Below are 112,617 nucleotides of genomic sequence, written 5' to 3'. Positions count from 1 at the left end.
TCGCCGAGCCCGCGAAGCGCCTGCTGACCCGCGCCCTCGCCGCGCGCCTCGGGCTGTGGGGCAACCACGGGTACGAGGCCGTGTATGCCAGCACGTTCACGGATGCCGTCGGCCGCCCCCTCGACGGAAGCGCCGCCTACGAGATCCGGGTGACGAACGACCCCCCAGTGCGCGCGTTCTGGTCGATCACCCTCTACGACGTGCCGGGCTCACACCTCGTGCCGAACCCGGTCAACCGGTACTCGATCGGTGACCGCACCCCTGGACTGGTGCGCGACGCCGACGGGGCACTGGCCATCACCATCGGGCACGCAGATCCCTCGGACGCCGACGCGCGGGCGAACTGGCTGCCGGCACCGGAGGGTCCGTTCCGGCTCATGATGCGGCTCTACTGGCCCGACGAGCCCATCCTCGACGGCACCTACGCGTTCCCGCCCATCAAACGGGTCGGGAATGACTCGACCGCCATCGACGCTGAGAATGCCTGAAGATCCATACAGGAAGGTGACCGCATGCCCTTGACCGGTGAGTACGAGCGCGGGAAGTCCGAGTGGGCCTGGAAGCAGGCCGAGGAATTCGAGGCGACGAACGGAGAGCGGGCGAACACGCTGCGCGGTCGACCGATCATCGTGATGACCTCGCGGGGAGCCAAGTCGGGCAAGCTGCGTAAGACTCCGCTCATGCGCGTGGAGCACGACGGAACCTACGCCGTGGTGGCCTCGAAGGGCGGCGCGCCCTCGCATCCGACCTGGTATCACAACCTCGTCGCGGATGCCCACGTCGAACTGCAGGACGGCGCCGAGAAGCACGACTACACCGCGCATCGGGCCGTCGGCGAAGAGCGGGAGACCTGGTGGGCACGGGCCTGCGCGACCTGGCCCGACTACGCGAACTACCAGAAGAAGACCGACCGGCAGATTCCCGTGTTCGTGCTCGAGCGGCGCGACGAGAGCGTGTCGGACCAGAGCTGAAGGCGCGAGGCTACACGCCCCCGAGCGTCTCGAGGGCGGTCACGAGCGCACCCTGCAACCAGCCGAGCCAGTCGTAGAGCGGCAGCAGCGTGAGCACCTCGTCGTCGGGTTCGATCTCGGTGTCATCGCTCTCGATACCCAGCCGGTCGGCGAGCACGATGCGCAGATCGGTGAGGTGGGTCAGCCACTGCCACACCTCATCGGCCGCGAGCTCGACCTCGACGAGGTCGCCCTCGCCGAACTCGCCGGCCTCCGCGGCCGCTCGCACCGCCTGCGCCGCGTGCACCTTGCCCTCGGCGAGCCCGGCCCGCTCGAAGCGCTCGAACTCCGCGGCAGCGGCCACGTCATCCCGATAGGCGGGCGGAAAGAGCCGGGCGAACGCGCTGTCGTCGACCGCGTCGCTGAGAAGCGCCTCGACCTGCCCGGAGAGGTCGGCCAGCACCTCGGCCTCGTCGGGCTCGAAGTCGATCGCGACCCGGCCGGCCTCCGTCACCTTGACCGCCGTCATGCGTCGGCCTTCGCAACGGATGCCTGCAGGCCGTAACCGTGCATGGCGGTGACGTGCCGTTCCATCTGCTCCCGATTGCCGGTCGCCACGACCGCCTTCCCCTCGTTGTGCACGAGCAGCATGAGGCGCTCGGCCTCCGCGACGGGGTACCCGAAGTAGCTGCGGAAGACGAAGGCAACGTAGTTCATCAGGTTGACCGGATCATTCCAGACGATCGTCACCCACGGCGTATCCAGCGCCGAGCGCAGCTCGGTCTCGTGGCGTTCCAGCGTCTCGGGCATCACCCCAGCGTCGCACGATCCGCGCTCTCATGCACGCCGCGTTCACTCACCGTGCAGCGCACCCCGCTAGCCTGCCGCCGTGGTGATTCCGAGCACTGTCATACGGCCGCGCCTGGCCGGCCCGGTCGGCGTGAGCGGACTGCTGCGCTCCCGTCGCGCTCCTCGGGGCATTCGTGCTGCTGCACCTGAGCGTGTTCGCTGCGCTGGGTGCCGTGATGCTGCGCGGAGAGGTGCTCGGCGACCTTCCGCTCTACCGGCACTGGGCCCTCGGTGCGCTTCACGGCGGCTGGTGGCCCGCCATCGACATGCCGTGGGTGTATCCCGTCGGCGCGCTCGTTCCCATCGTGCTGCCCGCGGTGCTCGGCGGTGCCGCGTACCAGTTCGTCTGGTTGCTCCTGCTCACCCTGACGAACGGGATCGCGCTCTGGGTGCTCACCGACGGCGGGCGGCGGCGAAGCGCCTACCCGGCCGCCTGGTGGTGGCTGGCGATCACGCTCGTCCTGAGTCCGGTGGCGATGCTGCGGCTGGAAGGCTTCACCGCCCCGCTCGTCATCATGGCGCTCGCGGTGATGGCGCGGCGACCTCGCGTCGCCGCGGCGCTGCTGAGCATCGCCACCTGGGTCAAGGTGTGGCCGGCCGCCGTGCTGCTGGCGGCCGTCGTGGCCTCGCCGCGGCGCCGCACGCTCGCCGTCACCGCCGCCGTGACGAGTGCCCTCGTCATCGCAGCGGCGATGCTGTTCGGCGGATTCTGGCATCTCGACAGCTTCCTCACCATGCAGGGCCAGCGCAACCTGCAGCTCGAATCACCGCTCGCCACGCCCCTGCTCTGGATGGCGATCGCCGGCGTTCCGGGAGCGCGTGTCTACCAGAACTGGGCGCTGCAGACGCGGGAGGTGACCGGACCGGGGGGTGCGTGGCTGGCCGAGTTCAGCGGAGCGCTCATGTTGCTCACCGTTCTCGCCGTCGCCGCCCTGCTGGCGTGGGTGCGGTGGCGCTCCTCGGTCGCCGGTGTACGGCACGATTCGCACCTGCTCGTGCTCGGCTCCCTCGGCATCTGCGCGGCCTTCATCGTGACCAACAAGGTCGGCTCGCCGCAGTACATGCTGTGGCTCGTGCCGATCGTCGTCGCGGGGGTCGCGTCGGGCGGATGGCGCCTCTGGCGCACGCCGCTGATACTGCTGAGCGCGGTGGCGGTGGCGACGACGCTCGTCTTCCCCCTGTTCTACCTGCAGCTGATCGACCTGAACCCGTGGGTGGCCGGGGTGCTGGGGGCGCGCAACCTGCTGCTCGTCGTGCTGCTCGGCTGGGCCGTGCGCGAGCTCTGGCGCACCGGCATCAGCGCGAGTGCTCTCGCGTCTGCCGCATCTCCTGCGGTACCCGCGGCGGAAAGACCCAGGCCACGAGCACGACCGAGATGATCATGAGCAGGAACCACGAGATCAGCTTCGAGGCCGAAACGGGCTCCCATCCGCCGACCTGGCTGGGATAGAGCCACGCGCCCGCCCAGGTGGCGATGTTCTCGGCGAGCCAGATGAAGATCGCGACAAGCGCGAAGGCGAGAAGCAGCGGCATCCGGAACACCCGCCGCCACACACGGAAGTGCAATCCGGTGCGCCACCAAGCGACGCCGACGGCGGCCAGCAAGAGCCAGCGCAGGTCCCAGATGTAGTGATGCGTGAAGAAGTTCGCGTAGATGGCGGCTGCGATGATCGCGGTGATCCAGCGTCGCGGGTAGCGGGTGAAGCGCAGGTCGAACAGGCGGTACACCCTCACCATGTAGGAGCCGACGGCCGCGTACATGAAGCCCGAGAACAGCGGAACCCCGGCGATGCGCAGCACTCCGTCGGCGTCGTACGACCAGGAGCCGACGTCGGTCTTGAAAAGCTCCATGACCGTTCCCGTGATGTGGAACAGCACGATGACCCAGAGCTCCCGCCCCGATTCCAAGCGGGTTGCGACCATGATCGCCTGGATCAGCACGGCGGCGATGGTGAGGGCGTCATTGCGGGCGAGCGCGGCATCGTCGGGCCACCACAGGCGGGCGGCGACGATGACGACGAGCAGGCTGGCTCCGAAGATGCAGGCCCACGCCTGCTTTGCGCCGAACACGAGGAACTCGATGAGGCCGGCGCGCACTCCCCGCTCGGCGGCGTCGGCAAGCAGCCGGTGTGCGGCATCGTCGATGAGCCGCTCGACGCGGGTGAGCTCGCGGCTCATCGGCGGCGTGAGGCGGTCACCGTGAACGTGGGGTTGCGGGCGATCTGCCGCGTGGGGCCGACGAGCCGTTCGAGCGCCGACCGGTAGCGCAGGTGGCTGTTCCAGACCGTCCAGAGCTCGCCGCCCGGGGCGAGCACCCGGCCGGCGTCGGCGAAGAGCTTGAGGGCGATGCCCGCGTGCACGGTCGCGCCGATGTGAAAGGGCGGGTTCAGCGCGATGAAGCGGGCGCTGCCGTCAGGCTGGGAGGTGAGGGCGTCGTCGCGCACGACCGTGACCCGATCGGCGACGCCGTTGGCCGCGACCGTTGCCCGGGCGGATGCGACGGCCGCTGCCGACTGGTCGGTGGCCAGCACCGCGATGTGGGGTCGACGACGCGCCAGCGCGGTGGCGATGACCCCGGTGCCGCAGCCGAGGTCGATGGCCGCGTCGGCATCCGTCATCGCATCATCGATGTGCGCGAGCAGCAGCCGGGTGCCGATGTCGACGGATGCGCCGGCGAAGGCAGCACCATGGGCGACGACCTCGAGGTCCAGGGTCTCGACGTGCACCCGTTTGGGCCACGACGAGTGGGTGGATCGGGGACCGCGTGCGATGAGCACACGCGCCTTCTGCCGCGCGAGCGTCACGTCGATGCGGGCGAAGTGCGCGGCCAGCACGTCGTTCATGGCGGTGGTCATGTGCTTGAGCATGCCGCCCGCGACGACGACGACCTCCGGATGCGCGAAGGCAGCGACCTGCTGCGCGATCTCGTCGAGCGCATCCAGCCCGCGCGGAAGGCGGAGCAGCACGACCCGGGCTCCCGTGAGCAGGTCGGAGCCGAGCTCGGGAACGGAGCGGTAGCTCGAAGTCAGGCCGAGGTGCTCTGCATTGGCGGCGAGGGCGCGTTCGCCGGAGAGGGCGTCCTGGTGGGTGCGCACGCCGGTCGCGCCGTGCAGGGCCGCGGCGCCGAGGGTGAGGGCGCCGTAGCCGTCGTTCACGATGGCGAGCGCGTTCGGCTCCTGAGCGGCGAGGAGGTCCGCTGCCTCGTCGAGGATCAGGCGGTCTGCGGCATCCGCGGCGAAGAGGTTGGGCGCCTCAACGTCGGGCCGGCGGCGCAGCTCTGCGAAGTCGAACCCCATCGCAACAGGCTAGTGGCAGTGCCGTGGATGTTCCCTGAGCCTGTCGAAGGGAAAGTCGCGCAGGCTGGAACCGGCCCTTCGACAAGCTCAGGGACCGGGCACTCGCAGGCACCTCACCACGCTGGAACCGGCCCTTCGACACGCTCAGGGACCGGACTCTCGCAGGCACGTCACCACACTGCAACCGGCCCTTCGACACGCTCAGGGACCGGGCTTTCGCAGGCACGTCACCACTGTTCCCTGAGCCTGTCGAAGGGAAGTCGCGCAGGCTGGAACCGGCCCTTCGACAAGCTCAGGGACCGAGCTTTCGCAGGCACGTCACCACGCTGGAACCGGCCCTTCGACAAGCTCAGGGACCGGACTCTCGCAGGCACGTCACCACGCTGTTCCCTGAGCCTGTCGAAGGGAAAGCCGCGCAGGCTGGAACCGCGCCGGCCCTACGCCTTGTCGAGCGGACGCCAGACCACGAGCTGGTTCGAGCGACGCACGCGCGTTCCCGCCTTCAGCGTCACCACCTCGCCCTCCGAGCCGGCCGCGAAGATGCGCCGCCCCGGGCGGTTCAGCAGCTCGTCGGCGAGCGCCGCCTCGAGCTCCCGCACACGAGTGCCGAGGGCGGAGACCTGGTTCTCGAGCTCCAGGATGCGCCGGATGCCCTCCAGGCTCACGCCCTCGGTGCCGAGCCGCGCGATCTCGCGCAGCTGAACCACATCGCGCATCGAGTAGCGGCGCGACTTTCCCGCCGTGCGCTGCGGCGAGACGAGGCCGAGCCGGTCGTACTGACGCAGGGTCTGCGGGTGCATTCCCGCGAGTTCCGCCGCGACGGAGATCACGAAGAGCGGGCTGTGCTCATCCATTCGTGTTCCCTCCGTGCGTCTCGCGTGCGGATCCCGCATCCGGTGTCTTGATGTTGGCAGGAGATCGGGCGGTGTGCAGGATGCGACGCGGTGCATCAATCCTGCAGATCGCCCGATCTCCTCTCGAACGTGCCGGGGCTACCCGCGGGCCTTCGCCAGCAGGTCGGCACGCGGGTTCTCGTCGGGCAGCGCACGTTGCAGCGCCTCGAGCGCCTGCTCGGCCTCCTTGGAGAGATGCGAGGGAACCGCGACCTGCACGACGGCGAGCAGGTCGCCCGTGCCCTTCGCGGTCTTCACACCGCGGCCCTTGACGCGCAGCACACGCCCGCTCGGGGTGCCGGGCTGCACGCGCAGCTTGACCGTCTCGCCCCCGAGGGTGGGTACCTCGATGGTCGCCCCGAGCGCCGCTTCGGCGAAGGTCACCGGAACATTGACGCGCAGGTTGAGCCCGTCGCGCTCGAAGACCGGATGCTTGCGCACGGTCACCGTGAGGATGAGGTCGCCCGCAGCACCGCCGTCGGGCGAGGGCTGCCCCTTGCCGCGCAAGCGGATCTTCTGCCCGTCGGCGACACCCGGCGGGATGCGCACCTTCGTCTCGCGGCCATCCGTCAGCGTGAGCGTGATCGTCTCGCCGCGCACCGCCGTCAGGAAGTCCAGAGTGGTGGATGCCACGATGTCGTTGCCCGGCGTCGGTCCACCGAAGCCCCGGTAGCCGCCCGTCGTCTGGCCGAACCGGCCGTTGCCGAACAGTCCGCCGAAGAGGTCGTCGTAGTCGCCGCCCTGCTGGAAGGTGTACTGCTGGCCGCGCCCGCCCGCACCTCCGCCGAACATGCCGCCGAAGACGTCTTCGAAGCCGCCCGCGCCGCCGGGGCCGGCTGCAGTGAAGCGCGCTCCACCGCCCATCGCCCGGACCGCGTCGTACTCCTTGCGCTGCTCCTCGTCGGAGAGCACCGAGTACGCCTCGCTGATCTCCTTGAAGCGCGCCTCGGCGGCGGTATCACCCGGATTGGAGTCCGGGTGATACTGCCGTGCGAGCTTGCGGTAGACCTTCTTGAGCTCAGCCGGCGTGACGTCCTTATCGACACCGAGGACCTTGTAGAAGTCCTTGTCGAACCAGTCTTGACTGGCCATGGGTCTCCTTACCGGCCCATCGAGCCGGAGTGATCGATGGTCATGCTGCTATTCGGCCGGCACCTTGACGACGACCTTGGCGGCCCGCAGCATGTGCGATCCCAGGTAGTAGCCGGTCTCCACGACGTCGGCGACGACCTCGCTGTCCACAGCGGGGTCCGGCTGCTGGAAGATCGCCTCGTGCATCGTCGGGTCGAACAGGTCGCCGACGGCGCCGAACGGTGTCAATCCGAGTCGCTCGACAGAGGCCCGCAGCTTGGAGGCGATCGTGGGGAACGCCCCCTCGCCCTGCAGGTCGCCGTGCTTGTCGGCCCGGTCGAGGTCATCGAGAACCGGCAGCAGAACCTTCACGACCTCGCCCATCGCGCGCTCGCGCTCGATTTCGCGGTTGGCGTCGGTGCGCTTGCGGTAGTTCGCGTACTCGGCGGTGACCCGCTTGAGGTCGTTCAGGTGCTGCGAGGCCAGCTCCTCGACGCTCGTCTGGCCCGAGAGGAAGCTCAGGTCGGCGTCGGTGAAGCTCGTCTCGACATCGGGACCCTCGAGGGGCTCCGAGGGAACACCGCCCACGGAATCCCCGTCGCCGGCGGGCGCCGAGGGGGCGGACTCGCCGCCCTCGGCCCCAGCCGTCTCGCCCTCTGCGGGGCGCACCTTTCCCGTCTCGGGATCGATGCGGCGCTTGTCTCGGATGACGGGCTCTTCGCCCTCACGCTCGTCGGCCATGATTACTTCGCCTGCTCCTCGTCGTCCACGACCTCGGCGTCGACCACGTCCTCATCGGATGCGGTCTCGCCAGCCGGCTGCTCGCCCGCGGCATCGGCGGATGCGGCATCCGCCTGGCTCTGCGAGTAGATCGCCTCGCCGAGCTTGCCCTGCGACTGGTTGAGCTTGTCGAACGCGGTCTTCACGGCCTCGTCGTCGTCGCCGGCAAGGGCGCTCTTCAGGCCGTCGACGTCTCCCTGCACCTCGCTCTTGACGTCGGCGGGCAGCTTCTCGTCGTTCTCGCGGATGAGCTTCTCGATCGAGTAGACGAGCTGCTCGGCGGAGTTGCGGGTCTCAGCCGACTCGCGGCGGCGCTTGTCTTCCGCCGCGTTCTCCTCGGCCTCGCGCACCATGCGCTCGATGTCCTCCTTGGGCAGCGAGGAGCCACCCGTGATGGTCATCGACTGCTCCTTGCCGGTGCCCTTGTCCTTCGCGGACACGTGGACGATGCCGTTGGCGTCGATGTCGAAGGTCACCTCGACCTGCGGGATGCCGCGGGGTGCGGGGGCGATTCCGGTGAGCTCGAAGGTGCCGAGCGGCTTGTTGTCGCGGGTGAACTCGCGCTCGCCCTGGAAGACCTGGATGGCGACCGAGGGCTGGTTGTCGTCGGCCGTCGTGAAGGTCTCGCTGCGCTTGGTCGGGATGGCCGTGTTGCGCTCGATGAGCTTGGTCATGATGCCGCCCTTGGTCTCGATGCCGAGGCTCAGGGGGGTGACGTCGATGAGCAGAACGTCCTTGCGCTCGCCCTTCAGCACGCCGGCCTGCAGGGCGGCGCCGACGGCGACGACCTCATCGGGGTTGACGCCCTTGTTGGGCTCCTGACCGGTCTCCTGCTTGACGAGCTCCGAGACGGCGGGCATACGGGTCGATCCGCCGACGAGCACGACGTGCGCGATGTCGGAGACCTTGATGCCGGCCTCCTTGATCACGTCCTGGAACGGCTTCTTCGTGCGGTCGAGCAGGTCGCTCGTCATATTCTCGAACTGGGCGCGGGTCAGGGTCTCGTCGAGGTTCGCCGGGCCGTTCTCGGTCAGCGAGAGGTAGGGCAGCTGGATGCTCGTCGACATCTGCGACGAGAGCTCCTTCTTGGCCTGCTCCGCGGCCTCCTTCAGGCGCTGGCGCGCGATCTTGTCGTTCGAGACGTCGACGCCGGTGCTGTCCTTGAAGCGCTTGACGAGCCAGTCCACGACGCGCTGGTCCCAGTCATCTCCACCGAGACGGTTGTCGCCGGCGGTGGCGCGCACCTGGATGGTCGAGAAGTCGTCGTCCTTGCCCACCTCGAGCAGCGAGACGTCGAAGGTTCCGCCACCGAGGTCGAAGACGAGGATGAGCTCGTCCTCCTTGCCCTTGTCGAGGCCGTAGGCCAGGGCAGCGGCCGTCGGCTCGTTGATGATGCGCAGCACGTTCAGGCCAGCGATCTCGCCGGCCTCCTTCGTCGCCTGGCGCTCGGCGTCGTTGAAGTACGCGGGAACGGTGATGACGGCATCCGTCACGGTGTCGCCGAGGTACTGCTCGGCGTCGCGCTTGAGCTTGGAGAGGATGCGTGCCGAGATCTCCTGCGGCGTGTACTTCTTGCCGTCGATGTCGGTCTTCCAGTCGGTGCCCATGTGGCGCTTGACGCTGGAGATCGTGCGGTCGACGTTGGTCACGGCCTGGCGCTTCGCGGTCTCGCCGACGAGCACCTCGCCGTCCTTGGTGTAGGCCACCACCGAAGGGGTGGTGCGGAAGCCCTCGGCGTTCGCGATGACCTTGGGCTCGCCGCCCTCCAGAACGCTGACGACCGAGTTGGTGGTTCCGAGGTCGATTCCTACTGCACGTGACATGGTGTGTTATCTCCTTCTGCCGGCGCGAACGGATGCCGCGACGGCGGGTGGCTCGCCCATTCTGGGCCGCAGCCGAAGCCTGTACACCCGGTACAACGCAGAACCGGATGAATTTATGTCAAGAGTTGAGCCTTGACGACTCAAGTGTGTCAGGTGCCGACGGCCCTGTCAACCCGACTTGAGCCACCCTGACTCAAGTTGCGCGCACGCCCTTTCACGGCCGCTGAACCGGGCGGAAACGGCACCGCCATGGGAGCATCGGGGCATGCAGGAACGCACGCGTGGGCGGGTCGTCGTCGTCGGCTCCGTCAACATCGACCTCGTCGTCGGCGTCGAGGCGATCGTGGCCCCGGGCCAGACCGTCATCGGCGGCGATCTCTCGCGCCTGCACGGCGGCAAGGGCGCCAATCAGGCCGTCGCTGCGGCGCGAGCGGGAGCGCAGACCGTGCTGATCGCGCGGGTCGGCGACGACGAGTTCGCCGATGCGGCCCTCGAGAACCTGCGCGGCGAGGGCGTCGACACCGCGTTCGTTCGCCGCAGCAGCTCCCAGTCGACGGGCGTCGCCCTCATCCAAGTCGCGGACGGCGGCGAGAACGCGATCGTCGTCGCGTCGGGAGCCAACGGCGACCTCTCACGCTCCGACGTCGATGACGCGTTCGCGGCCATCGAGGGCGAGGCCGTCGTGGTGCTCGGATTCGAGACTCCGCTCGAGGTCGCCGAGCATGCGGCCGGCGCGGCTCGCGCACGCGGTTGGCGGGTTCTTCTGAATCCCGCACCCGCGCGCATCCTCCCAGCGACCCTGCTGGCCGACGTCGACGTGATCCTGCCGAACGAGCACGAGATCACCCGGCTCGGCTTCGACTCCCCCGCCGACCTGATCGAGGCGGGCATCCCCACGATCGTCGAGACCCGGGGAGCCGACGGCGTGCGCGTGCACACGGCATCCGGCAGCCGGCATGTGCCCGCAGTGCGGGTCACGGCGATCGACACGACCGGAGCCGGAGACGCATTCGTCGGTTCGCTCGCGGCAGCCCTCGCCGAGGGAGACGACCTGGATGCGGCCATCGTGCGGGCCGTGCGGGCCGGCGCCGAGGTCACCACCCGCATCGGCGCGCGCTGAAGCCTTGCGGTCGGGGGACCCTCCGGCGCTATGCTGACGGAAACGGGAGCGCCACGGGCTCCCACGGGATGAGAGGGGTGATGATCATGGCTGTCGTTGTCGCACGCCTTCTCGACCTCCCATCCCCCGAGGTCGCCGTCTAAAAGCCCCTCAGGCATCGGTGACCTCCTCTCCGGAAGAATCACCGTGCAGAAGCTCACCGCGTCGTTCGACGCATCCGTCGGCATGCCGACATCATCCCTTCCCTCTCCTTTCGTGCCGCCTCTTCTCGAGCCCGGCGAGAACCAGCGCTGGTCGACGTGGCCGGCGACGAGTCCCACCCAGCGCGGCCCGCTGCCGCATCCGTCGTGGCTGGTGACGGCCGCCGCCGCATTCGACACCGAACTCGGTGCCGTCAAGAGCGGCAAGGAAGCCGACGTGCACCTCATCGAGCGGGCCGTTCCCGGCGACCCATCGGCCTCCTGCGTTCTCGCGGCCAAGCGCTACCGCGGCCTCGAAATCAGCGACTTCCACCGTTCGGCGCAGTACCAAGAGGGTCGGCGGATGCGGAACACGCGTGACGGCCGTGCGGTCGCCCGCGGATCCAGCTACGGCCGCTCCGTGGCGGCCGGCCGCTGGGCGCTGGCCGAGTTCGAGGCGCTTCGCCGGGCGTACGAGGCCGGGGTTCCGGTTCCCTACCCGGTTCAGGTCTCGGGCACAGAGGTGCTCATGGAGTTCATCGGCGACCCGCCCGCGGCCGCTCCGCGCCTGGCTCAGGTCCGTTCGACTCCGGCGGAGCTCGACGGCCTCTTCACTCAGGTGTTCGAGATCATGCGCTCGTTCGCCCGTGCGGGCTTGGCCCACGGCGACCTGTCGGCGTACAACCTGCTCGTGCACCACGGGCGGGTCGTCGTGATCGACCTTCCGCAACTCGTCGACGTGGCTGCCAACCCGAATGGCGTCGACTTCCTGCACCGCGACGTCGTGAACGTGTGCACCTGGTTCACCCGACGAGGCCTGGAGCGCGATGCAGAGTCGTTCTTTGCCGAGCTCGTCGCCGAACTGTGGTGAGCTCCTCGATCACACCCGCCGGCGGCGGCCGAGAAGCGCGAGCGTTCCAAGCACCACGGCGACCGTGGCGAGCAGCAGCGCCCGCCCGGCATCCGTGCCCGTCGCGGCGAGCCCGGATGCGGTCGCCGTCGGCGCCTGCGTCGGCGTGGGCGTCGGCGGGAGTGCCGTGACGGTGAGCAGCATCGGCTCGCTCGCAACCGGGTCGAAGAACGCACTCGTCGCGACGAGCCGATACAGGTTGCCGGAATCAGTCAAGGTCCCCTGGACCGTGAGGCTGTCGCCGTCTGCCCCAGGAACATCGACCCAGGTGGCACCACCGTCGGTGCTGACCTGCCAGGTGGTCGTCTCCCAGAAATTGGCGGCGACTGCGGTGAAGACGCCACTCTGCCCCTCGGTGATGGTCTGGTCACCTCCACTCGTCAGCGTCGGCCTATCGAAGACGAGCAACTCGTCGGAGGCGCCGCTCGTCGCATAGACCCGCGAGGAGGCGCCACTGGCGTCGCTGACGACGTCGACCGCCTCGACATTGCCGCCGATCGGCACGAGGTGTCCTGCTGGTGGACTGACGGAGTAGTCGCTGACGAGCACGCCGCCCGTCAGGCAGGCGAGATAGGCGCGCGTTCCGCTCGCATTGGCGTCGCCCAGTCGCGGGCCACAGGGAACGGCGACAGTGTTGACGACGCCATTCGGCGGGCTGAATCCGGACACCGAGAAAGGGTTACCCGAGTTCGAGCTCAGCAACCGATTCGCAGCCGCGGAATACGTGATGCCCCACGGCAGGTCCCCCGTCGGTGTGAAGACACCGGTTGAGAGACTGCCGTCCGCTGCGACATCGACGGCTTGCACTCCGCCTGCCGGCGCGGGGGCGTACTGCGTGAAGTACACCGCCGTTCCGTCGGCGTCGACCGTCACGCCACGGGAACCGTAGGGCAGGCTGATCGTGCGCGCTGGTGCGGTGAGATCCGTCGTCGAGAACTGGTACTGCGGGTTGAACAGCGTCGCGGCATAGATGTAGGCACCCGTCGGGTCCTCGGTCAGATCGACGAAGCCACCTCCACCGGTCAGCACGGTCGGAGTCGGTGACGCGCCGGCGACAAGGTCGGCGAGCGGATACACGAGGATCTGGCCCGGGTTGTAGAAGGAGACCCACACCTGCGAGCCATCCGGGGTCACCTGAACGGCCGTCGGGTTGAAATTGCTGCCGGGACCGAACGTGACGACGTTCAATTCCGCAAAACTCGCCGCGTCGTACACGCGCAGATCGGCGATTCCGTTGTCGCCCCGGTTGATGACGAACAGGTCGTTGCCGTCGACCGTCGCATCCACATCGATCGGGTAGCGACCGGTCGGTACGGAGCGATAGGTGTTCGCCGGGTCAGCCTGTGCCGGTGCCGCCGCGACTGCGCCCACGAGCACCAGTGTCGAGACGGCGACGGCCATCGCCAGCACTTTCCTTACAGAGCGTCTACCCATCGTGGCGGTGCTCACTTCGTCATCCTCACCACGGCGCCGGTGGGAGCCGTCACCGTCGTGTCACCGATCAACTCTTCACCTGCCCGCGTCGGCGGCCGAGCAATGCAAGCGCGCCTGCCGCGATGCCGAGGACGGCGAGCAGAAGGGCGGGCCCGGCATCCGTGCCCGTCGCGGCGAGGCCGGATGCGGTCGTGGTCGGCGGGAGCGCCGAGACGGTCAGCGTGGCCGGCTCGGAGACGACCTCGTCGCCGAACAGGTCGCTCGTGGCCACCAGACGGAAGAGCGTGCCGTTGTCGGCGAGAGTCGCCTGAATCGTGAGGGTGACGGCGGTTGCGCCGGGAACGTCGGTCCAGGTCGTTCCGTTGTCCGTGCTGGACTGCCAGCGCACTGCGTCGACCGTCGCACGTGCGGTCGCGGTGAACGTCGCCTGCGATCCCTCGACAACCGTCGTGTCAGCGGCGCCCGTGACGATCGCGGGGCCGACGAGGGAGATCGATCCGCCGAAGAGGTTGGCGCTCCACGCGTGCAGACCGTCGGGGGCGAGCGCGAGGGCCTCCGGGCCGTTGCCGACCGGGGTCGTGCCGAGCACGGTGTTCGAGGACCTGTCGATCACGGCCACGCTGGACTGGTCCGACAGATTCACGTACGCCCGACCGTCGTCGGTGAACACGATGCCGCGCGCGTTTCCAGGGACCGGGATGAGTGAGCTGACGGTGAAGGTCGCCGTGTCGATGACGGCGATGTCACCGCCGATGTAGGGCGACACCCAGACCTCGTCCCCTGTCGGGCTCAGCTCCAAGAAGTACGGGGAGGCGCCGGCGAACGTGGCGAGCGCGGTCGATGTGCCTGCGGCGAGGTCGATACGACGCACGGTGCTTCCGCCGCTCTCGGCAACGTAGAGCAGGCCGGCTGCCGAATCGAGGGCCACGCCCGCCGGTAACCCTCCCGTCGGGAAGACGGTCACGACGGCGCCCGTCGTGGCGTCGACGGCGGCGACGCTGTTCGCGTTGCGCAGCGAGGTGTAGACGGTGCTGCCGGTCGGGTCGACGGTGATGCCGAACGGGCCGCCGGCGACCGGCCAGGTGGCGGTGACCGTCAGCGTCGCTGCGTCGATCACCGAGATGCTGCTGCTGTTGATGTTGGCGACGTAGATCGTGGCCCCGTCGGCCGACACCGTCACGCCGAACGGTTCCACGCCGACCGCGGCCTCTCCGACCACGCTGTCGGTTGCGGTGTCGACGGCGATGAGGCGGCCCGGCTGTCCACCGGGAACCGCGGCGACGGCGTAGACGCGCGAGCCGTCGGGAGACACGACGACGCCGTGAGGGTAATCACCCACGGTCACCTCGGTGCTGTCTGCGAATGCCGCGCTCGCGCCGCTGATCGCCATCCCGACAGCGAGCACGCTCGCGAACGCCGCTGCCACCATCGCGCGAACCCGCATGCGTTCTCCAACCTCTCGAGGCATCCTCAAGTCTGCCACAGAGTATTCCGTTCCCGGCATCCCCGGCTGTTCGCCGACGGCCACTACTCTGATCGCTATGACGAGCGCCGTAGCCGAAACGCCCACCATAACGGGGCGCGGTCGCACCCTCGCCTGGGCCCTCTGGGATTGGGGCTCGTCGGCGTTCAACGCCGTGGCGACGACCTTCGTCTTCACCGTCTACATCACCGGCAAGGCATTCGAGGGGGGTCCCGGCGACCCATCCGCCTTGCTCGGCTGGGGACTCGGCGCCGCCGGCATCGTCGTACTGCTCATCGCTCCCGTCACGGGCCAGCGAACGGACGCCTCCGGGCGGCGCAAGTTGTGGCTCGCGGTGAACACCGCCGTGGTGGTCGCGTGCCTCGCTGCCATGTTCTTCATCCAGTCCAGCCCCGACTACCTGCTCGCCGGCATCGCGCTGCTCGCGGTGGGAACGGTCTTCTTCGAGGTGGCCGGCGTCAATTACAACGCCATGCTCGCGCAGGTCTCGACGCCGGCATCCGTCGGCCGGGTGAGCGGCTTCGGATGGGGGATGGGCTATCTCGGCGGCATCGTGCTGCTGCTCATCGTGTACTTCGGCTTCATCAAGCCCGATGTCGGTCTCTTCGGGGTGACCGACGAGGGCGGCCTCTCGGTGCGCGTGTCGATGGTGATCGCTGCGGTCTGGTTCGCCCTCTTCGCGCTTCCGGTGTTGTTCGCGGTGCCCGAGAACCGTGTTCCCGCGGAGCAGCGCCGGCAGAAGGTCGGCTTCTTCCGGTCGTACGCCGTGCTGGCCGGCGACATCGCGCGGCTCTGGAAGACGAGCCGCCAGACGGTCTACTTCCTGCTCGCAAGCGCGATCTTCCGTGACGGCCTCACGGGCGTGTTCACGTTCGGCGGCGTGCTCGCCGCGGGAACGTTCGGCTTCTCGGCCGGCGACGTGATCGTGTTCGCCATCGCCGCCAACGTCGTGGCGGGCATCTCCACCATCAGCGTCGGAGTGCTCGATGACCGCATCGGGCCGAAGCCGGTCATCCTCACCTCGCTGATCGGCCTCGTGATCGCCGGGTCGCTCGTGTTCATCCTGCACGACGCGGGCACGACCGCCTTCTGGGTCTTCGGCCTGGTGCTGTGCCTCTTCGTGGGACCGGCTCAGTCGGCCAGCCGCACCTTCCTGGCGCGCCTGATTCCCCGGGGCCGCGAGGGCGAGGTGTTCGGGCTCTATGCGACGACCGGACGTGCGGCGACGTTCCTGGCGCCGACGATGTGGAGCGTGTTCATCACCATCGGCGGAGAGCAGTACTGGGGCATCCTGGGCATCGTCGTCGTGCTGGCGCTCGGACTGGCGCTGCTCATTCCCGTGAAGGCCCGACAGCAGCAGTTGGGCTGATGCTTGCCGGCCGGCGAGCTGGGATTCTGCAGGACCAGCGCCCCGGCAGGGCTGCCAGCGGCTCGCCGTGCCGCTCATCCTGCGTTTAGCCCGGGCTCAGGCCAGTCGGGTGCCGACGTTGCGCTCTGTGAGGGTGAACGTCTGGCCGCCGTCATCGGAGACCCACCCCTCCCACACGTAGCGGTCGTCGGTGATCTCGCTGAAGTTCCAGCGGATCGGCCGCTCGTCGGTCTGCGAGCCGTCCTGCCGGATGCCGTTGCGGTGGCTCGTCGCCACGAGGTGGCAGAACTCGCCCGTGCGCGGCGCGAAGAAGCTCACCCGCCAGAGCCCGGCATCCGGGTCGTAGACGCGAACGGCGGTCGCGACCGTCTCGGCTACTCCGCCGGGCCCCTCGACGACCTCGAGGTCCTGCACCGCGCGACCCTCGAGGATGTAGGCGACCACCCAGGTGAAGTGCCGATCGCGCCACTCGCCGGATGCGGCATCCAGACGACTGCCGCGAACGTCCCATGAACCCACGAGACGGGCGAACGGGCGCATGAGGGCGGGGTAGTCCGCTGTCGGGCCGTTCGCGATGAGGGCGCTCGTGAAGGCGGAGGCGCGTTCGGGGAACATGCGCCGAGTGTACCGACCGCGCATTACCGCCACGTTGCGGGCACCACTAGCGCACGGGCGTCGTCGGCGCCACCCTCAGCGGGCCGGATGCGCGCAGAGTAACGTTCCGCGAGGAGAAAGGAAACGACATGACGACCACCATCGACCGTACGACCCAGGCTCCGAAGGATGCCGGCGCCAAGCCGACCCGCCGGCAGAACGCCGAGAAGGGCTTCAAGGCCTCGAAGCAGCTGACCGACAACCTGCAGGAGGTGCTCGTCGACCTCATCGAGCTGCACCTTCAGGGCAAGCAGGCGCACTGGAACGTCGTCGGCAAGAACTTCCGCGACCTGCATCTGCAGCTCGACGAGATCATCGATGCCGCTCGCGAGTTCAGCGACACCGTCGCCGAGCGGTTGCGCGCGCTGCACGCGACCCCCGACGGACGCAGCGACACCGTGGCGGCCACCACGACGCTGCCGGAGTTCCCCTCCGGAGAGGTTGACACCGCAGCGACCGTCGACCTCATCACCCAGCGCCTGGAGGCGACCGTCGGAACGATGCGGCGCGTGCACGACGACGTCGACGAAGAGGACCCGACGAGCGCCGACGTGCTGCACGCCATCATCGAGCGGCTCGAGCAGTACGCCTGGATGGTCAGCGCCGAGAACCGCACGGCGCGCACGAGCAAGTAAGGCGCACGCCCGCACCGAGAACGCAGTTTCTGCGGGTGCGGGCTCGCTGAGAACGGAGAAATGGTGGGTGCGCAGGCTGGCGCACCCACCATTTCTGCGTGGTCGGTTCCCTTCGACAGGCTCAGGGAACAGCATCTCGGGTACCGCCACGTCGTGCGGAACTCGACCCCCGTTCGCTGAGCCTGCCCAAGCGCGGCGACCCAGCGTGGTCCGTTCCCTTCGACAGGCTCAGGGAACAGCATCTCCGGTACCGCGACGTCGTGCAGAACCCGACCATCGTTCGCTGAGCTTGTCGAAGCGCGGCGACCCAGCGTGGTCGTTCCCTTCGACAGGCTCAGGGAACGGCGGGTCGGTGGCCCCAGCGGGTCAGGCGCCGGCGCGACCCGCATCCGTCACCGTCACGTCGGTGCGGTGGAAGTTGAGGAACGAGCGGGATGCGGTGGGGCCGCGCTGGCCCTGATAGCGCGAGCTGTACTCGGCCGAGCCGTAGGGCTTGTCTGCCGGCGACGTGAGCCGGAAGAAGCACATCTGGCCGATCTTCATGCCGGGCCACAGCTTGATGGGCAGGGTTGCGACGTTCGAGAGCTCGAGCGTCACGTGCCCCGAGAATCCGGGGTCGATGAACCCCGCCGTCGAATGCGTGAGCAGACCCAGCCGGCCGAGCGAGCTCTTGCCCTCGAGCCGCGCGGCGATGTCGTCGGGCAGCCCGACGGCCTCGAACGTCGAGCCCAGCGCGAATTCGCCGGGATGCAGGATGAACGGCTCGTCCGCCCCCACCTCGACGAGGTGCGTGAGGTCGGGCTGGTCTTCGGCAGGGTCGATGAACGGGTACTTGTGGTTGTCGAACAGGCGGAAGTACCGGTCCAGGCGCACGTCGATGCTCGAGGGCTGCACCATGGCGTCGTCGTAGGGCGAGAGCTGGATGCGGTCGGCGGCGATGTCGGCCCGGATGTCGTGGTCGGAGAGAAGCACGCGCTCAGCCTAATGGCGGCTCGCCGCCCCCAGACGGCCCTGACGTGCGCTGTGTCAGCGGATGCCGCTGACCGCTCCACAAGGATCGAATCCGATCGCACACGGCCGAAGAACCGGAGCGGACTCTGGCGCATCGATTGTGTCGCCAGTAGCCTCGAAGAATCCTCACGGAAGGCTCCGCGTGCTCATCGGCTTCGCCCTCGTTCTGCCCTCGCTGGCCGCGCCGACGGCCGCGGCGGGCGAGGGCTCGACGCTCGCGGCGGCCACCCTGCTGCTGGCCGTCTGCGCGATCGCTGCGGCCGCGGCTCGGCTCGTCTCCTCGACGGCGGCGGCGACGGCCGTCGCGCCTGTGCGAACGGCTGCGCCCGCCACGCTGACGCCGCTCTCGGCGCAGGTCGACCCTGACGCGCCCGGACACTCGCGTCCTCGGGCGCCGGGCGCGGCACGCTGATCGCCACACGCTGAGCCTTCGCCCTCGGGCGCGCAAGGCACCTCATCGGTGCGCGGTCACACGACCACATCCGCATCGACCCAGAGGACACCCATGAACATCTACGACTTCGGCCCCATCGCGGCCGTGCTCGATGCGGCCTACCGCGTCGTGCTGCAACTCAGCAACACCCTCGTGCCCCTCGCCGGCACGGCGAGCGCGGCGCTCGCGATCGTCCTCGTGACGATCATCGTGCGCACCGCCCTCATTCCGGTCGGCGTCTCGCAGGCGCGTGCCGCGCGCATCCGCACGCGACTGGCCCCGCGTATCGCCGAACTGCGCAGGCGCTACGGCACCCGTCCCGATGAGTTGCGGCGCAAGCTCGCCGAACTCTACAGCGCGGAGAACGCGTCTCCCCTCGCCGGATGCCTGCCCCTGCTGGCGCAGGCGCCGGTGATCAGCCTCATCTACGGTCTCTTCAGCCATCCGGTCATCAGTGGACACGCGAATGCACTGCTGACGGGCACTCTGAACGGTGTGCCGCTCGGCTCATCGTTCGCGGGAGCCGTGGCAGGTGGAGCCCTCGGATGGCCGACCATCACGGCATTCGCGGCTCTCCTCGCCGTACTCGTCGCGGTGGCTCTGCTCAGTCGACGCTTTCTGGGCCTGCCACAGGCCGCGACCACTCGGGGTAGCGCTACCGACCCCGCAAGCTCCCGCGTGGCGGCCGCCCTGAGCTATGCACCACTCCTGACCGCGGTGTTCGCACTGTTCCTGCCGCTGGCGGCGGGCATCTACCTCGCCACGACGACGACATGGACCCTCGCTGAACGCCTCATCCTCAACGGCGTGGTGTGACGGCGGGGGTGTGACGACGGGCTCTTCCGCCGCTCGCGGTCTGTCGCCGCCGTCAGAGGCCAGCGCACGTCCATAGTTGAACCGTGGACTTCGCATCCGTCATCGAGGGCATCGGCAAGGTCATCGACGCGCTCGGGGTCGCCGCCATCGTCGTGGGCGCCGTCGTTGCCCTGGTCTCGGCTCTCATCCGCCCCCAAGCCGGCAAGGATCGCTACACGGCCTTCCGCCGCCGCCTCGGCCGCTCCATCCTTCTCGGCCTGGAATTCCTGGTGGCGGCAGACATCATCCGCACGGTCGCCGTCACTCCAACACTCGAGAGTGTCGCCGTGCTCGGCATCATCGTGCTCATCCGTACCTTCCTGAGCTTCTCGCTCGAGCTCGAGATCACGGGTTACTGGCCGTGGCAGAAGTCGAAGAAGGCGACCGATCCGTCACCGGCCGCAGCCGACTGACCCGGCTACGGCGCCGCCGGGAAAGCCCTTTTGCCCACCAGCACCGCGACGATCCCCACAAGAACGAGCGCGGCGCCGACGAACGGCAGCCAGCCCAGTCCGAAACCGGCGAGCACCGCGCCTCCGAGCGCCGCTCCCCCGCCGATGCCGATGTTCGCCGTCGCGTTGACCAGTGCTCCAACGATGTCGGGCGATGCGCCCTGCGTACGGATGGCGGCCGTTTGGAAGACGGATGCGACTCCACCGAATCCAGCGCCCCACAGGGCACCGGCCACCAGCACCGCGATGAGGGCGGGAAAGACGAAGCCCAACAGGAGGAGCCCGACAACGACGGTGCTGAGCACGATGAGCACGGTCAGCCGCGGTCTGCGGTCGAGCCACACTCCGGCGAACCAGGTTCCGAGCAGGCCGAGGGCGCCGATGCCGAGCAGCACGGGCCCGACACCGGCCGCAGCGAGCCCGGCGGCGAGAAGAAGCACTGAGACATAGGTGTAGACGCAGTTCTGCCCGAGGTAGACGACGGCGTTCGTGGCGCTCACGAGCGCCAGGCGGCCTCGGCGCACTCCGCGGCCCTCGTCTTCCGCGATGCCGCCCCCGCCGGGTACGGCCGGCAAAAGAAGCGCGACGAGCACGACCGTGAGTGCGCATACGACCGCGAGCACGAGAAAGGCGTTGCGCCATCCGAGTGCCGTGCCGAGCGAGGTCGACAGCGGAACCCCGAGCACGAAGCCGGCGGATGCTCCGGCCGTGACGAGCGCGAGCGCCCGGCCCGTGAATGCCGGCTGAACCAGCCGGGCCGCGTAGCCGATGCTGAGGGAGAAGAACAGCGCGTGTGAGAGGCCGCCCACTGCGCGGCCCACGGCAACGAGCGCGAAGTCGGGTGCCAGCCAGACGATCGCGTTGCTCACCGTGTAGGCGATGAGCGTGCCGAGCAGCATGCCTTTGCGCGGCAGCCGCGCCGTCCACAGTGTCAGCGGCACGGCGAGCGCGGCCACCATGAACGCGTACACGGTCACCAGCAGCCCCGCCGTCGGCTCCGAGACCTCGAGACCCTTGCCGATCAGTGGGAGCAGGCCCACCGGCACCATCTCCGTCGTCACGGCGAGGAAGGTGGCGATGGTCAGGGCGACGATGCCGCCCGCGGCATCCCGTACAGTGCCCGGCCGCCACGCGCCGCTCTCAGGCGGATCGAGGGAAGTGGGCATCACCGAATGATGGCACGGACCGGCGCGGCACCGGAAGACGCCGGCGACACCCGACGGGCACGCCACCTTCGCTGTGTCTGCCCCTGCCGCCTCGGTCCTAGGCTGGAACGGTGCCCATCTCTTCCGTGTCGTTCTGGGTCTGCGCCGTCGTGACACTTCTCAGCGCACTCGTCAGCGGGGCCTACGCCCTCGCCGGCGCACGATCGGCTTCCACAGACACGCGCGCTCCCTCTCTGTACGCCCTGGCGCGAAGTGCGGCGCTGCTCGTCGTCGCCGTCGTAGCCGTCTTCACCGCCTCGGTGGCCTTTCAATCCGCTGTCGCGATCGCCATGATCATCGTGCAGGCTGGCGACGCCATCATCGGCGGCCTGATCCATGATCGGGTGAAAACGCTCGGCCCCGCCGTCGTGGCCGTCGCGAACGCCCTGGCTCTCGTGTGGATGCTCGCTTCGTAGTCGGTCAGACGACGCGCGGCGCGTGACGTGGGGGCGTGCGGAGCGAGAACCACATCCGCGCGCGCAGCCGCGAGCCGGCCGTCAGCACCGTGTACGGCGCGGGTCGGCCGCCCGCGTCCAGAATTACCCGGTCGAGGTAGTCCCTCAACTCCCAGACGTCGACGGGGTCGCTCTCTTCTGCCACGCTCAGGGAACGCTCGAGCCGGTGCGGCGTGAACTGCACGTCCGCCATCACCTCGTCGACCGTCAATCCGCTCAGCTCGAGGTTCGCCCGCAATTCGTTACTCGTCCTGGCGCGCTCTTCTGCATTCAGCGTCATCGATGCCTTCCTTCCGTCATCTCCACGGGGCGACTGAGGCCCCGACTCCGGTCGTTCATGTGAGACCATGATGAAGCGGAGGTTTCTCCGTATAACTCTAGCATGAAACGGAGGTGTCTCCGGATTGAGTCCGAAACCGAACCATGCCGTCGGTGCTTCACCTCACGAGGCGGATGCTGCCCGGCCCCTTCGCAGCGACGCCCGGCGCAACCGTCAGAAGCTCGTCGAGGTCGCCCGCGACGCTTTCGCTCGAGCCGGCGAACCCATTGCGCTCGAGAACATCGCCCGCGAGGCCGGCGTGGGCATCGGAACCCTCTATCGGCACTTTCCGACCCGCGAGTCGCTCATCGAGGAGGTCTACGCAGCCGAACTGGACGACGTGGTCCGGAAGGCCGACACCGTGCTGGCGCACGCGTCGCCCGAGGTCGCGCTCATCGCCTGGATGGAGCACTACGCGGGGTTCGTCGCCGCGAAACGCGGGCTGGCCGAGCCTCTTCGCGCCGGACTGAACACGGGCACGATCGTGACGGCATCCACCCGGCAACGCATCACGGGAGCCGTCGAGAAAATCCTCTCGGCCGGGCGGACGGCCGGCGTGCTGCGGCACGACGTGCGTGCCGACGACCTCACGGCGATGCTTCTGGGCGTCTTCCTCGCGACGGCGGCCGAGGGTGACTCCGAACAGACGATGCGCCTGTTGCAGCTCGTCGTCGACGCCGTGCGCATACACCATCCGGGTCCCAGCGGGGTCGGCAGGCCGAACACTTAGCGAGGCGCGTTATGCTCCGCGCTCCCAGACGGCTCGGTTGTCGAGGGCGAACTGCCGGAACGTCGTCGCCGGCTGTCCGGTCAGCTTGCGCACGGCACGGTTCGGCAGCGCCGAGATGTTGAAGCGCACGACCCGGTAGATCATCTTCTGCACCTCGACGTAGTCGGCCGGCCGACCCTCTGCCGCGAGTCGCGCGAGGTACTCCTTCTCGCTCGGTCGCGCATAGCGGATGGTGCGACCGAGCACCTCGCTGAGGATGCGGGCGACCTTTCCATACCCGAGGGTCTGCTCGCCGGAGAGCGTGTACGCCTTTCGCAGGTGTCCGGGCTGGCTGAGCACGACGGCCGCGACCCGGCCGATGTCACGCGCGTCGATGAGCGCCGTGAGCGCGCGCCCTGCGGGCAGGTAGATCTCATCACGGTCGCGGATGTCGTCGCGATAGGTGCTGGACAGGTTCTGCATGAAGAAGTTCGGCCGCAGCGAGGTGTAGGGCGCATCCGTCGTCTTCAGGTACTGCTCGAGGGCGTAGTGCGGCGTCTTGCGATTGCCCTGAACGCCTTGGAGGGAGAGGAAGACGATCTGGCGGATGCCGCACCTCTTGGCGGCATCGACGAGGGGGAAGAGGTAGGTCTTCACATCTTCGATGGCGGGCGGCCGCATCAGGAAGAGGCGATCGCAGCCCTGGAGCGCGGCATCGAGCTCGGCATCGCTCGATCCGAACTCGAACTGACGGATCTCGGCGCCGACCGGCACGCGCCCGGCGTCGGCTGCCCCGCGCACCGCGGCGACGACGCGCTGTCCACGGGCGAGGAGGTGTTCGGTGACGGACGAGCCGACGATGCCGGTGGCACCGGTCACGAAGACGGCGGATGAGTCCATGGTGTCTCCTTCAATCGACGTAACAGGTGCGCGAGGGTGCTGAGTTCGCCGTCGTCGAGAACGGCGAAGCGGGGCGAAAGCGCCTTCACGTAGTCTCGCTCGAAGCGCACCACTTCCGCTCGGGCTGATGCTGTGAGGACGATGTGCCGCGAGCGGGCGTCGTTCGGATTGGGAGCCGAGTCCACGAGGCCGAACGCCTGCAGGGCCTCCAGGATCTGGGTCATCGCGCCGGCCGTGACGCCCAGGCGTGCTGCCAGCGCGCCGGGCGTGATCGGCCCACCGCCGTGCGCGAGCGCGAAGAGCACTTCGAGTTGGGACCGACCCAGCACCAGGCCCGCGAATGGCACGCGTCGCGTTGCGGCCAGGTCCCGCTCGAGCACGGCGACGCCCTCGATGACCTCACCGATCGCTTCGGCCCGGCGGCCTTCGCCGTCGTGTTGAACGGTGCCCGGACTCTCGACGGCCATCACTCACTCACGAAAGGCATCTGCTGCGCGAAGGCCGTGTCCTCGACCTGGGTCATGATGAAGGCGGCGAGGTCGTCTCGGCTGATCTTCGTGCTGGAGCCTGCGCCCACCCAGCCCACCCGATACGAGCCCTTGCCCGGAGCCTCCGTCAGCCGCGGCGCGCGAACGACGGTCCAGTCGAGACCGCTCGAGCGCAGGACGGCAAGGTGGCCCTCGGCGTCGGCCAGCACATGTCCTGAGAGCGTCTTCAGCAGGAAGCGGATGATGTGGTCGGCGATTCCCGGCTCATCCTTGCCGTCTGCCCGTAAGCCTCCGCCAGAGAGCGTCACGATACGGCGAATACCGTGCCGCTTCATCGCCTCGACGATGTTGCGGGTGCCGTCGGTCTGCAGGGTTCGCGGTGAGCCGGGAACCTGGCCGAACAGGCTCAGCACCGCGGAGCATCCGGCGACGACTTCGTCCACCGTCGCAGCGTCGAGCACGTCACCGCGGATGACGGCGAGTCGCTCGTGCGTCATCGCCAGCTTGGCGGGATCGCGTACGAGGGCGCGCACGTCGTGGCCGGCCTCGAGGGCACGGCTCAGAACACGCCGGCCGGTCTTTCCGGTGGCGCCGAAGAGGGCGATGGTGGTCATGAGAACCTCAGGGTCGAATTACTTTAGAGTCTAAAGCACCTGATCCATGACTTCCCTCGAGACCGGCACTCCCCTAGGCGGAGTGCCTCCACACGACCGCGGTATCGACCATGATGCCGTCGAACGCCGGATCGGCGCCGTTCACCTGCTCGAGCACGCTCGCCGCAGCCGCCCGACCCAGGCCGGCGGCGGGCTGTCGCACTGTGGAAAGGAGCGGATGCGTGCGCAGAGCCCAGGCGCTGTCGTCGAATCCCACGACGCCTACGTCGTCGGGGATGCGCCGACCCGCTTCGCGGAGCGCTTCGATCGCTCCTGCCGCGACCGCATCCGAGGCGGCGAAGACGCCGTCGATGTCGGGATGACGCGCCAGCAGAGCGCGCATCCCCTCAACGCCGGCGGAGTAGGAGTACAGCGGCACCGGCTCGACGAGGTCGTCGTTGAAGCGGTCACCCAGCGCATCGGTGTAGCCCTGCAGCCGGTCGGTCCCCGAATCACGGTCAAGTGCCGCGGCGATCATCCCGATCGTGCGGCGTCCCGTGGCCGCGAGTCTCTCGGTGACGGCGCGGGCGGACCCGCGGTTGTCGATGCCGACCCACGCTGCGCGCAGCCCTGGCGGGTGACCGACGAACACCGCGGGCAGGTCGAGTTGCTCGATGACCCGCGTGACAGGGTCATTGGTACGTGCCGAGACCATGATGACGCCATCGACGAAGCCTCCACGCAGAAAGCGCGCGACCCGCTCGGTGTCGCGTTCGGAGTCCACGACGATGCTGGCCATCTGGTAGTCGGCGTCCGAGAGGGCGGCATTGGCGCCCAGCAGGATCTCGCCGATGTTGGGGTCTTCCACGAAGAGCGAACCGGGTTCGTGCACGATGAGGGCGATGGCCTGCGTGCGCTGCATCACGAGGTTGCGCGCAGCCGTGTTCGGCACGTAGCCGACCTTGACGATGGCGGCCTCGATCGCCTGCCGCGCTTCTGCCGAGACGTAACGCTCGCCGTTGACGACCCGACTGACCGTGCCGCGGGAGACCCCCGCCTCGACCGCGACGTCATGAACGGTCGCGCGCTTGCGGCGGGGCGGGGGCGACATGGCACCACTGTACCGGCGCATTCAAGACGTGCAGCATTTGACATCGTCGCAACGGCATCTGTAGTGTGTGCACGTTCACAGACTCTTAGCGCGGAGTGGTCGCTGTCTGATCTGTGCACGTTCACAGAAAACGTCGAACTCATCGGAGAGCACATGCCGTACGCCGGGCACCCCGCCGGTCGCCGAGCCTGGCGGCACGAGGGCATCGCCTTCGGGTGCGACTACAACCCGGAGCAGTGGGACCCGTCGATCTGGCCCGAAGACGTGCGACTGATGAAGCAGGCCGGCGTCGACCTCGTGGCCATCAACATCTTCGGCTGGTCGCAGATCAACCCGCGCAAGGGCTCGTTCGACTTCACCGGGCTCGACGCGATCATGCGGCTGCTGGCGGATGGCGGCATCCGCGTGAACCTGGGCACCGCGACCGCCTCGCCTCCGGCGTGGCTCACGACGCTCCACCCCGAGATTCTGCCCGTCGCCGACGACGGCACGACGCGGTTCCCTGGCGGGCGCCAGGCGTGGTGCCCGTCTTCACCGGTCTTCCGGCGATACGCGCTCGCCCTCGTCGAGCAGGTTGCCCAGCGCTACGGCGACAACCCCAACGTCGAGTTGTGGCATGTCTCCAACGAACTCGGATGCCACAACGCTCTCTGCCACTGCAGCGAGAGCACCGGGGCGTTCCGGCGCTGGCTGCAGGCGCGCTACGGCAGCCTGGACGCCCTCAACCGCGCGTGGGGCACGAGCTTCTGGAGCCAGCGGTATGACGACTGGGGCGAGATCCTGACGCCCATGCGCACCCTCTCGACGCGCAATCCGGGCCAGGTGCTCGACTTCCACCGTTTCAGTTCCGACGAACTGCTGGGGTACTACCGCGCCGAGGCCGACATCATCCGTCGTCACAGCGACGCGCCGATCACGACCAACTTCATGGTGACCGCCCACATCCGCAACCTGGACTACTTCTCGTGGGCGCCGGAGGTCGACGTGGTGGCCAACGACCACTACCTCGACAACCGGCTCGCCGACCCGACCGCCGAACTCGCCTTCGCCGCCGACCTCACGCGCGGCATCGCCGGCGGCGAGCCGTGGCTGCTCATGGAAACCTCGACGAGCGCGGTCAACTGGCAGCCGCACAACATCGCCAAGGCGCGGGGCGAGATGACCCGCAATGCCGTGCAGCACCTGGCGCGTGGGGCCGATGGCATCTGCTTCTTCCAGTGGCGCGCCTCGGCGCAGGGCGCCGAGAAGTTCCACTCGGCACTGCTTCCGCACGCGGGCACCGACTCCGACGTCTGGCGCGAAGTGGTCGAGTTCGGCGAGCTCCTCGGCCGGCTCGGAGAGGTCTCCGGCACCCGGGCCGTGGCCGACACCGCCATCCTGTTCAGCTGGGACGCATGGTGGGCGACGGATGCCGACAACAGGCCCAGCCATGCCGTCGAATACCTCGATCAGGTTCACGCCGCGTACGACGCGCTTCGGGCGTCCGGCGCCGCGATCGACGTGGTGCATCCGGATGCCGACCTCTCGGGGTATCGCCTCATCGTGGTTCCCGCGCTCTACAGCGTGACCGACGCGCAGGCCGCCGCTCTGCAGGAGGCCGTCGCCGGCGGGGCGACCGCCCTCGTGACCTTCTACAGCGGCATCGTCGACGAGGACGACCGTGTGCGTCTGGGCGGCTATCCCGGAGCGTTCCGCGACCTGCTCGGAGTGCGCGTCCAGGAGTTCGCACCGTTGCGCGCCGAAGACCAGATCGCCCTCGCCTCAGGCGCGACCGCGCGCCTGTGGACGGAACACCTCGCGGTGACCACCGCCGAGGTGATCGACACCTTCGCCGACGGGCCGACGGGCGGCATCCCCGCCATCACACGCAATGCGCTCGGCCAGGGAACGGCCTGGTACCTCGCCACACGGCTCGCCACCACCGCGTATCGGTCCCTCGTTGCAGGCATCGTCGATGACGCCGGCGTTCGACGCGAGTCCGCAGCCGGACCCGACGTCGAGGTGATGCGCCGAACCGGCGACGGCAGGAGCTACCTGTTCGTGATCAACCACGGCGCGGACCCGGTCGACGTGACGACGAGGGGCTACGACCTGGTAACCACGTCGGCCATCGACGGCGCGACGACCGTGCCGGGCTACGGCATCCGCATCATCAGAGAGGAGACGGCGTGACCACCGCTCCCGTCATCAGTGATACCCGCGCCCCAGTCGCGCCCCGGTCCCGTCGGCGGCGCTTTCCCGTACGGCACAAGGGCGCCATCGCGGCCTTCATCGTGCCTTTCGGCATCCTGTTCGTGCTGTTCTACCTCATCCCCATCCTTCTGGCGGTGTGGCAGTCATTGCTCGTCGTCAAGCGCGACGGAACGTTCGGCAAGGCGAGCGAGGTCTTCGGCGGTCTCGCCCAGTACGCCCTCGTCTTCCAGGACGCACCGTTCTGGAGTTCGGTGGGCCGGGTGCTGCTGTTCGGCATCGTTCAGGTGCCCGTCATGCTCGGCCTCGCACTGCTCTTCGCGCTGCTGCTCGATTCGCCCCTCATCAAGGCGAAACCCTTCTTCCGCCTCGCCTACTTCGTGCCGTACGCGGTGCCGGGCGTGATCGCGGCGATCATGTGGGGCTTCATGTTCAGCCCGCGCCTGTCTCCGTTCACCGCGATCACGAGCAACATCCCCTTCCTCGGAGCAGACCTCGTGCTCTGGTCGATCGCCAACGTCGTGACCTGGGTCTATGTGGGCTACAACATGCTCATCATCTACTCCTCACTGCTCTCCATCCCCACTGAGATCTATGAGGCCGCCCGCATCGACGGCGCCGGTCACTGGCGCATCGCCTTCTCGATCAAGATCCCCCTCGTTCGCCCGGCCATCCTGCTCACGGCGGTCTTCTCCATCATCGGAACGCTGCAGCTGCTCGCCGAGCCGCAGGTGTTCGCCTCGTTCTCCTCGGCAGTCACGAGCACCTACACGCCCAACATGACGATCTACGCGACCGCATCCGTGCCGAACCCGAACCTGGCCGCCGCCCTGTCGGTCGTTCTCGCCCTGGCGACGTTCGTGTTGAGCTTCGCGTTCCTCAAGTTCACCCAGCGGAAGGATGCGGAATGACCGCCACCCTGGCCACCCCCGCCGTCGTGGGAACGAAGGGCCCCTCGAACCGCGCCGGCGGCCCCCGCGAGCCCCTCCTCTCGCGCGCCGCCGCGATGATCGTGATGGCGGTGTTCACCCTCTACTTCCTCATCCCCATCTGGTGGCTGCTCGTCGCATCGACCAAGACCCCCGGTCAACTGCTCACAACCCCTGGCCTGTGGTTCGGAAAGTTCAACCTCTTCGAGAACATCGCCTCGCTGTCGACCTACCGAGACGGTGTCTACTGGCGCTGGCTGCTCAACAGCCTGCTCTACGCCGGTCTCGGCGGCGCGGTCGGAACGATCATCGCGGCGATGTGCGGCTACGCGCTGGCGAAGTACCGCTTTCCGGGGCGCGAGCTCATCTTCAACGTCGTGCTCGGCGGCGTGCTCGTGCCCGCGACCGCCCTGGCCCTGCCGCTGTTCCTCCTGTTCAGCAGGGTCGGGCTCACCGACACCTTCTGGTCCGTCTTCCTTCCATCCATCGTCAGCCCCTTCGGCGTCTACCTCGCGCGCATCTTCGCCGCGGCATCCGTGCCCGACGAACTGATCGAAGCCAGCCGCATCGACGGGTCAGGCGAGGTGCGCACCTTCTTCACCGTGTCGATCCGCCTCATGTCTCCCGCACTCGTGACGGTCTTCCTGTTCCAATTCGTGGCCATCTGGAACAACTTCTTCCTGCCGCTGATCATGCTGCGCAGCGAGGAGCTCTTCCCGGTGACCTTCGGCCTCTACACCTGGAACACCCAGCTGAACCAGCTTCCCGAGCTGCGCAGCTACGTGCTCATCGGAGCGATGCTCTCCATCGTTCCGCTCATCGTCGCCTTCCTCGCCCTGCAGCGCTTCTGGCGGGGCGGGCTCGGAGCCGGCTCCCTGAAGTAACACCCAGCCGCGCGGATATTCCGCGTGGTTCCCACCAAGAAAAGGATCAGTATGCAGCACAAGGCAAAGGCCCTCGCAGCGCTCGCGCTCGTCGGCACGCTCGCACTGGCCGGATGCTCGACGGCGAGCAATGACGCAGGCTCCGCCTCCGGGGACTGCACGCCGAGCAAAGGCAAAGTCAACCTCACCTTCACCTCCTGGATTCCCGGTATCGAGGACATCGTCGCCAAGTGGAACGACGAGAACCCGGACATCCAGGTCAAGGTACAGACCGGCCCCTCAGGCAACGCCGGAACCTACAAGAACTTCTTCAACCAGCTCAAGGCCGGTAACGCGCCCGACCTAGGGCAGATCGAGTATGACGCCCTGCCGAACTTCCGCGTACAGGATGGCGTCGTCGACCTCGCTTCCTGCAAGGATGTCGTGGCTGCCAAGGACAAGTTCGTTCCGTGGACCTGGGGACAGGTGACCCTCGGCTCCGACAAGAGCGTGTACGGCGTGCCGCAGGACTCCGGCCCCATGGCGCTGTTCTACCGGTCCGACCTGTTCGCGGCCAACAACATCCCGGTTCCGACGACGTGGGACGAGTACAAGGAGGCGGCCACGAAGATCCGCGCGCTCGGCGGGTACATCACCAACTTCTCCCAGACCGACATCAACCAGTTCGCCGGCTTCGTCTGGCAGGCCGACGGCCAGTGGTTCGCCAACGATGGCGACAACTGGACCGTCGACCTCACGGGCGATGCCTCCAAGAAGGTCGCGGACTACTGGCAGGAGCTGATCGCCGACGACCTCGTCTCGACCTACCCCGCGTGGACGGACGAGTGGAACAACGCCTACAACTCCGGCGAGGTGTGGAGCTGGAACTCCGCCGTGTGGGGCGCCAACTCCATCTCCTCCGGCGCCCCCGACACCACCGGAAAGTGGTCGGTCGCGCTCGCACCGCAGTGGAACGCCGGTGAAGCCAAAGCCGGCAACTGGGGTGGATCATCGATCGCCGTGCTGAAGGGCTCGAAGCACGTCTACGAGGCCGCCAAGTTCGCCCTGTGGTTGAATACCTCCGACGAGGCGCTCACGGCGCTCAACAAGTCGGCCAACATCTACCCTGCGACGACGGACGGCCTGAACCTTCCCTCACTGCAGGAGGGTGTCGATTTCTACGGCGGTCAGAAGATCTACGACGTGTTCAAGCAGGCGGCGACTCAGGTGAACCCCGAATTCGTCTGGGGTCCGACCATGACGCAGACCTACGCCGATGTCTCCGACGGCTTCAAGGCGGCCGCGAGCGGCCAGGGCACGCTCTTCGACGCGCTCCAGAAGGGACAGTCCTCGACGATCGACGCGCTCGAGTCGCAGTCGATCCCGGTGAAGAAGTAGCTCTGATGCTCTATCACCTCCGTGCCGCGGGCGTCAGTGTTCTCGTGGATGCTCGCGGCGCGGGGGTTCCCGCGATCCTGCACTGGGGTCGGGATCTCGGCGAGCTCGATGCGAACGCGCTCACCGCAGTTGCGGATGCCGCCGTGCCGGCGATCGCGCCGAGCTCCATCGACATGCCGCTACGACTCTCGCTTCTCCCCTCGCTCACAGAAGGGTGGACCGGGCGCCCGGCGTTCCTCTTCGCACGCGACCGGCCGCTGGAGCTGGCACTTCACGTGGTCGGCATCGACCACAGCGGGGATGAGCTCGGGATCCGTCTCGCCGACTCCACCGCCGCGGTCGAGGTCGTCCTCGACCTGCGCCTGTCGACGGAGGGCGTGCTGCGCATCCGTTCCCTTGTACGGAACGTCGGTGCCGAAGTGCTTCGGGTCGGCGGTGTAGCGGCGGTGGCGCCCGTTCCCGACCGTGCCCGTCAGATTCTCGACTTCACCGGCCTCTGGGCAGGTGAACGGGTTCCGCAGCACCTGCTGCCGGGGATGGGAACGTGGTCGCGTGAATCGCGGCACGGGCGCCCCGGGCACGACAGCCCTTTCCTCCTCGCTGCCGGAACCCCGGGCTTCGACTTCCGCACCGGCGAGGTCTGGGCGGCGCACCTCGCCTGGAGCGGGGACGCTCAGCACTGGTATGAGCGCAGCCCGCTCGGACCCACCGTCATCGGCGTCGGCGAACTGCTCGCGCCGGGCGAAGTCGACCTGCGATCCAACGAGGTTCATACGAGTCCGTGGTCGGTGCTCGTGTTCTCGGATGCCGGTCTGGACGGCATCTCCGACCGGCTTCATCGGTGGGTGCGTTCACGGCGCGCTCCCCTGGCAGAACGCCCCGTCGTGCTCAACACCTGGGAGGCGGTGTACTTCGATCAGTCGCTGCCTCGCTTACAGCCGCTCATCGATGCGGCAGCACAGGTCGGCGTGGAGCGCTTCGTGCTCGACGACGGCTGGTTCCGTGGCCGCAGCGACGATCGCCGGGCTCTCGGCGACTGGTTCGTCGACGAGGATCGTTGGCCGCACGGCTTGGCGCCACTCATCGAGTCGGTCACCCGCGCGGGCATGGACTTCGGGCTGTGGGTGGAGCCCGAGATGATCAACGGCGACTCGGAGGCAGCGCGTGCTCATCCCGAGTGGCTGTTGCAGACCCCGCCATCCCCGACCTGGCGCTGGCAGAACACGATCGACCTCGCTGATGCCGACGCCTTCGACTACGTCTTCGAGCGCATGCACGCACTGCTCTCCGAGTACCCCATCCGCTACCTGAAGTGGGATCACAACCGCGACCTGCTTCGCAGTGACGCGCACCGCCAGACGGCGGCCTTCTACCGGCTGCTCGACGCCGTGCGGTCCGCGCATCCGGATGTGGAGATCGAGTCCTGCGCATCCGGTGGGGCACGCATCGACCTGGGCGTTCTCGAGCGCGTCGAACGCGTGTGGGCCAGTGACAGCAACGACCCTCTCGTGCGCCAGCGGGTGCAGCGTTACACGACGCTGGTCGTGCCGCCCGAATACGTCGGCAGCCACCTCGGGGCGGCCCGTGCCCACACCAGCGGCCGCACCTCCCCCCTCGCATTCCGGATGATCACAGCGCTCTTCGGGTCGGCCGGCATCGAGTGGAATCTCGCCGAGGCCGGGCCTGAGGAACGCGCGTCCATTACCTCGTGGATCGCACTGTACAAGCGGGAGCGCGCCCTGCTGCACTCGGGCACGGTTGTGCGCGGTGACCTCGCCGATCCCAGCCTGCTGCTGCATGGCGTCGTCGACACCGAGGCGCGTCGTGGCCTGTACGCCTTCGTCGCACTGGACTCGACGGCGTCGGCCGCACCCCCGCCCGTGCGGCTACCAGGGCTCGCGCCGGAGCGCAGCTATCGCGTGCGTCGCGTCGAGATCGGCGAGCCGTCCCTCCCCATCGCGGATGCCGCTCCGCCGTGGTGGGTGGCCGGCGAGACGGTGCTGCCCGGCAGCGTCCTGGGCGAACTTGGCCTTCCGATGCCCCTGCTCCCGCCCCAGAGCGCGATTCTCATCGAGGTCGTGGCCGTCGACACGGAGTGACGGCAGGAACAGCGCACGTCATTCGTGCGTGCGCAAGCCCCTTCTCATCGCACCGGATGCCGGGTCTACCGTGAGAGCGAGGCCGCCGGTGTCCTCCGTCGAAGGTGCGGCAGGCACGACGGCCCGTGCACCGTAGAGGAGCCTGTCGATGAAGACGTCTCACCGCATCCGGATGTCGGCCATCGTCGCCGTCGCGTCGTTACTCGCGATCGGCGCACCCTCCGGTCTGGCAGCGGCCGACGACGGCACCGATCAGGCACCCGCTGCAGCATCCGCCGACCGAGGCGGTCGCAATCCGGGAAGCTACAGCAATCCCCTGAAGCCGGTCGTGCCGGGCGACGGGGTGGTCGAGAGTTGCGCAGACCCCACAGTGCTGCGCGGACAACGGCCAGGCGACACGAACTGGTACCTGTACTGCACGACCGATCCGCTGAACGATGAGGACGTGGATGCGAGTGGTGCGCCGGTGTTCCACCGCGTGCCCACCATGGTCTCGAGGAACCTCGTCGAGTGGACGTACGTCGGTGATGCGGCCACGGCGCTGCCGAGTTGGGCCGAACCGGGCGCAGCACTCTGGGCGCCCGAGGTGGTCTACTCGAGCACCTTCGATCAGTACTACCTGTTCGTCGTCGTGACCGACACGGCGAGCGCGGTCAGCGGTGTCGAGGGATGCGCCAGCGACAGCGCCATCGGCGTCGCGACGAGTGCCGAACCGACCGGCCCGTGGACGTTCTCTGACACCCCGGTCGTCGCGCCCCGACAGAACAGCCCCGGCTGCGACTTTCTCTGGACCTACGACCCCGATGTGCTCGGCGACACCGTCGCCGACGCGGGCATCCTCTACTACGGCAGCTACTTCGGCGGCATCTACGGAACGGCGCTCCACCTGACCGCGGACGGAGCAACCGCCGACACCGCCGCAGCCACCATGGTCGCGATCGACAACAAGTACGAGGGCGCCAACGTCGTTCAGAAGGACGGCTACTACTACCTGTTCGCGTCTGCGACAAACTGCTGCAACGGTGCTCTCACCGGGTACAGCGTCTTCGTCGGCCGCTCGACCGATCCGCTGGGACCGTTCGTGGACCGGGATGGCGTCGCGCTCACGGCGGAGAACACCGGGGGAACGCCCTTCCTCACGATGAACGGCAACCGCTGGGTAGGAACCGGCCACAACACCGTCTTCCAGGACGCGAACGGTGAGTGGTGGACGATCTATCACGCCGTCGACCAGCGCGACCCGTTCTTCGCCTTCCAGACCGGGTTCACCAAGCGCCCCGCCCTGATCGACGGCATCGACTGGGTCGGCGGCTGGCCGACCGTGAACGGGGGCGCAGGCGCATCCGACGACCGGGAGCCGGCTCCCGCTGGACAGCCCGGGCAGGTTTCCCGTCACCGCTACCGGCCGGTCTCGGTACAGGAGCCGAAGCGCCTGCTCGAGAGGTACTCCGACGAGTTCAGCGGCCCGACGCTCAATGCGGCGTGGACGTGGCAGCGCAGCGACATCGCGCCGACGGCGACCCTCGCCGACGGCGTACTGCGCCTGCCGATCCAGGCCGGGGACCTCTATGTCGATGCCGACAGCGCAGCGGTGCTGCTGCGTGATGCTCCCCGCGGAGATTTCGTTGTCGAGGCGAAGGTGCGCCTGAACGTGCCCGGCGGATGCTGCTTCAACTACGCCCAGGCCGGCATCCTCGTCTACGCCAACGACGACGACTACGTGAAGCTCACTGAGACGGCCATCTGGAACACCCGGCAGACGGAGTACGCGAAGGAGATCTCGGTTGCTCCCGAGGGCTGGGCGCGCTACGGCAACACGGTGGTCGGCCCTCCCGGCGACGACTGGACCTACCTGCGCATCGTGGCCCGACGCCTCACCGGCTCCGAGCGCCACGAAGCCGGCGGAGACACCGACGCGTACACCGCCTACACGAGCCGTGACGGGCAGAGCTGGGTGAAGGGCGGCACCTGGACCCACGGCCTCGGGACCGACGTGCGCATCGCCCTCGTCGCCTACGGGCTGCAGGATGCCGCGCTGCATCTGACGGCGGAGTTCGACTACGTGCGAATCTCCACCGTGAAGGAGAGCCGCCGCGGCTGAGTCGCCTGCACAGCGTGGAACCGGTCCGGGACGGCGTGGACGGAGCCGGTCATGATCGAACCGGTTCGACTGCCAGGGTGAGAGCGGATGACGGGAATCGAACCCGCGCTATCAGCTTGGGAAGCTGAAGTTCTGCCATTGAACTACATCCGCGAGGCCCGGAATCCGGGAAGAACACTGGGAACTAAGGCCGGGGCCAGACTACCCCGCTCTTTGGTTTTCGGCCAAACTCACCGTTGACTAACCGGTTCGCACTTGTCAGACATCGCGTCATTGAAATCGCTGGAGCGAGGGTGTCACAGCCGGTTACGCCTCTCACTCCTCTTCACTCGAATGCCCTTATCGGCGTAGTTTTGGCGTGTGGTGCAAAGGAGCCGCGCAGCAGGAACGTCTCGGAAGGGCTTTCGACTCCCGACGTTGATACTGGGTGCGCTCTTAGGGGTGTCCGTCGCGACGACGACCGAAGCGCCGGCATCGGCTGCGGAGTTGGATGCGATCACGAGCGTGACGATCGTCCAACCTTCCGGAGACATCGCCGTCGGTGACACGTTGGAACTGTCCGCGACGTGGGCCGTCCCCAGCACGGCACGGTCCGGCGATACCTTCAGTCTGAATCTGCCAACGAGTCCCCTCCTGACCGGTCTCGCGACGACGTTCGACCTGCTCGACCCCGACGATCAGTCGGTCGTGGGCTCCTGTGTGGTGACCCAGCCGTCGATCGTCTGCACGCTCGGCGATTACGTCGACACGCACATCGACGTCGAGGGAACCCTCACTTTCTGGGCGAAGGCGCAACAAGAGTCCACCGAGACAACGCTCACATTCACGACAGGCGGAGGAACGACGATCGTCGTCCCCACTTCCGGCATCGGGCCAGCACCTGATTACCCGGTTCCTGTGCAGCCCAGCAAACGCGGAGAGCTGTCTTCGGACGGCACCGCAATCGGATGGAGTGTCTGGGTTCCCAGCGACAACCTCGTCGGCCAGTCCCTGACACTCGTCGACACCTACGATCCCGGCCTCACCTTCGTGCCACCCACCACCCAGATCGGCTACATTCCGAACTCGAGTTGGAACGATGGGAACATCAACCCAGCCGACATCCGAGTCCTGACACCAGGCACCGATTTCACGGTGACGGATGACGCCGCGAACTCGACATTCACGATCGCCATCCACGCCTCGATCGCGACGAATTCGACCTACCTGATCACCTACTTCACCGTGCTTCCGCCTGGAGTGGAAATCGGCGACAGCTTCGGCAACACCATCACCGGCTCCTCGTTCTGGACCTCCGACTCGACCTTCACCTACCAAGGAGGCGGTGGAACAGGAGACGGCGACGGCTTCGGAGGCTTCACCATGACCAAATCCATCTCGGGAGACGCCGCCGCACTGGTGCCACCGACAACGGCGTTCACCGTCGACTACTCCTATACGCTCGATGACGCGCCGGTCAGCGGAACCTTGACGCTCACCCCGGGAGTCGCATCCGGATTGACCGGTCTTCCGGAAGGAACTCTCGTCACACTCACCGAACGCGGACCTCCACCCGTGCCCGGATTGAGCTGGGGTGCACCGCTGTTCGCTGGGGACAGCCTCACCGCCGCCGGAACGAGCGCACAGTTCGTCATCGGCAATCAGACGAGCATCGCCGTGAGCCTGACGAATCCCGTCACCACATCACTCGGCAACTTCACCGTGAACAAGAGCGTCACAGGAAACGCCGCAGACTTGGTGCCGCCTGACACGGAATTCACCATCGGTTACTCCTTCGTCCGCGATGGATCAGCCGTGACCGGGGTGATGTCCCTGACTCCGGACGGAAGCACAGGCTTGACCGGGCTGCCCGACGGCACCGTCGTCACCCTCACCGAAGGGGCCCCGCCCCCGATCAACGGCATGGTGTGGGGAACTCCCACCTTCAGCGGAGACGGCGTCACCGCCAACGGGAACACCGCCCAATTCACGATCGACACAACCAGCGATGTCACGGTCGCCCTGTCGAACCCGGCCGCACGCGTATTCGGCGATGCCACGCTGAGGAAATCGATCACCGGAAACGCCGCCGACCTCGTGCCGGCGAGCACCACCTTCGCCGTCGACTACTCCTACGTGCTCAACGGGATACCCGTCGACGGCACCCTCGCACTCACTCCCGGCAGCAGCGCAGACTTCAGCAGACTGCCGCAGGGCACCGTCGTCACCCTCGCGGAAGAGACACCTCCAGCCGTTCCCGGCGTGACCTGGGGCACCCCCGTGTTCAGTGGAGAGGGAGTCACCGTCAGCGGCAACAGCGCACAACTCGTCATCGGCGACGCAACGGATGTCGCGGTGACGCTGACGAACCCTGCTCTGGCGGAGACGCCATCCCCGACTCCGTCTCCGACTCCGACACCGGCACCGGCACCGGCACCGGGACCGGCCTCTACCTCGGATCTCGCATCGACGGGGATCGATGCCGTGCCCGCCCTGATCATCGCCGGGTTGATGCTTCTGGCAGGCGTCGTGACCGTTGTTGGTCGCGCAGCACGCCGCCCCGCTCGGCGCTGATCGGCCGAGGAGGTTCGGACCCCTATACGGTCAGCACCGAAGTGGTGACCAACACGAACGGCCCCGACTCGGGCGCCGAGAACGGTGAAAGCGCCCGGCTGCCGACCCGGATGGGCGGCAGCCGGGCGAGGGCTCAGCGATCGCGGTTGCGCTTCGTCTCGGTCTTCGAATCCGCCTCATCCTTGTCGGAGTCCGCATCGCCGTGGCTCTCGCGGATGCGGCGGCCCTCCTCGATGTCCTTCTCCTCCTGCTTGGCGGCCTTCTCGCTCTTGCGCGTGTCACGCGGCGGCAGCTGGATGTCCTCCTCCGCGGCGATTCCCGCCTGCAGCTGGCGCCCGCGCTCCATCTCCGCGTCGAACTCTGCACCGAACAGCAACGCAAGGTTGGCGATCCAGAGCCAGAGCAGGAAGACGATGATGCCCGCGAACGATCCGTACGTGCGCTCGTAGTTGGAGAAGTTGGCGACGTAGAGGCCGAATCCGAGCGAGGCGATGGCGAGCACGACGAGTGCGATGACCGCCCCGAGGCTCATCCAGCGGAACTTCGGCTGCTTGGCGTTCGGCGTGGCGTAGTACAGCACGGCGACGATGAGGATGAGCAGAAACAACAGCAGCGGCCACTTGAGAATCGACCAGATCAGCTTGACCGCCGGCCCCAGACCGAGGGCATCGCCGACGGCATCCGTCACGGGGCCCGAGATGATGAGGATCGCCGCCATGACGAGAATGAGAACGATCGCGACGATCGTGACGAGAAGCTGCATCGGCCGCAGCTTCCAGAACGGCCGGCCCTCGGCGATCTCGTAGATGCGGTTCATGGCGCGGCTGAAGGCCCCGACGTATCCGGATGCCGACCAGATCGCCAGCACGATTCCGAACACGAGCGCCCACCCGGCCGACGGCGACGAGGAGAACTGTTCGAGTGGCTTGCGCACGGTGGAGAGCACATCGGCCGGCACGACTCCCTGCACCGTGCTGAGCAGTGAGCGAACAGCCGCCTTGCCCTGACCGAACACGCCGAGCAGGGACGTGATCGCCAGGAGTGCCGGAAAGAGGGCGAGCACGGCGTAGTAGGTGAGCGAGGCGGCGATGTCGAAGCACTGGTCCGAAACGAATTCGCGGTAGCTCTTCCGCAATACGTAGACCCACGATCGCTTCGTCACCTCGGTCGGCGAATCGGGCTTGCGGTCGTCATCGGGAGCCGGTGCCCCGTTCTTGTGCACCTCGGTGGTGTCGCGTGCCATGGTAACCGCCTCAGAATCGTCGGATATTCAGCGTAGAAAGTGCCCTCCGACCACGCGAGGCGGTTGACGCGGCGGATTCCCGGCGTTAAGAAAGCGCACCTTCTCGCGATGCACCCGGACCTCTGGGCACCGGATGCGGGGCGGCCGTCAGACGAGGGCGAGGGCGAGGGCCAGGGTGGCCGCTCCGACGGTGAGCGGGGCGACGACCAGGCCGGCGAGTGCGAAGCGGCGCCAGCTGATCTGCACGTCCATGGCGACCAGACGCTGGTGCCAGAGCAGCGTCGCCAGCGATGCCCACGGCGTGATCAGCGGTCCGGCGTTGACCCCGATGAGCAGGGCGATGAGTCGCCGAGGGGTGTCTGCCGTTGGCTCGAGGGCCAGGTAGGCCGGCAGGTTGTTCGCGGCATTTGCTCCCGCCGCGCCGACTCCGGCCATCTGCAGCAGGGCGGCAGGGGAGTCGCCCGATCCCGCCACCTCGGCCAGCAGTTGGCCCAGTCCGAGCGCGTGCGCCGCCTCGAGCACCAGGAAGAGGCCGGATGCGAGCAGGAGCAACGGCACGGGAACCAGGCCCAAGCGCAACACGCTGGGGCGGGCGATGGCGAACGTGACGAGAAGCACGGCTGCGGCCGCGCACGCCGGCATCCACACGGGCAGTCCCGACACCAGCCCGGGGATGAGCACGGCCACGGCGGTGGTCGCGGCGATGAGCAGTGTTGGGTCGCTGACCCTGTTGGGCCGCTCGACCGTGTACCGCGTGAAGAGCGCACGCCGTGCCATCACCCCGACCGCGACGACGGGAACCAGCACGGCGACGAGTGCCGGCAGCCAGGTCATCGCTGCGAACGCGAGCGGGCTCACCGCGCCGCCGGCCTGGGACGACAGGGTCGACTGTGCGAGCAGGTTGGTCAGGTTCGACACGGGCAAGAGGAGCGAGGCCGTGTTTGCGAGCCAGACCGTCGTGAACGCGAACGGAAGTGGGCTCAGGCCCGCGTGCCGGGCGGCGATGATGACGACCGGCGTGATGAGCACCGCCGTGGTGTCGAGCGAGAGGAACACCGTCGCGAGCACGGCGAGCGCCACGACGATGAGCCAGAGCAGCCACGTGCGCCCGCCGGCCCACACTGTGGCATGCTCGGCGATCCACGAGAACAGTCCGGCCTCCGCGGCCAGTTCCGTCACGATCGTCATCGCGAGAACGAAGAGCAGGATGGGCCATACCCGCTCCCAGAGAGTGATGGCCTCGGCCAGCGGCAGGATGCCGGTGGCGACCGCGATCGCTCCCACTGCGAGCAGGACGATGCCGATGACTGCCGTGCGCATCGATCACCTTCCGCCCATCGCCGCGGCGGAGCGCCGGGTCTGCGTGCTCCAGACTCTCATGGAGAACGTCCTGTCGATCGCGATCAGGCGAGTTCCTCCCCGACCTGCACGAACGGCCAAACGATTTGTGCGGGCAGAGACTCAGTCTCCGTCGCTGCCATCGAAGGTCACCGCAGGAGTGCGGGCCGGGGGTTCCGTGCGGAAGCCGACCAGCTTGTGGGAGCCGTCGCAGAACGGCCGGAGCGCCGATGCGCCGCACCGGCACAGCGCCACGGTACGCCGGTTCGCCGCCACGGCATCCCCGTGCTCGTCGACGAGGGCGATCTCGCCGCGCACGAGCAGCGGTCCATTGGGGCAGGCGGTGATGACCGTGCTCACAGCGGCCCCCGAAGCGAGGTCTCGCCGGCCTCGAAGCTCTCCAGCACGCTCCCCCATGCCCGGCCGTCGATTCTCAGGCACGCGGCCGCACCGAAGAGGATGTCGTCGACGAGCTCGGGCTCCTCTTCGGCCAATCCGCCGGCGAGGTCGTGCGCCGCGATCTGCTCGTGCACCGCATCGGCCTCGACGTGCTCGTCGAAGTAGTCGGATGCCGCGGCACTCAGCTGCAATCGCCGGAAGCCGTTCGCGTATGCCCGACACGGAATGGAGGAGGTCATCTCGTACGCCGCCAGGTGTCCGACGATCGCGCCGCGCAGGCGGCGGTGCAGCCCGAACAGCGACATCATGTTCATCGACGCGAAGACCGGCGCCCGCACGTTGTCGACGTAGGCGCCGTAGCGATCGCTCAGACCGAGCTCCCGCAGGCAGGTTCCGAAGATCGTGGCGTGCAAGCGCTCCGGCCGGCCGCCGCCGTACTCATCCGCCTGGATCTCGACGAGGGCGGCCTTCGCCCGGCGGTGCAGGCGCGGGATCGCCCAGCTGTGCGGATCGGCCTCCTTCAGCGTGTAGATCGAGCGGTTGACCAGCACCTCACGTAGTTGCTCCACAGTGGCATGGCGCTCGATGAAGGCAGACAGGCTCGGCCCGTCGTCGAGTTCGACCAGGGCGGCCAGGGCCTCGGGAACGCCGCGTTCGGCGTGCGGTTGCGGCACTTCGCGGCGCAGATCCGCCTCGAATGCATCCTCGAGCAGCGCTCGGGCGGCCAGCAGCGACGGATTCCACTCCCAGCGCTCATCGACCCCGAGAATACCGCCGTAGTGCAATTCGTAGAGCAGGAACAGGCTCAGTTGCACATCGTCGTCGTCGAGCGTGTTCGCGGTGTGCTCGAGCACGCTTCGAGCGACGCCCGCGAGACCCTCGGCCGCCGTGCCGTTCTGCAGAACATCGACGAGGGCGCGGCTCAGTGGCCCCCGTGCGGCCGGTATCGCCATGGGCGCCATGGGCGATGACGCCGTTCTCTCCATCGTCAACGTCACCGCAGCCTCCCCGCTCACGGTTCCACGCTAGGCACCGCGGGGTGGGAACGCAGGGGCTTGACGGTCCTCAGACCCGCTGGTATCCGCGGAGAGAGGGTGCCTCAGCCGCCGTAGTTCTCCTTCACCAGCGCGACGAGCGCGGCGATCCCGGTCAGGCCGCCGACGAGGCCGATGAGTCCCAGAACCGACCACAGGATGGCTTCCACCACGATCTCCTCACTGGCTCCGACGCTGGGGGCGGCACCGCCTCCATTGTGGCAGCTTCGGCGCCGAGCGCCCACCCGTTCGCGGCCGCCGAGGATCCAGTGCCAGACTCGACTCACATCCGAGCACAGGAGACACGGTGACAACTGCGCCCCAGACGCAACAGCCGGCGAAGCCGGCTTCCGGCGAGAGCCTCGTCACCGTGATCATCGCCTTCGGCGCCAACCTGCTGATCGCGGTGGCCAAGTCCCTCGCCGCCGCTCTGACGGGGTCGGCCTCGATGGTCGCCGAGGCCGCGCACTCCTGGGCCGACACCGGCAACGAGGTGCTGCTCATCGTCGCCGAGAGGCGCTCGAAGCGCCCTCGGGATGCGCGGCATCCGCTCGGTTACGGCAAGGACGCCTACATCTGGTCGATGTTCGCGGCGTTCGGCATCTTCACGGCCGGCGCGGTCGTATCGATCCAGCACGGCGTTCAGCAACTGCTCGAACCCGAGCCGGCATCCGACTACCTCATCGCGTACATCGTGCTCGGCGTCTCGCTCGTTCTCGAGGGCATCTCGTTCATGCGCGCCTACCGCGAGGCCAGCCAGGTGGCCCACGAGCGCAGCACCGGCACGCTCGAGCACGTGATCGAGAGTTCGAATCCCACCCTGCGAGCGGTCTTCGCCGAGGATGCCGCGGCCCTCATCGGCATCGTGCTCGCCGGCGCGGGCATCGGCCTGCACCAGCTGACGGGCGATCCGGTGTGGGACTCACTCGGCTCCATCCTCGTCGGCGTTCTGCTCGGGCTGGTCGCCGTGGTTCTCATCGCTCGCAACCGCGCCTTCCTGCTCGGCCAGGCGGTGGGTCCCGTCATGCGCGACCTCGCGTTGCGGCAACTGCTCGAGCGGCCCGACATCGAACGGGTCACCTACCTGCACATCGAGTTCATCGGCCCGGCCCAGCTGCTCTTCATCGCGGCCGTCGACCTCGCGGGCGACGACAGCGAGTCGCACGTCGCGTACGCGTTGCGCCGCATCGAGGAGGAACTGACCGGCCAGCCCTACATCGTCGAGGCCGTGCTGACACTCTCCGCGCCCGACGAGGCCTCGCTCTCCGTCGCCGCCCCTGCCTGAGCAGCCGAGGCGACTCGCAGACCGTCGCACCACCTCCCCTGGCGAGTCGGATTGACGTTTCACTCAGGTTGCACATGGGACGATAGAGGAGCGTGTGCCTATCCCGCCTCCCCGTGGGGCCGCCTGTCGAGAGGAGTCCAGTGAGCCAGCCGTCGTTGCCATCGCGCCGAAGCAAGCGTGTTCAGCCCATTCGCCATGGCCGCCAGCCGCGCAATCACTGGGCGCTCAGCATCCTCAAGGCCACCGGCATCACCCTCGTCGTCGCACTGATCACCGGCACCTCCGTCGGCGCGTTCGCGCTCGGCGAGCTCAACAAGTCGGTCGCCTCGAACGCCATCGACATCTCCAACGGCGCCAAGGGCGCGACGCCTGCACCGGTTCCGCACATCGGGGCCATCGACGGCGGCTTCAACTTCCTGCTCGTCGGAACCGATAACGACGCCAACCAGGGCGACGCCTACGGTGAGCGCGACGCGACCCTCAACGACGTCAACATCCTGCTGCACGTCTCGGCCGACCATAAGTCGGGGGTCGTCGTGAGCATCCCCCGCGACCTCGTCGTGGCGCACCCCGACTGCACCGACCCGACGACCGGCAAGACCTTCGACGCCATGTCGGCGCGCCCCTTCAATGAGGCATTCGAGCGAGGCGGCCTCGGCTGCGTCGTCGCCACGGCCCAGAAGCTCACCGGCCTCGACATCCCCTACGCCGGCACGGTCTCGTTCAACGGCGTCATCGCCATGACGGATGCCATCGGCGGCGTTCCCGTCTGCGTCAACGAGCCCATCGACGACCCGTACACGGGCCTGAACCTGCCCGCCGGCAACACCACCATCTCGGGCGCGACGGCACTGGCGTTCCTGCGCAACCGACACGGCGTCGGCGACGGCAGCGACCTCTCACGCATCTCGGCGCAGCAGGCGTACATGTCCTCCCTCATGCGCACCATGAAGAGCGCGAGCACGCTGACCGACGTCGGCAAGCTGTACTCGCTCGCCCGAGCCGCGGCGACCAACGTGAAGCTCTCCTCGAACCTGGCGAGCCTGGACGCCATGGTCGCCATGGCGTACGCACTGAAAGACGTGAACCTCGACCAGCTGGTCTTCGTGCAGTACCCCGGCACGACGGGGGACCCCGACTTCCCCGGCAAGGTCATGCCGCAGCGCGACTTGGCGGAGCAGCTCTTCGCGGCCATCACCGCCGACAAGCCCATCAGCCTCGATGCCAACGCCCTGGGCGAGGGCGTCGTGAGCGACCCGTCGGTGCCGGCTCCCACCGATACTGCGGCGCCTGCTCCGGATGCGCCGGCCCCCACTGACGGCGCCACGGCCGCACCGACCGGGACCCCGTCGACCGCGGGGCCTGAGGTCATCGACGGCCTGAAGGGCCAGACCGCGAACACCCAGACCTGCGCCAAGGCGAACAACTAGCCACCGGCATCCGTCCTGCGCAGCGCGGGACGTGCGTGCGATACTGCTGCTGAGCGGGGCGGCGCGGTCGACGTGAACGGCGCGATGGTCTCGCGACCACAGTCGGGAGCGCTCATGACCCACGACACGGTGGCTGCCGATGCCACGGATGCCCTGCTGCTCGAGGAGTTCGAGGACCGCGTCGTCGCCACCATCAATCGCCCGCGACAGCGCAACGCCATCGACACGGCCGTCGTCGAGGCTCTCCACGCCCTCTGCGAGCAGCTCGAGCGCCATCCTCGCGTGCTCATCCTCACCGGCACCAACGGGGTCTTCGCGTCGGGAGCCGACATCCGCGAGATGAGGGAACGCACCCCGGCTGAGGCTCGGGCGGGCATCAATGCGCATGCCTTCATCCGCATCCGGGAACTCGACCTTCCCGTGATCGCGGCTGTGGACGGCTACGCCCTGGGTGGGGGGGCGGAACTGGCCTACGCCGCCGACATCCGCATCGGTACCCCGCGTGCGCGCTTCGGCAATCCGGAGACCGGCCTCGGCATCATCGCCTCGGCAGGTGCGGCCTGGCGGCTGCCGGAGATCGTCGGCGAGGGGCGCGCCACGGAGTTGCTGCTGACCGGACGGGTCATCGAGGCCGATGAGGCGCTGGCCATCGGCCTGCTCTCGTCGGTGCACGCCCCCGACGCGCTGCTGCCCGCGGCGCACGTGCTGGCCGATCGCCTCGGCAAGAACGATCGGGCGGCGGTGATCGCGATGAAGAAGGCGATCGCGGCGCCGCGGACCCAGCATCCGGCCATCGACCTCGAACTGCAGGGCGTGCTGTTCGAGAGCCCGGAGCGACAGCGGCGCATGGACGCTTTCCTCGAGGGGCGGCGCGACTGAGGCGACGCCCGCGTCTCAGGCCTTCAGAGCGAGTGCGAACGGCAGTACCGCCGACGCACCCGCCCGGCGCAACTCGCGCGCGGCCACCGTCATCGTCCACCGGGAGTCGACGAGGTCGTCGACAAGCAGCACGGGACCATCGGGCAGGGTCAGGGCCGAGGCGTCGAACCGGCCCCAGACGCCGGCCAGCCGGAACGCGCTGTTGCCGCCCGGAGAACCGCTCGGTCCGCCAGCCGACAGGCCGAGCGTGCCGAGGTACGGCAGGCGTCCAACCGAGGCCAGCCCCTCGGCGAGGGAGCCGACGAGCAACGGGCGGGACCGCGAGGGGACGGCGAGAACGGCGACCGGCCGGCTCTCCCACTGCCATTCGGAGAGCACCCGGATGCAGGCGGCGAGCACCTGCTCACTGAGTGGCGCGTCAGGGGTCGACGGTGCGAGCAGCTGACGCAGGGCGCCTCCCCATCCCAAGTCCGTCATCCGCGCGAGCGCACGACCTTCGGCGCTGCGCTCCCCCTCCGGGATGCGCCCCTTGACCGGCACCCCGAGCTTGTCGGCGCCGGTCGGCCACAGTGTGCGGGCTTCCACCGGCACGCCCACGCGCGTTAGCGACCCTGCAGCCGACGCGGCCGCCTCCCCCGTGACCTCCACCGGAAACCAGCGCCCGGCGCAGTTGTCGCACCGACCGCACGGCGCCGCGGTCGGGTCGTCGAGCGAGCGCTGCAACAGCTCCATGCGGCACTCCGTGGTGGTCTCGTATTCGAGCATGCGTTGCTGCTCGGCGACCCGGTCGGCGGCGATGCGCTCGTAGCGTTCGGCGTCGTACACCCAGGGTGACCCCGTGGCGACCCAGCCACCCTGCACCTTGCGAACGGCCCCGTCGACGTCGAGCACCTTGAGCAGCAATTCCAGCGGGGTGCGCCGGATGTCGACGAGGGCCTCGAGCGCCGGCGTGGAGGTCGGCCGGTCGGAGAGCGCCTCGATGACGCGCGACGCCCGAACCTCATCGGGCATGGACGACGTCGCGAAGTACTGCCAGATGTCGGCATCCTCCCGGCCGGGAAGCAGCAGCACGTCGGCGTTCTCGGTCGCTCGCCCGGCTCGGCCCACCTGCTGGTAGTACGCGACCGGCGATGACGGGGCACCGAGATGAAGCACGAAGCCCAGGTCGGGCTTGTCGAACCCCATGCCGAGGGCGCTCGTGGCCACGAGCGCCTTCACGGTGTTCTGCTTCAGCGCCTGCTCGGAACGTTCCCGTTCGTCGGCATCCGTCTGCCCGGTGTAGGCGCGCACGTCGTGCCCGGCCTCACGCAACAGCCTGGCGGTGTTCTCGGCCGCGCTCACCGTGAGCGTGTAGATGATGCCGGAGCCCGGCAACTCGTCGAGGTGGCTGAGGAGCCAGCCGAGACGCGCCTCGGCATCGGGAAGCCGCAGCACGCCCAAGCGCAGCGAAGTGCGGGCGAGCGGCCCGCGGATCGTCACCACGTCGGCACCCGGCCCGTCGGCGGATGCGGCGCCCAACTGCTCGGCGACGTCGTTGACGACCCGACTGTTGGCCGTTGCCGTGGTGGCGAGCACCGGAACACCGGCAGGCAGGGCGGCGATCAGGTCGCGCAGCCGGCGGTAGTCGGGTCGGAAGTCGTGCCCCCAGTCGCTGATGCAGTGCGCCTCATCGACCACGAGCATGCCCATTCTGCGCACGAGCGCCGGAAGCTGGTTCTCGCGGAAGGCGGGGTTGTTGAGACGCTCAGGGGAGACGAGCAGCACATCGACCTCGTCCCGGTCGAGCTGGCCGAGCAACTGCGTCCACTCGGTGACGTTCGTCGAGTTGATGGCCACGGCGCGCACTCCCGCGCGGGCGGCGGCAGCCACCTGGTCGCGCATGAGGGCAAGGAGCGGGGAGACGAGCACCGTCGGTCCGGCGCCGCGCTGGCGCAGCAGCAGCGTCGCGACGAAGTACACCGCAGACTTGCCCCAGCCGGTGCGCTGAACCACCAATGCGCGTCTGTGCCCGTCGACAAGGGTCTCTATGGCCTCGAACTGGCCTTCGTGGAAGTCCGCGTCATCGCGGCCCACCAGACGACGCAGTACGGCACGGGCATCCACGCGGGTCGATTCACTCACCGTCCCACTCTCGCATCCACCACGGACGGCGATGACCGCGCTCGCACGCTGTGGAGAGCCGGATGCCGGAGCCGACCCTGTGGACTCAGGCCGCGGGCTGGCAGACGGCTGCGGCCTTCTGCGCCTCGGCCATCTGGTCCGCCGACCACGGCAAGGCGATCTCGGGCCTCTCCCGACCGCTCGAGGATGCCGCCTTGGCAGCGATCGAGGCGAGCTGCAGCGCGACCGAGCGCGCGAAGTCCTTGCCGGCCGTCGCGTTGTTGAGCATGACCGCAACGGTCAGTCCGCTGCCCGGGTCGGAGTAGGCCGCACTCAGGTAACCGCCCGCTGCTGCGGATGCACCCCGGAGCGGACCGTACTGCGCGGCGCCGAGCCCGTACCCCTGCCACGACGGCGCATCGGCGCTGAAGGGTACCGTCTGCCACTGCGCCTTGTAGGAGGTCTTGCTCACGAGGGCTCCCGTCGCCAGCGCCTGCGCCCAGGTGTGCAGGTCATCCAGCGATGAGACCATTCCACCTGCCGTCCAGCCCGATGACGGCGAGGTGCGCGAGACATCCCGCACGGCATCGCAGACCACATTCCCGTCGCCGCCCCGCGGCGCCAGGTATCCCGCGGGATGCGACCCGGGAACGGTCAGCGTGGCCGCGTCGGGGAAGGCCGTTCCGTTCAGGCCGAGCGGAGAGAGCACGTATTGGTTGTAGAGGTCGCTCCATGACCGGGTCGTGCGCGCCTGCAGGGCCATCCCGAGCAGCACGTAGCCCGTGTCGGATGACGCCCAGACCGTGCCGGGCGCGGCCACACGTCCGCCGGCCAAGCCGTTGGACGCCAGCTCCAGGGGCGGCCAGATGCGTTCCGGGTTCTGCGCGAACTGGCCGGCGAGCATCGTCGAGTAGTCGGCCAGTCCTGAGGTCCCCTGGCAGAGCTGGCCCAGGGTGATCCCGTCGGTTCCGGGTACGGAGGGCAGCACGTCGATGAGCTGCTCATCGAGGCGCACCACCTTCTCCTCCACGAGCCGCAGCAGAACGGTGCAGGTCATCCCCCGGGTGAGCTCGCCGATGCGGAAGTGCTCGTCGGTGTTCATCGGAGTGTGCCCGCCGATGGTGGTGGTTCCCGACGCCGTCGTCCACTCCCCCGCCCAGGGCGCCCAGACGCCGGCGACGACGCCGGAGGAGGCGGACTGCGCCATGGCACTGTCGACGGCGGCCTTCAAGGCGTCCGCGGTCTCCTTGGGCAGGGATGCGGATGCCGACGACGGCAGCTTCGAGCGTGCATAGCCGGGAGCCGTGCAGGCCGTGAGCGCGAGCGCCAGCGTGATGGCGAGGGCGCCGGCAACGCGCATCCGTCGTCGGCTGCTGCTCACGTCTCCCCCTCCGCCCCCGGTGCCCTGATTCTATCGGTGTCGATACGCGCGCGGCCCCGGGGGCGCGCATAACGAATGCGCGACAAAGCCCGGCACGCGTCGGCGCTGCGCGGCTATTCCAGGTCGCCTTCGACCGGGGCGGGGCCGCCCTGCATGAATCGCACCACGTCGGGGTCGACGATGATGTCGCTCGGGCGCAGCGGTCGGGCAAGGTACAAACCCCGGATGCTCGTCAGCCGGCTCAGCGCGACGTAGGTCTGCCCCGGGCTGAACGCGCGGGCTCCGAGGTCGATGATGGCGGTGTCATAGGTCGCGCCCTGCGACTTGTGCACCGTGACCGCCCACGCGAGCCGCAAAGGGTACTGGGTGAACTCGCCGATGACATCCTTGGCGAGCTTCTTCGTGAGGGGGTCGTAGCTGTACTTGATCTTCTCCCAGACCGCCGGCTCGACCTCGTGCTCCTCCCCGTCCACCTCCACCCAGACGTTGCCCGATATGCGGGTGACCGTTCCCAGGGTGCCGTTGACCCACCGGGGACCGCCCTCGGCGCCGCTGTCGTTGCGCAGGAACATCACCTGCGCGCCCACCTTGAGCTCGAGCCGTTCGTCTGCGGGGAAGGCGCGGCCGGTGAATTCGCCGACCACCTCCGCCTCGTTGGTATGGGACTTGCCGGGCAGGCGGCGCAGCGCGGCGGCGTTGATGCGATTGACCGTGTCGTTCCGGGTGGCGAGGGTGATGGCGCCCTCTTCTGGCAGCGGGCGCCGCGCGCCGTAGCCGTTGAGCGCTCCACCGATCTCGGGCGTCACCTGGCCGTGGCGCACGGCGTTGAGCATGTGCTTGAAGCCGGCGTCGCTCTGGCGGTGGATCTCGCCGAGTTCGAAGATGCGCAGACCGGCCTCCTGCCAGACGTGCGCGTCGAAGAACCACATCGAGCGGTAGTGGTCCAGGTAGTACGCGCGCTCGTCGGCGTCGCCGGGAACGGGAGCGAGCTGGTACGGATCGCCGAAGAGCACCACCTGCACGCCGCCGAAGGGAACCTCGGGCTTCTGGCGCGCCTGCCTCAGGCTGCGGTCCATCGCATCCAGCAGGTCGGCGCTGACCATGCTGACCTCGTCTACGACGAGCGTGTCGATGGTGTTGAGCAGCTTTCTGGTGACGTCGTTCTGGTCGATCTCGTGATCGGCGATCAGCCCGATCGGCAGCCGGAAGAGGGAGTGGATGGTCTGACCGCCCACCCCGAGGGCGGCGACTCCGGTGGGCGCGCAGATGACGATCTGCTTCTCGGTGTTCCAGTTGAGGTGGTTCAGCAGCGTCGACTTGCCGGTGCCGGCCCGGCCGGTGACGAAGACGTGGTCGCGCGTGGACTCGATCGCCTCGAAGACCGCCGCCTGCTCGGGGGACAGGGCGATGAACGACACAGCACGCCTCTCGATCACGACTCTCCACCCACATTAGGCGACCCGGCCGTGACCGGGGGCGCACGGCATGCCCGCCCCTAGAATGACTGCGTGCAACCGGGTGCTGGGCAGGAGGGGGACGGCGCCGCCGATCCCCGGCCCACCGACGCGCCCGGCATGGAGGCCGTAGGCTCGGATGCCCGCCTCACGGAGACGGCAACGGCATCCCAGCCGGGAACCGAGCAGCACGTCGTGCCTCGCACGCTGCCTCCCCTGGTTCGCGCCTACGCGGGCGACCCCGACGTCGCGCCGACGGCTGTGCCCGCGACGAGTCCCTTCGGCATCACCGTTCCCGTGCCGATCATCTCGGATCGCGAGCTCGGGCTGTCCCATCCCGGCGCCCACGTCGCGGGGGCACCGGTACGCCTTGGGGCGGTGGTCTCCGGGGCAGTGCCACTGGAGGCCGCGGCCCCGCAACCGACGACGACCCCTCTCATCGCCATCGCGCTCTGGTGCGGTGTCGCCGTGCTGCTGCTGACCGCGCTCGTCTCGGCGATCGGATCGCTGAACCGCGACGTCTACAGTCCCTCCGGCTTCGTGCGCGAGTACCTCACCGCCCTCGAGGAGCGCAATGCCGACGTCGCGCTCTCCTTCCCCGGCGTCGACCTGACGAAGGCCCAACTCGCCGAGGCCGGGCTGCCGACGGATGCCGCCCGCACCCTGCTGCGCTCCTCCGTTCTTCGCGCGCCGAAGAACCTCGAATTCGTCAGCGACACTGCCGATGCGAAGGGCGTGCGCACCGTCGTCTACCGCGCCACGCTCGGAACGCAGCGCGATGAGGTCAGCTTCCGCGTCGAGCGCAACGGATCGTGGGCAGGCGTGTTCCACAGCTGGCGCTTCGCGACGAGCCCGCTCGGGGCGGTGTCTGTGACCGTGCTGCACGACAGCAGCTTCAGCGTCAACGGCCTCACGCTCGATGCTCGCGTGCAGGAGGCGCCTGATGCTCAGGCCGGGTTCAGTCACAGCGCGCGCTACCTGGTGCTCACCCCGAACCTGTACACCTTCAGCCGGCGGTCGCCGCTGCTGGAGGCCGCCGCGAAGCCGGTACCGCTCGCCCAGTCCGGCACGACCGAGGTGAGCATCGACGTTCAGCCCACCGCCACCTTCGTGAGCGAAGTGCAGACGCAGATCAACACCTACCTGACCGACTGCGCCAAGCAGCAGGTTCTGCAGCCCACCGGCTGCCCGTTCGGAACGGTCATCGACGACCGGCTCACCAGTCCCCCGGCGTGGTCGATCGTCGAGGACCCCGTCGTCAGTCTCGTCGCCGACGAGAGCGCCTTCCAGATGCCGCCCGCCGACGGTACCGCCCATGTCTCCGTCGGCGTGCAGTCGCTCTTCGACGGCGACGAATCCACCATCGAGCGTGACGAGTCTTTCACGATGGCGGCGACGGTCACCATCGGAAGCGACAACGCACTGAACATCCAGCTGCACTGACGCACGTCTTCTGCAGACCCGCCGGCACCCGGATGTGCGGCCGCGAGGACGCCCTGCTCAGGAGGCGGCGTCGCGCTGCGCGAGGGCGGCGAGCCGGGCGTTGTAGGCCGCCAGCTCGGCCTCCCCGGTGCGGTCGGCGTTGCGATCGCGGCGTCGGGTCTCACGCTCGTCGGCCCGGCTCCACTGGATGGCCACCGTGATGGCGAGCGCGAGCGTCGGGATCTCCCCAACGCTCCAGGCGATGCCGCCGCCGAACTGCTGGTCGGCCAGCGCATCCGTTCCCCAGCCCATCGCTCCGTACCAGTCCGAGAGCAGCAGGCCGGTCGCGGTCATGATGGCGAGGCCGAAGAAGGCGTGGAACGCCATGGTCAGCAGCAGGAGCAGCAACCGGAAGGGGTACGGGAGCCGGTACGGAACCGGGTCGACCCCGATGAGCGACTGCACGAACAGGTAGCCGGTCAGCAGGAAGTGCACCGTCATCCACTCGTGGCCGATGTGGTCGGTCGTGGCCCAGCTGAACAAGGGCGAGTAGTAGAAGATCCACAACGAGGCCGCGAAGAGCACCGCGGCCACGATGGGATTGGCGAGCACCTGCGCGGGCTTGGAGTGCACCGCCAGCAAAATCCACTCGCGGCCTCCGCGACTGCCGTCCTTGCGGGGGCGGATGGCGCGCGCGGCCAGGGTGACCGGTGCGCCCGGCACCAGCAGCACCGGCACCGCCATCGTGAGGGTCATGTGCGCGAGCATGTGTGTGCTGAACAGGTACTGGCCGTAGAGATTGACGGCACCGTTCGTGATGTAGAAGAGCACGAGCATGCCGGCGACCCACAGCACCGTGCGGTACACCGGCCACTTGTCGCCGCGCGCCCGCAATCGACGAACGCCGGCGAGGTAGAAGAAGATGCCGAAGGCGCACACGAGCAGCCACAGCAGGTCGAAGTCCCACGAGGTGAGGTAGCGGGCTCCCTCGAGCGGTGCGGGCAGCGGCTGTCCCGTCAGCAGTTCGGCCGGGGTGCGGCCGGAGGGCACCGACTCCGAGACCGGGGTGGCGGTGCGCGCCAGGGCGGCCGCGAGCCCCGAGGCGATGCCCATGAAGGCGAGTTCGGCGAGCACGATGCCCCAGAACCAGCCGTTGCCGGGGCGCCCGGAGGCCTCGGAGCGCTGCATGCGCCCGATGGCGTACCGGCGCTGAACGGCTCCGAAGCATCCGATGGCGAGCAGCGCGGCGATCTTGCCGAAGACGAGCACGCCATAGGGCGTCAGCAGGTTTCCCCACGTTCCCACGCGCAGGGCGGCACTCACGTAGCCGGATGCGGCGACGCAGATGAAGGCGATGAGGGCGACGCTCGAATACCGGCCCAGCACGGCGACCAGGCGGCCGGCGGGCAGGTGCCGCCGCAGCATCACGATGGTCAGCAATCCGCCCAGCCAGATGGCAGCGAACACGATGTGAATCCCCAGCGCCACGATGGCCGCGTTGTGCCCGGCCGTTCCGGCGGCGTGACCCTGTTGGGCCATCGGCACGAGCGAGGCGACGGCCACGAGCGTCACGAAGACGAGCGCCGTGTGGTTGCGCACGGCGAAGGCGAGAACCGTGACGAGGGCGCCGATGAGCGTCGTGCCGAGCCACGCCTGCCCTAGGGGGATGTCGGTGAGGAACTGGCTCAGCGTCGCGCCGAAGCGCTCGTCGAGGCCGAACGGCGTGTTCGTCACCGAGAGGAAGGTGAGGAAGCCGGTGACCGCAGATGCGACAGTGAAGACAGCCGCGGATGCCGCTGCCACGTCGAGCGCCGCGTCGAACTCCGGCTCCTTCGGGCTCAGGGCCCAGCAGGCCAGAACCAGGGCGCCGATCATGCCTGCTGCGGCGAGGTCCACGATGAGCGTCGCCGTCGGAAGGCCCCAGCGCACCAGGGCACCCGGGTCTTCGAGCGCCTGCGGGGAGGCGCCGCCGCCGTAGGAGAGCGCCGCGATGAGCGCGACAAGTGCCACTGCCACGAGCACGGCAGGACCGAGGACTCGGGCGGTGCGATTCACCCCCCAAGTCTACGTTCGCGTGGCTGGGCGCCTTCTGCCACCGAGGACGACGAAAGGCCCGGCATCCGCCGGGCCTTTCGTGGTGGAGCGTGGACTACTTGGCGGCAGCCTTGAGCTTGCTGCCAGCGGAGACCTTGACCGAGTTGCCGGCGGCGATCTCGATGCTCTCGCCGGTCTGCGGGTTGCGGCCGGTGCGCGCGGCACGGTGGGTGCGCTCGACGGCGAGCCATCCCGGGATCGAGACCTTGGTGCCCGAGCCGACGGCGTCGGCGAGTGCGTCGAACAGTCCGCCGATGACGCGGTCGACGGTGGCCTGGCTCTCGCCGGTGCCCGCAGCGATCTTCGCGACGAGCTCGGTCTTGTTCAGCGTGTCAGCCATTGAGTGTCCTCCTCGGACGTGTGTCTGTAGATACAGCTATCGAGTTATGTCAGGGCAGCACCGGATCGGTAAGCCCCCACGGCCGTGATGACCGCCTCGAACATAACAGAGATCGGCTTGTTTCCGCGGATTTCCGCCCTTTAGGGCGAAACGACACGCCGATTTCGCGCAGCATCCGTCACATCCGTCACCCTGATGAACGCGAAGAGGGCGCCGGCCGAAGCCGACGCCCTCTCGAGGTGCTGCGAGCCTTACCAGCTCGACTTGGTGATGCCGGGAAGCTCACCGCGGTGCGCCATGTCGCGGAAGCGCACACGGGAGACACCGAACTTGGTGAGAACGCCGCGGGGGCGGCCGTCGATGGCGTCGCGGCTGCGCACGCGCACCGGCGAGGCGTTGCGGGGCAGCTTCTGCAGGCCGACGCGAGCGGCTTCGCGCTCCTCGTCGGTCGAGGTCGGGCTCACGAGAGCCTTCTTGAGCTCGGCGCGCTGGGCGGCGTAGCGCTCCACGACGACCTTGCGCTGCTCGTTACGGGCGATCTTGCTCTTCTTGGCCATTCTTAACGCTCCTCGCGGAAGTCGACGTGCTTGCGCACTACGGGGTCGTACTTCTTCAGCACGAGACGGTCGGGGTCGTTACGGCGGTTCTTGCGGGTCACGTAGGTGTACCCGGTTCCAGCCGTGGAACGAAGCTTGATGATGGGACGGATGTCCTGCTGCTTTGCCATCAGATCTTCTCCCCGCGGGCCAGGATGTCCTTGACGACGGACTCGATGCCACGAGCGTCGATCACCTTGATGCCCTTGGCGGACACGTTCAGGGTGACGTTACGGCGAAGCGACGGAACGAAGTACGTCTTCTTCTGCACGTTGGGGTCGAAGCGCCGCTTGGTGCGACGGTGCGAGTGCGAGATGGCGTGACCGAAGCCGGGAACGGCTCCTGTCACCTGGCACACTGCTGCCATGGTTGTTCCTCCAATACCGAGGGGCTGATGCCCCTCCCAAGATCTCTTGTCGGCATGCGTCGGCCCGTTTTCGAGAGAATCGGGGAGTCGGCATACGATCCAGGCGCTGAGATCACGCCTAGCCAAAGGGAGAGTCTACGTCATGCCGGGCGTGTCGCCAAACCGGCAGCCGGCGGCCCCGCTGTGAATCTGCAGGACGAGCGGCACGGCGGGCGGCTATTCCGCTCGCCGTGCCGCTGATCCTGCAGATTCGATGCTGAGGGCGGTGCACTCCGCGCACAGGCCGAAGACATCGACCACGTGGGCGGCCTGGGTGAAGCCGTGCTGTGCGGCCACGCCCTGCGCCCAGGTCTCCACCGGCTCCGCACCGATCTCGACGGTCAGCCCGCAGTTGCGGCAGATGAGGTGATGGTGGTGCCCCGTGCTCGTGCACGCCCGGTACAGGCTCTCGCCCTCGGGGGACTGCAGCGAGTCGGCCTCGCCCTGCTCGGCCAGGCTGGCGAGCGCTCGGTAGACGGTGGCCAGCCCGATGGGGGAGCCGCCCGCGTGCAGCGCGCCGTGCAGGCCCTGCGCGCTGATGAAGCCGCCGCTGGCATCTAGTGCCTCCCGCACGGCCTCCCGTTGCCAGGTGTTGCGCTTCATACCCTCGCTCCTTCGTCTCTCAAGGCTAGCCGCGGCATCCGCCGAACCAGCAGCGCTGCCATGAAGAACCCCGCAGCGAGAAGGGCGATGGCCGGCCCCGCGGCCACATCGAGCGAGCGCGAGAGCAGCACCCCGAGCAGCCCGGATGCTGCGCCGATGATCGGCGCGACCACGAACATCGAGCCCACTGTCGGCGCGAGCAGCCGTGCCGCGGCCGCGGGAGCGGCGATCAGCGCGATCGCGAGGATGGCGCCGGCGGCCGGCATGGCGGTCACGACCGTCGCCGTGATGAGCACGAGCACGACCACGTCGAACGGAAGCGTGCGGAAGCCCGCCGCGGCGAACCCCGAACGATCGAACGTCTGGAAGAGGATCTGCTTGCCCATCGCCGCGAGTACGACCAGGGCGACGACGAGCACGCTCGAGGTGAGCACGATGTCGCTCGTCGAGACCGAGAGGATCGAGCCGACGAGGAAGGACTCGAGGTGCACGGGCACGTCGGGGCTGGCGGCCTGCATGAGCGCACCGATCGCGAACCCCGCGGTCAGCACGATGCCGGCGGCCACCTGGCCCCCCTGCCGGCGCACGCGCGTGATGAGGGCCATGATTCCCACGATGACGACACTGGCCAGTGCGGCGCCCAAGGGGATGTTCCACCCCAGCAACGCCGCCGCGACCGCGCCGGGGAAGGTCGCGTGGGTCAGCGCCTGGGCGAAGAACACGCGGCGGCGCAACACGACGAGCACGCCGACGAGCCCGCAGAGTGCGCCGATGAGCGCCGCCGCCAGCAGCGCCTTCTCGAAGTAACCCATCAGGCCCTCCGCATCCGGTCACGCGCGAGCCGACCCAGCAGCACGATCGCATAGAGGGCGACGAGCGTGACCACCACCGTCGATCCGGCCGGCAGTGAGACCCCGCCCGAAACAGATGCCGCGAAGCCGAGCCCCAGCCCGAGCCACGCGGCGAGCGCGCACGCCACGGCGGCGAGGGGGAACAGCATCCACAACCGCAGGGTGAGCAGGCGGGCGATCGCACCGGGAACGATGAGCACGGCGAGCACGAGCAGGTTGCCGACGGCACTGGATGCGGCCACGACGACGAGCGCGATCGCGACGTTGAGCACGAGGTCGAGCGCGAGCGGGCGGAAGCCGGAGGCCTCGCTACCTCGGGGGTCGAAGGCACGGTAGACCTGCGCGGGCAGGGTGGCGAGCACCGCGAGCACGGCGAGGCCGCAGATGGCGATCGTGCGCCAGAGGTCGGCATCCGTCACCGTGAGCAGGCGTCCGAAGAGCAGGGCGTCGAGCTGGCCGGCGAAGTCCGTCTGCCGAGAGACGACGAGCACGCCGATGGAGAAGAACCCGGTGAGCACGACGGCGATGGCCGAGTCCGACGCCACGCCGCGCCGCGTCAAGAGCGTGAGCAGCGCCGCCGCGAGCACGGCCGTGATGACGGCGCCGAGGAAGAGTCCGTCGCGGCCGCCCCACACGAATCCGATCGCGATGCCCGGGAAGACCGCGTGGGTGAGGCCGTCGCTGATGAACTCGAGCCCGCGCAGGTTCACGAGCACGCCGACGACGCCCGTGACGACCGAGAGGGCGAGCAGCACGCCGAGCGCCCGCGCCATGAACGGCAGCTGGAAGGCGGTGAAGAGCCAGTCCATCAGTGGCCCTCGTGGCCGGGGACCACAAGGGTGTGCTCGTCGACCTCGACGCCGACCCCGCCGAACGCCGCCTGCACGTTGTCGAGGGTGAGCACCCTCGTCGTCGGGCCGCAGGCGACCTGCCCGCCGTTCATGAGCAGCACGGTGTCGCAGACCTCGCGGGCGAGCTCGAGGTCATGCGTGGAGACCATCACCGCCACACCGCGCTCCTTCAGTACCCGCAGCGTCTGCACGAGGGCGTCGCGGTTGGCCTGGTCGAGGCCGTTGAACGGCTCATCGAGCAGAAGCAGTCCCGGCCCCGACGCGAGAGCACGCGCGAGCAGTCCACGCTGCTGCTGGCCGCCCGACAGGTCGCCGAAGCGCGTTGCGGCCCGATCGGCGAGTCCGACGGCCTCGAGCGACCGGCGCACCGCATCCGTGTCGGCGCGACCGGGCCAACGGAAGTAACCGAGGGAGCGGTAGCGGCCCATGGTCACCACCTGCTGCAGCGTGAGGGGGAAGTCGGGGTCGAGCTCGTCGCTCTGCGGCAGGTAGCCGATGCGCCGACGGGCGGCGCGCGCCGCGGCGGCAGCGCGTGCGGCGGGCAGGCCGCTGCGCACCTGGCCGAAGGATTCGAATCGTCCTGCGGTGACCGGGATCAGCCCGAGCACCCCTTTGAGCAGTGTCGACTTGCCCGAGCCGTTCGGCCCGATGAGGGCGACCGCCTCTCCGGCCGCCATCTCGAGGCTCACGCCGTGCACGGCGGCCGTGCCGTTGTACGAGAAGGCGGCGTTCTCGAGGCGCAGCACCGCATCCGTCGTCGGGTTCGCGCCGCCCCGCGATGAACGGATGCTCGCGCCGCTCACTGCAGCTCCGCCGGCAGTTCGGTGGGGGTGACGCCCCACGAGTCGAGCAGTTGGCGCACGTTGTGCAGCTGGGCCCGAATATAGGTGTCGCCGTCGCTGCCCGCCGGGCCGAGCGAGTCGCCGTAGAGGGCGTCGTCACCGTCGTACACCTTCACTCCCGCCTCGCGGGCGATGGTGTCGGCGAGCTTGGGGGAGAGGCTGGCCTCGCTGAAGACGGCGGTCGTTCCGGTTGCCTTGATGTCGACCACCAGCCGGTCGATCTCGGCGGCGCTCGGCTCGGCGTTGTCGTCGAAGCTCGGGATGACACTGCCGACGTAGTCGATTCCGTACGCCTCAACGAAGTAGCCGAAGGCGTCGTGGTTGCTCACGAACAGGCGCTGGGCCGCAGGGACGGTGTCGACGTTCTGCCGGGTCCAGTCATCCAGCGCGGTCAGCTTGGCCGTGTACGCCTCTGCGCGGTCCTGGATGGCGGATGCCTGCCGCGGGTAGCCGGCGGCCAGGGCGTCGGCGATGGTGTTCACCATCTGCGCGGCGCGGCGCGGGTCGGTCCAGATGTGCGGGTTGCTGCCGTGCTCTTCACCCGACTCGGCTGCGCCGTGCCCGTCCAGCGCGATGCCCGTGCTCGCGTCGACGACGACGGCATGCGAGCCTGACGCGTCGATGGCATCCTTCAGCCATTCCTCCAGGCCGGCGCCGTTCTCGACGATCAGGTCGGCCTGGCTGAGGGCCACGAGGTCGGAGGCCGACGGGTCGTAGCTGTGGGCACTCTGGTTGGGCTGGATGAGTTGCGTCACCTGCGCGGCCGAACCACCGACCTCTCGAGTGAAGTCGGCGACCTGGGTCGTGGTGGCGACGACCGAGAGTGCGTTCGGATCGAACGGCTCGGCCGTCGCGGTCGGCGATGTGGCGGGCAGGGGCGCGCATCCGGCGAGCACCAGCACCGCTGCCGCCACGCCGATGGCCGATGCCCACGTCTTCCTCACGCCTCGACGCTAACGCTATTGATAATCATTGTCAAAATGCTGGTTCGAAAAGCAGCCGGGATGCGGAGGGCTCTGCCAGCCTCCTGCCAGCGCGCTCACCGCCGGGGCCGGTAGGCTGCCGCCCGGCCCTGTCCCTGACGAAAGCTCTTCATGCGCCGCTCACAGCTCCTTCTCGCGTCCGCCGCCTCACTGACGGTGCTCGCAGCCCTCACGGCCTGCTCCAGCGGCAGCCCGTCGCCGGCCAGCACCACGACCGCCGCAGCGGCGGGTGATGTCGATGTGTGCGCGACCCCGTCGGGGAGTGCATCGAAGTCGGTCACGGTCACCCAAGACGTCGCGACGACGCCGACCGCCACCTTCGACAACGGCATCAGCGTCAAGAAGACCGAGCGCACCGTCGTCGTCAAGGGCACCGGCAAGGAGTTGAAGGCCGGCGGCACCGCGACCGTCGCCTACGCGGTCTACAACGGCTCGACCGGCAAGCAGATCGACGCCTCCGGCTACGACGGCACCACCCAGCCGCAGTTCACGGCGAGCGCCTCCGCGCTCATGACCGGCCTGGCCAAGACCATCGGCTGCGTGAATGAGGGCTCGCGCGTCGTCTCGGTCATCCCTCCCGCCGACGCCTTCGGCAAGGACGGCAACACCCAGCTCGGCATCGGCGCCAAGGACAACCTCGTGGTCGTGCTCGACGTCAAGAAGATCCTTCCCGACAAGGCGTGGGGTGCAGAGCAGCCCGCTCCTGAGGGCCTGCCGGCGGTGAAGCTCGCCAAGGACGGCAAGCCCACGATCACGCTGCCCAAGACGGATGCCCCCACTGAGTTCAAGGTGGGCGTGCTCAAGAAGGGAAACGGCGCCGTCGTCGCCGAGGGCGCGACCGTGACGGTGCAGTACCAGGGCACGTCGTGGGACACCGGCAAGATCTTCGATCAGAGCTGGGGACGCGGCACCGCCCAGTTCTCGCTCGCCCAGGTCGTTCCCGGCTTCTCGAAGGCCATCGCCGGCCAGACCGTCGGCTCGCAGGTGATCGCGGTGCTCCCGCCGGTGGATGCCTACGGTGAGAAGAGCGACTCCAACACGAGCGAGCTCGCCGGCCAGACGCTCGTCTTCGTGATCGACATCCTCGCCGCGAGCTGACCCGGGCCGCTGCGGCGGCATCCGCTCTGCGCCACTTTCACGGCCCCTGCACCAGTTGTTCTGGCGCAGGGGCCGTTTTCGTGGCGCAACGGATGCGGGCCGCGGGCGGGCGCGGGCGGGCGGGCTACTCCAGCAGCAGCGCGGGTTCCTCGATGATGGAGGCGACGTCGGCCAGGAACCGGCTCGCCACATCGCCGTCGACCACGCGGTGGTCGAACGAGGCGCCGATGGTCGTGACCTGGCGCACCCGCACCTCGCCGTCGACGACCCAGGGCTTGGGCTTGATGGTTCCGAGGGCGACGATGCCGACCTCGCCGGCGTTGAGGATGGGCGTGCCCGTGTCCATGCCGAAGACGCCGATGTTGGTGACGGTGATCGTGCCGCCCTGCATGTCGGCCGGCGTGGTCTTGCCGTCGCGAGCCGTCAGGGTGAGCTGCTCGAGCGCCTGAGCGAGCTCGACGAGCGACATCGCCTGCGCCTCTTTGACGTTCGGCACGATGAGACCGCGGGGCGTGGCGGCGGCGATGCCGAGGTTCACGTAGTGCTTGACGATTATGTCCTCATCGGTCCACGCCGCGTTGACCGTGGGGTTGCGACGCACCGCCCACACGATGGCCTTCGCCATGATGAGCAGCGGCGAGACCCGGATGCCGGCGAAGTCCGTGGAGGCCTTCAGCCGCTTGACGAACTCCATCGTGCGCGTGGCGTCCACGTCGACGAAGAGGCTCACGTGGGGGGCCGTGAATGCGCTCGAGACCATGGTCTGGGCGATCATCTTGCGCACGCCCTTCACGGGGATGCGCTCCTCGCGCGCGTCGGGCCACTCGGGCGTCTCGATGTTGCGGAACACGCTGGCCTGGCTCGCCTCACGCACGACGTCGTCGCGGGTGACGTCGCCGATCGGGCCGGTCGGCGTGACCGTTGCGAGGTCGACGCCGAGGTCTTTGGCGAGCTTGCGGATGGGGGGCTTCGCCAGGATCGGGCCGGCGGATGTCGCGGGGGCCGGCAGCGGCCGGGCGAGGGGCTGCGCCGAGCTGTGGTGCACCGCTGCCGGGGCGAGCTGCTCGTGCGCGGCGGGGACGGTGTGCGAGCGTCGCCGGCGGGATCCGCCGTGGCCGGTGGCGCCGTGGCCGACCAGTACCGGATCGGGCTTCTGCTCGGGCTCGGTCGCGGCCGGGGCGGAGGCTGCGCTGCCGGATGCGGTAACCGGCTCGACCGGTTGCACCGCACTGCCGACGCCGACCTCGCCCACGACGGCTGGAGTCTGCGTCGCATCCGCCGCGCCGGCCGCGGCATCCGCCACCGTGATGAGGGCGGTTCCGACGTCGATCGTCTGCCCCTCCTGCACCAGCAGCGCGCCGACGACTCCGGCATAGGGGGAGGGCAATTCGACGAGCGACTTCGCGGTCTCGATCTCGACGAGCACGTCGTTCACCGCCACGGTGTCGCCCGGGGCGACCCGCCACTGCACGATCTCGGCCTCGGTCAGCCCCTCACCGACGTCGGGCAGGCGGAAGGTCAGCTCGCTCATGGTCACCTCTCGTGCTCAGTACGCCAGCGCGCGGTCGACGGCCTCGAGCACACGGTCGGGGCTCGGCAGGAAGTGCGTCTCCACGGCGGCCGGCGGGAAGGGCGTGTCGAAGCTCGAGACCCGCAGCACGGGTGCCTGCAGAAGGTAGAAGGCGCGTTCTGCGATGGTCGCGGCGATCTCGCTGCCCACGCTCACGAACCCCGATGCCTCCTGCGCGACGACGACGCGCCCCGTCTTCTCGACGGAGGCGAGCACGGGCCCGTAGTCGATGGGGGAGAGGGAGCGCAGGTCGATGACCTCGAGGCTCGTGCCCTCCTCGGCGGCGATGTCGGCCGCCTCGACGAGCGTCGTCACCATGGCACCGTGGCCGATGACGGTCACATCCGTTCCCGAGCGCACGACTTTTGAGGCGTGCAGGGGAGTGGGCTCGCCCTCGAACTCGACGGTGCCCTTGGGCCAGTAGCGGCTCTTGGGCTCGAAGAACAGCACCGGGTCATCGCTGCGGATGGCCTGCTGGATCATCCAGTACGCGTCGTTCGGCGTCGCCGGACTCACCACCCGCAGGCCGGGCGTGTGAGCGAAGTACGCCTCTGGGCTCTCCTGGTGGTGCTCGATGGAGCCGATGTGGCCGCCGTAGGGCACCCGGATGACGACGGGCATGCTCACCCCGCCCTCGTGGCGGTTGCGCATGCGGGCGAGCTGCGTGGTGATCTGGTCGAACGCCGGGAAGATGAAGCCGTCGAACTGGATCTCGATCACCGGGCGGTAGCCGCGCATCGCGAGGCCGATCGCCGTTCCCACGATGCCCGCCTCGGCGAGGGGCGTGTCGAGCACGCGCTTGTCGCCGAACTCCTGGATGAGCCCCTCCGTCACCCGGAAGACGCCGCCGAGGGGACCGATGTCCTCTCCCATGAGCAGCACCTTGGGGTCATCGCGCAGTGCCTGCCGCAGCCCCGCGTTGATCGCCTTACCGAGGGGTAGGCTTGCGCTCCCCGTGGGACGCGCGGGCACCTGGGTCTGCGCCTCGGCCGTGATCGTGTCGGTCATTCTGCCTCCTCGAAGCTGGCTTCGTAGGCCTCGAACCAGGCGCGCTGCTCGGCCAGAACCGGATGCGGTTCCGCGTAGACATTGTCGAAGATCACGTCGACGTCGGGGCCGACGATCTCCAGGGCCCGACGACGGGCGTCGGCGGCGAAGTCCGCGGCCTCCTCGTCGACCTCGTCGAGGAACGCCTGGTCCACGCCGCGTGCCTTGAGGAACGCGGTCATGCGGGCTATGGGATCGCGCTGCACCCACTCCTCGAGAGCCGCATCCGTGCGGTACTTCGTGGGGTCGTCGGCGGTGGTGTGGGCGCCGACCCGATAGGTCATCGCCTCGATGAGGGCGGGGCCCTTTCCGGAGCGCGCGTCGTCGAGGTGCTTGGCCGTGACCGCGTACGAGGCGAGAACGTCGTTGCCGTCGATGCGATCGGCGCGCATGCCGAAGCCGCGGCCTCGCAGGGCGAGCGGAGTACGACTCTGCCGCTCGACCGGCACCGAGATGGCCCAGCCGTTGTTCTGAAGGAAGAAGACCTGGGGCGTCTGGTAGCTCGCCGCGAAGACGAGGGCCTCGTTGGCGTCACCCTGCGAGGACGCACCGTCGCCGTAGTAGACGATGACCGCCTCGTCCCGATCGGCATCGCCGGTCGCGGTCGCGCCGTCGAACTGCAAACCCATCGCGTAGCCCGTCGCATGCAGGGTCTGCGAGGCGAGCACGAGCGTGTAGAGGTGGAAGTTGCCGTTCTCCTCGGGAACCCAGCCGCCGAGCGTGACGCCCTTCAGCATCCTCAGGATGTCGACGAGGTCGAGCCCCCGGATGAGGCCGACGACGTGCTCCCGGTACGACGGGAAGATGTGATCGTGCGGCTTGGATGCCAGGGCCGAGCCGACCTGCGCGGCCTCCTGTCCGTGGCTGGGCACCCACAGCGCGAGCTGCCCCTGCCGCTGCAGGTTCGCGGCCTCGCGGTCGAACCGGCGCACCCGCACCATCTCGCGGTAGAAGCGCCGGTGATCCTCTTCGCCCAGCGCCTCGAGGTAGGGCAGGAACGGCTCTGCGGCCTCGTTCGGAGCGTAGGCCCCGTCGGCGCCGAGCGCCTGCACGGTCGGCATGCTGAAGTCGTCTGGGATCGCAGCCATTTCTCTACGCTATCCGGCGGACCGGATGCCCCTCTGGTAGGTTCCGCACAATCTCCCCGGCGATCTGTAGGAGTTTGTCCACCGACTCTTCCTCTCCGATCGACACCCGGATGCCCTCGGGCGGGAATGCCCGCACGACCAGTCCTGCGTCGAAGAGTCGCTCGGCGACGGTATCCGTCTCGGCTCCCGTTGGCAGCCAGAGGAAGTTGCCGAAGGGCTTGGGAACCTGCCAGCCCTGCTCGCGCAGGCCCTTCCACACCGCGTCGCGCCGGCTCGCGATGTGCCGCACGCGCTCGAGCAGCTCATCCTCGGCCGCGAGGGAGGCGATCGCGGCGGCCGACGCCTGGCCGGTCACCGAGAGCGGTATGGCCGTCGAGCGGGCCGCGTCGAGGATGCGGGCGGGGCCGAGCGCGTAGCCCACGCGCAGCCCGGCCAGGCCGTACGCCTTCGAGAAGGTGCGCAGCACGACGAGGTTCGGGTAGTGCCCCAGCAGGGGGATGCCGTTCACGGCCCGCGGATCACCGACGAATTCGGCGTACGCCTCATCGAGAACGACGAGAACGTCTTCGGGAACATCGGCCATGAAGGCCGAGAACTCATCGGCCATGACGACCGAGCCTGTGGGGTTGTTCGGGGAGCAGACGATGACCATGCTCGTCTGCTCGGTCACGGCGGCGGCCATCGCCGCGAGATCGTGGCCGTGGTCGGAACGGTTGGGCACCTGAACGCTCGTCGCGCCCGCCACCGTGACGAGGCCCGGGTACGCCTCGAACGACCGCCAGGAGTACACCACCTCGGTTCCCGGTGCGCTCGTCGCCAGGATGAGCTGCGCGAGGATGGCCACGGAGCCCGCGCCGATGTGCACCTCGTCGACGTCGAGGCCGAAGCGCTCACCGAGCCGCTGGCGCAGTTCCACGGCCGTGGCGTCGGGGTAGCGGTTGAAGTTCGAGGCCGCGGCCACCGCATCCACGACCCCGGGAAGCGGGTCGAACGGGTTCTCGTTGCTCGAGAGCTTGAACCCGTCGGCTGCGGCCGCTCGGCCTTGGCGGTACGGCGGCAACGCGGCGATCTCGGGGCGGAGGCGGATGCCTGCGGCCGACGAGAGCTTCGAGGAATCTCTCACGGTGCCCAGTCTAGGCAGCGGTCATTCCGCCGGCAGCATGTGCGTGCCGTACCTGTTCGCCGCTGCAGTGCCGGTGCCATAGTGGAGCCATGCGATTCCTGCTGAAGCTGATCATCAACGCATTCGCCCTCTGGCTCACCACGCTGATCGTCAGCGGAGTGCAGGTGAAGCCCTACGAGGACACCACCCTGGCCTGGGTTCTCACCTACCTTCTCATCGCCCTGATCTTCGGCGTGGTCAACGGCATCGTCGGCACCGCCATCCGCATCGTCGCGTTCCCCCTCTACCTGCTCACGCTCGGCCTGCTCTCGTTGATCGTGAACGGGCTGCTGCTGCTGATCGTGGCCTGGATCTCCGATCTCATGGGCTTCGGCCTCGTGGTCGAGAGCTTCTGGTGGGGTGTGCTCGGCGCCCTCGTGCTCGGCATCATCGCCTGGATCCTCGGCCTCATCTTCCGTCCGGCGATGCACGACTGACGTTCTCGCGCACGCCGAGCCACCACGTCGCCTCGCCGTCGGTGGCCACCCGCTCGAGAAGCACCTCGCGCAGCCGCTGCAGCCGTGGATCGTCCGACGCATCCACGAGCGCGCCCGTCTGCCGGTAGCCGCCGATCGCATGGGCGGGAACAAGGGAGTCGGCCGGACCCTCGAGTCCGTGTTCCCGACTGACGATGAGGTGGTCGGCGGAGGCATCGGAGCTGCGCAGTCCTGACAGCGCAGGCACGATGTCGTCGGTGTGCTCGAGTTGCAGCACCGGTACCTCGTCGGGGATGCGCACGCCGGCCAGGGGTGCCCCCGCCGTCACGAGTCCCGCGGCCGAGAAGCGGTCGTCGGCGACCAGCTGGGCAGCGAGCAGCCCGCCCTGTGAATGACCCACCGCGGTCACGGAGTCGCCCGGCTTCACCCCCGCGGCATCCAGCGCGTCGAGAACCGCCCGATACGAGCCCGACTCTTGCCCGGCGAGAGCCTGCACGTCGGAGGTGGCATCCCACGGCTGAGGGCTGCCGGAGAGCTCCCAGCCGCTCGTGCCGCTGATGTACACCACCCAGTCGGGGGCCTGTGCCGATCCGTAGCGCTCGATGCGCACCTGCGGCTCGTCGGCGACGGCCGGCGGGATGCGATCGAGCAGTTCCGCCACGCCGGTCGGTGCCTGCACCGCCTGTCCGACGTACAGGTCGGCGCCGCGCCGCGCGGTGGAGCGCAGCCCGACCCCGTCGGCATCCACGCGCCGCGTGCTGACCGCGGACTCCCGCAGCAGGCCGAGCATTCCGGCCACTGCGAGCAGGCCGAACGCGGAACTGGACACGCCCGTGAGGCCGGCGCCGCTCTCGCCGAACGCCCGCACGAGGGGCAGCGGTATGCCCTGGGCGCCCTCGACGGCATCGTCGACCGACGACACGAGCGTGCGCACGAGCGCGCTGGTAAGAGGACTGTTGAGAATCTCGCGGTGCTCGCGCAGGAAGTCTGCGCCATCGAGAGCCGACCGGCCGGTCAGCCGGCGCCATCCGTTCGCCGCCAGCCACGCCACCGCAACGTCGATGCTGAGCGCTGCCCCTGCTGCGACCCAGAGAGGCCACGTGACCCGGGCGCAGAAGCCCGCCCACCATGCGAGCACGCTGCCCGCCGTCTCCTGCATCGCCTCGAGGGAGCGCTCGGTGAGTCCGTACGCCGCGGCCGACAGGTCGAGGGCGCCGGCCAGGTGACCGGCCTGCGCGGAGATGTCGGCCGCGCGCGATCGGGCAGCGCTCAGAACGCCGGCGTTCGAGCCGTCCACCCAGACGGCGGCGGCGAGTCCCGCGACCCAGGAGTCGGCCTCGCGCGCGACCCACCTCAGTCGCTGCGATGCCGCGTAGAGCTCATCGCTCGCGACCGCGATGCTGCCGTCGTGCACGAGGAGCGGGCCGCCACCGCCGGGAATCTCGTCGCTCATCCCGATCCCGCCGCACGGATGCGCGCCTGCTCGATGGCGGCCTCGAGAACGCCGGCGAGCGACGCCACGGAATGCCGCAAATCATGAAGGCGGTCGCGGAATGCCCGTTCGGCCGGCGAGCGCCACTGCCGCGGCTCATCGGCCAGCGTCACGGCGGCCTCCTCGACCGCGGCACGCAGGCGCTCCAGCAGTTGCAACTGGGTCGCCGCGTCGTTCACCTCTTCAGGTTCGCCGACCGGCGCCCCTGACGGGGTGCCGGTGGGGTGAGGATGCGTTGGCCTTGCGATGGAACACGACTGTGCAGGAGTGCCTCACGCCGACAGAATGGGGGCATGCTTCCAGCCGACCCTGCGGCACCGTTCCGGATCTCCTTCGTGTGCACCGGCAACATCTGCCGCTCGCCCATGGCGGAGGTCGTGCTGCGTGATCAGGTTGCACGGGCCGGCCTGTCGCCTCTCGTCGAGGTCCGTTCGGCGGGTACCGGCGACTGGCACGTCGGAGAACAGGCTGACAGTCGCACCATCGACGCACTCGCCCGACGCGGCTATGACGGCAGTCACCATCGCGCCCGCCAGTTCGACCCGTCGACCTTTCACGAGCTCGACCTCATCGTCGTGTTCGACCGCAGCCAGGAGCGCATCCTGCGCAACTGGGCACCCTCGGAACTCGACCGCGGCAAGGTGCGGATGCTGCTCTCGCTCGACGCCGAGCAGGCCCACCTTCGCGACGTTCCCGATCCGTACTATTCGGACCCGCAGATGTTCGACGCCGTGCTGCTCATGATCGAGCGAGCCACCGGCGCCCTGTTCCGCCAGTTGGCCCCGGCACTGCGAGGAGGACAGTCGGCGAATCCGCCGTCGGCGTTCTTGGGATGATAGAGGGGTCGCCCCGCTTCAGACAGGATTCCCCATGAGCCTCGCCGATCAGCCCCTCAGCCCCCTCGATGGCCGCTACCACGCGGCAGTCGCCGTTCTCGGGGAGTACCTGTCCGAGGCGGGCCTGAACCGCGCACGCGTTCACGTCGAGGTGGAGTGGCTCATCTTCCTGACGGATCGTGCCATGTTCGGCTCGAGTTCGCTGGAGGCGAACCAGAAGCAGGCTCTGCGGGCGCTCGTGACCGACTTCGACGACGCATCCGTCGCCGCTCTCGCCGCGCACGAGGCGCGCACCCGCCACGATGTAAAGGCTGTGGAGTACTTCGTGCGCGACCAGCTCGACGCCCTCGGGCTGAACGGGGTGGCCGAACTGACCCACTTCGCGTGCACGAGCGAAGACATCAACAACCTCTCCTATGCGCTGACGGTCAAGGATGCGGTGACCCGCGTCTGGCTGCCCAAGCTGAACACGGTCATCGGCCGGGTCACCGAGCTCGCCGAGGCGCACCGCTCCGTGCCGATGCTGGCGCGCACGCACGGCCAGCCGGCGACGCCGACGACCATGGGCAAGGAGCTCGCCGTCTTCGCGTACCGCTTGGGCAGAATCACCCAGCAGGTCGCAGCATCCGACTACCTCGGCAAGTTCTCGGGCGCCACCGGCACTTTCGCCGCACACGTTGCCGCCGATCCGACCGCGGACTGGCCCGCCATCTCCCGGGAGTTCGTGGAGTCCCTCGGCCTCACCTGGAACCCGCTGACCACTCAGATCGAGTCGCACGACTGGCAGGCTGAGCTCTATGCCCGCGTCTCGCACGCCAACCGGGTGCTGCACAACCTGGCGACGGATATCTGGACCTACATCTCCCTGGGCTACTTCCGCCAGATTCCGGTGGCCGGCGCGACCGGTTCCTCGACGATGCCGCACAAGATCAACCCGATCCGGTTCGAGAACGCCGAGTCGAACCTCGAGCTCTCGTCTGCGCTGCTCGACTCGCTCGGCGCGACGCTCGTCACCAGCCGTCTGCAACGCGACCTGACCGATTCGAGCAGCCAGCGCAACATCGGCGTCGGCTTCGGTCATTCCCTGCTGGCCCTCGACAACCTCGAGCGCGGGCTGGGCGAGATCGCCCTCGACGAGGCGGCACTTGCGGCCGACCTCGACGCGAACTGGGAGGTGCTCGCCGAGGCGATCCAGACCGTCATCCGGGCCGAAGTCGTCGCGGGTCGCTCGCAGATCGCGGACCCTTACGCCCAGCTCAAGGACCTCACACGGGGTCGGCGCATCGGAGCGGTCGAGCTCGCCGAATTCGTCGACGCCCTCGACATCGGTGCGGAGGCCAAGCAGCGCCTGCTCGGCATGACCCCGGCGAGCTACATCGGGCTCGCCGACGAACTCGTCGACCGGCTCGACACCAGCCACCTCGACAGCAGCCACTGAGCGCGTCGGCGCGGCCGGCCCGTCTCACCCCGGCGACCGACCGCCTCAGCGGTCGGCGCTAGTGGTGGGCGCCGTCGCCGTCCTGCTCGTCGAGGTCGGCGACCTCCGAGTCGTCGGCCTTCCAGGTCATCGCGAACATGGCCAGCACGACGAGGGTGATGATGAACACCACGCCGAGCGCGATCGCGGCGAGCCCGATCTCGCGGGTGGCCATCAGCACGATGACTCCCACGAAGGCCGAGGCGATGAGCGCTCCGACGACCATCTCGACGGGACGCAACAGGTCGCGTCGACTCGGTTCGGGCAGTGGGCTCTGGCTCATGAGACTTCTTCGTTGGGGGTGGTGACGGATGCGCGAGGTGCGTCCCAGCGCAGGGAGAATCCGGCGATCGCCAGGAAGACGCCGATGATGACGAGGTATGCGCCGAGGATGCCGACGGCGACGACCGCGTTCGGCGGCAGCAGCAGGTAGACGAGCGCGAACACGGCGGTGAGGGCGCCGACGGTGATCCGGTCGCGCGCTTCGGTCGAACGCTCACCGGCCCGGTTCGCGGCATTGCGCTGGCGCACGCCCGCATAGAGTTCGAGAAATCCGGTGACGGCGGCCCAGACGCTCACGAGGAACAGGTAGAACGCGAGGCCCGCATCCGTGAGGCTGAGGGCGAGCAGCCCGACGACGGCCGTCAGCAGCGCGTTGGTGAGGAAGAGCCCGCGGTAGAGGCCGCTCAGCCCTCGCAGCACGAGCGCGCCGACCACGACACCCGACACGGTGGCCCACAGGCCGAAGACGAGAAGTCCGAACGCAGCCGAGTGGTCGGGGATGAAGGCGATGGCGATTCCGGGAACGAGGGCGATGGCCGCCCGCGTCACGGGGATCACCCAGGATCGCGCTGAGAATGCGGCAGCATCCGCCTGAACCACGCGGCGACCTTTCATCGGGGAGATCGGGATGCCTCCAGTCTAAAGCGCCCGCTCTGCGCCTCCGTCCGCGCGCGCCTCGCTCCCGCGGTGGCTCGACCCGTCAACTCCTCCGTGAGCGACGTCAGGCGGATTCACCGTTGGCGGACGCCTCGATCCAGTCGGTCGCTTCATCGGAGAGGAAGAAGCCGTCGGGCCCCTCCTCACCGATCCACCACCCGTCCGAGGTCAGCGAGCCGCCGGCGGCGACGATCTTCGCGAGAACATCGCGGTCGACGGGCTCGCCGTTGTGGGTGACGAGCCATTCCTTCGTGGCGGGGTCGAGCTTCGGCCACCACTCGATGATCTCCATGAACCCAGCCTGCCAGCACGAGCTCCGCACGGTAAGAGCCCGAACCTGCACCGGTCGATGCGGATGGCCTCTATGACGACGCCGCGAAGCCGGGGATCTTCAGGGACGCGGCTCAGGCTTGTCGCTGGGAGAGCCGGCGAGCATCTCGACTTCGACGCGCGCCCCCAATGGGAGACCGGCGACAGCGACGGTCGTCCTGGCGGGGTACGGCGGTGAGAACACCCGTGCGTAGACGCTGTTCATCGCCTCGAAATCGGCCATGTCGATCAGGTAGACATTCACCTTCACGACATCGCCGAAGTCGCGCTTCGAGGCCGCGAGCACAGAGGCCAGGTTCGCGAAGACCTGCTCGGTCTGCGCCTGGATGCCGCCATCCACGAGCGCCCCGGTGCTCGGATCGATGGGGGTCTGGCCGGAGAGATAGATCAGGTCACCTGCCCCCGAGGCCGCGTGTGAGTATGGGCCGACCGGCTGCGGTGCGGCAGGGTCGCTGACGGCTGATCGAGGCATGGGCTCAGGATACGAGGATCGGCCCGTGCGGCACACAGCGGCGCGTATCCACACGCAGGAGCGCCGGATCCCACACGTCGAGGACCGATCCTCCGTCGGAGCGAGTCAGCGCCGGGTCTCATCGTCCTCATCGGTCTGGGCGTACGCCGCCGGGTCACCGAACGGCGAGCGCACCGCTTCCGCACTCAGCATCGCGCCGAACAGTCCGGCCATGATGGCGAGCGTGCCGACGGACGGCGTGAACGCCAGCAGCGGGATCAGCGCGACGGCAACCAGCGCTGCCGCGCTGCGCGCGACGAGCCAGCGACCCGAAGCCCGCAGTTCCGCGGCGATCGTGCCCGCGAGGAAGAGGGCGGATCCACCACCGAGCATCGCGGCCGAGAACCAGTCCAGCGCATCACCGGCTCGCTCCGGCGTCGCCGCCGCCTCCATCCCCACCGAGAGCACGATGATGCCCGCGACGATCACCACGTGCAGGTAGCCGTAGACCGCGACGGCGATGCCGACCCGGGCCCCGCCAACGCGGTCGGCGAAAGCACGACCGATGGATGCCTGGAACCCGCGGAAGTATGCCCACCACAGCTGCACCGCGATGATGGCGGCGAGAATGACGGCGAGGACTCCCCACCCGTCAAGCGGCGCGTGTGCGGTGACGGCGCCGATCGAGACGATCGACTCTCCGAGCGCGAGCAGAACGACGAGTCCGTACCGCTCGGAGAGGTGCCCGACCGAGTTGACGCGGATGTTGGTGCCGCTCCGGCCGTTGGACAGATAGGTCAGCAGGTAGTCCAACAGCAGCGCGGCGAGCCAGAGCACCAGCTGCCAGACCCCACCCAGGACCGCGCCGACGATCAGCAGCGCGACCGAGGGCACGATCGCCCGCGGCAGCGTCGCCACGAGCTGACGGCGCAGCGCGGTGTCGTCGCCGGCTGCGAAGAGGTAGCCCACAAGGTGCACCAAGCGGAGCGCAAGGTAGGCGGCCACGAAGACGAGGGGCCCTGAGACTCCGCCCATCCGGTCGTTCCACGCCTCGGGCACGGCGACGGATCCGACGAGCATGGCGATCACGGCGACGACCATCGTGGCGTACACGATGCCGCGATCGGCGCGCGCCTGATTCGCCAGCCAGGCGTAGGCCGTCCAGACCCACCACACGAGGCCCAGAGTGATCAGGCCCTGCACGACGCCCAGCCAACTCTCGTCAGCCAGCATGATCGCCGTCACCTGCCGGAACGCGAAGACGAAAACCAGGTCGAAGAAGAGCTCGAGTGTCGTGACCTCGTTGCTCACGCTCAGGGGCCGCCCCCACGGCAACCTGCCGGCTCCTTTCGCTCCCATGGATGGCAGGCTATCGAACCCGCCGTCGGCGAGTGGGCGTCCGACCTGCTCGTTGGCCGAGGGGCTCTTGGTTGATGAAGTGAGTACCGACTCAGGCGTGCCGTACTCGTTCGCGGGCACGCCGTCAGAACGCAGCGAAGAGGACAACATACAGACTCACTGGAATGGAGAGGAGGGCGACGACTGCCGCAAGTCCCCAACGCGGTCGCCACGGGTACAGCCAGGGGAAGATGCCTATCGCCACCATGAGGATCGCTGCACTGAAAACGGTCGCCCCTATGGCGTCTGGCACTGCTGGCGATTCCCAGCCGCCGGGATCACCAAGGCACTGGTCGATTCCGCATCGGCTGAAACGGGCAACGGAAACTGCCATGTACCAGGCAAGGAGTGCGACGGGAATCGTCCAGATCAGGTTGAGCGCATATAGGCCTCGGAGCTGCACGGCACGTTGATCTCCGGCCTCGGTCATGCGCGATACCCGATCATCAGGCGAAGGCGAGCCGCGACGAAGAGGAGCACGATCATCCCGGTGATGGTGCCAACCAGGTCCCCTGCCGGAGCCTGCGACGGTCGTCTGGCAGGACTGGGAGCACTGGTCCCGAGGCCCCGTCGACCGGCGCTGGTCATGACGCAAGCCCTGTGGACGTCATCCATCCATCGTCGAATACCGGGATGCTCAACGCATCAGGGCACACCCGGTCATCCCGAGGCTTCGGTATCCACGCGGGACAGTCGCGACTAGCTCGGCGATCTTGCCGCGATGGGTTCGAGCTCGACAAGTTGACCCGGATGCCCGAGCACGGGCACTCCCTGCAACGTCGCGGGCATCTCATGGCTGCCGAAGTGCTCTCTGACGACGTTCCAAACCAAGCCCAGATCCCCTGATCGGTCCGTTGCCACGAGGATCCGCAAGAACGCCACGTTCTCGAGAGAGACACGACAACGCTGGAGGACCAAGTCCATGTTGTGGAGCGCTTGTCGAGTCTGGCGGGCGAGGTCTCCGGGCGCGACCACGGCGCCCTCCGCGTCGAGAGGACACCCTCCAGCGAGATAGACAGTCTCGCTATCTGATCTGACAATGGATGCGTCGGCGTACTCGGCGTGGCGGCGATCCGACAGACGGATCAACTCGAAGTCGTTCACTCCCGAGAGGATACTCAGGTCCGTAGGGCCCACGGTTTCCACGCCCTCGCGTCACACGAAGGCGAATCTGAAGCGCCACACAAGCTCCGAGGCGCGGTGCTGCGTGGCCTGAGGGAACCCGTCGGAGAATACCGGCCGCCCGAGGTGGCACGCGTCCACTCTGACCGCTTTCGGCGTTGTCGAGCCAGGGCGGCGGCATTTCATCAAAGGTGTCGTCTGCGTACTTGAACACGGGACGATTGCATCCACCGCGGCAGGATGGCGTGATTCATTGAGTGCCAACCACCGGATAGACCGCCACGCTCTGAGCGCAATAGCGGAGGCTCCGGCAGGAGTGTCGATTCAGTGCAGCGAGGGCCGTGATCGAACGGACATGGGGTGAGCCTGAGTCGCTGTTGACCTACGGGGACGTCGTGTGTGCGTCTCTGGCTGCCATCAGGCTGTCGGCGTACTGGGAGGGCGTGAGTCCATAGGCTGCCTTGAATCGGCGGGTGAAGTGTGAGTGGTCCTTGAATCCCCATCGTTGCGCGAGACTCGCGATGGACGCGTTTTCCTGGGCGAGGTCGCCGCGGGCCCCCTCGAGTCTGCGGCCGATGATCCACTCGGCGGGTGTCTCGGCGCGGTCGTCGAAAAGGACGTACAGGTAGCGCAGCGAGATGTTGTGCGTTGCCGCGATTTGCGCTGGGGTGAGGTCGGGGTCGTGCAGATTCCGGCGGATGTAGTCGTCGATCCTTGCCGTCAGGGACGCAGCCATCGCCTCCCGGCGGAGATGGCCTTCACCTGCGACAGAGAGGAGGAGCGCGCGGAATAGTTGGGCAGTGCTCGAGCCAGCCGCGATGCGCGCAGCGGGCGGAAGGTCGTCGGCGGTGTCGGCGAGTCCGACGAGCTGCCTCTGCATGAGATTGCGCAATGGGCTGGCCTGTACGAGCGGAATTGCGGTCCGCACTGCGTCGACCTTGAGACCGAGCGTCGCGCAGTCCGCCTCGTACGAGATGCTTCGGCAGCTGCCGTGGTAGGTGATGGTGTAGTCCACGGTCAGATCGAGAACCCGCAGTTCGTCAGGACGTGAAAGCAGCAGTCCACTGTTTTCGGTGACGCAGATTCCCGTTGTCAGGCAGGCGACAGACACCCTTTCCGGATTGGACTCTCGGAGCATGTCGGGCGACCGGCGTGCCAGCCGCAGCCGATCACCGGCGATCTCGATCCCCTGCAACGTCATCCCTGACCCCATGTCGAGGGCGTGGAGGGCGCCCTGCGCATCCTGTGCCATGTCCAGTCGGGTGGGTGGCAGCAGAGCGGCATCAAGGCCGGCACGAAAGGCCTCGGATCTTTCACCCTCGGGAAAGGTCCTGCTGTCAAGAACTACGGCCATGCTGCCTCAGGTGGAATCGGGAATGCCTTTACTTCCGGCGATTCTGGCACCGGTCCTTGATTACCGCCAGAGTTTCGTCTGGGCGGCCTCGACCTATGCATGCATGCGAGCATGCAGGAGCCAGCGCGGTGCACGGTCGTCCAAGACACGCGACCAATCGCGGTCGTACGGTGCTCCCCATGAGCACATTGACTCCCGCTGAAATCGAAGAACTCGACCGTGCCCAGGCTGCGGGTCGGCCCACCATCCTGCTGGTACATGGGCTCTGGCTGCTCTCCAGCAGCTGGGACCGCTGGCGTCGGCATTTTGAAGATGCCGGCTACAGCACGGTCGCCCCGGCATGGCCCGATGACCCGGACACCGTCGAGCAGGCGCGAGCGAACCCGGGGGCGTTCGCGAAGAAGATGGTCGGCCAGGTCACCGATCACTACCTCGAGGCATGCGGCCGACTGGCGGCGAAGCCAGCAATCGTCGGCCACTCCTTCGGTGGCCTGATCGCGCAGCTCCTGGCCGGTGAAGGTGCGGCATCCGCCACCGTCGCCATCGACGCAGCACCGTTCCGCGGGGTGCTTCCCGTGCCGCTCTCATCGCTCAAGTCCAGCTCCGGCGTCGTGAGCAACCCGGCCAACGCGGGGCGAGCCGTGACCTTGAGTTTCGAGGAGTTCAGGTACGGATGGGCCAACGCCCTACCAGAAGACGAAGCACGCCAGCTGTACGACGAGTACCACGTTGCAGCATCGGGCCGGCCAATCTTCCAAGTGATCGCCGAGAACATCAACCCTTTCACCGAGCTCAAGGCGAAGACCAAGTCAGCAGAACGCGGACCGCTGCTACTGATCGCAGGAGAGAGGGATCACACAATCCCGCCTGTAGTGGTCAGGGCCGAATACGACAAGCAGAAACGCAACGAGTCGATCACGGAAATCGTCGAGTTGCCGAACCGGGGCCACTCCCTCACGATCGACAACGGCTGGAAGGAGGTCGCCGATACCGCTCTCGCCTTCATCAGAAAGCACCTACCCACCCCATCGACCACGGCCTCGGCTCGGACCGATGGGGCAAGCATGTGACGAGCGCGATTTCTGACGGTCCCTCGCGGGAACCGGCCACGCAAGTGACCGTCGACCAACAGACAGTCAGTGCGCATCACGCTTGATCCTCAACCCCGGCCAACCTGACGAACCAAGGGACGGTTCGAGCCGACAAAAGGAGTGCTCGACGTACTCGACAGCTTCACGAGAAGATAACGACCAGATACGAAAAGGATTGGACGACGGGTATGGGAACAATCACCACGGACGATGGCACGGAGATCTTCTTCAAGGACTGGGGGAAGGGGCAGCCCATCGTCTTCAGTCACGGATGGCCGCTGTCGGCGGACGACTGGGACACGCAGCTGCTTTTCTTCCTCGGCCATGGTTACAGGGTCATCGCACACGACCGTCGCGGTCACGGACGCTCCACGCAAACGAGCGAGGGCCACGACATGGACCACTACGCCGCCGACCTGGCCGCGCTGACCTCGCACCTCGACCTGCACGACGCCATCCACGTCGGCCACTCCACCGGTGGCGGCGAGGTCGCACACTACATCGGTCAATATGGTGAGGAACGCGTTGCCAGGGCCGTGCTCATCAGCGCCGTCCCGCCGATCATGGTGCAGACGGAGGCGAACCCGGGCGGATTGCCGAAGGAGGTCTTCGACGGACTTCAGGCGCAGCTCGCCGCCAGCCGCTCGGACTTCTATCGCGCCCTGCCCTCAGGTCCCTTCTACGGCTACAACCGGCCCGGCGTCGAAGCGTCCGAGGCCGTCATCGAGAACTGGTGGCGTCAGGGCATGATGGGCGGCGCGAAAGCTCACTACGACGGCATCGTCGCCTTCTCGCAAACCGACTTCACCGAGGACCTGAAGAAGATCACCGTGCCAGTGCTCGTCATGCATGGCGACGACGACCAGATCGTTCCCTACGCGGACTCCGGACCTTTGTCGGCGAAGCTTGTGCAGAACGGCACCCTCAAGACCTACGCCGGCTTCCCGCACGGCATGCCGACAACGCAGGCGGAGACGATCAACGCTGATCTCCTGGAGTGGCTACAGAGCTGATCGATATCGAGCGAGGACGTCTCCGAGCAGTCGCACTGCGGATCGCCTTGCGGGCTATTCGGTCCCGTCCGGCGTCCTCCGTGTCGCTGTCCGCGTGGCGGCGACACCGTGGGTGGCAGGGTTCTCTCGGTCGCAGTCCGCGGGGGTATCGGTCGCGGCGCGGGTGGCGGCGATTTCGGCCTTGCGGGGTACCGTAGAATCCGCAGGCATCATCGGAAACCTATTCGACGAGACCGGCTACACCGGAGCCAGGTCGGTGAAGCGGGAGAAGTGGCCGTGGAACGCGACCGTGACCGTGCGGGTCGGACCGTTACGGTGCTTGGCCACGATGAGGTCGGCCTCACCCGCACGCGGGTTGTCCTTCTCGTAGGCGCTCTCGCGGTGCAGCAGAATGACCATGTCGGCATCCTGCTCGATCGATCCCGACTCGCGCAGGTCGCTCAGGGCGGGGAGCTTGTCTGCACGCTGCTCCGGACCACGGTTCAGCTGTGAGAGGGCGATCACCGGAACCTGCAGTTCTTTGGCCAGCAGCTTCAGCGCACGGGAGAACTCGCTGACCTCCTGCTGGCGGCTCTCGACGCGCTTGCCGCTCGTCATCAGCTGAAGGTAGTCGATGACCACCATCTTGAGGCCCACGCGCTGCTTGAGCCGGCGGCACTTCGCCCGGATCTCGACGAGGGTCATATTCGGGCTGTCATCGATGTAGAGCGGCGCGTCGTTGATGCGGCCACGGGTCGCGGCGATGGTCGTCCAGTCGCGGGAGTCGACGGTTCCCTTGCGCATGCTCTGCAGCGGTACGGATGCCTCGGCCGATAGCAGACGCATGGCGATCTCGCTGCGCCCCATCTCGAGGGAGAAGAAGATGGTGGGCATGTCGCTGCCGATGGCGGCGGCGCGCGCGAAGTCGAGGGCGAGCGTCGACTTTCCCAGGGCGGGGCGAGCGGCGACGATGATCATCTGGCCGGGGTGGAAGCCGTTCGTGAGCTCGTCGAGGTCCGCGAAGCCGGTGGGGACGCCCGTCATGCGGCCGTCGGTGTGCTTCGCGGCCTCGATCTCATCGATCGCCACGGTCACGGCCTCGGTCAGCGGAACGTAGTCTTCGCTCTCGGTGCTTCCCGTGACGGAGTAGATCTCGGCCTGTGCGGTGTTGACCAGGTCGAGCGGTTCACCCTCGCCGGCGTATCCCATCTGCACGATGCGCGTGCCGGCCTCGACCAGCCGTCGCAGCAACGCCCGCTCGGCCACGATCTCGGCGTAGTAGCCCGCGTTGGCGGCCGTCGGAACGACGCCGGTGAGGGTGTGGAGGTAGTCCGCACCGCCCGCGCGGGAGAGGTCGCCGTTCTTTGTGAGCTCGTCGGTGACCGCGATCACGTCGGTGGGCTCGCCGTGCGAGTAGAGGGTGAGAATCGCGTCGAAGATGATCTCGTGCTTGGGAACGTAGAAATCCCCGCCGCGTAGCGTCTCGACGACATCGGCGACGGCGTCTTTGGAGAGCAGCATGCCTCCCAGGGCGCTCTGCTCGGCGAGCAGGTCGTGCGGCGGAGTGCGCTCACCCGTCGGGCTCGGCGCATCCCACGGATCTGCCAACCCCAGCTGCGCGATCGACACTCTGCACTACCTTCCGCATGAAGCGCCGTAGGCGCTGAATCCCCGCGAGAGACCTCCCGCATGGACCCATGAAATCAGCGACGTCCGACATCGCCGGCCGGGGATCCGGCCGGCGCTCGGCGCCGACTCGGCAACCTTACGGACGTGCTCACCCGACCACAACACGGCCTGTGGATAACGCTGTGGGGAATCTGCGCGAAACGCCGGTCATCGTGTGCAAAGCCTGTGGGTACATCTGTGGACAAGAAAGAATCTTTTCGGATGAAATGTCCATTGATCAGGAATAACGACATTCCACAGTTGTGTGGGAAAAATTGTTTGTAACCTCGGGAAAGCTCCCCCTCAGCGCTTTGGAGCCTGTGCACAAAGCTGGGAAAACTCGAGCGACTCTTCGATTGCGCAATGCCCGCAAACGGGTGTATTCCGGGAGGGCCGCGCGGTTAACGCAACGTAGCGCGATGCCCGAAGGCACCGCGCTACGCGGGGGTGTCGCGCCTACTTGGCCGCGACCACCTGAAGGGTGATCGTCGCCGACAGCTCGTCGTGAAGACGAACGGTCGCCTCGTGCTCGCCGACCGACTTGATGGCGGAGGGGATCTGGATGGTGCGCTTGTCGAGCGAGCCGAGACCGGCGGTCTCGACGGCGTTGGCGACATCCGCCGTCTTCACCGAGCCGAACAGGCGGCCCTCAGAGCCCGCCTTGACGACAAGCTTGACCTTGGTGCCCTCGAGCGTGGCCTTGAGGGCCTGCGCGTCTTCGAGGGTGTGCAGGGCGCGGGCTTCGCGAGCGGACTTGATCTGCTCGACCTGCTTGGCACCGCCACGGCTCCACGCCACGGCGAAGCCCTGGGGGATGAGGTAGTTACGGGCGTAGCCGTTCTTGACCTCGACGATGTCACCGGCGGAACCGAGGCCGGTGACCTCGTGGGTGAGAATCAGTTTGGACATGTCGTGCCTCCTTAGCGGCCGCTGCCCGCGTACGGCAGCAAGGCCATCTCGCGAGCGTTCTTGACGGCACGGGCGATGAGGCGCTGCTCCTGAACGGAGACGCCGGTGATGCGACGGGCACGGATCTTTCCGCGCTCGGAGACGAACTTGCGAAGGGTCGCGACATCCTTGTAGTCGATGACGCCAACGCGGATGCTCTTGGCGGGGGCGGCGTTCTTGCCCTTACCTCCGCGGAGCGGCTTGCGGCGGTCGCCGCTGCTCTTTCCAGCCATGGTCTTTCCTTTTGAATAAGTTGTTTATGCGAAACGGATGCCCGGCATCCGTCGGCAGGCCGTGAGGCCTAGAAGGGGGTCTCGTCGTTGTAGCTGCCGGGCGTGTTCCACACGTCCGAACCGCCTGCGGCGGCCGGTGCGCTGGGCGCCCAGGGCTCGTCCGCTCCAGCTCCGCCGACCTGGCCGGCGCCGCCACGCGATCCTCCACCGGAGGAGGGCGCACGCGTCACCGAGGCGGTGGCGTAACGGAGCGAGGGGCCGATCTCGTCGATCTCGAGTTCGATGGCTGTGCGCTTCTCGCCCTCTTTGGTCTCGTACGAGCGCTGCTTGAGACGCCCGGTAGCGATGACGCGGGAGCCCTTGGTGAGCGATCCGGCGACGTGCTCGGCGAATTCACGCCAGCAGCTCGCGCGCAGGAACAGCGCTTCGCCGTCCTTCCAGTCGTTCGCGGCACGATCGAACGTGCGCGGCGTGGAAGCGATGGTGAAGTTGGCGACCGCGAGGCCTCCCTGCGTGTAGCGCAGTTCGGGATCGGCGGTGAGGTTGCCCACCACGGTGATGATCGTCTCGCCGGCCATGACGACTACGCCTTGGCCTCGACCTTGGGAGCCGCCTTCGGAGCGGCGGCCTTGCGGGCGGCCTTCTCGTCGGCGAGCTTCGCGGCGGCGGCGACCTGGGCGATCGCTTCCTCGGCACGCAGCACCTTGGTGCGCATGACGGCCTCGCTGAGCTTCAGCTGGCGGTCGAGCTCCGTGGTGGTCGCGGCCTCTGCGGTGAAGTTGACGACGGCGTAGATGCCCTCGGACTTCTTGTTGATCTCGTAAGCCAGTCGACGACGGCCCCAGATGTCGATGTTCTCGATGGTGCCACCATCGCCACGAACGACATTGAGGAACTTGTCAAGGCTCGGAGCTACGGTGCGCTCATCGATCTCGGGATCGAGGATGACCATCAACTCGTACTGATGCATGACTAACCCACCTCCTTCGGACTAAAACGGCTGCAGACTTTCCACAGCAGGAGGGTTGTGCATACGCGTCTGAGGAGGCCGCACAGCGGCACACAGACAACCTCCTGAGTCTAACGGATGCGCGAGGGGTTCGCGTACACCTCGCCCGACACCGATTCTGCGGGTCGACCGCGCAGCTGGGCGTCGCGATCCCCGAGCTGTGGAAAGCACGCGACCTGTGGAGGACGGGGCGCCCGCCTATGCGCCCGCCGCCTGTTGCTGCTGCCACCACTCACGCAGCCGCGCCTCCGCATCCGGAGGCTCGAGCGGCCCCTCGTCGAGGCGCACTTCGAGAAGGTAGCGGTAGGCGGCACCGACGAGAGGACCGGGCGAGATGCCGAGGATGGCCATGATCTGCTCGCCGTCGAGGTCGGGCCGCACAGCCGCCATCTCCTCCTGCTCGGCGAGAACGGCGATGCGCTTCTCGAGGTCGTCGTAGGCGAAGGCCAGCCGGTCGGCCTTGCGACGATTGCGGGTCGTCACGTCTGCGCGGGTGAGGATGTGCAGGCGTTCGAGCTGGTCGTCGGCGTCGCGCACGTAGCGGCGCACCGCCGAATCGGTCCAGACGCCATCGGTGTAGCCGAAGAAGCGCAGGTGCAGTTCGATGAGGCGCGAAACCGCGGAGATGGTGTCATTGTCATAGCGCAGCTCGCGCAGTCGCTTGCGTGCGAGCTTCGCGCCAACCACGTCATGGTGGTAGAAACTCACGACACCGCCGCTCTCCAGCTTGCGGGTCGCCGGCTTGCCGATGTCGTGCAGCAGCGCCGCCAGCCGCAGCACGAGGTCGGGGGAGTGCAGTACGCCTCGCGACTTCTCGTAGCCGATCGCCTGGTCCAGCACGGTGAGGCTGTGCTGGTAGACGTCCTTGTGGTGGTGGTGCTCGTCCATCTCGAGCCGCAGCGCCGGCAGCTCCGGCAGAACGATGGCCGCCAGTCCCGAGTCCACGAGCAGCTCGAGGCCGCGCCGGGGGGCATCGGTCTTCAGCAGCTTCGAGAGCTCCTCTCCGATGCGCTCCGCCGAGATGCGCCGGATGCTCGGGGCGAGTTCGAGCAGCGCCGCCTCCGTGTCGTCATCGACGAGGAAGTCGAGCTGGGCCGTGAAACGGCAGGCCCGCAGCATGCGCAGTGGGTCGTCACCGAACGAGATGAGCGGGGATGCGGGCGTGCGCAGGCGACCCTCGAGCATGTCCTCCACGCCGCCGGAGGGGTCGACCAACTGCAGGTGGGGCAGGCGGAGGGCCAGCGCGTTTACGGTGAAGTCGCGCCGCAGCAGGTCGTCCTCGAGTGATTCGCCGAACACGACGTCGGGCTTGCGACTGGCGCCGTCGTAGCTGTCGGCCCGGTAGGTGGTGATCTCGACGGTCTCACCGGCGATCTTCGCGCCGATGGTGCCGAACTGCCGTCCGATGTCCCAGTGCGCCTCGCTGATCGGGCGCACGATTTCGAGGATGCGATCGGGAACCGCATCCGTCGTGAAGTCGAGGTCGTGCGCATCGCGACCGAGGAAGGCGTCGCGAACAGGGCCGCCCACGAGGGCGAGCTCGTGGCCGGCCTTCTCGAACGCCGCTGCCAGGCGGCTGACGGCGGGTGAGGCTGCGACCTCGGCCAGTCGGGCAAGGGCCGCCGCAACGCTCTGCATGCAGTCCAGCCTACGGGCCGCCATGGAGCGTCGCACTCAGGGGGCGGATGGGCGCACGCCGTAGAATCGCCACCATGACGGCCGTGACGACCCCTGCGCCCCGGCCAGCGGTCGATCGCCGACGAAGGCCATGGACGACCCGCATCGCTTCCGCTGTCGGCGCCGCCGCGCTCGCGCTGCTCACCCTGGCCGCGCCGCCTGCCACCGCGCAGGCCGCGACGGAGAACGTCACCCTCTCCGTCGCAACCGCCTCGCCCACCCTGGCTCCCGGCCAAGACCTGCAGGTGAGCATCGCGATCACCAACGCCGGATCCGCCGGGCTCGATGCGGGTACCGTCGCGGTATCGCTGCACGCCGACCGCATCGGTACCCGTGGCGCCCTCGACGCGTGGCTGGATGGCGCCGACGAACCCGGATCAGCTGCCGCGACCGTCACGGTGCCGACGCCGCGGTTGCTCCCGGCCGGCAACGCGCTCGTGCAGGCCACCATCCCGGCCGCATCCGTCGGCCTGGATGGCAAGCCGTGGGGCGTGCACGGCATCAGTGCCGTCTACACCGCCGCAGGGGATGCGGTGGCCTCGGAACACGGAACCGTCACCTGGTATAGCGGCGAAGGCGTGGAACCGACGCCGCTCGCGGTCACGATGGCGCTGACCGCGCCGCCCGGCAGTACCGGCCTGCTGAGCGCGGAGGACCTCACCGCACTGACCCGACCCGGCGGCCTGCTGACACGCGAGCTCGACGGCGTCGTGGGCTTTCCCGCCGCCGTGGGCATCGACCCGATGATCCTCGCCTCCATCCGAGCGCTGGGCACCGCCGCGCCACCCTCGGCGACCGAATGGCTCGACCGGTTGGAGGGCCTCACCAACGAGAGCTTCGCCCTCTCCTACGCCGACGCGGATGTCGCGGCGCAGGCGCAGGCCCAACTCCCGGCGCTGCTGGGCCCCACCTCGTTCGGTTTCGCGCTCGACCCCGCAGATTTCCCGCCGCCGACGTCCGCTCCCGGCTCGCCGACCCCCACCTCGACCGTTACGCCGACCGCCACGGCCGCACCGACGAGCGTTCCGACGACTGAGCAGCTGCTGGCGTGGAACTACACCCTTCCGGGCATCGCCTGGCCGGCACAGGGCACGCTTGTTCCCGGGGACCTCGCCGCATTCACCGCGAGCGGGCTGGGAACGACGATCGTCGGAAGCGGCCAAGTGGCGGATGCCGGCTCGTCCAGCCCCCGAGCGGCGGCATCCGTCGGCGACGCGCGGGCCGCCGTCTCCGATGACCGCCTCGCACGCTCGCTCAGCCGGGCCGAGACCGCCGCGACCGATACCGACTGGCGCGCTGCGATCGACGAGGCTTCCGCCGTGCTCGCGGTGTCGTCGGGGGAGGGCTCGACAGCGCCCGTCCTGGCCGCCCTCGACCGGGGCTGGCCGCCGACCTCCACCCGGCTGCCCGAGACGCTCGGCGCCCTCACGGCGTTGCCCTGGGTCGCTCCCACCACCCTCGGCACCGCTCTCGCGGCGCCCCCCACAGCGATCGCGATCAAGGGGGAAGGCGAGTCGGCAAGCCGCGTCTCCGCCGTGAAACGCCTCATCGACGGCGAGGGGGCCGTGTCGACGTTCGCGACGGTGCTCGCCGATCCCGCCACCCTCACCGGCGATGAGCGCCTGCGCGTGCTCGGCCTGCTGGCCGTCGGTTGGTTGGCGAACGCCGGCGATTGGGATGCCGCCGTCGCGGAGCACGCGACCGCCACGGCGAACACCCTCGCCTCGGTCTCGATCGCGCAGTCGAGTGAGGTGCTGGTTCTGGGTTCGCCCGCCCACATCCCCGTCGGCGTACGCAACGACTTCAGCCAGCCGGTCACCGTGCGGGTGCAGGCCGTTCCCTCCAACGGACGACTCGTTGTCGACGACTCTGTCGAGGCAACGATCGACGCTGGCTCGAGTGCGACGGTGAAGATCCCGGTCAGCTCCCAGATCGGTAGCGGCGAAGTGGTGCTCACCATCCGGATGTTCAGCAGCACGGGCGCTCAGATCGGAAGCACGTCCTGGGTCACGGCGAACGTGCAAGCCGACTGGGAGGGGCTGGGCGCGCTGACCATCGGGGCCATCGCGGTCGTCTTCTTCGGCGTCGGAGTGTGGCGCAACATCCGCCGCCGCCGCCGCGCGCGGGCTGCTGAGGGCGTAGCGCCCGACGCTTCCCCCTCCGCGACCGAGGCGAGCACGCAGGATGCGGCGGCAGGGGTGGCGCCATCCAAGGCCGATGCGAACAGTGCGCCGGCCGACGCTGCCGCCTCTCACGAGAGGACACCGAGTGGCGACTGATATCGGGCGGGCGAGCGCATTCCTCGCCTCCGGAACGATCGTCTCGCGGGTACTGGGCTTCGCAAAGGTCGCCGTCTTCGGTTGGGTCATCGGCCAGCAGGGCCAGGCGACGGATGCGTTCACCGTCGCCAACCAGCTGCCGAACACCGTGTACGTCATCGTCGCCGGCGGCGTGCTCACGGCCGTGCTCGTGCCGCAGATCGTGCGCTCCGCGCTGCACGATGACGGCGGAGCCGCCTACGTGAACAAACTGCTCACCGTCGCGCTCGTCATCCTCGCCGGCGCCGCGATTGCGGCAACCCTGCTCGCGGCACCGCTGACGACGCTCGTCGGCGGCTCCTTCCGCAACCCCGGCCAGTTGGACCTCGCGATCGCCTTCGCCTACTGGTGCATGCCGCAGATCTTCTTCTACGGCCTCTACACGGTGCTCGGCGAGGTGCTGAACGCCCGCAAGTCCTTCGGACCGTTCACGTGGGTGCCGGTGCTGAACAACGTCGTCGCCATCGGCGGGCTCATCCTGTTCGCCGTGCTCTTCGGCGGCGACAGCGGTGAGCTCGCGGCCGTGGACTACACCGGTTCCATGATCGCCGTGCTCGCCGGAAGCGCCACCCTCGGAGTCGTGGTGCAGGCCGTATCCCTGTTCTACTTCTGGCGGCGCATCGGCCTGCGATTCCGGCCGGACTTCCGCTGGCGAGGTGTCGGTCTCGGCATGACCGGTCGCCTGGCTGGCTGGACGTTCGGGATGCTGTTGCTCACGACCATCGCCGGAATCGTCGAGACCCGGGTGGTGTCGGCGGCATCCGGAAGCGACGCCTCGGCAACCATGCTGAGCACCGCCTGGCTCGTCTTCATGCTGCCGCACTCCGTGATCACGGTGTCGATCGCGACCGCCTACTTCACGCGCATGGCCGAGCACGTGAATGCTAACCGCATCAACGAGTTACGCGTCGACGTGTCCGCGGCCATCCGCGGCATCACCGTCATCATCACCCTCGCGGCCGCCGTGATAGCGGTCGTGGCCTATCCGTTCTCACGCATCTTCATCCTGAAGGGCCATTTCGATCAGGTGCAGTCACTCGGCAACGTGATCATCGCCTACGTTCTCGGGCTCGTCGCCTTCTGCATCCTCTTCGTCATACAGCGGGCCTTCTACGCACTCAGTGACACCCGCACCCCCTTCTTCTTCACCCTGGCGCAGGTCGTCGTCGTCATCGTGGGCGTCGCACTGTGCAGCCTGTTGCCGCTGCAGTGGATCGCCTTCGGCGTCGCCCTCGTGGTGACGATCGCCGGAATCATCCAGCTCGCGATCGCCGCCGTGCTGCTGCGCGGCCGACTCGGCGGACTCGATGGGCGCCGCATCGCCCTGAGCCTCGCGAAGGATGCCGCGGCCGTGGTTGCGCCGCTCGTCGCCGGAATCACCCTGCTCATGCTTCTTGGAGGCACCCACGAGGGCGGCTTCGCGGTGTCGGGTATCGTGCCGGCGATCCTCTCCATGGCGCTCATCGGCGCCGTCATGGCGGTCCTGTACGTGTGTGGGCTATGGCTGGTGCGTTCCGCCGAGCTGCGCACGGTCGTCGAACCCCTTCTCGCCCGCGTGCGCGGCCGCTGAGGCGGCCCCCCATCGACGCGCGGGCATCCGTTCTCGGGAACGCTCCGAACACCCTCTGAGCGCAGGAATAGGCGCCACGTACACTGTGTTGTATCGGTCAGCGAGGCGCCTGGACTGGGCGCCGCAGCTGCGTCTTCCAAGGAGTACACGTGCGTCAGGTCATCATCATCGGCTCCGGCCCTGCGGGTCTCACCGCCGCCATCTACGCGGCACGCGCGCAGTTGGAGCCCCTGCTCATCGCCAGCTCCGTCGAGGCCGGCGGCGAATTGATGAACACGACCGAGGTCGAGAACTTCCCCGGATTCCCCTCCGGCATCCAGGGCCCCGAGCTGATGATGCAGATGCAGCAGCAGGCGGAGCGGTTCGGAACCGAGGTCGTCTACGACGACGTCGTGCGCCTCGAGCTCGACGGTGACATCAAGAAGGTCACTCTCGGCTCCGGCGTCACTCACGAGGCGCGATCCGTCATCTTCGCGACCGGATCGGCGTACCGCAAGCTCGGCCTCGATGACGAGGAGCGCCTCTCTGGCCACGGCGTCTCCTGGTGTGCGACCTGCGACGGCTTCTTCTTCAAGGAGAAGGTGATCGCCGTCGTCGGTGGTGGCGACTCGGCGATGGAGGAGGCGACCTTCCTCACCCGCTTCGGCTCGAAGGTGGTCGTGATCCACCGCAAGGACTCGCTGCGCGCCTCCAAGATCATGCAGGAGCGCGCGTTCAACGACCCCAAGATCGAGTTCGTCTGGAACAGCGAGGTCGTGGGCATCAACGGTACGGATGCGGTCTCCAGCCTCACGCTGCGCAACACGGTCGACGGCACCCAGAGCACGCTCGACGTCGACGGCCTGTTCATCGCCATCGGCAACGACCCGCGCACGCACCTCGTTCACGGCCAGCTCGAGCTCACCTCCGAGGGAACCATCGCCGTGCAGGGCCGTTCCTCGAAAACCTCTCTCACCGGCGTTTTCGCCGCCGGTGACGTGATCGACCCGCACTACCGCCAGGCGGTCACCGCCGCCGGATCCGGCACGGTGGCTGCGCTGGACGCCGAACAGTACCTGGCCGCCCTCGACGCCGACCAGTCGCCGGCCGAGGTCGACGAAGTACTCGTAACGGTCTGACAAGAACTCACGTGGACTGAAGAGCCACGTGTCCGCAATCTGACGAAGGAGAAGAAACCATGACTGCACGTGCCGTCACCGAGAGCACTTTCGAGCAGGAGGTGCTGAAGAGCGACAAGACGGTGCTCGTCGACTTCTGGGCCGAATGGTGTGGCCCGTGTCGCGCGGTGAGCCCCATCCTCGACCAGATCGCCACCGAGCACTCCGACAAGCTCGACATCGTGAAGGTCAATGTGGACGAGAACCCCCAGCTCGCCATGAAGTACCAGATCACCTCCATCCCCGCGATGAAGGTCTACAAGGGCGGCGAGGTCGTGAAGACCGTCATCGGCGCGAAGCCGAAGCCCGCCCTCGAAGCCGACCTGGCCGCCTACCTCTCGTAGCCGGCACCCTGGTCGAACCCCAGAACCCGCCCGGCACACGCCGGGCGGGTTTTTCGTATCTGCCCGCCCCGTAGCATGGAACTCTCAGAGAACGGACCTCTCCCAGTGACCGAACAGCAGCAGACCGGCAACAACCTCGACCCGTGGTTCCACCACTACGCCGAGCGAGCCGCCGGACTGCGCGCCAGCGAGGTGCGCGCGCTGTTCGCGGTGGCCTCCCGGCCTGAGGTGGTCTCCCTCGCCGGTGGCATGCCGTTCGTCTCAGCGCTGCCCGAGGACCTCATCCGCTCGGCACTCGACGATGTCATGACCCTCGAAGGCCCGGCTGCGCTGCAGTACGGCTCCGGCCAAGGCGTTCCCAAGCTGAGGGAGCAGATCCTCGAGGTCATGGCACTCGAGGGAATTCGCGCGAACGCGGACGACGTCGTCGTGACGACCGGTTCACAGCACGCCCTCGAGCTCGTCAGCAAGCTCTTCCTCGATCCCGGCGACGTCGTGCTGGCGGAGGGACCTTCCTATGTGACCGCCATGGTCATCTTCCGCTCGTACCAGGCCGACATCGACCACGTTCCCATGGACGAGAACGGGATCATCCCCGAAGCGCTGCGCGAGCACATCGCGCGCTTGAAAGCACAGGGACGCACACTCAAGCTGCTCTACACCATCCCGAGCTTTCACAACCCAGCCGGTGTGACCCTCAGCTGGGAGCGGCGACAGGAGGTGCTGCAGATCGCGCGCGAGAACCACATCCTCGTGCTCGAAGACAATCCCTACGGACTGCTGTATTTCGACCGGCCTGCGCCCGACGCCATTCGCTCCCTGGACGAAGACGGGGTCATCTACCTGGGCACCTTCTCGAAGACCCTTGCACCCGGCTTCCGCACGGGCTGGGCGCTCGCACCCCACGCCATCCGCGAGAAGCTCGTGCTCGCCAATGAGGCCGCGGTGCTTTCGCCGAGCTCCTTCAGTCAGCTCGTCATTTCGCGCTACCTGGAACGGGCCGACTGGCGCGCGCAGATCGATACCTTCAGGGGCGTCTATCGTGAGCGCAAAGAGGCGATGATCTCCGCACTCGAGGAGTACCTGCCGCAGTTGAGCTGGACGAATCCCCACGGTGGTTTCTACGTCTGGGTCACGATGCCTGAACCCCTCGACTCGAAGGCCATGCTTCCCCGCGCGGTCACGGAACTCGTCGCCTACACACCCGGCACCGCGTTCTATGGCGACGGCGGGGGACATCAGAACATCAGGCTGTCGTTCTGCTATCCCACGCCCTCCCAGATTCGTCTGGGAGTGCGCCGGCTCGCCAACGTGCTCAATGAGGAACTCGAGATCATCGACACTTTCGCGGGAACAGGCACCTTGTTCTCCCGACTCCCATCGACGCGTATCAGCTCGCCGCCCACCGACCTCTCCTAGGGAGCCTTCCTGCCATGACCGCACCCAGCCTCCTCGACATCGTCGTGCTCGCCGGTGGAATCTCCCACGAACGCGAGGTGTCCCTGCGCAGCGGCCGACGCGTCGCCGACGCCCTGAGCGCACGCGGCCATCGAGTACGCATCGTGGACCCGGACTCGAGTCTGTTCTCAGGGTTGTCCGAGCACCGCCCCGACGTCATCTGGCCGGTCCTGCACGGATCCACCGGTGAAGACGGCGCGCTGCTCTCACTGCTGGAGACGACCGGCATCCCCTTCGTCGGCGCCCGGGGCGACGACGCCGGTCTGGCGTGGCTGAAGCCGGTGGCGAAAGCACTCGTACGCCGTGCGGGCATCGCCACACCCGATTCGATCACCCTTGGGCGCGAGACGTTCCGGGACCTCGGCGCGGCGGACGTACTCGCCCGTGTTCTCGAGGTGCTTCCGGTTCCCGTCGTCGTCAAGCCGTCTGAAGGCGGTTCGGCGCAGGGCGTCTCGATCGTCCGCGACGCAACGGAGCTTCCGCGCGCGATGGTCGAGGCCTACAGCTACTCCGAGATCGCCGTGATCGAACGACTCGTCGAGGGTACCGAGGTCGCCATCGGCGTTGTCGACACCGGGGACGGTCCCTACGCGCTTCCCGCGGTCGAGATCGAGCCGTTGGGTGAGGTCTACAGCTTCGACGCCCGCTACAACGCGGGGGAGACCCTGTTCTACACGCCCGCCCGCGTCACAGCTGAGGTCGCAACCACACTCGCTGACACCGCCGTGCGCGTTCACGAGTTGCTGCAGCTTCGCCACCTCTCTCGGATCGACCTGATCATCGACGAGTCCGGCGTCGCCTGGTTCCTCGAGGCCAATGTTCTTCCGGGACTCACGGAGACATCGCTCGTGCCTCAGGCGATCGAGGCGGCCGGCTCCACGCTTGACGAGCTGTACTCGGCGATCGCGGTGGCCGCCGCGTCGGGTGCGGTGAAGTAGGCCCGCGGACTCGAACCCTTCGGCAAGCTCAGGGACCGGGCTCGTCTGGGCCGCAACGTTTCACGTGAAACCACCACGCTGTTCGCTGAGCCGGTCGAAGCGTCGCGACCCATAGGTGGTCCGGGCCCTTCGACAAGCTCAGGGACCGGCTCCTCGGGGAACCGCGGTTTCATGTGAAACGACCTCCCTGTTCGCGGAGCCTGTCGAAGCGTCGCGACCCATGGGTGGTCCGGGCCCTTCGACAAGCTCAGGGACCGGGTTCCTCAGGACCGCAACGTTTCACGTGAAACCACCACACTGTTCGCTGATCCTGTCGAAGCGTCGCAACCCATGGGTGGTCCAAGCCCGTCGACAAGCTCAGGGACCGGCTACTCAGGACCCGGCCGTTTCACGTGAAACGACCACCCTGTTCGCGGAGCCTGTCGAAGCGTCGCGACCCATAGGTGGTCCGGGCCCTTCGACAAGCTCAGGGACCGGGCTCCTCAGGACCCGGCCGTTTCACGGGAAAGACCACACTGTTCGCTGAGCTGTCGAAGCGCAGCGACCCATAGGTGGTCTGGGCCCTTCGGCAAGCTCAGGGATCGGGCTCGTCTGGGCCGCAACGTTTCACGTGAAACACCCCCACCGTCCGCTCAGCCGGTAGAAGCGTCGCGACCCATAGGTGGTCCAGGCCCTTCGACAAGCTCAGGGACCGCAACGTTTCACGTGAAACGACCGCGCTGTTCGCTGAGCCTGCCGAAGCGTTGCCTCAGCCCGGGAAGTTCGACTCGCCCATCTCCTGCAGGATGCGATTCAGGTCCTGAATCGTGGCGAAGTCGATACTGATCTGGCCCTTACGCGCACCGAGGGTGATGCGCACCCGGGTGTTCAGCCGGTCGCCCAAGCGCTCGGCGATCTCGTCGAGGTGACCACGGTGCTTCCCAGCACTCGGCTTCACCTTGGCCGGTCGCGGCGACGACGTCGCGACCGCCTCCGCCTCACGCACCGACAACTCCTCGTTGACGATCTTGTCGGCGAGGTGAAGCATGGCATTGCTGTCGCCGCCGAGCGAGAGGATGGCGCGCGCATGTCCGGCGGAGAGAACACCGGCGGCAACACGTACCTGGACCGGCTCGGGTAACTTGAGCAGGCGTAGCGTATTCGACACCTGCGGACGCGACCGACCGATGCGGCCGGCGAGTTCTTCCTGCGTGATGCCGAAGTCGCTCAGCAACTGCTGGTACGCAGAAGCCTCTTCGAGGGGGTTGAGGTTGGAGCGGTGCAGGTTCTCGAGCAGCGCGTCGCGCAGCATGTTCTCATCGGCCGTGTCTTTGATGACCGCGGGGATGGTGTCGAGTCCGACTTGCTTCGTCGCCCGCAGACGACGCTCGCCCATGATGAGCTCGTACTTGCCGGGCTGTTCAGCGTGCGGACGCACGACGATCGGCTGCAGCACTCCGAACTCCCGCACGCTGTGCACGAGTTCGGCCAAGTCGTCGGGATCGAACACGGTGCGGGGCTGCACGGCGTTCGGAACGATGTCGTCGGGGCTGAGGTGAGCGAGGCGGGCGCCGGGAACAGCGACGAGATCATCCTGGCCATCGTTCTGCTCCGGGGGAGTGTCACCGCCAGGGAAGAAGACGTCAACCGGTCGTGATCGGCGCTCTTCGTCACCGGTGCTCGGATCTCCACTGGGGATCAATGCACCGATTCCGCGTCCCAGACCAGTTCGCTTCGCCATCAACGACGACCTCCTTCGAAGACAGGCACTCCACGGCGAGCGATCTCCGCCGCCGCCTCCAGGTATGACAATGAGCCCGACGATGTGGGGTCGTATCCGATCACGCTCTGGCCATAGCTTGGGGCCTCGGAAACCCGCACTGACCGGGGAATGATCGTCTTCAGCACCTGCTCGGGGAAGTGATCGCGAACATCTTGCGCCACTTGGTTCGCCAGGTTGGTGCGACCGTCGTACATTGTCAGCAGAATCGTCGAGACCTTCAGGTCGGGATTGAGGTGCTTCTCGATGAGTTCGATGTTCTTGAGCAGTTGGCTCAGCCCCTCGAGCGCGTAGTACTCGCACTGAATCGGGATGAGCACCTCGGTGGCCGCAACGAACGCATTGATGGTCAACAGCCCGAGCGACGGCGGGCAGTCGATGAAGACGTAGTCATACGGATCGCTCAACTGCTTGAGGTGGTCCTCCAACGCTCGACGCAGGCGCTGTTCGCGTGCGACGAGTGACACCAACTCGATCTCGGCGCCCGCAAGATGGATCGTGGCGGGAACACAGTAGAGCTCGCCGGCTTCTGGGCTGGGCTGCACCACATCGGCGAGGTCGACCTCTCCGATGATCACGTCGTACACGCTCACGGTGTCGGCTCGGTGCTCGACCCCGAGCGCGGTGGAGGCGTTGCCCTGGGGATCCAAATCGATCACCAGAACCTTCGCGCCGGCCAGCGCCAGAGCAGCCGCCAGGTTCACCGTGGTCGTCGTCTTGCCGACGCCACCCTTCTGGTTGGAGATCGTCAGCACCCGCGTACGTTCAGGAAGGGGAAGTGGAGAAGAGGTGAGCGCCTGGCGACGCCGTGTGATGTCCGCGACCTCGCGGGCGAGCGGTGTCTCGGCCTCGTCGAACGCGGCCGGGTCGATGGCTTCGTCAGACCCCAGCTCATCCCGCACCACAGCGCCGGCCTCGCTTTCTGAAACCGAGAGGACAGCAAGGACGTCCGCGTCGGCGTCTTCCTCTGGATGTTTCACGTGAAACGCCTCATCTTGCGCGGAATCTGACGGCACCTCGGCCGCTGCGACCTGCTCGGCAGAATCATGCGAATGCTGGTCATCGGCGAGCGAGGTCACGGCCGGCACAACGCTCGCCTCGGCAGCCGGCGGGGCATCGCTGACGGAATCCTCGGGTACGGTCGATGCGGGGGATTCCCTCTGCGCGGCGCGACTCTCGTCGCTCTCACGCCGGTGGAACCAGCCGCGACGGGTGTCATTCGACATCTGCAGAGAACTCCTAGTTCGCAATCCGAGGGTTATCCATCTCACACGGAGAGGATGCAGGCTCCGGCGATCGTGTGGGCCACCACCGCAGTGCTTGGGGAGAATCATGCTCCCCAGATGCGGCTGTGGAGGGCTAATCCACTGTAGCCCGAACCACCCTGGTCACTTCGCCCAGCACGCCCTCGCCAAGCACCAATACCTCGAGATCGACGAGATGGTTCTTCCGGATGACCTTCTCCGCTGCCTCGATCTCACGCTCCACGCTCGCGCCCTTCATGAGCAGAAGCTCGCCGCCGGTTCTGACGAGCGGAACGGTGAGGGGAATCAAGGTGCGCAGCGCACTGACGGCACGGGCGGTCACCTGGTCGAGCAGGGGAGTGATCCGCGCTTCCTCGGCGCGGGCGCGCACCACCGTGACGTTCTCGAGGCCCAACTCCGCGGCTTGGCTCTCGAGCCACGCGACCCGGCGCTCCATCGGTTCGATCAGCACCATCGAGACGTCAGGTCGTGCAATCGCGAGCACCAGACCTGGTAAACCTGCTCCGCTACCGATGTCCCCGACCCGTCCGGGACGCAGGAGCGGCGCCATGATGGCGCAGTTCAGGATGTGCCGACTCCACAATCGCGGCAGCTCCAAGGGCCCGATCAGACCGAGCTCCTCGCCATGGGTTGCGAGGTTGGACGTGAACGCCCTGGCCTGATCGATCCGGTCACCGAAGAGCCCCGCCGCCGCGGCGGGTTCTGGTTCAAGCGGGACGGCGCCAGTTTCGTCAGACACGAGATGTTTCACGTGAAACGTGCGTCAGGAGGCGGTGATGACGGTGTGCCGCTCGGCACCCTCACCGCGCGATTCTGAGGCATAACCGCGTTCGGCGACCACATCATGGACCAGCTTGCGCTCATACGACGACATGGCGGGAAGGGCCGCTTCCGACGCTCCGTCCGTCAATCGCGCGATCGCGTGGTCGACGAGAGCGGCCAACTCCGACTTGCGGGCGTCGCGCGACCCGCCGATGTCGAGGATGAGACGGGAGAACGTGCCGGTCTTGGTCTGGACGGCAAGGCGCGTGAGCTCCTGCAGAGCGTTCACGACGTCGGCCTTCGCCAGCACCCGAAGGTTGGTTCCATCATCGGCGTTCACCGAGACATAGGCGCGTCCGTTTCGCGCATCGATGTCGATGTCGCCATCGATGTCGCAGATGTCGAGGAGTTCCTCGATGTAGTCGGCGGCGACATCGCCTTCCTGCTCGAGTTGGTCGCGGGTCGGCGTTGCGTTCTCGATCTGAGCGTCGGTCATGGTCCTACTTCTTCTCGCCATCTGACGTGGTGTTCGAGCTGGGTTTCTCGACCGGCTCGGTTGACGCCCGAGGCGCCTGCTGCGGCCGCTGCTGGGCTGGTCCCTTGGGAGCCTGCTTCTTCGCCCGGTTCTTGCTCACCGGCTGCTGACGCTGCGCGGGCTTCTTCTCCTCGACAACGACGACCTGGGTGTCGGGCGTCACGAGCTTGCCCTTGCGCGCGAGGCGCGCCTCGCGCGCCTTCGCCGCATCGCTACCGGGCGTGGGCATGTTGCGGATCACGAGGAACTGCTGAACCATCGTCCAGATGTTCGTCGTGAGCCAGTAGAACATCACGCCGAGGGGGAACGCGATACCCGAGAAGGCGAAGACGAGGGGGAGCAGGTACAGCAGAATGCGCTGCTGACGGAACATGGGGCTCGCCTTGGTCTCCGGCGACATGTTCTTCGAGACGATCTGCAGCTGAGTGATGAACTGTGACGCGGTCATCAGCACGACCATCGTTGCGGCGATCCACATCACCGCGGCATTGAAGGGCTGGCCGGCGGTCATCAGGGTCCACTGCGAGGCGAAGGAGTCATGCAGGGGAGCGACGCCGAACAGCGACGCGTTTCCGAACAGGTCCGACAGCTGTTGGTTCAGCGGGCCCACACCCGCCTTCTTGTGCTGGGCGTCGTTGAGCACCGAGAAGAGGGCGAAGAAGATGGGGGCCTGGATGAGCAGCGGCAGGCAGCTCGACAGGGGGTTGGTACCGGTGCGCTTGTAGAGCGCCATGGTCTCGCGCGACATCGCCTCGCGGGAGAACTGGTCCTTCTTGCCCTTGTACTTGTCCTGGATCTTCTTCAGCTGCGGCGCGACCTCGAGCATGCGGCGCTGGTTCTTGATCTGCCGGACGAACAGCGGGATGAGTGCGGCTCGCACGACGAGCACGAGACCGACGATCGAGAGCACCCACGTGATTCCCGCCGCGGGGTCGAGGCCGAAGGCCGAGAAGACCCAGTGCCAGCCAACGAGCAGCAGCTCGACGACCCACTTCAGTGGCCAGAGTAATGTTCCGAAGAGGTCCATCGTGTGGTGTCAGCCCTTTCCTTGGCCTGCAACAACAAATCCGAATTGAGTCAGCCGATACCCTCGGTCACGGCCCTGCGGCACGTCATCGATGCCGCCTTCCGCCCACGGGTGGCAGCGGGCGATGCGCCAGAGACCCAGGGCTGATCCGACGATGAGTCCACGCGCCTGGATCGCCTGCAGTGTATACGCCGAACATGAGGGGTAATACCGGCAGACGTCGCCGTACAGGGGGGAGATGACGGCGCGATATCCGCGAAGCAGCACCACCGCGACATTCCGCGGAAGCAGGAGCGCCAGTCTGAGGATCCTCACACTGCACCCCTGTTCACCGCATCGACGACTTCGTCGTGAAGGGCGTCCCACGATGCCTCGTACGCACCAGGAAGGGCACGGATGACGACATCCGTGCCCTGTCTCGCCATACCGACCATCTCGAAGCTCGCCGCCTTGAGCCGGCGACGCACGAGATTGCGGCGAGTGGCGGAGCCCACGTTCTTGGCGACGATGAAGCCGAAGCGAACCGAGTCGGTCGATGGGTTCGGCCTGACGTAGGTCACGGTGTGCGCGGCGACGAAACGTCGGCCACGCCGCACCGCCAGACGGTAGTCGGTGCCATCGGTGACACGATTCGCCCTGGCGAGCACCGCAGTGCTTAAGCGGAGAGCTCGGTGCGTCCCTTGCGGCGACGTGCGGAAAGGATCGCGCGGCCGGCGCGGGTGCGCATGCGCAGACGGAAGCCGTGCACCTTGGCACGACGGCGGTTGTTCGGCTGGAACGTTCTCTTGCTCATTGTCTGATCTCCAGGTATTGGATCTCCACGCACCATGAATCGCACGGCCGGGAAGGCAGGGGAGAGCCCTCGGGCTCATCGTCAACTGATTAAACCTAGGGCCTTCCCCCGCGAGGGTCAAACCGGAAGCCATCAGAACAGACGATTCTCCCCATTCTCGGAGCTTTGGGGTGATCGACACGCCGCACTCGCCAGAGAGATTTGATCGACGGATGCGCCCCCACTACCGTGTGGAGGAAGTTATCCCCAGCTTTGGGTGCACGAAAGCTGGAAATCCGCCGGTATTGCACACAGGCAGTGGATAACTTTGTGAATACTTTGCCGACCGGGCAAACTCAGCGTCGAGGACATGAACCGGATGGCACCTCGAACGATTGCGAGTTGGGCATGGCAGACGGCGAACAGCCGATCGATGAGACGTGGAGAGACGTGCTGGGCACCCTCTCCGCCGATCCGAGTGTCACTCCCATGCTCTACGGATTCCTCGGTCTCGTGGTTCCCAAGGGCATCGCGGCCGGCACGTTCTACCTCGAGGTGCCGAACGACTTCACGGCCAGCATGCTCAACCAGCGCATGCGTGCGCCGTTGCTCTCGGCCGTGGCGAAGCTTCCCACCGAGGTGACGAGCTTCTATGTCGTCGTCAATCCCGAGCTCGAACAGGAGCAGCCCCGGGCGAACACTGAGACCGCCTTCGACAACGTCGAGACCCCTGCAGCACCGCAGTCGATCTTCGAATCGGCCCCGGCAGAGCGCTCGACCGACACTCGGCTGAACCCCAAGTACAGCTTCGACAACTTCGTCATCGGCCAGTCCAACCGCTTCGCCCACGCGGCGGCCGTCGCCGTCGCCGAAGCTCCGGCCAAGGCATACAACCCCCTGTTCGTCTACGGCGAGTCCGGCCTCGGCAAGACGCACCTGCTGCACGCCATCGGCCACTACGCCATGAGCCTGTATCCCGGCATCCGTGTGCGCTACGTCAGTAGCGAGGAGTTCACCAACGACTTCATCAACTCGATCGCGAACAACCGGGGCTCGGTCTTCCAGGCGCGCTACCGGAACATCGACATCCTGCTGATCGATGACATCCAGTTCCTGCAGGGCAAGGCGGAGACCCAGGAAGCGTTCTTCCACACCTTCAACACGCTTCACGACCACAACAAGCAGGTCGTGATCACGAGCGACCTGCCCCCGAAGCACCTCACCGGCTTCGAAGACCGGATGCGGTCCCGCTTCGAGTGGGGACTCATCACCGACGTTCAGGCGCCCGACCTCGAGACCCGCATCGCGATCCTGCGCAAGAAGGCGCAGAACGACAAGCTGCAGGTTCCCGATGACATCCTCGAGTTCATCGCCACCAAGGTCTCCTCGAACATCCGCGAACTCGAGGGCACGCTCATCCGCGTCACGGCCTTCGCCAGCCTGAATCGCACCCCCGTCGACATGACCCTCGTCCAGACGGTTCTGAAAGACCTCATCACGCTCGACGAAGACAACGTGATCGCGCCGGTGGACATCATCACGAACACAGCGGAGTACTTCAAGCTCACGGTCGACGATCTCTACGGGTCGAGCCGGTCCCAGGCCGTCGCCACCGCGCGGCAGATCGCCATGTACCTGTGTCGGGAACTGACGAATCTCTCCCTGCCCAAGATCGGGCAGCTCTTCGGCAATCGCGACCACACGACGGTCATGTACGCCAACAAGAAGATCAGCGAGTTGATGAAGGAGCGTCGCTCCATCTACAACCAGGTCACCGAGCTCACCAACCGCATCAAGCAGACGCACCGCTACAAGTAACCGCGGCCCCCTCGAACCCGAACGAGGGCCTTGCCCCTGTGGAATACGTTGGCCAAGATATGCCGCTACTCACACATTGTGCATAACCTGTGGAAACTTAACGAGTAAGACGGCCGTTGCTGTTGACGGATGTGCTCCGATTGTGAATCAGGCCCGGAATCACGCGGATGGCAGGGCAACGCGATCCCCTTAACGATCACAGCTCCCTCACAAGTCACAACCGTGTAGTTCGGCAGGATTCCGCGGGAGGCGCATAGTTATCCACAGTTTCCACACTTGTTAACACCGTTAAGCACATTTCTTTTAACACTCCGGCTCGACAACTTTTTCGGACCGTCGGCTCGGCCGCGCACACCCGGCTCGGCCTGCTTCGCCCCACTCGAAGAGGGCTGCACGGCGCCGTAGGCCAACGGCTAGCATGGAGCGCACCGGGTTCAATGACAGGAGTGGCTCACGTGAAGTTCCAAGCCAATCGCGACGTCTTCAGTGAGGCTGTTTCCTTCGCCGTCAAGCTGCTTCCCCAGCGAACGACGCTGCCGATCCTCAGCGGCGTGCTCATCGAAGCGACAGTCGACGGCCTGGTGCTCTCCTCGTTCGACTACGAAGTCTCCGCCCAGACGGAGATCGTCGCCGACGTCGAGGAGCCGGGAACGGTGCTCGTCTCCGGGCGGCTTCTGGCCGAGATCGCCAGCCGGCTTCCGAACGCTCCCGTGAGGTTCGCGACCGAGGAGTCCCGCATCGTCGTCAGCTGCGGATCCGCAAGCTTCACCCTGCTCTCGATGCCGGTCGAGGAATATCCCAGCATCCCGCAGGTGAGCGAGGAGACCGGGGTCGTGCCGGCGGAGGAGTTCGCCAGCGCCGTCGCCCAGGTCGCCGTCGCAGCCTCGCGCGATGACGTGACGCCGGTGATCACCGGCGTGCAGCTCGAGGTGGGCGAGAACAGCCTCGGCCTCGTCGCCACCGACCGATACCGCGTCGCCGTTCGCGAGATCGACTGGGACGGCGGCAGCAATGGCGCCCCTTCTGTGGCTGCGCTGGTGCCCGCCCGCACCCTGCAGGAGGTCGGCAAGACCTTCGGGCACAGCGGAACCATCTCGGTCGCCATCACGAGCAAGGACGACCGCGAGCTGATCGCCTTCACCGCGAACAAGAAGACGGTCACGTCGCTGCTGATCAAGGGCAATTTCCCGCCTGTGCGCCGGTTGTTCCCCGAGTCCGTCGACAACTACGCGGTCATGAACACGGCAGACCTCATCGAGGCCACGCGACGGGTCGCGCTCGTGCTCGAGCGCGAGGCGGCCCTGCGCTACACGTTCTCGTCAGAGGGCCTGACGCTCGAGGCCATCGGCTCGGAGCAGGCGCAGGCATCCGAGACCATCGACGCCATCCTGACCGGCACTGACACCGTCGTCTCACTGAAGCCGCAGTTCCTGCTCGACGGCCTGGGCGCCGTGCATTCCGAGTACGTGCGGATCTCGTTCACGAAGACCGAGAATCCCAACAAGCCGGGTCCGGTGCTCATCACGAGCCAGACCTCGCGCGAGACCGCCGGTTCGGACAGCTATCGTTATCTGTTGCAGCCGAACCTGCTTCTTCGCTAGATAAATCAACACAATAGGGAGTTCTCCCATGCACATCGGGCTCATCGGTCTCGGAAGAATGGGCGGCAACATGCGTGCCCGCCTGCGTGAACACGACATCGAGGTGACCGGCTATGACCGCAACCCCGACGTGACGGATGCCGGCTCGCTCGCCGACCTCGTGGCGGCGCTTCCGACTCCCCGCATCGTCTGGGTCATGGTGCCCGCCGGGGAGATCACCGACGGTGTCATCACCGACCTGGCCGGCCTGCTCGAGCCGGGCGACCTCGTGATCGACGGCGGCAACTCGCGCTTCACGGAAGACTTCAAGCACGGCGCGGAACTCGCGGAGAAGGGCATCAACTACATCGATGCCGGCGTCTCGGGCGGCATCTGGGGCCATGAGAACGGCTACGGCCTCATGGTCGGCGGTTCGGCCGACGAGGTGCAGCGCGCCATGCCGATCTTCGACGCCCTGCGTCCCGAAGGCCCCCGCGAGGAGGGCTTCGTGCACGTCGGCGAGATCGGCGCCGGGCACTACGCCAAGATGGTGCACAACGGCATCGAGTACGCCCTGATGCAGGCCTACGCCGAGGGTTACGAACTGCTCGACAAGCGCGAGGACCTCATCAAAGACGTTCCGGGAACCTTCAAGGCCTGGCAGCGCGGCACCGTCGTTCGCTCTTGGCTGCTCGAGCTGCTCGTGCGCGCCCTCGAGCAGGACCCCGAGTTCGACAAGATCGCCGGCTACGTCGAGGACTCCGGCGAGGGCCGCTGGACCATCGAAGAGGCGCTCGAGAACGCCGTGCCGGTGCCGACCATCAGTGCGTCGATCTTCGCCCGTTTCGTATCGCGTCAAGACCAGTCCCCGGCCATGAAGGCCGTCGCCGCCCTGCGCCAGCAGTTCGGCGGCCACGGGGTCAAGTCCGCCGGCTGAAGCAGCCGCGGTATTCCATTCGAGGGGAGAGGTGCATGCGCATCGCGCACCTCTCCCTGAAGGACTATCGCAACTACAGGGCCGCCGAGGTCGACTTCGTCGCCGGGCCCAACCTGATCGTCGGCCGCAACGGCCAGGGCAAGACGAACATGGTCGAGGCCGTCGGGTACCTGGCCACTCTCGGCTCGCACCGGGTGGCCACGGATGCCCCGCTCATCCGGTCGGGCGAGGATGCGGCCATCATCCGGGCCCGGCTGCAGAGCGGCGAGCGCGAGTTGCTCGCCGAACTGCAGATCAACCGTTCCGGCCAGAATCGAGCCCAGCTGAACCGCGGACAGGTGCGCCCCCGCGAGCTCGTGCGCTACTGCCACAGTGTTCTCTTCGCTCCGGAGGACCTCGCGCTCGTGCGCGGTGATCCGGCCGGTCGGCGACGCTATCTCGACGAACTGCTCGTTCAGCGCACACCGCGACTCGCATCCGTGATGGCCGACTACGAGCGCGTGCTGAAGCAACGCAACAGCCTGCTCAAATCTGCGCGGGCCAGTGGCGTGAAACCGAGCGCCATGAGCACCCTCGACATCTGGGACGAGCGCCTCGTCGCCCTCGGCACCGAGATCATCGACGAGAGGCTCGCGCTCGTGGAGCAATTGCGTGCACCGCTCGTCTCGGCCTACCAATCCGTCGCCGGTGACGACCACGTGCCCCGACTGGTGCCGCTGCTCTCCATCGACGACATGACCGACGACGATTCACCCCTCGAGCGGCCGAGCGAGAGCATCGCCTCGACCGCGGAGCGATTCCGTGACGCGATTGCGAGCCGTCGCCGCCAGGAGCTCGAGCGCGCCGTGACCCTGGTGGGCCCGCACCGCGACGACCTCCTGCTCATGCTCAACGCGCTTCCGGCGAAGGGGTACGCCAGTCACGGGGAATCGTGGTCGTACGCGCTCGCCCTCAAGCTCGCCTCGGCTCAGTTGCTGCGTCACGACTTCGCGAGCGGTGACCCCGTGCTTGTTCTCGACGACGTGTTCGCGGAGCTGGATCTCGCGCGGCGCCAACGTCTCGCGGAGGCGGTGCACGGCTACGAGCAGGTTCTCATCACTGCGGCGGTCTTCGAAGACGTACCCGAGACACTCGCGAAGCACCTGGTGCGCATCGAGAACGGCGAGGTGATGGATGCCTGACACCGACGACGAGACGCCCCTCACCGAGGCCAGCCGGTTCTACCTTCACCTGAAGGACCTCTTCGGCGATGGATCGAAGCGCGCGGCGACCCGCCGCAGGGACGTGCGTCGGCGCCGCGGCGACAACCCGGCCAACCTTCCGTACGGCCCCGGGCGCGATCCGAAGGGACTGGCGGAGGCACTCGGCGCGCTCTCCACCCAGCTGGGCTGGCAGTCTCCCCTCGCCCAGTCAGACCTGCTGGCATCATGGACCGAGATCGCCGGCGAGGAGACCGCGAACCACTCCACTCCCGCGGGCATCGACGAGGGCAGGCTCACCGTGCAGTGTGAGTCGACGGCCTGGGCGACGCAGCTGCGGCTCATGCGTGTGGACATGATGACGCGCATCGCCCAGCGGTATCCGGATGCCGGCATCACCAGCATCCGTTTTCTCGGGCCGGACGCCCCTTCGTGGAAAAAGGGCCCACGATCGATTCCAGGGCGTGGCCCACGCGATACCTACGGGTGACAAGACATTTTCGGTCACCCGGCCGAAGAAAGCCGCTCACAGGGGCCGTCCTGAACGGATCGGGCACCCCTGTTTGGTAGACTGAAGAGTCGCTCACACGACGGTCAGGAGCCCAATTTCATATGACAGCGGAACCGAACCAGGCCGTTCCCGCGCCCGAATACGGTGCAGACGCCATCCAAGTTCTCGAAGGACTTGAAGCCGTTCGCAAACGACCCGGAATGTACATCGGTTCCACCGGTCCTCGCGGGTTGCACCACCTCGTCTACGAGATCGTCGACAACTCCGTCGACGAGGCCCTCGCCGGCTACTGCGATCTCATCGACATCACCATTCTCGCGGACGGCGGAGTGCGGGTCGTCGACAATGGCCGCGGCATCCCGGTTGACCTCAACAAGGCCCAGGGTCGCAGCTCGGTCGAGGTCGTGCTGACCGTGCTGCACGCCGGCGGCAAGTTCGGAGGCGGCGGGTACGCGGTCTCGGGTGGCCTGCACGGTGTGGGATCGTCGGTCGTGAACGCACTCTCGAGCAAGCTCGACGTGGAGGTTCGCCGCCAGGAGCACGTCTGGCGACAGAGCTACACCGTCGGCGTTCCGGATGCTCCGCTCTCCATGGACGAGCCCTCCGACGAGACCGGAACCACCATCACGTTCTGGGCCAGCCCTGAGATCTTCGAGACGGTCGAATACGACTACGAGACCCTGCGCGTGCGGTTCCAGCAGATGGCCTTCCTCAACAAGGGCCTGACGATCCGGCTCACAGACAGGCGCGAGGTCTCGCTCGACGAGGAAGGGAACCCGCGTTCGGACTCCTTCCTGTACGAGCAGGGCCTGAAGGACTACGTCGAGTACCTCAATCACTCGAAGAAGGCCGACCTCGTGCACGAGGAGATCATCTCGCTCGAGTCGGAGGACACCGAGCGCAAGATCGCCCTCGAGGTCGCGATGCAGTGGACCACGGGATACACCGAGAGTGTGCACACGTACGCGAACACCATCAACACGCACGAGGGTGGAACGCACGAAGAAGGCTTCCGTGCCGCACTCACGACGCTCATCAACCGCTACGCGCGCGAGAAGGGCATCCTCAAGGAGAAGGACGAGAACCTCTCCGGCGACGACGTGCGGGAAGGTCTCACGGCCGTCATCTCGGTGAAGCTGAGCGAACCGCAGTTCGAGGGGCAGACCAAGACCAAGCTCGGCAACACCGAGGCGAAGTCGTTCGTGCAGCGCGTCGTCGGCGAGTCGCTCACCGACTGGTTCGACCGCAACCCGAACCAGGCGCGCGACATCATCCGCAAGGCGATCCAGGCCGCCACCGCGCGCCTCGCCGCCCGCAAGGCGCGAGAGGCAACCCGCCGCAAGGGCCTGCTGGAGTCCAGCGGCATGCCCGGCAAGCTCAAGGACTGCCAGTCGAAGGACCCGACACTCTCCGAGATCTTCCTCGTCGAGGGCGACTCGGCCGGCGGCTCCGCCGTGCAGGGCCGCAACCCGATGACCCAGGCCATCCTGCCGCTGCGCGGCAAGATCCTGAACGTCGAGAAGGCGCGCCTGGATCGTGCGCTCGGCAACGCGGAGATCCAGACCATGATCACGGCGTTCGGCGCCGGCATCGGCGAGGACTTCAACCCCGAGAAGGCGCGCTACCACAAGATCGTGCTCATGGCCGATGCGGATGTCGACGGCCAGCACATCTCGACGCTGCTGCTGACGCTGCTGTTCCGCTTCATGCGGCCGCTCATCGACCTCGGCTACGTCTACCTCGCGCAGCCGCCGCTCTACCGGCTCAAGTGGACCAACTCGCCGCACGAATACGTCTACTCCGATCGCGAGCGCGACGCTCTCGTGGCGGCGGGCCAGGCCTCGGGCAAGCGGATGCCGAAGGACAATGGCATCCAGCGCTACAAGGGCCTCGGCGAGATGGACTACTCCGAGCTGTGGGAGACCACGATGAACCCCGAGACGCGCACGCTGCTGCAGGTCACGCTCGAGGATGCCGCGGCGGCCGACGAGATCTTCTCCACTCTCATGGGTGAAGACGTCGAGAGCCGACGGGCATTCATTCAGAAGAACGCGAAAGACGTCAGGTTCCTCGACATCTGACACGCGGTCGCATCCGGCATCCCGCTGACGCGGATGCCGCACGACCACAGGCCACACGGAAAGAAGACTGATGGCAGACCAAACCACCACCGACGGCGAGGGCCCGGGCGTTCACGGCCGCATCGACCAGGTCGACCTGCAGTTGGAGATGCAGCGCTCCTACCTCGACTACGCGATGAGCGTGATCATCGGTCGAGCGCTGCCCGACGTGCGCGACGGGTTGAAGCCCGTGCACCGGCGCGTGATCTACACGATGTTCGACGGCGGCTACCGGCCCGACCGCGGCTTCTCCAAGTGCACCCGCGTCATCGGCGACGTGATGGGCCAGTTCCACCCGCACGGCGACAGCTCGGTGTACGACGCGCTCGTTCGGCTCGTTCAGCCGTGGAGCCTGCGCTACCCGCTTGCACTGGGCCAGGGCAACTTCGGATCGGCCGGAAATGACGGCGCCGCCGCCCACCGGTACACGGAGACCAAGATGGCCCCCCTCGCCATGGAGATGGTGCGGGACATCCACGAGAACACCGTCGACTTCCAGGACAACTACGACGGTCGCACCCAGGAGCCCACGGTTCTGCCGGCGCGCTTCCCCAACCTGCTGGTGAACGGCTCCGTCGGCATCGCGGTCGGCATGGCCACCAACATCCCGCCGCACAACCTGCGCGAGGTCGCGTCCGGTGCCCTCTGGGCGCTCGAGCACCCCGAGGCCACGCGCGAGGAGCTGCAGAACGCGCTCATCCAGCGCATCAAGGGGCCGGACTTCCCGACCGGGGCCCAGATTCTCGGCGTGAAGGGCATCCACGATGCCTACCGCACCGGCCGTGGCTCGATCACCATGCGCGCCGTCGTCGCGATCGAGGAGATCCAGGGTCGTACCTGCCTCGTCGTGACCGAACTGCCGTACCAGGTGAACCCCGACAACCTCGCCATCAAGATCGCCGACCTCGTCAAGGACGGCAAGATCTCGGGCATCGCCGACATCCGTGACGAGACCTCTGGTCGTACCGGCCAGCGCCTGGTCGTGGTGCTCAAGCGCGACGCCGTGGCGAAGGTCGTTCTGAACAACCTCTACAAGCACACGCAGCTGCAGGAGAACTTCGGCGCGAACATGCTGGCGATCGTCGACGGCGTGCCGCGCACGCTTCCCATCGACGGCTTCATCGCACTCTGGGTCGACCACCAGATCGAGGTCATCGTCCGCCGGACGCAGTACCGCCTCGATCAGGCCGAGGCCGACGCGCACATCCAGCGCGGACTCGTGAAGGCGCTCGACGCGCTCGATGAGGTCATCGCCCTCATCCGCCGCTCTCCGAGCGCCGATGAGGCCCGCGAAGGCCTGATCAAGCTGCTCGAGATCGACAAGCTGCAGGCGGATGCGATCCTCACCATGCAGCTGCGGCGACTGGCCGCCCTGGAGCGCCAGAAGATCATCGATGAACTGGCCCGCCTCGAGGTGATCATCGCCGAGTTCAAGGCGATCCTCGCGAGCCCGGAGCGCCAGCGCGAGATCGTGCGCGACGAGCTGACCGAGATCACCGACAAGTACGGCGATGACCGCCGCACCGAGATCATGTTCGGCTTCGACGGCGACATGAGCGTGGAAGACCTCATCCCCGAAGAGGAGATGGTCGTCACCGTCACCCGGGGCGGCTACATCAAGCGCACCCGCAGCGACAACTACCGCTCGCAGCACCGCGGCGGCAAGGGCGTGCGTGGTGCCCAGCTGCGTGCCGATGACGTGGTGGAGCACTTCTTCGTCACCACCACACATCACTGGCTGCTGTTCTTCACCAACCTCGGCCGGGTGTACCGCGCCAAGGCGTACGAGATCCAGGAGGGCGGCCGCGACGCCAAGGGCCAGCACGTCGCCAACCTGCTCGAACTGCAGCCCGACGAGCAGATCGCGCAGATCCTCGACATCCGCGACTACGCCGTGGCGCAGTACCTCGTACTCGCCACGCGCAACGGACTCGTCAAGAAGACCGAGCTGAGCGCCTACGACACCAACCGCTCGCGCGGCGTGATCGCGATCAACCTGCGCGAAGACGACGAGCTGGTCTCGGCGCTGCTCGTGGATGAGGGCGATGAGATCCTGCTCGTCTCCCGCAAGGGCATGTCGCTGCGCTTCGAGGCCACGGACTCCGCGCTGCGCCCGATGGGCCGCAGCACCTCGGGGGTGAAGGGCATGGACTTCCGCTCCGGCGACGAGCTGCTCGACGCATCCGTCGTTCCCCCGTCGAGCGATGACAGCGGCGAGGGTGCGGCAAGTTCGGTCTTCATCGTGACCGAGGGCGGCTACGCCAAGCGCACCACCGTCGACCAGTACCGCGTGCAGAATCGTGGGGGACTGGGCATCAAGGTGGCCAAGCTGAGCGAGGATCGCGGCGACCTGGTCGGCGCCCTCATCGTGCACGAGGGCGACGAGGTCTTGGTGGTTCTTGCCAGCGGCAAGGTGGTACGCTCTGACGTCGCCGAGGTCCCTGCGAAGGGTCGTGACACCATGGGGGTGGTCTTCGCGAAGTTCCGCGATGATGACCGAATCATCGCCATCGCGAAGAACAGCGAGCGAGGCCTGACGAACGGCGAAGAGCCCGCCGAGGCGGACGCCGAGCCGCAGAAGGAAGAGAGCACAGATGAGTAGTGTCGCCGAGAAGCTTGCGAAGAAGTCGCCCCGGCGTGCACCCGCGAAGCAGGTTCGCCTGAAGCTGGTATACATCGACTTCTGGTCGGCCGTGAAGCTGTCCTTCCTCATCGCGGTGACGATCGCCATCGTCGCCATCGTGGGCACCTTCCTCGTCTACACGGTCGTCAACCAGACCGGTGTGTTCGACGCCGCGAACAAGCTCTTCAAAGACGTCGCCGGCAGCTCCAGCGACCTGAAGAGCTTCCTCTCTCTCGGTCAGGTGATGGGCTTCACCGTCGTGGTCGCCCTGCTGAACCTCGTGGTCACCACGGCCATCGGCGCGATCATCGCCGTGCTGTACAACCTCAGCGTGAAGGTCACCGGCGGCCTGCTGGTCGGCTTCACCAACAACTGACGGCTGATCGGGGCGCGACTCGTTCGCGAGTCGGCCTCGATTTCGCCAATCCAACGGTGTCGGGTAGTCTTCTATCTGGCCATTTGGGGGCTATAGCTCAGGCGGTTAGAGCGCTTCGCTGATAACGAAGAGGTCCCAGGTTCAAGTCCTGGTAGCCCCACCCCGAATCCCCGCAGGGGGCCTTAGCTCAGTTGGTAGAGCGCCTGCTTTGCAAGCAGGATGTCAGGAGTTCGAATCTCCTAGGCTCCACAGAGAACGAGACGCCCGCCGCTTGGCGGGCGTTCTTCGTTAACGCCCCAGTAGGGTGAAGCGCATGGCCATGGACATCCGCGTCGCTGCGTACGGCGTCATCATCCGCGACGGCCAGATACTGCTGTCGCATTGGAATGAGCATGGACGCAACGGCTGGACGCTGCCGGGGGGAGGGATCGATCCCGGCGAGCACCCCGCGGATGCGGCTGTGCGCGAGATCCATGAGGAGACGGGCTACTCGGCCAGTCTCGAGCGGTTCCTGGGCATCGATACCCATGTCATTCCGGCGAGGAATCGCCCGGCACACATCCTGCGCCCGCTGCAGGCGCTGCGCATCGTCTATCGCGCTGCCATCGTGTCGGGGGAGTTGACCCACGAGGTGGGCGGAAGCACCGACGAGGCGCGGTGGGTGGATCTCGACGATGTCGCTCGACTCAAGACCGTTGAGCTGGTGCGTGTGGGCCTCTCGCTGAACGCGAATCCGCCGGCGACCGGCACGTACGTACGCGACTGAGACACGGCATCCGCTCGCCGGCCACCATGGCTGATGGGGAAACAGACGCGGGGAAGACCGGGCACGACGAAGGCCGCCATCCGGAGACGGCGGCCTTGGTCGAGAATCGAGCGTCGAGCCTCGCTCAGAGGCTCACTGCGGAGTCGTCGCCGGAGGTCGTGCTCGTGCTCGTCGCCGCGGAGTCGATGGGCTCGTCGGCGATCCAGAGCTCGTCGTCGGCACGGAACGTCTGCCACACGGCATACGCCACGCCCGCTGCGGCGATCACGCCGGCGCCGATGGCGATGTAGGTGCCCACGCCCGGGCCCTTCTTCTGCGGCACAACGGGGGTTCCCTTGAGGCGAGCGATCGCCGCCTTCACCCGGGCGTCCTTTGCGATGTCGCCGATGGAGAGCACGGTGCCGAGGGTGCTGCCGATCGCGGGAAGCACAACGCCGCCCGCGGTCTTCGCGAGGGAACGCGCGTTGTCGACGCTCGGCGCGAGGTAATGCTCGTAGCTGTCGCGCACGCGGGGCGCGACCTCCTCGCGTGTGAGGTAGCTCACCTGGCGGCTGGCCTCACGGGCCACGTGGTTTGCCCGGTCGAGCACCTCCTGCTGGTGGTTCCACAGTTCTTCGGCGCTTGCGCGCAGCTTCTTCAATTCCTTGCGGCGCTTACGGGACAGGCTCATCGTGACCTCCATCGTGTCGGGGGCGAACTCTCCCATCTTGCCACCGAATGCCCTGTTCGCTAGGGGCTTGCTCAGGATCACGGGTTTCGTTAGGGCTGTCTTTATAGGATGGTGGCCATGTCCAAGCACACTGCGGTCGCAACGATCAACACCACCCTCGGCCCCATCAAGGTCAATCTCTACGGCAACCACGCACCCAAGACGGTCGCCAACTTCGTGGGTCTGGCCACGGGAGAGATCGAGTGGACGCATCCCGCCACCGGTAAGAAGAGCACCGACCCGCTGTACGACGGCGTCATCTTCCACCGCATCATCCCCGGCTTCATGATCCAGGGCGGCGACCCTCTCGGACAGGGCATCGGCGGCCCCGGCTACCAGTTCGACGACGAGATCAGCCCCGACCTCGACTTCACCCAGCCGTACATTCTCGCCATGGCGAATGCCGGCAAGCAGAACGGCCGCGGAACCAACGGTTCGCAGTTCTTCATCACCGTTGCGCCGACGACCTGGCTGCAGGGCAAGCACACCATCTTCGGCGCCGTCGAAGACCCCGCATCGCAGGAGATCGTCGAGAAGCTCGCCGCGGTTCCCACCGATGGCCGCGACAAGCCGCTGAGCGATGTCGCCATCGAGTCCATCTCCGTCGAAGAGGTCTAGCCTGCGATGAGTGATGCCCCGGATGTCGACACGAATCACTGCTATCGGCATCCGGATCGGCAGAGCTACGTGCTCTGCCAGCGCTGCGGCCGCACGATCTGCCCGGAGTGCCAGACGCCCGGAGCCGTCGGCGTCATCTGCCCGGAGTGCATGAAGGAGCAGCGCGCCTCTGCACCACGCACGCGTCCCGCCGTCCTGACACGGATGGCGGGACGCGGTGCGCCCGTCGTGACGTACTCGCTCATCGGGATCACGCTGTTCGTGTTCGTGCTGCAGCTGGTTCCCGGGCTCAACGTCACCGCGTGGCTGTTCTTCACGCCCCAGGCGATGGACCCGGTGAGCCTGCAGCCGTGGCGGCTGATCACGTCGGTGTTCGTGCACTCGACGGGCTTCATCTTCCACGTGCTGCTGAACATGTACACGCTGTGGATCTTCGGGCAGTTGCTCGAGAGTCTCCTAGGGCGCGGGCGGTTCCTGAGCCTCTACCTGATCAGCGGTCTCGCGGGATCCGTCGGCGTGATCTGGCTCGCTCCGTACTCGACGCAGGTGGTGGGCGCATCGGGCGCCATCTTCGGCCTCATGGGTGCGTTCCTCGTGATCCAGCGGCGGCTGGGCGGCAACATGACGCAACTGCTCATCCTCGTGGGAATCAACCTCGTGATCGGCTTCATCCCCGGGCTCAACGTGGCCTGGCAGGCACACGTTGGCGGTCTGGTCGGTGGCGCGCTCGTGGGACTGATCTTCGTGGAGACGCGCAGCATCCGTCGGCGGCAGGCGCAGATCTGGCTGCTGGTGGGCTTGACGGTGCTGCTGTTGCTGGCCAGCCTGCGGTACTTCTTCCTGCCCATCCTCTGACACTCGGTACTCGCCCCCCTTCGACAGGCTCAGGCAACGGTGGCTGGGTCGGGAGGGTCTGTTCGCTGAGCCTGTCGAAGCGTGGTGCCGTCCGTGTGGGTTGCGGCCCCCTTCGACAGGCTAAGAGAACGGTGGCTGGGTCTCGCGCCGGCGGTCGGCTCGTGATGGCGGCTGGGTCCAGAGCGTCTGTTCGCTGAGCCTGTCGAAGCGTCGCTCCGTGCCGCATGACCGGTCACCTTCCCCTATTCGGACTCTTCAGCCCGGCGCTTGGCATTCCTCGACAGCGAAGGAAGCCGGTCGAATTCACCTCGAATCAGCGCCTCCTTCTTCGCCCGACTCCACCCGTGGACGCGCTTCTCGAGGTAGTACGCGTCATCGACGCGATCAGTCCAGACTGCATACGCCACGGTCACCGGTCGATGCTTGCGTGTGAAGTTCGCACCTATCCCTTGGTTGTGTTCCCACACCCTCGCCTCGAGCGGCTTGTCCGTGCTGCCGGTGTAGTAGGCGCCGTTGGCGCACAAGAGGATGTACATGTAGGCCACGATTCAGCATCGGCAATCTCATCGCCTCAGGAGTCCTTGGTGACGACAAGTGAATCCATTGGAGGCCAACCGCGACGGTGAGGGAGTCGTTCACGGCCGTCGCGGCCCTTCGACAGGCTCAGGGAACGGTGGCTGGGTCTCGTGCCGGCGGTCGGCTCGGGACGCTGGCTGGGTCGGGCGGGTCTGTTCGCTGAGCTTGTCGAAGCGTCGTACCGTGCGTGCGGGTCGGGGCCCTTCGACAGGCTCAGGGGACGGTGGCCGGGTCTTGCGTGGGCCCTCGGCTCGTGGCGGTGGCTGGGTCGGGAGAGTCTGTTCGCTGAGCTTGTCGAAGCGTCGTGCCTGGTGCGCGGTCGGGACCCTTCGACAGGCTCAGGGAACGATAGCTGGGTCTCGTGCTGGGGGTCGGCTCGTGACGGTGGCTGGGTCGGGAGGGTCTGTTCGCTGAGCTGGTCGAAGCGTCGTACCGTGCGTGTGGGGTGCGGCCCTTCGACAGGCTGAACCGCACTGGGTTTAGTGGACGCTTCTTTCTCAACGAAAGAAGATGAGTCATGGTCAGTGGCATCAAGTTCGAGCCCGAGTTCAAGGAGCGGGCTGTACGGCTGTATCTCGAGCGGCGGGCGGAGCACCAGGAGGAGTCGTTGGCTGCCTCGGTTCGCCAGGTCGCGTCGATTCTCGGAATGAGCGTGGACACGTTGCGCGGTTGGACGCGGGCGGCGGAGGTCGATGCCGGTAAACGTCCCGGGATCACATCGGACATGGCGGCGGAGTTGCGGCGGTTGCGGAAGGAGAACGCGGAGCTTCGGCGGGCGAACGAGATCCTGAAGACCGCGTCGGCTTTTTTCGCGGCGGAGCTCGACCGCCCACGGCTGTGATCTGCGACTACATCGACACCTATAAGGGCCGGTTCGGGGTCGAGCCGATCTGTCGTGTCCGAGCTTGTCAACTTTTCTGTGTAAGTGGGGCTGGTCATCGGTTATAGATAGCGGTTGATGCGG

The 112,617-nt window shown here is 67.5% G+C and carries 111 protein-coding genes, 3 tRNA genes and 2 pseudogenes (1 of these 116 only partly in view); 50 read left to right on the top strand and 66 right to left on the bottom strand.

The genetic code is table 11. The features are described 5' to 3' along the window. Both WDJ51_RS13575 and WDJ51_RS13570 read left to right on the top strand, forming a co-directional pair. Positions 1–488, top strand: partial view of a DUF1254 domain-containing protein gene (locus WDJ51_RS13575; protein ID WP_337852997.1) — the 3' portion only. It extends 880 nt beyond the left edge of the window; 488 of the gene's 1,368 nt are visible here — the last part of the coding sequence; its start codon lies beyond the left edge, outside the window; it ends in the stop codon at positions 486–488. A 24-nt stretch (positions 489–512) separates the two neighbouring features. Next, positions 513–971 carry a nitroreductase family deazaflavin-dependent oxidoreductase gene (locus WDJ51_RS13570; protein WP_337852996.1) on the top strand — a complete coding sequence of 153 codons (459 nt, stop codon included), beginning with the start codon at positions 513–515 and terminating at the stop codon, positions 969–971. A 10-nt stretch (positions 972–981) separates the two neighbouring features. On the opposite strand, the gene WDJ51_RS13565 is transcribed toward WDJ51_RS13570, so the two are convergent. After that, complete coding sequence (locus WDJ51_RS13565) at positions 982–1,479, bottom strand: DUF2017 family protein (RefSeq protein WP_337852995.1); 498 nt, start codon at positions 1,477–1,479, stop codon at positions 982–984. Continuing rightward, entirely contained in the window at positions 1,476–1,760 is a 285-nt protein-coding gene (gene clpS, locus WDJ51_RS13560; RefSeq protein WP_337852994.1) for an ATP-dependent Clp protease adapter ClpS, read from the bottom strand. The genes WDJ51_RS13565 and clpS overlap by 4 nt, the downstream gene beginning before the upstream one ends. 173 nt (positions 1,761–1,933) lie before the next feature. Here clpS and WDJ51_RS13555 point away from each other — a divergent pair, with 173 nt between their 5' ends. Then, positions 1,934–3,178 (top strand): glycosyltransferase 87 family protein, encoded by a 1,245-nt coding sequence (locus WDJ51_RS13555; protein ID WP_337852993.1) that lies wholly within the window; start codon positions 1,934–1,936, stop codon positions 3,176–3,178. On the opposite strand, the gene WDJ51_RS13550 is transcribed toward WDJ51_RS13555, so the two are convergent. The 6 genes from WDJ51_RS13550 to dnaK form a co-directional block, all read right to left on the bottom strand. Further along, complete coding sequence (locus tag WDJ51_RS13550) at positions 3,096–3,977, bottom strand: DUF817 domain-containing protein (protein WP_337852992.1); 882 nt, start codon at positions 3,975–3,977, stop codon at positions 3,096–3,098. The genes WDJ51_RS13555 and WDJ51_RS13550 overlap by 83 nt on opposite strands. Continuing rightward, positions 3,974–5,095 (bottom strand): class I SAM-dependent methyltransferase, encoded by a 1,122-nt coding sequence (locus WDJ51_RS13545; RefSeq protein ID WP_337852991.1) that lies wholly within the window; start codon positions 5,093–5,095, stop codon positions 3,974–3,976. Before WDJ51_RS13545 ends, WDJ51_RS13550 begins: the two co-directional genes overlap by 4 nt. A gap of 437 nt (positions 5,096–5,532) precedes the next feature. Then, a complete protein-coding gene (locus WDJ51_RS13540; protein ID WP_337852990.1) occupies positions 5,533–5,949 on the bottom strand; it encodes a heat shock protein transcriptional repressor HspR in 417 nt (138 codons plus the stop codon). A 138-nt stretch (positions 5,950–6,087) separates the two neighbouring features. Then, positions 6,088–7,080: a DnaJ C-terminal domain-containing protein gene (locus WDJ51_RS13535; RefSeq protein ID WP_337852989.1), complete on the bottom strand. Its 993-nt coding sequence runs from the start codon at positions 7,078–7,080 to the stop codon at positions 6,088–6,090. Positions 7,081–7,128: 48 nt separating this feature from the next. Continuing rightward, positions 7,129–7,800: a nucleotide exchange factor GrpE gene (locus WDJ51_RS13530; protein ID WP_337852988.1), complete on the bottom strand. Its 672-nt coding sequence runs from the start codon at positions 7,798–7,800 to the stop codon at positions 7,129–7,131. Between the two features lie 2 nt (positions 7,801–7,802). Continuing rightward, on the bottom strand, positions 7,803–9,662 hold the full coding sequence (dnaK, locus tag WDJ51_RS13525) for a molecular chaperone DnaK (RefSeq protein WP_337852987.1): 1,860 nt from the start codon (positions 9,660–9,662) through the stop codon (positions 7,803–7,805). A 265-nt stretch (positions 9,663–9,927) separates the two neighbouring features. Here dnaK and WDJ51_RS13520 point away from each other — a divergent pair, with 265 nt between their 5' ends. Both WDJ51_RS13520 and WDJ51_RS13515 read left to right on the top strand, forming a co-directional pair. After that, positions 9,928–10,782 (top strand): ribokinase, encoded by an 855-nt coding sequence (locus tag WDJ51_RS13520; protein WP_337852986.1) that lies wholly within the window; start codon positions 9,928–9,930, stop codon positions 10,780–10,782. Positions 10,783–10,968: 186 nt separating this feature from the next. Then, entirely contained in the window at positions 10,969–11,832 is an 864-nt protein-coding gene (locus tag WDJ51_RS13515; RefSeq protein ID WP_337852985.1) for a serine protein kinase RIO, read from the top strand. 9 nt (positions 11,833–11,841) lie between these two features. Here WDJ51_RS13515 and WDJ51_RS13510 read toward each other — a convergent pair whose 3' ends face one another. Together WDJ51_RS13510 and WDJ51_RS13505 are read right to left on the bottom strand one after the other, a co-directional pair. After that, positions 11,842–13,320, bottom strand: a complete 1,479-nt coding sequence (locus tag WDJ51_RS13510) for a hypothetical protein (protein ID WP_337852984.1) — start codon at positions 13,318–13,320, stop codon at positions 11,842–11,844. A 52-nt stretch (positions 13,321–13,372) separates the two neighbouring features. Continuing rightward, complete coding sequence (locus tag WDJ51_RS13505) at positions 13,373–14,749, bottom strand: YVTN family beta-propeller repeat protein (protein ID WP_337852983.1); 1,377 nt, start codon at positions 14,747–14,749, stop codon at positions 13,373–13,375. Positions 14,750–14,846: 97 nt separating this feature from the next. Between WDJ51_RS13505 and WDJ51_RS13500 the strand changes: the two genes are divergently transcribed. Continuing rightward, positions 14,847–16,157, top strand: coding sequence for an MFS transporter (locus WDJ51_RS13500; protein WP_337852982.1), 1,311 nt, complete (start codon positions 14,847–14,849; stop codon positions 16,155–16,157). A gap of 96 nt (positions 16,158–16,253) precedes the next feature. Here WDJ51_RS13500 and WDJ51_RS13495 read toward each other — a convergent pair whose 3' ends face one another. Continuing rightward, positions 16,254–16,772, bottom strand: a complete 519-nt coding sequence (locus WDJ51_RS13495; protein ID WP_337852981.1) for a hypothetical protein — start codon at positions 16,770–16,772, stop codon at positions 16,254–16,256. A 128-nt stretch (positions 16,773–16,900) separates the two neighbouring features. On the opposite strand from WDJ51_RS13495, the gene WDJ51_RS13490 reads away from it, so the two are divergent. Continuing rightward, positions 16,901–17,446, top strand: a complete 546-nt coding sequence (locus tag WDJ51_RS13490; RefSeq protein ID WP_337852980.1) for a Dps family protein — start codon at positions 16,901–16,903, stop codon at positions 17,444–17,446. A 366-nt stretch (positions 17,447–17,812) separates the two neighbouring features. Here WDJ51_RS13490 and dcd read toward each other — a convergent pair whose 3' ends face one another. Then, positions 17,813–18,418, bottom strand: coding sequence for a dCTP deaminase (gene dcd / locus WDJ51_RS13485; protein WP_337852979.1), 606 nt, complete (start codon positions 18,416–18,418; stop codon positions 17,813–17,815). A gap of 181 nt (positions 18,419–18,599) precedes the next feature. Here dcd and WDJ51_RS13480 point away from each other — a divergent pair, with 181 nt between their 5' ends. The 3 genes from WDJ51_RS13480 to WDJ51_RS13470 all read left to right on the top strand — a co-directional run bounded on the left by WDJ51_RS13480 (position 18,600) and on the right by WDJ51_RS13470 (position 20,158). Further along, positions 18,600–18,869 carry a DUF6412 domain-containing protein gene (locus WDJ51_RS13480; protein WP_337852978.1) on the top strand — a complete coding sequence of 90 codons (270 nt, stop codon included), beginning with the start codon at positions 18,600–18,602 and terminating at the stop codon, positions 18,867–18,869. A gap of 93 nt (positions 18,870–18,962) precedes the next feature. Further along, a complete protein-coding gene (locus tag WDJ51_RS13475) occupies positions 18,963–19,706 on the top strand; it encodes a YidC/Oxa1 family membrane protein insertase (RefSeq protein WP_337852977.1) in 744 nt (247 codons plus the stop codon). A gap of 83 nt (positions 19,707–19,789) precedes the next feature. Further along, positions 19,790–20,158: a DUF1622 domain-containing protein gene (locus WDJ51_RS13470; protein ID WP_337852976.1), complete on the top strand. Its 369-nt coding sequence runs from the start codon at positions 19,790–19,792 to the stop codon at positions 20,156–20,158. Positions 20,159–20,163: 5 nt separating this feature from the next. Here the strand turns inward: WDJ51_RS13470 and WDJ51_RS13465 are convergent, their stop codons facing one another. Then, positions 20,164–21,363: an MFS transporter gene (locus tag WDJ51_RS13465; protein WP_337852975.1), complete on the bottom strand. Its 1,200-nt coding sequence runs from the start codon at positions 21,361–21,363 to the stop codon at positions 20,164–20,166. Positions 21,364–21,473: 110 nt separating this feature from the next. Between WDJ51_RS13465 and WDJ51_RS13460 the strand changes: the two genes are divergently transcribed. After that, on the top strand, positions 21,474–21,818 hold the full coding sequence (locus WDJ51_RS13460; protein ID WP_337852974.1) for a hypothetical protein: 345 nt from the start codon (positions 21,474–21,476) through the stop codon (positions 21,816–21,818). Between the two features lie 4 nt (positions 21,819–21,822). Here WDJ51_RS13460 and WDJ51_RS13455 read toward each other — a convergent pair whose 3' ends face one another. Beyond that, on the bottom strand, positions 21,823–22,137 hold the full coding sequence (locus WDJ51_RS13455; protein ID WP_337852973.1) for a DUF2316 family protein: 315 nt from the start codon (positions 22,135–22,137) through the stop codon (positions 21,823–21,825). A gap of 124 nt (positions 22,138–22,261) precedes the next feature. Between WDJ51_RS13455 and WDJ51_RS13450 the strand changes: the two genes are divergently transcribed. Beyond that, a complete protein-coding gene (locus tag WDJ51_RS13450) occupies positions 22,262–22,906 on the top strand; it encodes a TetR/AcrR family transcriptional regulator (RefSeq protein ID WP_337852972.1) in 645 nt (214 codons plus the stop codon). Positions 22,907–22,915: 9 nt separating this feature from the next. On the opposite strand, the gene WDJ51_RS13445 is transcribed toward WDJ51_RS13450, so the two are convergent. From WDJ51_RS13445 to WDJ51_RS13430, 4 genes are all read right to left on the bottom strand, one after another. Continuing rightward, positions 22,916–23,785, bottom strand: a complete 870-nt coding sequence (locus WDJ51_RS13445) for an SDR family oxidoreductase (protein WP_337852971.1) — start codon at positions 23,783–23,785, stop codon at positions 22,916–22,918. After that, complete coding sequence (locus tag WDJ51_RS13440) at positions 23,761–24,252, bottom strand: MarR family winged helix-turn-helix transcriptional regulator (protein ID WP_337853072.1); 492 nt, start codon at positions 24,250–24,252, stop codon at positions 23,761–23,763. Before WDJ51_RS13440 ends, WDJ51_RS13445 begins: the two co-directional genes overlap by 25 nt. Continuing rightward, on the bottom strand, positions 24,252–24,887 hold the full coding sequence (locus WDJ51_RS13435) for an NAD(P)-dependent oxidoreductase (protein WP_337852970.1): 636 nt from the start codon (positions 24,885–24,887) through the stop codon (positions 24,252–24,254). The genes WDJ51_RS13440 and WDJ51_RS13435 overlap by 1 nt, the downstream gene beginning before the upstream one ends. 73 nt (positions 24,888–24,960) lie before the next feature. Continuing rightward, positions 24,961–25,977 carry a LacI family DNA-binding transcriptional regulator gene (locus WDJ51_RS13430; protein ID WP_337852969.1) on the bottom strand — a complete coding sequence of 339 codons (1,017 nt, stop codon included), beginning with the start codon at positions 25,975–25,977 and terminating at the stop codon, positions 24,961–24,963. Positions 25,978–26,130: 153 nt separating this feature from the next. On the opposite strand from WDJ51_RS13430, the gene WDJ51_RS13425 reads away from it, so the two are divergent. The 6 genes from WDJ51_RS13425 to WDJ51_RS13400 all read left to right on the top strand — a co-directional run bounded on the left by WDJ51_RS13425 (position 26,131) and on the right by WDJ51_RS13400 (position 35,557). After that, positions 26,131–28,149 carry a beta-galactosidase gene (locus WDJ51_RS13425; protein WP_337852968.1) on the top strand — a complete coding sequence of 673 codons (2,019 nt, stop codon included), beginning with the start codon at positions 26,131–26,133 and terminating at the stop codon, positions 28,147–28,149. Beyond that, on the top strand, positions 28,146–29,078 hold the full coding sequence (locus tag WDJ51_RS13420; RefSeq protein WP_443218499.1) for a carbohydrate ABC transporter permease: 933 nt from the start codon (positions 28,146–28,148) through the stop codon (positions 29,076–29,078). Before WDJ51_RS13425 ends, WDJ51_RS13420 begins: the two co-directional genes overlap by 4 nt. Continuing rightward, a complete protein-coding gene (locus WDJ51_RS13415; protein ID WP_337852967.1) occupies positions 29,075–29,980 on the top strand; it encodes a carbohydrate ABC transporter permease in 906 nt (301 codons plus the stop codon). Before WDJ51_RS13420 ends, WDJ51_RS13415 begins: the two co-directional genes overlap by 4 nt. 51 nt (positions 29,981–30,031) lie before the next feature. Next, complete coding sequence (locus WDJ51_RS13410) at positions 30,032–31,357, top strand: ABC transporter substrate-binding protein (protein ID WP_337852966.1); 1,326 nt, start codon at positions 30,032–30,034, stop codon at positions 31,355–31,357. Positions 31,358–31,362: 5 nt separating this feature from the next. Further along, a complete protein-coding gene (locus tag WDJ51_RS13405; protein ID WP_337852965.1) occupies positions 31,363–33,456 on the top strand; it encodes an alpha-galactosidase in 2,094 nt (697 codons plus the stop codon). A 148-nt stretch (positions 33,457–33,604) separates the two neighbouring features. Next, on the top strand, positions 33,605–35,557 hold the full coding sequence (locus WDJ51_RS13400; protein WP_337852964.1) for a family 43 glycosylhydrolase: 1,953 nt from the start codon (positions 33,605–33,607) through the stop codon (positions 35,555–35,557). A gap of 82 nt (positions 35,558–35,639) precedes the next feature. Here WDJ51_RS13400 and WDJ51_RS13395 read toward each other — a convergent pair. Continuing rightward, a tRNA-Gly gene (locus tag WDJ51_RS13395) sits at positions 35,640–35,710 on the bottom strand. Positions 35,711–35,998: 288 nt separating this feature from the next. Here WDJ51_RS13395 and WDJ51_RS13390 point away from each other — a divergent pair. Then, positions 35,999–38,110 (top strand): DUF5979 domain-containing protein, encoded by a 2,112-nt coding sequence (locus WDJ51_RS13390; protein WP_337852963.1) that lies wholly within the window; start codon positions 35,999–36,001, stop codon positions 38,108–38,110. A gap of 133 nt (positions 38,111–38,243) precedes the next feature. Here WDJ51_RS13390 and WDJ51_RS13385 read toward each other — a convergent pair whose 3' ends face one another. The 4 genes from WDJ51_RS13385 to WDJ51_RS13370 all read right to left on the bottom strand — a co-directional run bounded on the left by WDJ51_RS13385 (position 38,244) and on the right by WDJ51_RS13370 (position 42,043). Beyond that, positions 38,244–39,353: a YihY/virulence factor BrkB family protein gene (locus WDJ51_RS13385; RefSeq protein WP_337852962.1), complete on the bottom strand. Its 1,110-nt coding sequence runs from the start codon at positions 39,351–39,353 to the stop codon at positions 38,244–38,246. A 147-nt stretch (positions 39,354–39,500) separates the two neighbouring features. Continuing rightward, positions 39,501–40,673 (bottom strand): SLC13 family permease, encoded by a 1,173-nt coding sequence (locus WDJ51_RS13380; RefSeq protein ID WP_337852961.1) that lies wholly within the window; start codon positions 40,671–40,673, stop codon positions 39,501–39,503. Positions 40,674–40,814: 141 nt separating this feature from the next. Further along, positions 40,815–41,051: a CDGSH iron-sulfur domain-containing protein gene (locus WDJ51_RS13375; protein ID WP_337852960.1), complete on the bottom strand. Its 237-nt coding sequence runs from the start codon at positions 41,049–41,051 to the stop codon at positions 40,815–40,817. Continuing rightward, positions 41,048–42,043, bottom strand: a complete 996-nt coding sequence (locus tag WDJ51_RS13370; RefSeq protein ID WP_337853070.1) for an iron-containing redox enzyme family protein — start codon at positions 42,041–42,043, stop codon at positions 41,048–41,050. The genes WDJ51_RS13375 and WDJ51_RS13370 overlap by 4 nt, the downstream gene beginning before the upstream one ends. Positions 42,044–42,431: 388 nt before the next feature. On the opposite strand from WDJ51_RS13370, the gene WDJ51_RS13365 reads away from it, so the two are divergent. The 3 genes from WDJ51_RS13365 to WDJ51_RS13355 all read left to right on the top strand — a co-directional run bounded on the left by WDJ51_RS13365 (position 42,432) and on the right by WDJ51_RS13355 (position 45,718). Further along, positions 42,432–43,409 carry a cation diffusion facilitator family transporter gene (locus WDJ51_RS13365; protein WP_337852959.1) on the top strand — a complete coding sequence of 326 codons (978 nt, stop codon included), beginning with the start codon at positions 42,432–42,434 and terminating at the stop codon, positions 43,407–43,409. A gap of 140 nt (positions 43,410–43,549) precedes the next feature. Next, complete coding sequence (locus WDJ51_RS13360) at positions 43,550–44,839, top strand: LCP family protein (protein ID WP_337852958.1); 1,290 nt, start codon at positions 43,550–43,552, stop codon at positions 44,837–44,839. 114 nt (positions 44,840–44,953) lie between these two features. Continuing rightward, positions 44,954–45,718, top strand: coding sequence for an enoyl-CoA hydratase/isomerase family protein (locus WDJ51_RS13355; RefSeq protein WP_337852957.1), 765 nt, complete (start codon positions 44,954–44,956; stop codon positions 45,716–45,718). Between the two features lie 15 nt (positions 45,719–45,733). On the opposite strand, the gene WDJ51_RS13350 is transcribed toward WDJ51_RS13355, so the two are convergent. From WDJ51_RS13350 to WDJ51_RS13340, 3 genes are all read right to left on the bottom strand, one after another. Then, the gene (locus tag WDJ51_RS13350) at positions 45,734–47,839 is read right to left on the bottom strand and encodes a RecQ family ATP-dependent DNA helicase (protein WP_337852956.1); all 2,106 of its coding nucleotides are present in this window, start codon (positions 47,837–47,839) and stop codon (positions 45,734–45,736) included. Positions 47,840–47,924: 85 nt separating this feature from the next. Further along, positions 47,925–49,199 (bottom strand): serine hydrolase domain-containing protein, encoded by a 1,275-nt coding sequence (locus WDJ51_RS13345; protein ID WP_337852955.1) that lies wholly within the window; start codon positions 49,197–49,199, stop codon positions 47,925–47,927. Between the two features lie 113 nt (positions 49,200–49,312). Continuing rightward, positions 49,313–50,617: an ATP-dependent DNA helicase gene (locus tag WDJ51_RS13340; protein WP_337852954.1), complete on the bottom strand. Its 1,305-nt coding sequence runs from the start codon at positions 50,615–50,617 to the stop codon at positions 49,313–49,315. Between the two features lie 90 nt (positions 50,618–50,707). On the opposite strand from WDJ51_RS13340, the gene WDJ51_RS13335 reads away from it, so the two are divergent. Then, positions 50,708–52,096, top strand: coding sequence for a hypothetical protein (locus tag WDJ51_RS13335; protein ID WP_337852953.1), 1,389 nt, complete (start codon positions 50,708–50,710; stop codon positions 52,094–52,096). Between the two features lie 57 nt (positions 52,097–52,153). Here the strand turns inward: WDJ51_RS13335 and WDJ51_RS13330 are convergent, their stop codons facing one another. The 10 genes from WDJ51_RS13330 to WDJ51_RS13285 all read right to left on the bottom strand — a co-directional run bounded on the left by WDJ51_RS13330 (position 52,154) and on the right by WDJ51_RS13285 (position 59,602). Then, positions 52,154–54,130, bottom strand: coding sequence for a cytochrome c oxidase assembly protein (locus tag WDJ51_RS13330; protein ID WP_337852952.1), 1,977 nt, complete (start codon positions 54,128–54,130; stop codon positions 52,154–52,156). A 94-nt stretch (positions 54,131–54,224) separates the two neighbouring features. Then, positions 54,225–54,509, bottom strand: a complete 285-nt coding sequence (locus WDJ51_RS13325; RefSeq protein ID WP_337852951.1) for an HU family DNA-binding protein — start codon at positions 54,507–54,509, stop codon at positions 54,225–54,227. A gap of 251 nt (positions 54,510–54,760) precedes the next feature. Beyond that, positions 54,761–55,066 (bottom strand): 30S ribosomal protein S14, encoded by a 306-nt coding sequence (rpsN, locus tag WDJ51_RS13320; protein WP_337852950.1) that lies wholly within the window; start codon positions 55,064–55,066, stop codon positions 54,761–54,763. Positions 55,067–55,068: 2 nt separating this feature from the next. Next, positions 55,069–55,236 carry a 50S ribosomal protein L33 gene (rpmG, locus tag WDJ51_RS13315; protein ID WP_089916186.1) on the bottom strand — a complete coding sequence of 56 codons (168 nt, stop codon included), beginning with the start codon at positions 55,234–55,236 and terminating at the stop codon, positions 55,069–55,071. After that, positions 55,236–55,472 carry a 50S ribosomal protein L28 gene (gene rpmB / locus WDJ51_RS13310; RefSeq protein WP_337852949.1) on the bottom strand — a complete coding sequence of 79 codons (237 nt, stop codon included), beginning with the start codon at positions 55,470–55,472 and terminating at the stop codon, positions 55,236–55,238. The genes rpmG and rpmB overlap by 1 nt, the downstream gene beginning before the upstream one ends. A 216-nt stretch (positions 55,473–55,688) precedes the next feature. After that, a complete protein-coding gene (locus WDJ51_RS13305) occupies positions 55,689–56,114 on the bottom strand; it encodes a Fur family transcriptional regulator (RefSeq protein ID WP_337852948.1) in 426 nt (141 codons plus the stop codon). Continuing rightward, positions 56,111–56,926 carry a metal ABC transporter permease gene (locus tag WDJ51_RS13300; RefSeq protein WP_337852947.1) on the bottom strand — a complete coding sequence of 272 codons (816 nt, stop codon included), beginning with the start codon at positions 56,924–56,926 and terminating at the stop codon, positions 56,111–56,113. Before WDJ51_RS13300 ends, WDJ51_RS13305 begins: the two co-directional genes overlap by 4 nt. Continuing rightward, positions 56,926–57,774, bottom strand: coding sequence for a metal ABC transporter permease (locus WDJ51_RS13295; protein WP_337852946.1), 849 nt, complete (start codon positions 57,772–57,774; stop codon positions 56,926–56,928). The genes WDJ51_RS13300 and WDJ51_RS13295 overlap by 1 nt, the downstream gene beginning before the upstream one ends. Next, positions 57,774–58,619 (bottom strand): metal ABC transporter ATP-binding protein, encoded by an 846-nt coding sequence (locus WDJ51_RS13290; protein WP_337852945.1) that lies wholly within the window; start codon positions 58,617–58,619, stop codon positions 57,774–57,776. Before WDJ51_RS13290 ends, WDJ51_RS13295 begins: the two co-directional genes overlap by 1 nt. Further along, on the bottom strand, positions 58,616–59,602 hold the full coding sequence (locus tag WDJ51_RS13285) for a metal ABC transporter substrate-binding protein (protein ID WP_337852944.1): 987 nt from the start codon (positions 59,600–59,602) through the stop codon (positions 58,616–58,618). The genes WDJ51_RS13290 and WDJ51_RS13285 overlap by 4 nt, the downstream gene beginning before the upstream one ends. A gap of 150 nt (positions 59,603–59,752) precedes the next feature. Between WDJ51_RS13285 and WDJ51_RS13280 the strand changes: the two genes are divergently transcribed. Next, positions 59,753–60,739 carry an FKBP-type peptidyl-prolyl cis-trans isomerase gene (locus WDJ51_RS13280; protein WP_337852943.1) on the top strand — a complete coding sequence of 329 codons (987 nt, stop codon included), beginning with the start codon at positions 59,753–59,755 and terminating at the stop codon, positions 60,737–60,739. A 124-nt stretch (positions 60,740–60,863) separates the two neighbouring features. Here the strand turns inward: WDJ51_RS13280 and WDJ51_RS13275 are convergent, their stop codons facing one another. Genes WDJ51_RS13275 through WDJ51_RS13260 form a run of 4 tightly spaced genes read right to left on the bottom strand, consistent with a single transcriptional unit; the run spans position 60,864 to position 65,531 of the window. Continuing rightward, positions 60,864–62,270, bottom strand: a complete 1,407-nt coding sequence (locus WDJ51_RS13275; RefSeq protein ID WP_337852942.1) for a dihydrolipoamide acetyltransferase family protein — start codon at positions 62,268–62,270, stop codon at positions 60,864–60,866. Positions 62,271–62,285: 15 nt separating this feature from the next. Then, positions 62,286–63,317, bottom strand: a complete 1,032-nt coding sequence (locus WDJ51_RS13270; protein ID WP_337852941.1) for an alpha-ketoacid dehydrogenase subunit beta — start codon at positions 63,315–63,317, stop codon at positions 62,286–62,288. Beyond that, positions 63,314–64,444: a thiamine pyrophosphate-dependent enzyme gene (locus WDJ51_RS13265; protein WP_443218498.1), complete on the bottom strand. Its 1,131-nt coding sequence runs from the start codon at positions 64,442–64,444 to the stop codon at positions 63,314–63,316. Before WDJ51_RS13265 ends, WDJ51_RS13270 begins: the two co-directional genes overlap by 4 nt. Before the next feature lie 4 nt (positions 64,445–64,448). After that, a complete protein-coding gene (locus WDJ51_RS13260; protein WP_337853068.1) occupies positions 64,449–65,531 on the bottom strand; it encodes a histidinol-phosphate transaminase in 1,083 nt (360 codons plus the stop codon). Between the two features lie 125 nt (positions 65,532–65,656). Between WDJ51_RS13260 and WDJ51_RS13255 the strand changes: the two genes are divergently transcribed. Next, entirely contained in the window at positions 65,657–66,043 is a 387-nt protein-coding gene (locus WDJ51_RS13255; RefSeq protein WP_337852940.1) for a phage holin family protein, read from the top strand. Here WDJ51_RS13255 and WDJ51_RS13250 read toward each other — a convergent pair. Further along, positions 66,015–67,496, bottom strand: coding sequence for a hypothetical protein (locus WDJ51_RS13250; RefSeq protein ID WP_337852939.1), 1,482 nt, complete (start codon positions 67,494–67,496; stop codon positions 66,015–66,017). The two genes, WDJ51_RS13255 and WDJ51_RS13250, sit on opposite strands and share 29 nt — an antisense overlap. Next, a complete protein-coding gene (locus tag WDJ51_RS13245) occupies positions 67,493–67,714 on the bottom strand; it encodes a hypothetical protein (RefSeq protein WP_337852938.1) in 222 nt (73 codons plus the stop codon). The genes WDJ51_RS13250 and WDJ51_RS13245 overlap by 4 nt, the downstream gene beginning before the upstream one ends. Before the next feature lie 114 nt (positions 67,715–67,828). On the opposite strand from WDJ51_RS13245, the gene WDJ51_RS13240 reads away from it, so the two are divergent. After that, entirely contained in the window at positions 67,829–68,371 is a 543-nt protein-coding gene (locus tag WDJ51_RS13240; RefSeq protein WP_337852937.1) for a low molecular weight protein-tyrosine-phosphatase, read from the top strand. 34 nt (positions 68,372–68,405) lie between these two features. Continuing rightward, positions 68,406–69,809: an adenylosuccinate lyase gene (gene purB, locus WDJ51_RS13235; RefSeq protein ID WP_337852936.1), complete on the top strand. Its 1,404-nt coding sequence runs from the start codon at positions 68,406–68,408 to the stop codon at positions 69,807–69,809. Between the two features lie 58 nt (positions 69,810–69,867). Here the strand turns inward: purB and WDJ51_RS13230 are convergent, their stop codons facing one another. The 8 genes from WDJ51_RS13230 to WDJ51_RS13195 form a co-directional block, all read right to left on the bottom strand. Beyond that, entirely contained in the window at positions 69,868–70,131 is a 264-nt protein-coding gene (locus WDJ51_RS13230) for a hypothetical protein (RefSeq protein ID WP_337852935.1), read from the bottom strand. Next, positions 70,128–70,679: a DUF308 domain-containing protein gene (locus tag WDJ51_RS13225; protein WP_337852934.1), complete on the bottom strand. Its 552-nt coding sequence runs from the start codon at positions 70,677–70,679 to the stop codon at positions 70,128–70,130. Before WDJ51_RS13225 ends, WDJ51_RS13230 begins: the two co-directional genes overlap by 4 nt. Before the next feature lie 172 nt (positions 70,680–70,851). Further along, positions 70,852–71,079: a hypothetical protein gene (locus tag WDJ51_RS13220; protein WP_337852933.1), complete on the bottom strand. Its 228-nt coding sequence runs from the start codon at positions 71,077–71,079 to the stop codon at positions 70,852–70,854. Between the two features lie 99 nt (positions 71,080–71,178). Beyond that, positions 71,179–71,589, bottom strand: coding sequence for a RidA family protein (locus WDJ51_RS13215; protein WP_337852932.1), 411 nt, complete (start codon positions 71,587–71,589; stop codon positions 71,179–71,181). 105 nt (positions 71,590–71,694) lie between these two features. Beyond that, entirely contained in the window at positions 71,695–72,927 is a 1,233-nt protein-coding gene (locus tag WDJ51_RS13210) for a low temperature requirement protein A (RefSeq protein ID WP_337852931.1), read from the bottom strand. Between the two features lie 124 nt (positions 72,928–73,051). Beyond that, positions 73,052–73,396, bottom strand: a complete 345-nt coding sequence (locus WDJ51_RS13205) for a hypothetical protein (RefSeq protein ID WP_337852930.1) — start codon at positions 73,394–73,396, stop codon at positions 73,052–73,054. 269 nt (positions 73,397–73,665) lie between these two features. Then, positions 73,666–74,070 (bottom strand): RidA family protein, encoded by a 405-nt coding sequence (locus WDJ51_RS13200; protein WP_337852929.1) that lies wholly within the window; start codon positions 74,068–74,070, stop codon positions 73,666–73,668. Between the two features lie 400 nt (positions 74,071–74,470). Next, positions 74,471–75,442, bottom strand: a complete 972-nt coding sequence (locus tag WDJ51_RS13195) for a helix-turn-helix domain-containing protein (protein WP_337852928.1) — start codon at positions 75,440–75,442, stop codon at positions 74,471–74,473. Positions 75,443–75,621: 179 nt separating this feature from the next. On the opposite strand from WDJ51_RS13195, the gene WDJ51_RS13190 reads away from it, so the two are divergent. Then, positions 75,622–76,512 (top strand): alpha/beta hydrolase, encoded by an 891-nt coding sequence (locus WDJ51_RS13190; RefSeq protein WP_337853067.1) that lies wholly within the window; start codon positions 75,622–75,624, stop codon positions 76,510–76,512. A gap of 209 nt (positions 76,513–76,721) precedes the next feature. Next, on the top strand, positions 76,722–77,546 hold the full coding sequence (locus tag WDJ51_RS13185) for an alpha/beta fold hydrolase (RefSeq protein WP_337852927.1): 825 nt from the start codon (positions 76,722–76,724) through the stop codon (positions 77,544–77,546). Between the two features lie 237 nt (positions 77,547–77,783). Here WDJ51_RS13185 and dnaB read toward each other — a convergent pair whose 3' ends face one another. The 6 genes from dnaB to WDJ51_RS13155 form a co-directional block, all read right to left on the bottom strand. After that, positions 77,784–79,154, bottom strand: a complete 1,371-nt coding sequence (dnaB, locus tag WDJ51_RS13180) for a replicative DNA helicase (RefSeq protein ID WP_337852926.1) — start codon at positions 79,152–79,154, stop codon at positions 77,784–77,786. A gap of 495 nt (positions 79,155–79,649) precedes the next feature. Further along, entirely contained in the window at positions 79,650–80,102 is a 453-nt protein-coding gene (gene rplI / locus WDJ51_RS13175) for a 50S ribosomal protein L9 (protein WP_337852925.1), read from the bottom strand. A gap of 11 nt (positions 80,103–80,113) precedes the next feature. Further along, complete coding sequence (gene rpsR / locus WDJ51_RS13170; RefSeq protein WP_337852924.1) at positions 80,114–80,374, bottom strand: 30S ribosomal protein S18; 261 nt, start codon at positions 80,372–80,374, stop codon at positions 80,114–80,116. Positions 80,375–80,442: 68 nt separating this feature from the next. Next, on the bottom strand, positions 80,443–80,952 hold the full coding sequence (locus WDJ51_RS13165) for a single-stranded DNA-binding protein (protein ID WP_337852923.1): 510 nt from the start codon (positions 80,950–80,952) through the stop codon (positions 80,443–80,445). A 5-nt stretch (positions 80,953–80,957) separates the two neighbouring features. Further along, on the bottom strand, positions 80,958–81,344 hold the full coding sequence (gene rpsF / locus WDJ51_RS13160) for a 30S ribosomal protein S6 (protein ID WP_337852922.1): 387 nt from the start codon (positions 81,342–81,344) through the stop codon (positions 80,958–80,960). Between the two features lie 237 nt (positions 81,345–81,581). After that, positions 81,582–83,021, bottom strand: coding sequence for a CCA tRNA nucleotidyltransferase (locus tag WDJ51_RS13155; protein WP_337852921.1), 1,440 nt, complete (start codon positions 83,019–83,021; stop codon positions 81,582–81,584). 74 nt (positions 83,022–83,095) lie between these two features. On the opposite strand from WDJ51_RS13155, the gene WDJ51_RS13150 reads away from it, so the two are divergent. The 6 genes from WDJ51_RS13150 to WDJ51_RS13125 all read left to right on the top strand — a co-directional run bounded on the left by WDJ51_RS13150 (position 83,096) and on the right by WDJ51_RS13125 (position 90,845). Continuing rightward, positions 83,096–85,339, top strand: a complete 2,244-nt coding sequence (locus WDJ51_RS13150; RefSeq protein WP_337852920.1) for a DUF6049 family protein — start codon at positions 83,096–83,098, stop codon at positions 85,337–85,339. After that, the gene (gene murJ, locus WDJ51_RS13145) at positions 85,329–86,948 is read left to right on the top strand and encodes a murein biosynthesis integral membrane protein MurJ (RefSeq protein ID WP_337852919.1); all 1,620 of its coding nucleotides are present in this window, start codon (positions 85,329–85,331) and stop codon (positions 86,946–86,948) included. Before WDJ51_RS13150 ends, murJ begins: the two co-directional genes overlap by 11 nt. A gap of 149 nt (positions 86,949–87,097) precedes the next feature. Beyond that, positions 87,098–88,066, top strand: coding sequence for a thioredoxin-disulfide reductase (gene trxB / locus WDJ51_RS13140; RefSeq protein ID WP_337852918.1), 969 nt, complete (start codon positions 87,098–87,100; stop codon positions 88,064–88,066). A gap of 59 nt (positions 88,067–88,125) precedes the next feature. Further along, entirely contained in the window at positions 88,126–88,449 is a 324-nt protein-coding gene (gene trxA / locus WDJ51_RS13135) for a thioredoxin (protein WP_337852917.1), read from the top strand. A gap of 75 nt (positions 88,450–88,524) precedes the next feature. Then, entirely contained in the window at positions 88,525–89,868 is a 1,344-nt protein-coding gene (locus tag WDJ51_RS13130; RefSeq protein ID WP_443218497.1) for an aminotransferase-like domain-containing protein, read from the top strand. A gap of 14 nt (positions 89,869–89,882) precedes the next feature. Then, the gene (locus WDJ51_RS13125) at positions 89,883–90,845 is read left to right on the top strand and encodes a D-alanine--D-alanine ligase family protein (RefSeq protein WP_337852915.1); all 963 of its coding nucleotides are present in this window, start codon (positions 89,883–89,885) and stop codon (positions 90,843–90,845) included. Positions 90,846–91,593: 748 nt separating this feature from the next. Here WDJ51_RS13125 and WDJ51_RS13120 read toward each other — a convergent pair. The 8 genes from WDJ51_RS13120 to rpmH form a co-directional block, all read right to left on the bottom strand. After that, complete coding sequence (locus WDJ51_RS13120; protein ID WP_337852914.1) at positions 91,594–92,565, bottom strand: ParB/RepB/Spo0J family partition protein; 972 nt, start codon at positions 92,563–92,565, stop codon at positions 91,594–91,596. Next, complete coding sequence (locus WDJ51_RS13115; RefSeq protein ID WP_443218501.1) at positions 92,565–93,506, bottom strand: ParA family protein; 942 nt, start codon at positions 93,504–93,506, stop codon at positions 92,565–92,567. Before WDJ51_RS13115 ends, WDJ51_RS13120 begins: the two co-directional genes overlap by 1 nt. Positions 93,507–93,963: 457 nt before the next feature. Then, positions 93,964–94,608, bottom strand: coding sequence for a 16S rRNA (guanine(527)-N(7))-methyltransferase RsmG (gene rsmG / locus WDJ51_RS13110; protein WP_337852913.1), 645 nt, complete (start codon positions 94,606–94,608; stop codon positions 93,964–93,966). A gap of 24 nt (positions 94,609–94,632) precedes the next feature. Continuing rightward, positions 94,633–95,127, bottom strand: a complete 495-nt coding sequence (locus WDJ51_RS13105; protein ID WP_337852912.1) for a Jag family protein — start codon at positions 95,125–95,127, stop codon at positions 94,633–94,635. Positions 95,128–95,131: 4 nt separating this feature from the next. Next, positions 95,132–96,193, bottom strand: a complete 1,062-nt coding sequence (gene yidC, locus WDJ51_RS13100; protein ID WP_337852911.1) for a membrane protein insertase YidC — start codon at positions 96,191–96,193, stop codon at positions 95,132–95,134. 9 nt (positions 96,194–96,202) lie between these two features. Next, positions 96,203–96,460: a membrane protein insertion efficiency factor YidD gene (yidD, locus tag WDJ51_RS13095; RefSeq protein WP_337853065.1), complete on the bottom strand. Its 258-nt coding sequence runs from the start codon at positions 96,458–96,460 to the stop codon at positions 96,203–96,205. A gap of 44 nt (positions 96,461–96,504) precedes the next feature. Continuing rightward, positions 96,505–96,840, bottom strand: coding sequence for a ribonuclease P protein component (gene rnpA / locus WDJ51_RS13090; protein ID WP_337852910.1), 336 nt, complete (start codon positions 96,838–96,840; stop codon positions 96,505–96,507). 8 nt (positions 96,841–96,848) lie between these two features. After that, a complete protein-coding gene (gene rpmH / locus WDJ51_RS13085) occupies positions 96,849–96,986 on the bottom strand; it encodes a 50S ribosomal protein L34 (protein ID WP_022895130.1) in 138 nt (45 codons plus the stop codon). A gap of 387 nt (positions 96,987–97,373) precedes the next feature. On the opposite strand from rpmH, the gene dnaA reads away from it, so the two are divergent. From dnaA to WDJ51_RS13030, 11 genes are all read left to right on the top strand, one after another. Continuing rightward, the gene (gene dnaA, locus WDJ51_RS13080) at positions 97,374–98,783 is read left to right on the top strand and encodes a chromosomal replication initiator protein DnaA (protein ID WP_337852909.1); all 1,410 of its coding nucleotides are present in this window, start codon (positions 97,374–97,376) and stop codon (positions 98,781–98,783) included. A gap of 455 nt (positions 98,784–99,238) precedes the next feature. Beyond that, positions 99,239–100,384: a DNA polymerase III subunit beta gene (gene dnaN, locus WDJ51_RS13075; RefSeq protein ID WP_337852908.1), complete on the top strand. Its 1,146-nt coding sequence runs from the start codon at positions 99,239–99,241 to the stop codon at positions 100,382–100,384. Between the two features lie 28 nt (positions 100,385–100,412). Further along, positions 100,413–101,300, top strand: coding sequence for a phosphogluconate dehydrogenase (NAD(+)-dependent, decarboxylating) (gene gnd, locus WDJ51_RS13070; RefSeq protein ID WP_337852907.1), 888 nt, complete (start codon positions 100,413–100,415; stop codon positions 101,298–101,300). A 35-nt stretch (positions 101,301–101,335) separates the two neighbouring features. Then, complete coding sequence (gene recF / locus WDJ51_RS13065) at positions 101,336–102,481, top strand: DNA replication/repair protein RecF (protein ID WP_337852906.1); 1,146 nt, start codon at positions 101,336–101,338, stop codon at positions 102,479–102,481. Continuing rightward, entirely contained in the window at positions 102,474–102,989 is a 516-nt protein-coding gene (locus WDJ51_RS13060; RefSeq protein WP_337852905.1) for a DUF721 domain-containing protein, read from the top strand. Before recF ends, WDJ51_RS13060 begins: the two co-directional genes overlap by 8 nt. A 122-nt stretch (positions 102,990–103,111) precedes the next feature. Further along, the gene (gyrB, locus tag WDJ51_RS13055) at positions 103,112–105,091 is read left to right on the top strand and encodes a DNA topoisomerase (ATP-hydrolyzing) subunit B (RefSeq protein ID WP_337852904.1); all 1,980 of its coding nucleotides are present in this window, start codon (positions 103,112–103,114) and stop codon (positions 105,089–105,091) included. A 70-nt stretch (positions 105,092–105,161) separates the two neighbouring features. Continuing rightward, positions 105,162–107,732, top strand: a complete 2,571-nt coding sequence (gene gyrA / locus WDJ51_RS13050; RefSeq protein ID WP_337852903.1) for a DNA gyrase subunit A — start codon at positions 105,162–105,164, stop codon at positions 107,730–107,732. Next, on the top strand, positions 107,725–108,129 hold the full coding sequence (locus WDJ51_RS13045; protein ID WP_337852902.1) for a DUF3566 domain-containing protein: 405 nt from the start codon (positions 107,725–107,727) through the stop codon (positions 108,127–108,129). The genes gyrA and WDJ51_RS13045 overlap by 8 nt, the downstream gene beginning before the upstream one ends. 86 nt (positions 108,130–108,215) lie before the next feature. Continuing rightward, a tRNA-Ile gene (locus tag WDJ51_RS13040) sits at positions 108,216–108,289 on the top strand. 16 nt (positions 108,290–108,305) lie between these two features. Next, positions 108,306–108,378 (top strand) — tRNA-Ala (locus WDJ51_RS13035). Between the two features lie 64 nt (positions 108,379–108,442). Then, positions 108,443–108,895, top strand: a complete 453-nt coding sequence (locus WDJ51_RS13030; RefSeq protein ID WP_337852901.1) for an NUDIX hydrolase — start codon at positions 108,443–108,445, stop codon at positions 108,893–108,895. A gap of 124 nt (positions 108,896–109,019) precedes the next feature. Here WDJ51_RS13030 and WDJ51_RS13025 read toward each other — a convergent pair whose 3' ends face one another. After that, positions 109,020–109,601, bottom strand: coding sequence for a hypothetical protein (locus WDJ51_RS13025; protein WP_337852900.1), 582 nt, complete (start codon positions 109,599–109,601; stop codon positions 109,020–109,022). Between the two features lie 81 nt (positions 109,602–109,682). On the opposite strand from WDJ51_RS13025, the gene WDJ51_RS13020 reads away from it, so the two are divergent. Beyond that, entirely contained in the window at positions 109,683–110,222 is a 540-nt protein-coding gene (locus tag WDJ51_RS13020) for a peptidylprolyl isomerase (RefSeq protein WP_337852899.1), read from the top strand. Positions 110,223–110,228: 6 nt separating this feature from the next. After that, a complete protein-coding gene (locus WDJ51_RS13015; RefSeq protein WP_337852898.1) occupies positions 110,229–111,077 on the top strand; it encodes a rhomboid family intramembrane serine protease in 849 nt (282 codons plus the stop codon). Between the two features lie 242 nt (positions 111,078–111,319). Here WDJ51_RS13015 and WDJ51_RS13010 read toward each other — a convergent pair whose 3' ends face one another. Further along, entirely contained in the window at positions 111,320–111,613 is a 294-nt protein-coding gene (locus WDJ51_RS13010; RefSeq protein ID WP_337853064.1) for a GIY-YIG nuclease family protein, read from the bottom strand. Between the two features lie 557 nt (positions 111,614–112,170). Here WDJ51_RS13010 and WDJ51_RS15525 point away from each other — a divergent pair. Then, positions 112,171–112,365: pseudogene (locus tag WDJ51_RS15525) on the top strand (hypothetical protein); the annotation flags it as partial. A gap of 21 nt (positions 112,366–112,386) precedes the next feature. Next, a pseudogene (locus WDJ51_RS15520) lies at positions 112,387–112,553 on the top strand (IS3 family transposase); the annotation flags it as partial. Positions 112,554–112,617 lie beyond the last annotated feature (64 nt).

The sequence above is a fragment of the Rathayibacter sp. YIM 133350 genome (assembly GCF_037404875.1).
Taxonomy (GTDB): Bacteria; Actinomycetota; Actinomycetes; order Actinomycetales; family Microbacteriaceae; genus Orlajensenia.
This window is presented reverse-complemented; position numbering and strand designations above follow the sequence as displayed.

What these genes read in the sequence shown, in the direction of transcription:
- WDJ51_RS13540 (WP_337852990.1), bottom strand. Translation starts at nt 5,949, where the DNA reads ATGGATGAGCACAGCCCGCTCTTCGTGATCTCCGTCGCGGCGGAACTC.
- WDJ51_RS13550 (WP_337852992.1), bottom strand. Translation starts at nt 3,977, where the DNA reads ATGAGCCGCGAGCTCACCCGCGTCGAGCGGCTCATCGACGATGCCGCA.
- WDJ51_RS13455 (WP_337852973.1), bottom strand. Translation starts at nt 22,137, where the DNA reads ATGACGCTGAATGCAGAAGAGCGCGCCAGGACGAGTAACGAATTGCGG.
- WDJ51_RS13025 (WP_337852900.1), bottom strand. Translation starts at nt 109,601, where the DNA reads ATGGGAGAGTTCGCCCCCGACACGATGGAGGTCACGATGAGCCTGTCC.
- WDJ51_RS13280 (WP_337852943.1), top strand. Translation starts at nt 59,753, where the DNA reads ATGCGCCGCTCACAGCTCCTTCTCGCGTCCGCCGCCTCACTGACGGTG.
- WDJ51_RS13425 (WP_337852968.1), top strand. Translation starts at nt 26,131, where the DNA reads ATGCCGTACGCCGGGCACCCCGCCGGTCGCCGAGCCTGGCGGCACGAG.
- rpmH (WP_022895130.1), bottom strand. Translation starts at nt 96,986, where the DNA reads ATGAGCAAGAGAACGTTCCAGCCGAACAACCGCCGTCGTGCCAAGGTG.
- clpS (WP_337852994.1), bottom strand. Translation starts at nt 1,760, where the DNA reads ATGCCCGAGACGCTGGAACGCCACGAGACCGAGCTGCGCTCGGCGCTG.
- rpmG (WP_089916186.1), bottom strand. Translation starts at nt 55,236, where the DNA reads ATGGCAAAGCAGCAGGACATCCGTCCCATCATCAAGCTTCGTTCCACG.
- rpsR (WP_337852924.1), bottom strand. Translation starts at nt 80,374, where the DNA reads ATGGCTGGAAAGAGCAGCGGCGACCGCCGCAAGCCGCTCCGCGGAGGT.
- WDJ51_RS13240 (WP_337852937.1), top strand. Translation starts at nt 67,829, where the DNA reads ATGCTTCCAGCCGACCCTGCGGCACCGTTCCGGATCTCCTTCGTGTGC.
- WDJ51_RS13020 (WP_337852899.1), top strand. Translation starts at nt 109,683, where the DNA reads ATGTCCAAGCACACTGCGGTCGCAACGATCAACACCACCCTCGGCCCC.
- rpmB (WP_337852949.1), bottom strand. Translation starts at nt 55,472, where the DNA reads ATGGCAGCAGTGTGCCAGGTGACAGGAGCCGTTCCCGGCTTCGGTCAC.
- WDJ51_RS13445 (WP_337852971.1), bottom strand. Translation starts at nt 23,785, where the DNA reads ATGGACTCATCCGCCGTCTTCGTGACCGGTGCCACCGGCATCGTCGGC.
- WDJ51_RS13500 (WP_337852982.1), top strand. Translation starts at nt 14,847, where the DNA reads ATGACGAGCGCCGTAGCCGAAACGCCCACCATAACGGGGCGCGGTCGC.
- WDJ51_RS13105 (WP_337852912.1), bottom strand. Translation starts at nt 95,127, where the DNA reads ATGACCGACGCTCAGATCGAGAACGCAACGCCGACCCGCGACCAACTC.
- WDJ51_RS13045 (WP_337852902.1), top strand. Translation starts at nt 107,725, where the DNA reads ATGAGTAGTGTCGCCGAGAAGCTTGCGAAGAAGTCGCCCCGGCGTGCA.
- WDJ51_RS13150 (WP_337852920.1), top strand. Translation starts at nt 83,096, where the DNA reads ATGACGGCCGTGACGACCCCTGCGCCCCGGCCAGCGGTCGATCGCCGA.
- WDJ51_RS13205 (WP_337852930.1), bottom strand. Translation starts at nt 73,396, where the DNA reads ATGACCGAGGCCGGAGATCAACGTGCCGTGCAGCTCCGAGGCCTATAT.
- WDJ51_RS13230 (WP_337852935.1), bottom strand. Translation starts at nt 70,131, where the DNA reads ATGAGCCAGAGCCCACTGCCCGAACCGAGTCGACGCGACCTGTTGCGT.
- WDJ51_RS13015 (WP_337852898.1), top strand. Translation starts at nt 110,229, where the DNA reads ATGAGTGATGCCCCGGATGTCGACACGAATCACTGCTATCGGCATCCG.
- WDJ51_RS13125 (WP_337852915.1), top strand. Translation starts at nt 89,883, where the DNA reads ATGACCGCACCCAGCCTCCTCGACATCGTCGTGCTCGCCGGTGGAATC.
- WDJ51_RS13300 (WP_337852947.1), bottom strand. Translation starts at nt 56,926, where the DNA reads ATGGGTTACTTCGAGAAGGCGCTGCTGGCGGCGGCGCTCATCGGCGCA.
- WDJ51_RS13195 (WP_337852928.1), bottom strand. Translation starts at nt 75,442, where the DNA reads ATGGCCGTAGTTCTTGACAGCAGGACCTTTCCCGAGGGTGAAAGATCC.
- WDJ51_RS13275 (WP_337852942.1), bottom strand. Translation starts at nt 62,270, where the DNA reads ATGAGCGAGCTGACCTTCCGCCTGCCCGACGTCGGTGAGGGGCTGACC.
- WDJ51_RS13255 (WP_337852940.1), top strand. Translation starts at nt 65,657, where the DNA reads ATGCGATTCCTGCTGAAGCTGATCATCAACGCATTCGCCCTCTGGCTC.
- WDJ51_RS13380 (WP_337852961.1), bottom strand. Translation starts at nt 40,673, where the DNA reads ATGCGCACGGCAGTCATCGGCATCGTCCTGCTCGCAGTGGGAGCGATC.
- WDJ51_RS13030 (WP_337852901.1), top strand. Translation starts at nt 108,443, where the DNA reads ATGGCCATGGACATCCGCGTCGCTGCGTACGGCGTCATCATCCGCGAC.
- WDJ51_RS13535 (WP_337852989.1), bottom strand. Translation starts at nt 7,080, where the DNA reads ATGGCCAGTCAAGACTGGTTCGACAAGGACTTCTACAAGGTCCTCGGT.
- WDJ51_RS13565 (WP_337852995.1), bottom strand. Translation starts at nt 1,479, where the DNA reads ATGACGGCGGTCAAGGTGACGGAGGCCGGCCGGGTCGCGATCGACTTC.
- WDJ51_RS13505 (WP_337852983.1), bottom strand. Translation starts at nt 14,749, where the DNA reads ATGCGGGTTCGCGCGATGGTGGCAGCGGCGTTCGCGAGCGTGCTCGCT.
- WDJ51_RS13265 (WP_443218498.1), bottom strand. Translation starts at nt 64,444, where the DNA reads ATGGCTGCGATCCCAGACGACTTCAGCATGCCGACCGTGCAGGCGCTC.
- WDJ51_RS13530 (WP_337852988.1), bottom strand. Translation starts at nt 7,800, where the DNA reads ATGGCCGACGAGCGTGAGGGCGAAGAGCCCGTCATCCGAGACAAGCGC.
- WDJ51_RS13415 (WP_337852967.1), top strand. Translation starts at nt 29,075, where the DNA reads ATGACCGCCACCCTGGCCACCCCCGCCGTCGTGGGAACGAAGGGCCCC.
- rpsN (WP_337852950.1), bottom strand. Translation starts at nt 55,066, where the DNA reads ATGGCCAAGAAGAGCAAGATCGCCCGTAACGAGCAGCGCAAGGTCGTC.
- WDJ51_RS13545 (WP_337852991.1), bottom strand. Translation starts at nt 5,095, where the DNA reads ATGGGGTTCGACTTCGCAGAGCTGCGCCGCCGGCCCGACGTTGAGGCG.
- WDJ51_RS13495 (WP_337852981.1), bottom strand. Translation starts at nt 16,772, where the DNA reads ATGTTCCCCGAACGCGCCTCCGCCTTCACGAGCGCCCTCATCGCGAAC.
- WDJ51_RS13190 (WP_337853067.1), top strand. Translation starts at nt 75,622, where the DNA reads ATGAGCACATTGACTCCCGCTGAAATCGAAGAACTCGACCGTGCCCAG.
- WDJ51_RS13305 (WP_337852948.1), bottom strand. Translation starts at nt 56,114, where the DNA reads ATGAAGCGCAACACCTGGCAACGGGAGGCCGTGCGGGAGGCACTAGAT.
- dnaA (WP_337852909.1), top strand. Translation starts at nt 97,374, where the DNA reads ATGGCAGACGGCGAACAGCCGATCGATGAGACGTGGAGAGACGTGCTG.
- WDJ51_RS13410 (WP_337852966.1), top strand. Translation starts at nt 30,032, where the DNA reads ATGCAGCACAAGGCAAAGGCCCTCGCAGCGCTCGCGCTCGTCGGCACG.
- WDJ51_RS13490 (WP_337852980.1), top strand. Translation starts at nt 16,901, where the DNA reads ATGACGACCACCATCGACCGTACGACCCAGGCTCCGAAGGATGCCGGC.
- dnaK (WP_337852987.1), bottom strand. Translation starts at nt 9,662, where the DNA reads ATGTCACGTGCAGTAGGAATCGACCTCGGAACCACCAACTCGGTCGTC.
- WDJ51_RS13430 (WP_337852969.1), bottom strand. Translation starts at nt 25,977, where the DNA reads ATGTCGCCCCCGCCCCGCCGCAAGCGCGCGACCGTTCATGACGTCGCG.
- recF (WP_337852906.1), top strand. Translation starts at nt 101,336, where the DNA reads ATGCGCATCGCGCACCTCTCCCTGAAGGACTATCGCAACTACAGGGCC.
- WDJ51_RS13215 (WP_337852932.1), bottom strand. Translation starts at nt 71,589, where the DNA reads ATGCCTCGATCAGCCGTCAGCGACCCTGCCGCACCGCAGCCGGTCGGC.
- WDJ51_RS13220 (WP_337852933.1), bottom strand. Translation starts at nt 71,079, where the DNA reads ATGGAGATCATCGAGTGGTGGCCGAAGCTCGACCCCGCCACGAAGGAA.
- WDJ51_RS13165 (WP_337852923.1), bottom strand. Translation starts at nt 80,952, where the DNA reads ATGGCCGGCGAGACGATCATCACCGTGGTGGGCAACCTCACCGCCGAT.
- WDJ51_RS13465 (WP_337852975.1), bottom strand. Translation starts at nt 21,363, where the DNA reads ATGCCCACTTCCCTCGATCCGCCTGAGAGCGGCGCGTGGCGGCCGGGC.
- WDJ51_RS13060 (WP_337852905.1), top strand. Translation starts at nt 102,474, where the DNA reads ATGCCTGACACCGACGACGAGACGCCCCTCACCGAGGCCAGCCGGTTC.
- WDJ51_RS13370 (WP_337853070.1), bottom strand. Translation starts at nt 42,043, where the DNA reads ATGGCGATACCGGCCGCACGGGGGCCACTGAGCCGCGCCCTCGTCGAT.
- WDJ51_RS13405 (WP_337852965.1), top strand. Translation starts at nt 31,363, where the DNA reads ATGCTCTATCACCTCCGTGCCGCGGGCGTCAGTGTTCTCGTGGATGCT.
- WDJ51_RS13250 (WP_337852939.1), bottom strand. Translation starts at nt 67,496, where the DNA reads ATGAGCGACGAGATTCCCGGCGGTGGCGGCCCGCTCCTCGTGCACGAC.
- WDJ51_RS13355 (WP_337852957.1), top strand. Translation starts at nt 44,954, where the DNA reads ATGACCCACGACACGGTGGCTGCCGATGCCACGGATGCCCTGCTGCTC.
- WDJ51_RS13270 (WP_337852941.1), bottom strand. Translation starts at nt 63,317, where the DNA reads ATGACCGACACGATCACGGCCGAGGCGCAGACCCAGGTGCCCGCGCGT.
- WDJ51_RS13435 (WP_337852970.1), bottom strand. Translation starts at nt 24,887, where the DNA reads ATGACCACCATCGCCCTCTTCGGCGCCACCGGAAAGACCGGCCGGCGT.
- gyrB (WP_337852904.1), top strand. Translation starts at nt 103,112, where the DNA reads ATGACAGCGGAACCGAACCAGGCCGTTCCCGCGCCCGAATACGGTGCA.
- WDJ51_RS13185 (WP_337852927.1), top strand. Translation starts at nt 76,722, where the DNA reads ATGGGAACAATCACCACGGACGATGGCACGGAGATCTTCTTCAAGGAC.
- yidC (WP_337852911.1), bottom strand. Translation starts at nt 96,193, where the DNA reads ATGGACCTCTTCGGAACATTACTCTGGCCACTGAAGTGGGTCGTCGAG.
- trxA (WP_337852917.1), top strand. Translation starts at nt 88,126, where the DNA reads ATGACTGCACGTGCCGTCACCGAGAGCACTTTCGAGCAGGAGGTGCTG.
- WDJ51_RS13570 (WP_337852996.1), top strand. Translation starts at nt 513, where the DNA reads ATGCCCTTGACCGGTGAGTACGAGCGCGGGAAGTCCGAGTGGGCCTGG.
- WDJ51_RS13400 (WP_337852964.1), top strand. Translation starts at nt 33,605, where the DNA reads ATGAAGACGTCTCACCGCATCCGGATGTCGGCCATCGTCGCCGTCGCG.
- WDJ51_RS13120 (WP_337852914.1), bottom strand. Translation starts at nt 92,565, where the DNA reads ATGGCGAAGCGAACTGGTCTGGGACGCGGAATCGGTGCATTGATCCCC.
- WDJ51_RS13155 (WP_337852921.1), bottom strand. Translation starts at nt 83,021, where the DNA reads ATGCAGAGCGTTGCGGCGGCCCTTGCCCGACTGGCCGAGGTCGCAGCC.
- WDJ51_RS13385 (WP_337852962.1), bottom strand. Translation starts at nt 39,353, where the DNA reads ATGGCACGCGACACCACCGAGGTGCACAAGAACGGGGCACCGGCTCCC.
- WDJ51_RS13295 (WP_337852946.1), bottom strand. Translation starts at nt 57,774, where the DNA reads ATGGACTGGCTCTTCACCGCCTTCCAGCTGCCGTTCATGGCGCGGGCG.
- purB (WP_337852936.1), top strand. Translation starts at nt 68,406, where the DNA reads ATGAGCCTCGCCGATCAGCCCCTCAGCCCCCTCGATGGCCGCTACCAC.
- gyrA (WP_337852903.1), top strand. Translation starts at nt 105,162, where the DNA reads ATGGCAGACCAAACCACCACCGACGGCGAGGGCCCGGGCGTTCACGGC.
- WDJ51_RS13210 (WP_337852931.1), bottom strand. Translation starts at nt 72,927, where the DNA reads ATGGGAGCGAAAGGAGCCGGCAGGTTGCCGTGGGGGCGGCCCCTGAGC.
- rplI (WP_337852925.1), bottom strand. Translation starts at nt 80,102, where the DNA reads ATGTCCAAACTGATTCTCACCCACGAGGTCACCGGCCTCGGTTCCGCC.
- WDJ51_RS13010 (WP_337853064.1), bottom strand. Translation starts at nt 111,613, where the DNA reads ATGTACATCCTCTTGTGCGCCAACGGCGCCTACTACACCGGCAGCACG.
- WDJ51_RS13475 (WP_337852977.1), top strand. Translation starts at nt 18,963, where the DNA reads ATGAACATCTACGACTTCGGCCCCATCGCGGCCGTGCTCGATGCGGCC.
- WDJ51_RS13325 (WP_337852951.1), bottom strand. Translation starts at nt 54,509, where the DNA reads ATGGCTGACACGCTGAACAAGACCGAGCTCGTCGCGAAGATCGCTGCG.
- WDJ51_RS13130 (WP_443218497.1), top strand. Translation starts at nt 88,525, where the DNA reads ATGGAACTCTCAGAGAACGGACCTCTCCCAGTGACCGAACAGCAGCAG.
- gnd (WP_337852907.1), top strand. Translation starts at nt 100,413, where the DNA reads ATGCACATCGGGCTCATCGGTCTCGGAAGAATGGGCGGCAACATGCGT.
- WDJ51_RS13520 (WP_337852986.1), top strand. Translation starts at nt 9,928, where the DNA reads ATGCAGGAACGCACGCGTGGGCGGGTCGTCGTCGTCGGCTCCGTCAAC.
- rpsF (WP_337852922.1), bottom strand. Translation starts at nt 81,344, where the DNA reads ATGCATCAGTACGAGTTGATGGTCATCCTCGATCCCGAGATCGATGAG.
- WDJ51_RS13440 (WP_337853072.1), bottom strand. Translation starts at nt 24,252, where the DNA reads ATGGCCGTCGAGAGTCCGGGCACCGTTCAACACGACGGCGAAGGCCGC.